Source organism: Micromonospora sp. NPDC047187 (assembly GCF_040643355.1).
GTDB classification, from domain to species: domain Bacteria; phylum Actinomycetota; class Actinomycetes; order Mycobacteriales; family Micromonosporaceae; genus Micromonospora; species Micromonospora salmantinae.
On sequence record NZ_JBEYUF010000002.1, the window covers coordinates 32872 to 144712 of the forward strand.

Consider the following 111841-nt stretch of genomic DNA (forward strand, 5'->3'; position numbering starts at 1 on the left):
CTCCCCACGGGCGTCCCCCCCACTGCCCGCCCTCCCGCGCGGGCACGCGGAGCCCACCCGGCCGCAGGCGGGGGGGGTCACCCGCGACCGTGCGGGTCGGTCAGAACGCGTGGTACGCGATCAGCGGTTCGTACTCGTACCGCAGGTTCTCGAAGCGGACCCGGAAGTTGACGCCGTCCCGGACGTTGGTCGCCACCGTGATCCAGCCCGAGTTGGCCGGCAGGTAGGTCCAGTAGTTGCAGGCGCTCGTCTTGTCGACGAAGATCACGCACGCGTCGGTGGCGTACACGCTCGCGTTGCGCACGTTGATGTCGCGACAGCGCGTCGTGGTGCGGTACTGGCCGGCCGAGCCGCCGTAGCGGCCGGTCTCGAAGTACGACCGGACCGCCCCGCCGTAACAGGTGGCGAGCGGGCCGAACGCGTTCGCCCCGGAGTTGACCGGCGTGGTCGGTGTGGTCGGCTCCGCCTGCGCGGGCGTGCCGACGGAGAGCAGTGCGGTGGCCGTGGCGACGGCAAGTAGACGAGCGGTCGGGGATGGCATCCGTTCGTTCCTCCAAGCAGTTGGTTGACCGTCCGTATCGGACTGATCATCTGGCCGTGACGATGATACGTATCGATCGATTGCCGTGCGGCCCCGATGATGTCCGGCCCGTGTGGTAGCTCTGTAGGCATGTCCGAGGCCATGCTCAGCAAGGTGCGCAAGCTGCTGGCCCAGGCCGAGGACCCGGCCTGCACGCCGGCCGAGGCCGCCGCGTTCACCGCCAAGGCGACCGAGCTGATCGCCCGCTACGGCGTCGACCGGGCGCTGCTCGCCGCCCGGGACCCGACCACCGACCCGGTCGGCGATCGGGTGCTGGACGTCGTCGCCCCGTACGCCCGCGACAAGGTCGGCCTGCTCGCCGCGGTGGCCGAGCCGCTGCGCTGCCGCTGCGTACGCCGTCGGCAGGGCAACGGCTTCGCCCTGCACCTCTTCGGCTTCGCCAGTGACCTGGAACGGGTCGACCTGCTCTTCACCTCACTGCTCGTGCAGGCGGCGCACGGCCTGGCCGCCACCGAGGTGCCCGCGGACGACCACCCCGCCGCCTTCCGCCGCTCCTGGCTGGCCGGCTTCGCCGAGGTGGTCGGAGGTCGACTCTGGGCGGCCGAGTCGGCGGCGGCCACCGAGTCGGGCGCACCGTCGATGGCGCTGGTGCTGGCCGACCGGTCCGACCGGGTGCAGCGCCGGCTCACCGAGGAGTACCCACGGCTGCGTACCGCACCGCCACGTCGGTTGGGCGGCACCGGCTTCGGTTCGGGGGCGGAGGCCGGCCAACGCGCGAACCTTGGTGGTCGGGACGTCGGCGGCGTCGCTGCCGGTCGGCGGCTCGGCCGGTGACCCGGCAGGTCGTCAGGCCGTCGAGCTGGGACGGTGGCGCGATACCGTGGCGACGTAGCGGGTGAGCAGCTCGTGCCAGCCGGCCGTGAGCGCCTTGCGGTAACCCTCGGCAGCCTCGCCGTGCCGGTCGAAGTGCCGATGCTCCAGCTCGACCCGGGTGTGTTCCGGCCCCTCGGCATGGAACAGCACCTCGACCTCGCTCGCGCGGGCCGGGTCCGGCACCGGCGCCCGGTCGGGACCGATCTGCCACACGAAGACCAGTCGGCGAGGCGGATCCCAGGTGAGCACCCGACCCCAGTCGGCGCGGAAACCGTACGGGCCGATCTCGTAGAGCATGCCGCCGGCCCGAGGCTCCATGCCCAGCTCGGCCAGCGCGTCCGGGCCGGACCAGGTGTATTCGGTGACCCACCAGTCGGTCAGCTCGTCGGTGAAGACCGCGAACGCGTGGTCGGCGGAGCCCGGGACGAGAAGGCTGCACCGGAGAGAGAACTGGCCGACGTCCTGCCGGATGTCGGCCGGATCAGTCAATTCCTGTCCCATAGGCCCGGACCATACCGGCTGATGCCTCGGTGTGCAGCTTCGCGCTGTGCCCGGTTCCAGACAGCGGGTCGTCGAGTCGTCACGGACGGGATGGCCCGCCGGAAAGCGGGTAACCGCGCCCAACGGCTCGGACGACCGGGCCGGTGTGCAGGTGGGGCGGGAGAGCATGAGCGAGAGCGGGCAGCAGCGGGAGCCGGACCGGAACGTCGACAGCGGGAACCCGGACGTCCTGCTCGACATTCCGAAGGTCTCCGTCGACTCCATCCGACTGGAGGTCGACGGTCTGGAGGCCGACCTGTCGCTGCGGGCCCGGGTGGCCAACCTGCTCCAGGTCGACGCCGGCGTACGGGTGCACCTCAACGGCGGCGAGTTGAACATCGACGGGGTGAACGCCGAGGCGCAGCTGCGGGTGCGGTTGGAGCAGCTGACCAGAATCCTGGGCCGCGCGCTCGACACGCTCGACCACAACCCACACATCATCGAGGCGCTCGCGGGCACGGCCGGCACCGCCGTCGACGACGTGAACCGCAGCGCCCAGCAGTTGGCCGCGGGCGCAGCGGAGATCAAGGCATCGAGTCGACGCCTGGGTTCTGATCGGCCGGATGCGGGTCGGTCTGGGGCTGGCCCGGTCGGTTCGGGACCGGGTGCCGGCGGACCCGGGCCGCGAGCCGGCGGCCCAGGGCTTGCCGACCAGGCGCAGCCGCAGGGCCAGCAGCCGCAGGGTCGGCGTCCTCAGGGCCAGCATCCGGGATCGGCGGGGCCGACCGCCGGGCAGACCGGCAACAAGCCCGGCCAGTCGGCGGCGTCCGGTCCGAGCCCGTCCGGGGACGGCGACGGTGGTCTTCCAGGCGCGGCGCAGGCTGCGGCGCAGAACGCAGCCCAGTTCGCCGAGCAGGCGGGGGAGACGCTACGAGAGGCCGGGCGCAGCGTGTGGGAGGCGATCCAGGGCAGCGTGGCCCAGCATCGCCCGCAGGGTCGCCGCGACCACTGAACACCGCGCGCGGTGTCGCGCCTGCTGGGACCGCGCGACTTCAGAAAGTCGTGTTGATCATCCAGGAGAGTGGTGGGTATGGCGTCACTGAAAGCGACCCACCAAAGCAAGATCCCCACCTGCGTTTCCGCTGGCGGGGACCTCTGTAGCCCGGCGAAAGGCTATGTGGCCAGGGGCGGGGTCGAACCGCCGACCTTCCGATTTTCAGTCGGACGCTCGTACCAACTGAGCTACCTGGCCGTGTCGCTCGGCTCATGTTACCCGGCAACCGGACGAACCGGCGGCAAGGCGACCTGCTCCGATACGCAGAACGCCGCGCGGGGCGCGGCGTCAGCGCTGCGGTCCTGACGGGACTTGAACCCGCGACCTCCGCCTTGACAGGGCGGCGAGCACTCCAACTGCTCCACAGGACCTAGCTTGTGTTGCTCCGACTTGCGCCGGTCTTGCCTTGCTCCGGCTTACGCCGGTCGTGCCCCCAACGGGATTCGAACCCGTGCTACCGCCTTGAAAGGGCGGCGTCCTGGGCCGCTAGACGATGAGGGCGGCCCCGCCATCATTGCACATTCGCAACTTCAAGCGGACTTGCTCCCATCCGGCCCCGCCGGAGGCTTGGAAAGCATACGTGATGCTCCGTCGGTCGACAAAATCGGTGTCGGCAAGGGCTTGATGTGGGCCATAACCGCAGGTCAGAGCGTTTCTAGCGGAGCCGGGTGATGCCGAAACGCTGCTTCAGGTCGGCGATCAACTTCGGGCATGCGGCGAGTGTCGCGGCCCGATTACCGCCCCCGTCGTGCAGAAGGACGATCCCACCGGGCCGGGTGGCGGCGTGCACACGCTTGCCGATCGTGGCCGCGGTCGGCTTGTCCCAGTCCTGCGGGTCGACCGACCAGTGCAGGGGACGCATGCCGAGGTCCTTGGCCACCCCGAGCACCTCCGACGTCCACCGGCCGCCCGGCTGCCGGTAGAACGACACCTTCGCGCCGGGAACGGCCTTCCGGATGGCCTTGTTGGTGCGGTCCAGGTCGGCCCGGATCTCGCCGACAGGTCGACGGGCAAGATCGAGGTCGTGACGCCAGCTGTGGTTGCAGAGCTGGTGTCCCTCCCGGACGATCCGCCGGACCAACTCCGGGTGACGTTGCACCTCGCGACCGACGACGCAGAAGGTCGCCGTCACCTTGGCGGCCTTCAGTTGGTCGAGCACCTTGGGTGTCCAGGCCGGGCTGGGCCCGTCGTCGAACGTCAGGGCCACCGGGCGTACGCCGGTGTTGCGCCCCAGACCGGCGGGGAGCTTGGCCGGCAGCGGCCGCAGGGGCGGCTTGGCCGGCTTGGTGACGCTGGGGTGCGGTGTCGGGGTGGGCGGCGTGGTCGATTCCACCGGCCGTGGAGCGCCGGCGGGTGCGATGGTGCGCTCCGGCTGCGCACAGCCGGAAAGGGCCAGCGCCACGGCGAGGACGGACGCCAGGATGGCGCGGGCTTGCATCTGCTCGCTCCCGGAGGGTCGGGGTAGGCGGACCCGCCCGACGGTAGTTCACGCCGCGATTCGGCGACAGTGCGATCAATCACGCCTCGACTGGTCCAGGGAGTCGCGGACGGCGGCGGAGAGCGAGACCGCCTCGGCCAGGTCGACCGGTCGCACCACCCCGGCGGGCAGCGTGTCGGCTCGCCAGCCGGGGCCGGCGGCGAGCACCAGCAACGGGCGCCGGGGGGCGGCGAGCAGCGCGCTGAGTTGGGTCGGGTCGGCGGTGGCCCGGGTGTGCGACCAGAGCACCACGGCGGCCGGTCCGGTCCGGTTGACCGCCTCGACGAGGGCAGCCACCGGCACCCGGGCGCCGAGCATCCGGTAGCTGACACCGGCCTCCGCGAGAGCCGCCGCCAACGCCTCCAGCGGCAGGGTGTGCTGTTCCTCGTCGGCGCAGGAGAGCAGGATCCGGGCCGGCCCGGTGGGGACGTTGGCCCGACTGGCCGCCGCGAGCGCCTCCGAGACGCAGCGGGACATCAGGTGTTCCACCTCGATCAGGCCGGCGGTGGCTGCGTGTCGTTCGCCGATACCGGCGAGCACCGGGCGCAGCAGGCCCTCCCAGGTGGCGACGACCCCGCCGGCGGCCAGGGCGTGCGCGATCGTCTCGCTGATCACCGCCGCGTCCAGTCGCATGGCGGCCCGGGCCAGGCCGCGGGCCGCCGGACCGGCACGGCCGACCGGGATGGAGCCGCCGCCGTCACGGCCGGTGGGGTGGATCCGGGCGGGGGCGACGGTGCCGGTGCCGTTGGGCATCGGGTCCGGTGCCTGGCGGGCCCAACGGGCCGCCTCAGCGGGGCTCACCCCCTCGGCGGTGAGCCGTCGCATGATCTCGAGACGGGCCAGGTCGGTGGGTGTGTACCGGCGGTGGTGACCGGGGACGTGTTCGCTGGGCCCGAGCCCGTAGCGCTGGTGCCAGGTGCGGAGGGTCGTCACCGCGACCCCCAACCGACGTGCGACAGCGCCCGCGCTCAGCGCCTCATCGACCACCCGACCGCTCCGCCGTGTCATCCGCCGACGATCCGGGCGGCGTCATGGCCGGGCCGGTTGCGCCCGACCGGGGCTCCGCGGGGCGTAGCAAGCGGTTCACCACCCCGCCCAGCCAGGGCGCGTACGACCGGGGATCGATCTTCAACTCGGCCTCCAGCGCGGCGGGGTCGGCCCACCGCAGCTCAGCCACCTCGTCCGGGTCGGGCAGTAGCGGAGCGTGGGGCAGGAACTCGCCTCGCAGTACGTGGTCGTACTCGAACTCGACCCGACCGGTCGCCGGGTCCTCGGCGTAGTAGACGTAGATGCCGACCTCGGTCAGCTCGACCGGGCCCGCGCCCAGCTCCTCGCTCAGCCGTCGGTTGGCCGCCTCGGCGAGCGACTCGCCAGGCTGGGGGTGGCCGCAGCAGGAGTTGGCCCAGCGCAGCGGGAACCGGGTCTTCACGGCGGCTCGGCGCTGGAGCAGCACCTGGCCGTCCGGGTCCACCAGCAACACCGAGAAGGCCCGGTGCAGCTGCCCCGGTGGTTGGTGCGCGGCCGCGACGGTCGTCTCGCCGTGGGCAGTGCCGGCCTCGTCGACGAGCTCGACGAGGTGCTTCTCACGACTGCTCATCGGCCTTCCCCGGTGATCCGGCCGGCGGCGAGCTTGCCGGAGATGAGCACCATCGGTACGCCGACGCCGGGTTGGGTCCCGGAGCCGACGAAGACCACGTTCGGCAGGTCGCGGTGCAGGTTGGACGGGCGGAACGGGCCGGTCTGGAAGAGGGTGTGCGCGGCGGCGAACGGGGTGCCGGCGGCCATCCCCTGCTCCTCCCACTCGGCGGGGGTGATCGCCCGGAGCACCTCGACCCCGGCGCCGAAGCCGACGTAGCCGCGCTCCTCCAGGGTGCCGATCAGCTGGTCGGTGTAGCGCTGGGTCAGGTCACCGCGCCACTCGAACGGCGCCCGGTGCAGGTTGGGCACCGGGGCGAGCACGTAGTAGGTGTGTCGGTCCGGCGGGGCCACCGCGGGGTCGGTCCGGCTCGGGTTGGTCACCAGCAGCGACGGATCGGTCATCAGCTCACCCCGTCGGATGACCTCATCGAAGGTGCCCTTCCACGCGCGTCCGAAATGGATGTTGTGATGGGCGATCTTCGCATAGGCCTGTCGGGAGCCGACGTGCAGAACGACGCAGGACGGCGAGTAGGTGAGCCGGCGCTGCGGCGCGGCGGGGAGCAGGTCCCGGTAGGCGACCGGCAGGTCGGGGTTGAGCACCACCACGTCCGCCGGCACCAGGTCGCCGTCGGCGGTGAGCACGCCGGTGGCGCGGCCGTTCACGGTCTCCACCCGGGTCACGGTGGTGTCGTACCGGATCTGCACGCCGTGCTTCTCGGCCGCGCCGGCCATCGCCCTGGAGACCGCGTGGATGCCGCCGCGTGGGAAGTAGACCCCGGCCACCGAGTCGAGGTACGCGATGACCGCGTAGATGGCCAGCGCGTCGTGCGGCGCGAGGCCGGCGTACATCGCCTGGAAGGAGAAGATCCGCTGGGTACGCGGGTCCCGGAAGAACTGGTTGATCTTCGTTTGGAGGCGTCGGAAGGCCCCGCCGCTGAGCAGCTTGAGCAGGTTGCCGGTGATCAGGTCGGTGGGCGCGTCCAAGTTGCGCTCGATGAAGTCGGTGCGCTCCAGCCGCCACAGCTCCCGCGCGTACTCGACGAACCGAAGGTAGCCGTCGGCCTCCCGAGGCCCGCAGACCCGGGAGATCTCGGCCGCCATCCGGGTGGTGTCGGTGAGCACGTCGAGGGTCGAGCCGTCCGGGTAGTACGCCCGGTAGGCGGGGTCGAGCGGGGTCAGGTCCAGCCAGTCGTGCAGCTCCTCGCCGACCGCGCCGAGCGCCTCGGCGATCAGGTCGGGCATGGTGAGCACTGTCGGGCCGGTGTCGAACTCGTAGCCGTCCACGCCGAGGCGTCCGGCCCGCCCGCCGGGCACCGGCTCGCGCTCCAGCACCGTCACCTGTCGACCGCTACCGGCCAGGTGCAACGCGCAGGCGAGCCCGCCCAGCCCGGCCCCGACGACCACCACCCGGTCCGTCCGTCCTGTCACCGTCCGCACGTGACCACCTCCTCGCTCAAGTCGCTCTTCAGGCCCGCCGGTTGGCAGCGGCGGTGGCCAGCCCGGTCAACGCGGTCCGCGCCGTCTGGTCCACGGGCGCGGCGTCGAGCGCGGCCAGCGCGTCGCTGACCCGCTCGGCGATCATCTGCTCCACCCGGGTCACCGCGCCGGTCTCGGCGACCAGTTCGGCGAGCGTGTCGACCGATCCGTCGGCGGCCCGCTCCAACGCCGTGAGCTGTGCCGGCGTGGCCAGCTCACGGGCCAGCATGAGCAGCGTGGTCGGCTTGCCGGTGCGGAGGTCGTCCCCGGCCGGCTTGCCGGTCGCCGCCGGGTCGCCGTAGACGCCGAGCAGGTCGTCGCGGAGCTGGAACGCTTCGCCGACAGCCAGGCCGTAGCGGGTGTACGCGGAGACCAGCGGGTCGTCGGCGGGCACCCCGGCCAGGCAGGCGCCGAAGAGCAGTGGTCGCTGGACGGTGTAGCTGGCGGTCTTGTAGCGGGCCACCCGTAGTGCCCGGTCGACCGACCAGCTCTCCGGGTCGTTCTCGCCGAGCACGTCCAGATACTGCCCGGCGACCGTCTCGACCCGCATCTGGTCGTAGCAGCGGCGCACCTCGAAGAGTCGCGTCGACGGCACCGAGGCGTGGGAAAGCAACTGGTCGGCCCAGACCATGCAGAGGTCGCCGATGAGCACGGCGACGGCCTCCCCGAACCGGCCGGGATCACCTCGGTGGCCGGCGGCGACGTGCTGTTCGGCGAGCGCGACGTGCGCGGTGGGCCGGCCGCGGCGGGTGGTGGACGCGTCCATCACGTCGTCGTGCACCAGCGCGAAGGTGTGCAGCAACTCCAGCGCGGCCAGCGCGGGCAGCACGGGTGGTAGCGGCGCGGTGCCACCGACGGCCCCGCGCCACCCCCAGTAGGCGAACGTGGAGCGGATCCGCTTGCCGCCGGTCAGGACGGCCTCCCGCGCGGTGGCGGCGAAGCTGCCCATCGACGAGTCGATGTCGTTGAGGGTGTCGACCTCGGCGGTGAGGAAGGCGTCCAGGGTCTCGTCGACAGCCGTGACCAGATCGTGGGTATAAGCAGCCAGAACGGCGCGGACCGGATCGTCCCCGTCCCCCGGCCCTGTCGGCGCCACGCGGGTCACGTTGCCCGCAACTGCGTCGTTGGCCATGCGGCTGAGCGTACCCTAGGGTACGAGTTGCGTCGATTGGTGCGTCGAAAAATGGAGGAGGGCCGGTGGAAACTGATCTCACCGCTGCCTATGACCGGTGCCGTGAGCTGCACAAACGCCACGGCCGCACCTACTATCTCGCCACCCGCCTGCTCCCCGCTTGGAAACGACGACATGTGCACGCCCTCTACGGGTTCACGCGGTACGCGGACGAGATCGTCGACCGCACCGAGGACCTGCCGCCGGCCGAGCGGGCCGCCCTGCTGGACTACTGGGCCAGCCAGTTCGTGGCGGGTCTGCACGGTGCGCCGGTCGACGACCCACTGTTGCCGGCAGTGCTGCACACGATCGCCGTCTTCGATCTCGACCGGGACGACTTTGCGTCGTTTCTGAAGAGCATGGCGATGGACCTGACCGTCACCGCGTACCCGACCTACGACCACCTGCTCGACTACATGGAGGGCTCGGCGGCGGTCATCGGCACCATGATGCTGCCGATCCTGGGCACCTCCGACCCGGTGGCGGCCCGGGAGCCGGCCCGACAACTCGGCTTCGCCTTCCAGCTCACCAACTTCATCCGGGACGTCGCCGAGGACCTCGACCGGGACCGCACCTACCTGCCGGACGAGGACATGGCGAAGTTCGGGGTCACCCGCGAGGAGTTGGTCGAGGCCCGCGCCCGGGGCCGCGTCACAGCCCGGATCCGCGAGCTGATCGAGTACGAGGTGACCCGCGCCCAGGCGCACTACGCCGCCGCAGCACCAGGCATCACCATGCTGGCGCCCGCCTCGCAGGCCTGCATGCGCACCGCGTACGCCCTCTACGGCGGCATCCTCGACGAGGTGGCCGCGCAGGACTACGACGTCTTCGTCCGGCGGGCCCTGGTGTCGCAGCGGCGACGGATGGCGGTGGCCGCGCGGGCCCTGCTCAGCCCGACCGGTACCCCGGTCGTCATCCCCGGGCCGACCATCCAGCCGGAGAGCCGGTGACCGCGAGCACGGCGATCGTGCTCCTCACCCGCGACCTGCGGGTGCACGACCACCCGGCGCTGGCCACCACCTGTGCGGCCTTCGACCAGGTGGTGCCGCTGTACGTGCTCGACCCGGCGCTGGCCGACCTCTCCGCCAACCGCACCCGCTTCCTGCACCAGGCCCTCGCCGACCTGCGCGACCAACTCCGTGAGCGTGGTGGCGACCTGGTGGTCCGGCACGGCGACCCGGCGGCCGAGACGATCCGGCTGGCCGGCGAGGTCGGGGCCACCGCCGTCGCGCTGTCGGCCGACGTCAGCCACTACGCCGTCCGTCGGGAGCGGCGACTACGCGCCGAGTGCGAGCGGCACCGGCTGCACCTGCGACTGTTTCCCGGGTTGACAGTGGTCGAGCCGGGCGCGTTGCGGCCCGGTGGCGGCGGCGACCACTACCGGGTGTTCAGCCCGTACCACAGGGCCTGGGCGGCGAACCGGTGGCGCGAGGAGTTGGCCGCGCCGCGCCGGATCGCGCTGCCCGATCGGGTACGCGTGGGTCGGCTGTCGGCGCTGCCGGCCGGCGACTCACCCGACGCGGCCAGCGGTGGTGAGCGGATCGCCCGGCAGCGGCTCACCGACTGGCTGCCCGACCTGACCCGGTACGGCGATCAGCACGACGACATGGCCGGCGACGACACGTCCCGGCTCAGCCCGTACCTGCGCTTCGGCTGCGTTTCGCCGCTGGCGGTGGCGAACCGCGCCGGCGACCGGTCCGGCCCGTTCGTCAGGCAGCTCTGCTGGCGGGACTTCTACTACCAGGTCACCGCAGCCTTCCCGGAGATCTCGACAACGGCGTACCGGCGGGGCGCCACCGAGCAGTGGCGCTACGACGACGACGCCTTGGCGGCCTGGACCGAGGGACGCACCGGAATGCCGATCGTCGACGCCGGGATGCGGCAGATGCTGGCACAGGGCTGGATGCACAACCGGGCCCGGCTGATCACCGCCGGCTACCTGACCAAACACCTCGGGCAGGACTGGCGGTCCGGAGTGGCGGTGTTCTTCCGCTGGCTGCTCGACGGGGACGTGGCGAACAACTCCGGCAACTGGCAGTGGGTCGCCGGCACCGGCAACGACACGAAGCCCTACCGGGGGTTCAACCCGGTCCGGCAGGCCGAACGGTACGACCCGGACGGCGACTACGTGCGCCGGTGGGTGCCGGAGCTGGCGGGGGTGCAGGGCAAGGCCATCCACCAACCGTGGCGGCTGCCCGAGGCCCTGCGCCAGACGCTCGACTACCCACCGCCCCTCTCGGTACCGGACACCGACCCCGTCTGGCTGCGCTGATCAGAGCACCGAGTGCAACGCCTCGACCAGTTCGTCCACCCGGTCGTGCTCGGCGAGGTGCGCAGTGGCGTACGCGAAGATGTAGCCGCGCTCGGGGTCGGCCCACGCGCTGCTGCCGCCGATGCCACCCATGCCCCAGCTGCCGTCCGGCTCCCACTGCATGCCCAGGGTCCAGTGGGCGTCGCGGTCCAGCACCAGGTCCGGCCCGTCGTACTGGACCCGGGTCGCCTCCGCCACCAGCTCCGGGCTGAACAGCCGAACCCCGTCCAGGACACCACCGGCCAGGAGGCCGGCGTAGAGCCGGGCCAGGCTGGACGCTGTGGCGTGCAGGTTGACCGCTGGCACCTCCGCGCCCCGCCACATCGGGCTGTTCAGCACGGCCAGGTCCAGCCCGCCGGCCGGGTTGCCCATCGCCCGCGCCCGTGGCGAGCCGGGCTCGCCGAGCATTCGGGTCGGCCACTGCGGGTCGCCGTACCGCAGGTCCGCGCACCGCAACTGGTCCGCCTCGGTCAACCCGAAGCCGAGGTCGAGTTGCCACCGGTCGGCGATCTCCTCGGCCAGGAACCGGCCCACCGACCGTCCGTCGACGCGGCGGACCAGCTCGCCCACCAGGTGCCCGTACGTCCAGGCGTGTTCCCCGGCGACCGAGCCCGGCGACCACTCGGGGTCGGCGGCGGCCAGGTCGCCGATGAGCAGCGCCCAGTCGGCGATCGCGGCGGCCGGTCGCGGCACCGGAAAGGCCGGCAGTCCGGCGGTGTGCGACAACACCTGACGCACTGTGGCGGGAGTGCGGAACTCCGGCCAGTACCGGTCCACGGGTGCGTCGAGATCGACGGTTCCCCGGTCGACGAGCAGCAACAGGCAGAGCGCTGCCACCGGCTTGCCGACCGAGTAGACGTTCACCAGCGTGTCCGGCAGCCACGGCTCGCCGCCCGGCCCGTGGCCGCGGCGGGAGCCGCCGGTCAGGTCCACGACCGGCTGCCCGTCGTACCAGATGGTCAGGGCTGCGCCGGTTTCCCGACCGGAGGCGAGCAGGTCGTGGAAGCAGTCCTGGACCGGAGCGAAGCGTGCGTGCATCCGGCCACGGTAGGCGTCCGGGTCGGTGCGCGCGCCGACTTTTCCGCCGACCCCGGTGGTTGGGGTGGTGTCGCTGGGGGATGCTGTTCGGTGTGGCGGATCCGGAGCTGGTGGATGTGGTCGTGGTCGGGCTCGGGGTCGGCGGCGAGGAGGTGGCCGAGCGACTTGCCGAGGCCGGCCTGAACGTCGTCGGCGTCGAACGGGATCTCGTCGGCGGGGAGTGCCCGTACTGGGGCTGCATCCCGAGCAAGATGATGATCAGAGCCGCCAACGCGCTCGCCGAGGCTCGCCGGGTCGACGGGCTCGCCGGAACGGCGCAGGTCCAGCCGGACTGGGCGCCGGTGGCGAAGCGGATCCGCGAGGAAGCCACCGACACCTGGGACGACACGGTCGCGGCGGAGCGGTTCGTCGGCAAGGGCGGCCGGCTCGTGCGGGGCAGCGGCAGGCTCGACGGTCCGCGTCGGGTCCGCGTCGGTGACCAGGTGTTCGAGGCCCGGCACGGGGTGGTGCTGGGCACCGGCACCCGTCCGTCGGTGCCGCCGATCGACGGCCTGGCCGACACGCCGTACTGGACCAACCACCAGGCGATCGAGGTCGAGGAGCTGCCGGAGTCGCTGCTCGTGCTGGGTGGCGGCGCGATCGGCCTGGAGTTGGCGCAGGTCTTCGCCCGCTTCGGGGTCCGGGTCACAGTGGTCGAGGCGCTCGACCGGGTGCTGGCCGTCGAGGAACCCGAGGCGTCCGAGGTCGCCGCGGCGGCGCTGCGCGCCGACGGCGTGGAGATCCACACCGGGGTACGCGCCGAACGGGTCGAACACGACGGGACCAGGTTCACCCTGCGCGGTGGCGGCGGCGCGGAGTTCACCGCCGACCGGCTGCTGGTGGTGACCGGGCGCAAGGCACACCTGAGCGAGCTGGGCCTGGACACGATCGGCCTGGACGCCAGCCAGCGTTACCTCCCGGTCGACGACCGTCTGCACGTCACCGACCACCTCTGGGCGGTCGGCGACATCACCGGCGAGGGCGCCTTCACGCACATCGCCATGTACCAGGCGGGGATCGTGATCGCCGACATCCTGGCCCGTGCCCGGCAGGCGAAGGCGGGGGCGGACGCCAGCGGCACCTCCAGCGTGGTCGGCGGCGCGATGGGCGCATCCAGCTCGCTGGCCGCCAGCGGGTCGAGCGGGTCGGCCGGCACCGTTCCGCGAGCCGACTACCGCGCGCTGCCCCGGGTGACGTTCACCGATCCCGAGATCGGCGCGGTCGGGCTCACCGAACAGCAGGCCCGCGAACGCGGCATCAACGTGCAGGTGGGTTTCACCAAGCTCAGCAGCTCCACCCGCGGCTGGATCCACCGGGTCGGCGACGACGGTTTCATCAAGCTCGTGGCGGACGCCGACCAGGGCGTGCTGATCGGTGCCACCTCGGCCGGTCCGGCCGGTGGCGAGGTGCTGTCCGCGCTGGTGGTGGCGGTGCACGCGGCGGTGCCGCTGAGTCAGCTCCGGCACATGATCTACGCGTACCCGACCTTTCACCGGGCCATCGAAACCGCCCTGCGCGACCTGTCCTGACCCCGGCTCCGCGTGACGATCAAGCAGTGCGCCGACAAACGCCGGCAATTTGCTGTTCATTTCTTTCATCCAGGTGACGTACGATTGCGACCGTGACCAAGCGGTTGACTGAAGTTGCCAAGAAGGCGGGCGTCAGCGAGGCCACCGTCAGCCGGGTGCTCAACGGCCGCGACGGGGTCTCCGAGGCGACCCGCACCGCCGTGCTGACGGCACTGGACGTGCTCGGTTACGAGCGGCCGACCAAGCTGCGCGGCGAACGCGCCCGGCTGGTCGGGCTGGTGCTGCCCGAGTTGCAGAACCCGATCTTCCCGGCGCTGGCCGAGGTCGTCACCGGCACCCTCGCTCAGCGCGGCTACACCCCTGCGCTCTGTGCCCGGACCATCGGTGGGGTCTCCGAAATGGACTACGTGGAGATGCTCCTCGACCACCAGGTCTCCGGGGTGATCTTCGCCGGTGGCTCGTACGCGCTCGCCGACGCCCGACACGACCACTACCGTCGGCTGACCGACCGTGGGCTTCCGGTCGTGCTGGTCAACGCCGGTGTGGACGAGCTGGGTTTTCCCCGCGTCTCCACCGACGACGCGGTGGCGGTGGAGCAGGCGTACGGGCACCTGCGCTCGCTCGGGCACGAACGGATCGGCATGGTGCTCGGCCCGGAGGGGCATGTGCCGTCGCGGCGCAAGCTCGACGCGATGGTCCAGGCTGCCGGCTGGGACGAGGGCGACGCCGAGTGCGTCGAGCGTTCCAGCTTCTCGATGGAGGGTGCGCGGGTCGCCGCGACGAAGTTGGTCGAGCGGGGCGTGACCGGCATCATCTGCGCCAGCGACGTGCTCGCGCTGGGCACGATTCGGGCGGCCCGCCGGCTGGGCCGTTCGGTTCCGGCCGACGTGTCGGTGGTGGGTTTCGACGACTCCGCCTTCATGACGTGCACCGATCCGCCGTTGACCACAGTGCGGCAACCGATCGAGACGATGGGGCAGGCCGCCGTGGATCTGCTGGTCACCCAGATCGAGGGTGCCGGTGTCCTTCAGGACGAGCTGCTGTTCGAGCCGGAGTTGGTGGTGCGGGGCTCCACCGCGCCCGCCCCTGGCCGCTAGGCGCCACACCGAACGACGCTTCGGCCGTCGACCGCCTCTCGCGGTCGGCGGCCGTTTTCGTCGTTGCTCACCATCGTCAGCATCGACCGGTCCGAATGGCCGGTCATAAGCGATCAATAGCCGTCAAATCGGGCTGCTTTCAGCGGCTTGCCAACATCTGTCGTCATCACGTCGTGTCCTTTCGGAACAGGGTCGATACCTTGCCGAAATGAGTCGGCCTCGCTACAGTGGCTCCACTCACACCTGGCTCCGACGCAGCTACTGGGCGTCAGGTCGTATCACCGCAGATCAGCGAAGGTCATTGGAGACACCCGTTCCCGAAGGGATGGACAGATGTCCGTACCGCAACACCGAAAGGCTGCGGCGGTTGCGCTCGTGGCCGGCCTGGGGCTCAGCCTCACGGCGTGCTCCACGAAGAGCGACGACAAGGGCTCGAACGCCAACGGCAAGGTCACCATCACGGTCGACTGCCAGCCGGTCGGCGCGCAGAAAGAGCTGTTGAAGAACTGGAACGACGACGTCGCCGAGTTCCAGAAGCAGAACCCGGACATCACCATCAAGAGCGTCAGCGTCGGCGAGCAGTGCAACAACCCGCCGGACTTCACCGCCCGCCTCGCCGGCGGCACCGTGACCGACGTCTTCTACGGATACATGACCGATCTCCAGCAGGTGCTCGACTCCGGTCAGGCGATGGACATCGGCCCGCACGTCAACAAGGACGCGATCTCAACCTGGGACAGCGTCGACCCGGCGCTCAAGGAGGTCTTCACCGACGGCGGCAAGCTCTACGCCGTTCCGGTGAAGAACTACTCGATGGGCCTGGTCTACAACAAGGCCCTGTTCCAGCAGGCCGGGCTGGACGTGAACAACCCGCCCAAGACCTGGGCCGACGTCCGTGCCGCCGCCAAGAAGATCTCCGCGCTCGGCAACGGCATCGCCGGCTACTCGGAGTACAGCGCCGGCAACACCGGCGGCTGGCACTTCACCTCCCTGCTCTACTCGCAGGGTGGCCAGGTGCTGACCGAGGACGGCAAGAAGGCCGACTTCAACAACGCCATGGGCAAGCAGGTCCTGCAGAACCTCAAGGACATGCGGTACGGCGACAACAGCATGGGCGCCCGTCAGCTGCTCCAGTGGGGCGACCTGCTGACGAACGCCGGCGCGGGCAAGGTCGGCATGTTCATCGGCGCGCCGGACGCCACCCAGGCGATCGTCAGCCAGTTCCAGGGAAAGTTCCAGGACTGGGCGATGGCCCCGCTGCCCGGCCAGGACGGCGCGGCGAAGGGGACGCTCGGTGGTGGCGAGGGCTACTTCTTCAAGAAGGACCTCACTCCCGAGCAGGTCAAGGCCGGTCTGAAGTGGATCGCGTACCAGAAGCTCACCCCGGGCAAGGGCCAGTTCGACTACGTGCGGGCCAAGCCGCAGAACTACCCGGTGGGTCTGCCCCAGCCGCTGCTCTTCGCCAACGGCAGTGACGCCCAGAAGCAGGAGCTGGAGCTGCGTAAGGCGAACGCGAACGTCGACACGGCGAACTTCGCGCTCTTCGAGGCGACCCCGGTTCCGATCAAGGGTGAGCCGCGCAACGCCCAGGCCGTCTACGCGGTGCTCGACGCCGCGATGTCGGGTGTGCTGACCAACCCGAACTCGAACATCGACGCACTGCTCAAGACCGCCGAGGAGAAGGTCAACCAGCTCCTCGCCGCCGAGAGCTGACCGATCGTGTGGGGGTCGGGACGCCGACCCGACCCCCACGCCACTCGCGCCACATCTCGACGTCACCGACTCACCCAGGAGTTGCCTTGGCGATCACCACCGTCCCGGAGACCCCCAGGAAACCGGGCCGCCCGCCGTCGCCGTACTCGGCGAGGCCGCAGCGCACCAGCCTCGGCCGCAAGGTACGGGACAACCTCACCGGTCACGCGTTCCTGATCGGAGCGGTGCTCTGCTTCGTCGTCTTCTCCTGGTACCCGATGGTCCGCGGCATCATCATGAGCTTCCAGCGGACCCGGCGCGGCGAGACCACCTGGGTGGGCTGGGACAACTACTCCCGCATCATCGCCGACCCCAGCTTCTGGACGGCCTGGCAGAACACCTTCTACTTCACCGTCCTGGCACTGGCCCTCGGGTACGTGGTGCCGTTCTTCGTGGCGATCCTGCTCAACGAGTTCCGCCACGCCAAGGGGTACCTGCGGATCCTGGTCTACCTGCCGGTGATGCTGCCGCCGGCCTCCGCGCTGTTCCTCTTCAAGTTCTACGCGTACGACCCGAGCGAGGCCGGGCTCTTCAACGCGATCCTCAAGGCGCTGCACCTGCCCACCTCGCAGTGGATGCAGTCACCCGAGATGACGATGCCGGCGATGGTGCTCGCATCGACCTGGATGAACATGGGCGGCGCGGTGCTGATCTACCTGGCGTCGTTGCAGAACATCCCCGGTGAGCTGTACGAGGCCGCCGAGCTCGACGGCGCCGGGATCTGGCGCCGGATCGTCCACGTGACGATCCCGCAGACCCGGTTGATCCTCGCGCTCCTGGCGATGTTGCAGATCGTCGCCACCATGCAGCTCTTCATCGAGCCACTGATCCTCGCCAACGGTGCGGGCGCGGAGGACTCGGCGACCTCGGTGGCGTACCTCATCTACCAGCACGGGTTCTTCCAGAACGACCTCAACGGCGCCGCCGCCCTGGGCGTGATCATGCTCGTGGTGCTGGCCGGCTTCTCCGCCGTGTACGTGCGGCTGACTGCGAAACAGGACTAGGACGGCGAGGAATGGCACAGGATTCCGGAACCCGGACCCTCATCTCCCAATCCCAGCTCAGCCGGGGGCGCGGCCGGGTCATCTACTGGACGCTGCTGGTGGTGGTGGTGGCGGGGTTCACGCTCGTCTTCCTCGGGCCGCTCTACTGGATGGTCACCGGCGCGCTCAAGTCCGGCCAGGAGATCGCGCAGACCCCACCGTCGCTGTTCCCGAAGGATCCGCAGCCGCAGAACTACATCGACGCGTGGAACAACCTGGCCCTCGCCAAGCTGCTCTTCAACACCTTCTACTACGCCATCGGCGCAGTGCTGTTCCAACTGGTCTTCGACACCGCCGCCGCGTACTCGCTGTCAAAGCTTCGACCGATCTTCGGCAACGTGATCCTCGCCCTGATGCTGGGAACGCTGATGATCCCGGCGATGGTCCTCATCGTTCCGCAGTACGTGACGGTGATCGACCTGCCGATCGTGCACATCAACCTGCTGGACTCACCGTTCGCGATCTGGTTGCCCCTGGTCGCCAACGCGTTCAACATCTTCCTGTTGAAGCGGTTCTTCGACTCGATCCCCGAGGAGCTGATGGCGGCGGCCCTGATGGACGGGGCGACGTCGCTGCGCACGCTCTGGTCGATCATCCTGCCGCTGTCGCGTCCCATCCTCGGCGTCGTCTCCATCTTCGCCGTGACGGCGGTCTGGAAGGACTTCCTCTGGCCGAAGCTGGTCATGCCGTCGCCCGAGACCCGGACGGTCAGCGTCGGCATCTACGCCTTCGCGGGTGGCACGCCGATGAACGTGGTGATCGCCGCGTCGGTCATCGCCGCGATCCCGACCGTCATCATCTTCCTGATCTTCCAGCGGAACATCATGTCCGGTCTGACCACGGGCAGCATCAAGGGATAGCGACCACCGGTCCTCCCGCGCGGCGAACAACGACCGTTCGCCCGACACATAACCAGGTCCGGCGAACCCGCCGACGTACTGACGCAGAAAGCAGGTGCTCGTGTCCACAGCTGACAGAAGTCCGTGGTGGCGTGGAGCCGTGATCTACCAGGTGTATCCCCGGAGCTTCGCCGACGGTAACGGCGACGGCATCGGCGACATCGCCGGCATCCGGTCCCGGCTGAACCACCTGTCCGCGCTCGGCGTCGACGCGATCTGGTTCAGCCCCTGGTACCCGTCCCCGATGGCCGACGCCGGCTACGACGTCTCCGACTACCGCGACATCGACCCGGTCTTCGGCACCCTGGCCGAGGTCGAGGCGCTGATCGCGGAGGCGCACGCGCTGGGCATCCGGACCATCGTCGACGTGGTGCCCAACCACTGCTCCGACGCCCACCCCTGGTTTCAGGCCGCGCTCGCCGGGGGCCCCGGCGCGCCAGAACGGGACCTTTTCTGGTTCCGACCCGGCCGTGGCCCCAACGGCGACGAACGACCCACCGACTGGGTCGGCGAGTTCGGCGGCGAGACCTGGACCCGCACCACCAACCCGGACGGCACCCCCGGCGACTGGTACCTGCACCTGTTCGCCCCCCAGCAGCCGGACTTCAACTGGGACCACCCCCGGGTGCGGGAGGAGTTCGAGAACATCCTGCGGTTCTGGTTCGACAGGGGCGTGGACGGCATCCGGATCGACTCGGCCGGGCTCCTGGTCAAGGACGGGACGCTGCCCGAGGTCCGCGAGGACCAGCCGCACCCGTTCCACGACCTCGACGGGGTGCACGACATCTACCGGGGCTGGCGTCGGGTCGCCGACGAGTACGCCGACCGGGCGCTGATCGGTGAGGTGTGGCTGCCGGACCGGCAGCGGTTCGCCAACTACCTGCGCCCGGACGAGCTGCACGCCGCGTTCAACTTCGACTTCCTCGGCTGCGCCTGGGACGCCGCGGCGCTGCGGGAGAGCATCGACGGGACGCTGAGCGCGCACGCGCCGGTCAACGCGCCGGCCACCTGGGTGCTCTCGAACCACGACGTCACCCGGCACGTCACCCGCTACGGTCGCGCGGACACCCGGTTCAGCTTCGCCGCCAAACGCGAGGGCACCCCCACCGACCTGGAGCTGGGCACCCGCCGGGCCCGCGCCGCCGCGCTGCTCTCGTTGTCGCTGCCCGGTGCGGCCTACATCTACCAGGGCGAGGAGCTGGGCCTCTACGAGGTCGAGGACATCCCGTACGCGATGCGGCAGGACCCCATGTGGGAGCGGTCCGGCCGAATCGACCCCGGTCGGGACGGCTGCCGCGTACCGCTGCCGTGGGCCGGGGACGAGCCGCCGTTCGAGTTCAGCCCCGAGGGTGCCGTGGCGCCCTGGCTGCCGCAGCCGGCCGACTGGAAGGACCGGACAGCCAGCGCGCAGACCGGCGACTCGGCCTCGATGCTGGAGCTGTACCGGGCGGCGATCCAGGCCCGAAAGGCCGACCCGGCGCTCGGTGACGGCGAGCTGACCTGGTTGCCCGCCCCGGGCGGGGTGCTGGCGTTCAGCCGCGGCGGTGGCTTCACCTGCCTGGTCAACCTGTCCGCCGCGCCGGTGCCGATGCCAGCTCAGGGGGAGTTGCTGCTGGCCAGCGGGCCGCTCGACGACGGGTTGCTGCCGTCCGACATCGCGGTCTGGCTGCGTACCGCCGAATCCACCGACGGGCCGCTCGGGGCGGACGGCCCGGCCTGACCTGACTCCGCACGCCGTGGTGCCGGCGGCCCGTCCCGGCCGCCGGCACCACGCCACCCAAGAAAGGAGAACCGAGGGGACGCGCGACACCGCACCGACACGGGGGGATCTGGCCTGCCTGACGAAAGGGAGAGCGCAGCTCATGGCCAACCACACCACCGGCACCCCGCACCACCTTCGACACCCGGCCCGGGCACTGTCGGCCGCCATCGCCGCCACCCTGCTCGCCGCCACCTCGGTCACCGTCCTCGCGGTCACCGGCACCGCGACCCCGGCCTCGGCGGCGGGGTTGTCCCCCTTCGACATCCCCAACCGGGGCGCCACCGTTCCGTTCGTCGAGCAGGAGGCGGAGGAGACCGCCCACAACGGCACGAAGATCGGCCCGGACCGGCGCTACGGCACGCTGCCGTCCGAGGCGTCCGGCCGGGAGGCGGTCACCCTCGACGCCGTCGGCGAGTACGTCGAGTTCACCCTCACCGCCCCGGCCAACGCTGTCACCTTCCGCTACAGCCTGCCGGACAGCCCGGCCGGCACCGGCCGGGACGCCGCCATCGACCTGCGGGCCAACGGGGCGCTGCTGAGGTCGGTCCCGGTGACGTCGAGGTACGGCTGGTACTACGGCGGATACCCGTTCAACAACAACCCGGGCGACACCAACCCGCACCACTTCTACGACGAGACCCGGGCGCTGTTCGGCAGCACCCAGCCGGCCGGGACGAAAATCCGGTTCCAGGTCTCCTCGACCGCGCAGTCGCCCACGTTCACCATCGACCTGGCCGACTTCGAGCTGGTCGCCCCGGCGATCACGAAGCCCTCCGGTGTGCTCGACGTGGTCACCGACTTCGGTGCCGACCCGAGCGGCGCGACCGACTCGACGGCGAAGTTCCAGGCGGCGGTCGACGCCGGCAAGGCCCAGGGCCGGGCGGTCTGGATCCCGACCGGCACCTTCACCCTCTGGGATCACGTGGTGGTCGACGGGGTGACACTGCGCGGCGCGGGGCCCTGGTATTCGGTGCTCGGCGGCCGGCACCCCACCGAGCGACACCGGTCCGTCGGCATCTACGGCAAGTACGTCCCCGGTGGCGGCTACACCGGCCCGGTCCGCGCCCACGAGGCGAACGGGCCCAGCCGCAACGTCACACTGCGGGACTTCGCCATCATCGGCGACATCCGGGAACGGGTCGACGACGACCAGGTCAACGCCCTGGGCGGGGCGATGACCGACTCGGTGGTGGACAACCTATGGCTGGAGAACACCAAGGTCGGGGCGTGGATGGACGGCCCGATGGACAACTTCACCATCCGCAACAGCCGGATCCTGGACCAGACCGCGGACGGGGTGAACTTCCACACCGGCGTCACCAACTCGACGGTGACCAACACGTTCGTCCGCAACACCGGCGACGACGCGTTGGCGATGTGGGCGCAGAGCGTGCCGAACGTCAACAACTCCTTCACCCGCAACACCATCGGGGTGACCCTGCTGGCGAACCACCTGGTCAGCTACGGCGGTCGGGACATCAAGATCACCGACAACGTGACTGCCGACTCGCTGACCAACGGCGGCGGCATCCACGTCGCGAACCGCTATCCCGGCGTGCAGGGCGCCACCGGAGTCCAGGGCACCTGGACGATCGCCCGGAACACGTTGATCCGTAACGGCAACTCGGACTACAACTGGAACTTCGGTGTCGGGGCGATCTGGTTCTCCGCGCTCAACGAGGCGTTCCAGAACCCCACCATCAACATCACCGACACCGACATCCTGGACAGCTCGTACGCGGCGCTGCACTGGATCGAGGGCCAGACCAACGGGATCAACCTCAACAACGTACGGATCGACGGCGCCGGCACGTACGCGCTCCAGGTGCAGGCGAACAGCCAGGTGTCGTTCACCAACGTGCGGGCCACAAACATCGCGCAGAGCAACCCCATGCACAACTGCGTGGGCGCCGGCTTCCAGATCACCCAGGGCTCCGGCAACTCCGGCTGGTACACCCCGACCCCGTACTGCGGCCCGTGGCCGAACCCCCAGTGGGGCGGCGGACCCACCTCGCCGCCACCGACGACCCCACCGCCCACCACCCCGCCGCCCACCACCCCACCGCCCACCACCCCGCCCCCGACCAGCGGGAACCTGGCGCTGGGCCGGTCGACGACAGCGACCAGCACCAACCAGAGCTACACGGCCGCCAACGTGGTGGACGGCAACGCGTCGACGTACTGGGAGAGCGCCAACAACGCCTTCCCCCAGTCGGTCACCATCGACCTGGGCGCTTCCCGGTCGGTCGACCGGGTGGCGCTCAAGCTGCCCACCGGTTGGGAGCAACGCACCCAGACCCTGTCGGTGCTCGGCTCCACCGACGGCTCGTCGTACACCACACTGGCGTCGTCCGCCGGTCGGGTCTTCGCGCCCGGTACGGGCAACACCGTGTCGATCGGGCTGCCCTCCGGTGACCGCCGCTACATCCGGGTCACAGTCACCGGCAACACCGGCTGGCCGGCCGCCCAACTCTCCGAGGTCGAGGTGTACGGCGGCACCCAGACCACCCCGCCGCCGACCACCCCGCCGCCGACCACCCCGCCGCCGACCAGCGGCAACCTGGCGGCCGGACGGTCGATCACCGAGACCAGCCACTCCGACGTGTACGCCGCTCCCAACGCGGTGGACGGCAACGCGAACACCTACTGGGAGAGCGCCAACAACGCGTTCCCGCAGTCGTTGACAGTGGACCTGGGCGCCGACCGGTCGGTGTCCCGGGTCGTGCTGAAGCTCCCACCCTCGTCGGCCTGGCAGACGCGTACGCAGACGCTGGCGGTGCTCGGCTCCACGAACGGCTCGACGTTCAGCACGCTGAAGGCGTCCGCCGGCTACAGCTTCAACCCGGCCAGCGGCAACACGGTCACCGTGACCTTCACGGCGACCACCCAGCGGTACCTGCGGCTGACCGTCACCGGCAACAGCGGCTGGCCAGCCGGCCAGCTCAGCGAGTTCGAGATCTACTCCAGCTAGCCCCCAACTGTCGCGGAACGACGGGCGTACCCCTGCACCCGTCGCCGGGCAACGCACCCACACCCACCCCCGAAAGAGGTGTAGCGACCCCATGTCCAGGACCGGCACCAGACGAGGCACGCCGCCAACCGGCGCGCCCACCACCGTCCCCCGCACCGCCCGAACCGGCCGCCGTCGGATGCTCGCCGGCGCGCTCGCCGGGATGCTCCTCGCCACCGCCCCGGTCGTCACCCCGATGGCGAGCGCGGCACCGGCGGCCGACCCGTCAGCGGCCGCCGCCCGCGTGGCAATGCTCGCCGGGCTCTCCGCCACCATGACCGCCAGCAGCCACAACCAGAACTACGTGGCGGGCAACGCCAACGACGGCAACGCGTCGACCTACTGGGAGAGCGCCAACAACGCGTTCCCGCAGTGGATCCAGGCGGACCTGGGCGCCACCGTCAGCGTGGACCGGGTGGTGCTCAAGCTGCCACCCGCGTCGGACTGGCAGACCCGTACCCAGACGCTGTCGGTGTCGGGTTCGACAAACGGCTCGTCCTTCACCACCCTGAAGGCGTCCGCCGGCTACACCTTCAACCCGAGCAGCGGCAACACCGCGACCGTCAGCTTCACCGCCGCCAGCACCCGCTACGTACGCGTGCAGGTCACCGGCAACACCGGTTGGCCGGCCGCCCAACTGTCCGAGGTCGAGGTGTACGGCGCCACCGGCAGCACCGACACCCAGGCACCCAGCGTGCCGGGCAACCTGGCCTACACCCAGCCGGTCAGCGGGCAGATCCGGCTCGCCTGGTCGGCGTCGACCGACAACGTCGGGGTGACCGGGTACGACGTCTACGCCAACGGCGCGCTGCGTGGCAGCGTCAACGGTTCGACGCTCACGTACACCGACAGCCAGCCGACCACTGCCACGGTGTCGTACTACGTGCGGGCCAAGGACGCGGCCGGCAACCAGTCGGCCAACAGCAACACAGTGACCCGCACCGGCACCGGCAACCCGCCGACCGGTTCCAACCTGGCGATCGGCAAGCCGATCAGCGCCTCCGGGTTCGTGCACACGTTCGTGGCCACCAACGCCAACGACAACAACGTGGCCACCTACTGGGAGGGCAACGGCAACCCGAGCACGCTGACAGTGCAGCTCGGCGCGAACGCCAGCCTCAGCCAGGTCGTCGTGAAGCTCAACCCGGACTCGGCGTGGGGCGCGCGTACCCAGAACATCGCGGTGCTCGGCCGGGACCAGGGCTCGTCGAGCTTCACCACCCTGGTCGGCGCGGCGAACTACGCCTTCAACCCGGGCAGCGGCAACACGGTGACCATCCCGGTCTCCGGCGCGGCGGCCGACGTACGGCTCTCGATCGCCTCGAACACCGGCGCTCCGGCCGGTCAGGTGGCCGAGTTCCAGGTCTTCGGCACCCCGGCGCCGAACCCGGACCTGACCGTGACCGGCATGTCGTTCAGCCCGTCCGCACCCGTGGAGACGAGCACCATCACGCTCTCCGCGACGGTGCGTAACGCGGGCTCGGCGGCCTCCGGCGCGACCAACGTCAACTTCTACCTGGGCTCCACCCGGGTGGGGACGGCCTCGGTCGGCGGTCTCGCGGCCGGTGCCTCGACCACTGTCAGCGCCAGCATCGGCACCCGGGACTCGGGCAGCTACCCGCTCAGCGCCAAGGTCGACGAGTCGAACACCGTCGTCGAGCAGGACGACACCAACAACAGCTACACCAACCCCAGCCCGTTGGTCGTCGCCGCGGTCGCCAGCTCCGACCTGGTCGCCTCGGCGGTCGCCTGGTCGCCGGGCAACCCGTCAGCGGGCAACACGGTGACCTTCTCCGTTTCCATCCGCAACGCCGGCAACCAGGCTTCCGCCTCCGGTGCGCACGGCATCACCCTGACCGTGCTCAACGAGTCCGGCACCGTGGTCCGTACCCTGACCGGCTCGCACTCCGGCGTGATCAACGCCGGCGCCACTGTCGGCCCGATCAGCCTGGGCACCTGGACCGCCGCGAACGGCAAGTACACCGTCCGGGTGGTGCTCGCGGTGGACGGCAACGAGCTGCCGGTGAAGCAGGCCAACAACACCAGTGACCGGCCGCTCTTCGTCGGTCGCGGCGCCAACATGCCGTACGACATGTACGAGGCCGAGGACGGCGTGATCGGCGGCGGCGGCACAGTCGTCGGACCGAACCGGGAGATCGGCGACCTGGCCGGCGAGGCGTCCGGTCGGCGCGCGGTGACCCTGAACTCGACGGGCAGCTACGTCGAGTTCACCACCCGGGCCAGCACCAACACGCTGGTCACTCGCTTCTCCATCCCGGACGCACCGGGCGGCGGTGGGATCAACTCGACGCTGAACGTCTACGTCAACGGCACGTTCCACAAGGCCATCGACCTGACGTCCCGGTACGCCTGGCTCTACGGCAACGAGGCCAGCCCGGGCAACTCGCCGAGCGCGGGCGGGCCGCGGCACATCTACGACGAAGCCAACGTCATGCTCAACTCCACGGTTCCGGCCGGCAGCAAGATCCGCCTCCAGAAGGACCCGGCCAACACCACCACGTACGCGATCGACTTCATCAACACCGAGCAGGTGGCGCCGATCGCCAACCCGGACCCGGCCCGCTACACCACGCCGACCGGCTTCACCCATCAGGACGTGCAGAACGCCCTGGACCGGGTGCGGATGGACACCACCGGCAACCTGGTCGGGGTGTACCTGCCGGCCGGTAACTACTCCACCTCGTCGAAGTTCCAGGTGTACGGCAAGGCGGTCCAGGTGACCGGCGCCGGCCCCTGGTACACCCGGTTCAACGCTCCGTCGGGCCAGGACAACACCGACATCGGCTTCCGGGCGGAGAACTCGGCGGCGAACTCTTCCTTCAAGAACTTCGCCTACTTCGGCAACTACACCTCGCGGATCGACGGTCCGGGCAAGGTGTTCGACTTCGCCAACGTGTCGAACATCGTGATCGACAACATCTGGAACGAGCACATGGTGTGCCTCTACTGGGGCGCGAACACCGACTACATGACGATCAAGAACTCCCGGATCCGGAACATGTTCGCCGACGGCATCAACATGACCAACGGCAGCACCAACAACCTGGTCAGCAACAACGACGCCCGGGCCACCGGCGACGACAGCTTCGCGCTGTTCTCGGCGATCGACGCGGGCGGCGCCGACATGAAGGACAACATCTACGAGAACCTGACCTCGACCCTGACCTGGCGGGCCGCGGGTGTCGCCGTGTACGGCGGCTACGGCAACACGTTCCGCAACATCTACATCGCGGACACCCTGGTCTACTCGGGCATCACCATCAGCTCGCTCGACTTCGGCTACCCGATGAACGGCTTCGGTGCCAACCCGCCGACCCGGTTCGAGAACATCTCGATCGTGCGGGCCGGTGGGCACTTCTGGGGTGGGCAGACCTTCCCGGCGATCTGGGTCTTCTCCGCCTCGAAGGTGTTCCAGGGCATCCGGGTCAGCGATGTCGACATCATCGATCCGACCTACAGCGGCATCATGTTCCAGACCAACTACGTCGGCGGGCAGCCGCAGAACCCGATCACCGACACGGTATTCACGAACGTCTCGATCAGCGGTGCCCGCAAGAGCGGAGACGCCTACGACGCGAAGTCCGGCTTCGCCATCTGGGCGAACCCGATGCCGGAAGCAGGGCAGGGGCCGGCCGTCGGGTCGGTCACCTTCAACAACCTCCGGTTGAGCAACAACGCGGTGGACATCCAGAACCCCACGACAACCTTCACCATCAACCGCAACTGAGCTAGCCGGTAGCCGACGCCGCCGGGGGGTGCACCCCTCCCGGCGGCGTCGCGCCGTGTCGGCCCTCGCCCGCGGCGAACCGGGCCGCGCCGGCCGCCGCGTCCGTGGCCAGTGAGTCCATCCCGTACGCCAACTCGGTCGCCAGCGCCTCCGGCTCTGGCCGCCCCGCGCCGGCCAGCAGCGCCGCCCGGTCGTTGCGCAGGCAGGTCTGCGGATGCCGGGCGATCGCCGCCGCCAACTCCTCGGCCGCGGCCCGCGCCTGGCCGGCTGGCACCAACCGATTGACCAACCCCATCGTGTACGCCTCGTCGGCCGGCACCGGGCGACCGGTGAGGATCAGGTCCATGGCCCGACTCTCGCCGATCAGCCGGGGCAGCCGGACGGTGCCACCGTCGATCAGCGGCACTCCCCAGCGGCGGCAGAACACCCCGAAGGTCGCGTCGGACTCGGCGACCCGCAGGTCACACCAGAGCGCCAGCTCAAGTCCGCCGGCCACCGCGTACCCGGAGATCGCCGCGATCACCGGTTTGCTGAGGGTCATCCGGGTCGGACCCATCGGGCCGTCCCCCTCCGGCTCGACCCGGTTGCCGCTCGGTGTGCCGATCGCCTTGAGGTCGGCGCCGGCGCAGAACGTCCCACCGGCGCCGCAGAGCACTGCCACCGCCGCGTCCGGATCAGCCTCGAAGGCCCGGAACGCGTCGGCCAGCGCCCGAGCGGTAGGACCGTCCACGGCGTTCCGAGCGTCCGCCCGATCCAGCACAACAGTGGTGACCGCCCCGACCCGCTCCACCCGCACACCCATCCCGCCAGCATGCCGGCCCGGCCCCACCCCCACAATCCCCGTCGATCTTGCATTTCCGGTTGCCGGTTCGCGGCTTGTGCCCCGGATCATTCCAGCAGAAACTGCAAGATCGACGGCCTGGGTGGCGCGGCAGGTTTGTCACCGCCGACCGGTTTGCGACGGCGATCGCCGGGAAGTCGGTACTCGTGCGAGCACTTTTGACGAAAGTTGAGCAGGACTCCCGGCTGGACCGCACGGGTGACCGGTTGCAGAAGATCGTCCTGGGGACGCTGCGTCCACGCCGGCTGCGCGACCTGCTGCACGGGGTGACCCTCGGGCATCCGCTGCACCCGGCGATGGTGCAGGTGCCGGTCGGCGCGTGGATCAGCGCCGCGGTGCTGGACCTCATGCCCGGGCAGCGTCGGCCCGCCACAGTGCTGGTCGGTCTGGGCACCGTCAGCGCGCTGCCAGCGGCGGTCGCAGGTCTGAACGACTGGGCGGCACTCGCCCGCGACCAGCGCCGGGTCGGCCTGGTGCACGCCGCCGCCAACACCGTCGGCCTGACGCTCTACGCCGGCTCGTTGGCCGCTCGGCTGTCCGGCCGCCACGGAATGGGCCGCGCCCTCGGCTTCCTCGGGCTCTCCACCGTGAGCCTCGGCGCGTACATCGGGGGTCACCTGGCGTACAAGCAGGGGGCGCAGGTCAACCAGAGCGTCTCCGAGCTGCACCGGATGACCGATGGCTGGCACTCGCTGGCCGACATGGCGACGCTGCCGCAACGCACCCTGATCACCCGAGAGGTGGACGACGACATCTCGGTGATCCTCTACCGGCACGGTGACGAGGTGACCGTGATGTTGGAGCGCTGCCCGCACCAGAGCGGGCCGCTCGGCGAGGGTGAGGTGCAGGAGATCGACGGCCACGCCTGCGTGGTCTGCCCGTGGCACGGCAGCGCCTTCCGGCTCAACGGCGGTGAGGTCGTGCAGGGGCCGTCCGGCAACGACCAGCAGGTCCTGCCCACCCGGATCCAGAACGGCGTACTCCAGACCCGCGTGCCCTGACCGCCTGCCCTGACCGCCTGCGCTGGGTGTGTCACCCCGCACCGATGCTCCTCGCCGCGCGGCAGTAACGCCTTCGACGCATATGCCTGTGAGTCATCTTTATGACTCACAGGCATATCGCTCACCGAGACACTGCCCCGGCCACTCCCGCTAGGCGGCGTGCCTCGACCGTCGCCGGCCGCAGGACGGCGGAGACACCGGGTCGTGCGGGCCCGCTCAGGTGCGTCGGTGTCGGCCGACCGGCGGACCGTCGGGCACGGAGTCCAGGCCGTGCCCGCCGTCGAACAGCCCGCCCTCGCCACCAGCACCGGCCCAGCCCTCGTCACCACTCCAGCCCCCAGGGCCGGCGGCCGTCATTCCGCCGCCGTGGGGCGCCGTGCCGCCGGAGAGAGCCATTCCGCTGCCCGGAAACGCCGTGCTGCCGGGGAAAGCCATTCCGCTTCCGGCGGGCGTGACTTCGCTACTGGTAGGTGCCACCCCACTGCCGGTAGGTGCCACCCTGCTGCCCGTCGGTGCTGCCCCGCTGCCGGTGGATGTCACTCCGCCGCCGCGAGGTGCGAAGCCGTTCCCGCTCGGTGCCACCCCGCCGTGCGGTGTCGCCGGTGCTTCGATGGCCGCAGCCGCCCGGCTCGCAGCCCAGGCGGCACCGCTGCCGGCCGCCCCACCACTGCCCCGCCGGCCCGCGCCGCTGCTGCTTCGGCCCGCGTCACCGCTTCGGCCCGCGCCACCGTTTTGGCCCGCGCCTGCGCTGCTTCGGCCCGCGCCGCGCCGGGATGTGCGGGAGGACGCGGCCAGTCGGGGAGCCGCCCCGGCGGTGGCTGGACGGCGGCGCAGCCCCAGGACTGCGCCGATCTGGGCGCCGACGATGCTCGCCACGGCCAGCACTGCGGAGACCGCCAGTGGGCGGTTCACCCGATCGGCGGCACCAGCCCCGGCTGCACCGACCGTCACCGCTGGTGGTTGGCCCGTTGACTCCGTACCGCTGGGTGGTGCCGGGGCCACCCGCGGCGGTGCGGCCTGCTCGGGCGCCGGCCGGGGCGCGGGCGGCTTCGGTGCTGCGGGCCTGTCGACGAGTCGACCGGTGGCGTGCTGGCGGGCCCCCTGGTCCGCGGCCTCGGTGGGCAGTCGGAGCAGTTGGCCGGGGCGGATCCGGTCCGGGTCGTCGAGCTTGTTCAGCTTGGCGAGCTGTCGGTAGTCCCCGAACTCGTCCAGGTACCGCTCGGCCACCTCCCCGAGGTAGTCGCCCCGCGCCACCCGGTACACCGGCGCGGCCGTGTCCGGTGTCGTCGCGGCGCGGGTCGGCGCGGCCAGGGTGGTGACGGACGTTGCGCTCGGACTCGCGTACACCGGAGTTCCGTAGACCGCCGCGGCGCTGGCGGCGGCGGGGCTGGCGACCAGGATCAGCGCGACCGAGCCGACCAGCGCGGCGGCGGCCTTCTGCTGGCGGCCCATCCCGGGCAGCTTCGGCGCCGGCCGGTGCAGGGTCTGTGCGCCGAGCTCGACGAGGACGGAGAAGGCGAACGTGGCCCAGCCGAACCAACCGGCCATGGCCAACGCCCGCAGGAAGAGCTGACCGTCGTCCCGGCTGGTCAGCGCGGTGCCCACCTCGCTGATCGTGGGGAGGTGGTCAGGCAGCGGGTTACCGGCGAAGGCGAGCAGCGCGATCGGCGCGCCGACCAGTAGCACCAGTAGCACGGCCAGCGCGCCGATGCCGGTGAGGATCCGTCCGGTCCGCCGTACGACGGACCCACCCGATGCGGGCATGGCTGCCTTCCTTCCTACGGTGTTGCGGTGATGGCACGCGCGGTCGCCTCGCCGGTGACGGTGACCGTCTTCTCCTGGATGAACGGTCCGATCATCGAGCGGTGGTAGGTGATGGAGACGGTCACCCGGATCAGGGTTTCCCCGTCGACCTGGGGGAAGTCCACGGTGTGGCCGGCGGTGTCGACGGCGGCCAGGTAGCTGGCGACCGCATCACGCGCCTCCGGCTCGTCGATCCGCTTCGGCCCGCCCTCGATGGCGGTGGCCCGGTCGATGGCCTGACCACCGGCCCGGGCCGCCTCGGCGGCCAGGTTCTGGGCGTGTTGCAGGGTGCGGAGCTGCCCGGCGCCGTCGAAGGAGAGGCCGATGATGGCCAGTACGCCGACCATCGTCACCGCGAGGAAGATGCTCACCCGGCCGTGCTCATCTCCCGGCGAGGGCAGGGCAGCCGACGTGGTGACCGTCATTGCCGACCCCGGTAACGGTCGAGTGGGGAGGTGAACTGCGCGGAGACCAGCCGTTCACTCTCCATCCCGGGCAGGATGTCGAGGGTGATGTCCTTGAAGGACACGCGGCAGCTGATCGTCACCGTCACCGTGGCGTTCGTACCGACTGCGCTGCTGAAGGCCTCGTCAAAGTTGGACCCGTTGCCGGGCGACCTGCCGGTGAATGTCGGCTTCAGGTCGTTGGCGCAGGCCAGGCCATGCCAGTCCAGCTGGGCCTGGGCAGCCTCCACCGCCTTCTGCCGGGCGGTGTCGGAGTCCCGGGAAATCGAGGCTGCTCGGGCGGCGTCGTGCGCGGCCGCCTGGAGCGCCTCCGCTGCCACGGCGCTGCGCCCGACCACGCCGGCCAGCACCATCAACGCGATGAACGCGGGCGCGAGGACCGCCACCTCGATGGAGACCGAGCCCCGCTCGGCGGTACGGCTCATGGCGGGGTCACCCTCTCCACCGTTCCGTGGGCAGTCTGCTGTATTGCGAAGTCCACGCCCGGCACCACGGACAGGGACCGGCCGCTCACCGTGCAGGTCACGTCGGTCGTGGTGGTCACGCAGGTCGGGCCGGCCTTGTCCCAGCCCACCAGCCAACCGCCGGCTGCCCTCAGGAAGCGGGAGGCGCTGTCCACCCCGGCGCCGTTGCGCGCCTCGTACGTCCGTTGCGCGTTGACGCCACTCTGCGCGGCGTTCAACGCGGTCGAGCGGGCGAGGAAGACGGCCGCGACCTGGATCGAGGCGAAGAGCAGCACCAGGATCAGCGGCATCATCACGGCCAGTTCCACCGGGTTGGCGCCCCGCTCCCGGTCGCCGGCCGCGAGGCGGCGCCGGGTGGCGGTGACCGCCCGGCTCCACCTCGGGTACGCGGCTCGACGCATCCCGGCTACTTCGGGACCGTGTAGTCCGGGATGCCGTCCATCCAACCCTTGGCCTTGGTCAGGGCCAGTGCGGTGATGGCCATGGCGACGGCGACCAGGCCGGCGATGATCACCGCGGTGGGCACCGGGCTGTCGCCTCGTTCACCGTCCCGGCGCAGCTCGGCCAGGCGCGTCGTCACCACGACGTGCAGATAGCTGAGGATGGACATGGCGTTCTCCTTCGAGGGGGAGGGGTCAGACTCGGGCGATGAACGGATAGAGGACGAACCCGAGCAGCACGAAGACGAGCAGCGCGCCCGGGATGTCGAGCTTGCTGGTCACCCCTTCGGCGCGCGTCAGGTTGTCGGTGCGGATCTGGTCGCGCAGCGAGTCGGCCCGGCTGCGCAGCGTCTCGTGCACCTGCGCGCCCTCGCTGCCGGAGGAGCGCATGATGGCGCCGACGTCGCCCAGTTCCGGAATACCGATCTTGTCGGCCAGGTCGCGCAGCTCGTCCCAGGGCGCGTGCATCTGCATCTGGGCGATCCGCAGCGACTCCTGGAGCCGGTCGAACACCCAACCGTCGCAGACCGCCGCCGCCCGCTCCAGCGACTGCACCGGCCCGTGCGCCGCCGAGAGCTGCAACGCCACCAGGTCGAGGTAGGTGCAGACCGCCTGGCGGAATTCGTCGCGGGCGGCGTTGGCCTTGGTCAGCACGGCGCGGTGCGCCAGCAGGCCGGCCAGCAGCGCCAGACCGAGACTGCCCAGCACCGGCACGACCAGCGGGAACGGGATGCCAAGCACCCACAGCACCACCCCGAGCAGTGTTGGTGTGGCCAACCCGATCAGCGCGGAGAGCAGCACCGACAACGCGTACTGCTCGGAGGTCTGACCGATCAGGGCGAGCTGCATCTGCGGCGGCCGCAACCAGCGGGACATCCCGGTCAACCAGTCGAGCCGCCGGGACGCGGGCGTGGCCACCCGGCCGGTGCCCGGCGGCTGATGCAGTCGGCGCAGCGCGGGCCCGAGCGCCGGTGTCGCCGGCACCAGCTCCCGGACCACCAGGAACACGCCCAGACCGACCCCGGCGCCACCGCAGACCGCGAGGGCGAACTGCCAGTTCACGATCACGGGAGCCGCCTTTCGTTCGGGACTGCGGGGCTCCGCTGCGCTGCACTCCTCGCGCTCACGCGATCACCTCGGCCGGGTTGGGCGCCGGCAGGAACCGGGCCGGCCGCTGCGGCTGGCTCATCGACCGCACCCAGGCCAGCAGGCCGATGAAGGCGGCGCCGAGGGCGGCCATCACCAGCTGACCCACCGGTGTGCCGTACGGCCTGATGTACTCGGTGTTGATCAGCCCGTAAGCCAGGGTTGCCAGCGTCATCCCGGTGAGGAAGCGGACCGCGAACCGGGGCTGGGTGCGCTTGGCCTCGATCTCCCGACGGGTCGCCACCTCCGCGGACGCCGCGCCGGCGATCGAACCGAGCACGTCACCAAGCCGCTCACCCCGGTCCGACAGGTGCAGGATCAGCGCCGCGACCACCTGGTCGCAGACCGGGTCGGCGATCTCGTCGGCGAACGCCAGCAGCGCGGAGCGGGCCATCCAGCCGGCCTGGAGACGGGCGGCGAGCAGCCGTACCTCGTCCTCGACGCCGGGCGGCACGCTGCCGATCGTGCCGATGATCGACTGCTGGAGGCCCTGCCCGGTGCCGGAGACGTCCTTGAGTCGGCGGGTCCACTCGCCGACCGCCTCGATCCGGGCGATCGCCCGCTGCTCGGCCTTGCCCACTCCGAACAGCCACGGGGTGCCGGGCACCGCCACCGCCACCAGCAGGCCCACCACCGGCAACCCGGTCAGCAGGAACGCCAGCGCACCGCCGACCAGCGCGACGACCAGCAGGGCCTGGTAGCTCCGCTGCTCGGCCGGAGTACTGCCCGGCCCGCGCCACAGTCGGCTCAGCCCCGGCCCGCTGCCCGGCCGCGGCCCGGGGGGCCGACGGGTGCCGACCAGCGCGACCACGGCCAGCAGCAGCCCGGCCACACAGGCGGCGCCGGAGACCACGGCGATCAACTCCAGGCTGTCGAGCATCAGGTCACCGCCGGGCCAGTCGAGTCTGCCGAGGCCGCCGCCAGGCACCGGCACCGGCCTCGACCCACCGGGTCAGCAACCGTGCGTCGTAACCCACCCGCAGCAACTGGTCGCGGACCCGCTCCGGCAGGTGCCGGGGGACCGCACGACCGTCCGGGCCGGGCCCGAAGACAGTGGTGGTGGTGATCCGACCGGCTTCGCCGGCCCCGATCACCTCCTCCACCTGCGAGACGAACCGGTGCTTCCGCCCGCCGATCGCGGTCTCGTCCTCGATGGTGACGTAGACGATCAGGTCGAGCGCGTTGCCTGCCATCCGGCGGGCCTGGTCGACGGTCATCTCGCGGCCGTGCGCCAGGGCAAGCTCGACGATCCGTTCACCCACACCGGCGGCGGTACGGGCGTGGATGGTGCACATCGACCCGCGGCTGGTGGTCATCGCCTGGAGCATCGGCACGATCTCCCGGGACCGCACCTCGCCCACGATGATCCGCAGGACGCCCATCCGCAGCGACAGCGGGATAAGGTCGGCGATGGTCACCTCACCGGCTGGACGCCCGTCGAACCCGCGCTCGCCGTGGCCCTCCCGGGCCTCGAAGCTCATCACCGCCCGGTGCCGCTCCCGGCGGCGGGCCGGGAGCAGCTCCCGACTCTCCTCCAGCAGCACGTACGGCTCATCCTGCGGGATCTCGTTCATCAGTGCCCGGATGACAGTGGTCTTTCCAGCACCGGCCAACCCGGCGACCATGATGTTCAGACCGGCGCGCATCGCCGCGCGGAGGAAGTCGCGCAGCAGCGGGTCGATCATCTCGTCCAGGTCACCTCGGGCACCCGCGAGGTCGTCGAGGCTCACGTCCAGGGTGTTGTGCTTGCGGATCACCGCGTACGGGCGGTGGCTGACCAGGAACACAGCGGCCAGTCGGCTGCCGTCGGGCAGTTGCAGGTCGAGGGTGGGCTTCACTGTGGAAAGGGACCGCTCGGTCGCGCCCGCCCGGCGGGCCGCCGCCTGGAGGATCTCCACCAGCTCGGCGTCGCTGTCGGCGATCGGCTCGGCCCAGTCCACCCCACCGCCGTGCCGGGTGATGCGTACCTGGTCGCAGCCGAGGATGTGCACCTCCTCGATGGTGTCGTCGACCAGCAGCGTCTGTAGCCGGCCGAGCCCGACCAGCTCGGCGGTCACCTGGTCGAGCAGCAGGCGTTCATCGCCGGCGGCCATCGGCGTGCCGGCCCGGCGCACCGAGTCCGCGTACGCGGAGACCACAGTGACGGCGAGTCGGGCCCGCTCGGTGTCCTCCTCGTCGACTGTGAACTCCCGGCCGCGCTGCCAGAGGGTGAGCCGTTCGGTGAGTTCCCGGCGCAGCTCCCGGACCACCTGGAAGTCCATCCGGGCCCGGGGCGGCGCCTCCGGTGGCGGGCTGGCCGCGGGCGTCGACTGCGGCTGCGGCCCGGCCTGGTGGTGCCGGCCGTTCGGCACGGCCAGGGGCGGCGCGGTGGAGGTCACGCCCGGTGGCTGTTGGCGCGGGTCGGTGGAGACCGGCTCAAACCGCATCCGGCACCCCCTGCTGCACGGGCCACGCCAACCGGGCCCGCCGCCGCTCCAGCAGCGCCCCGACCGGCACCTCCAACGCGGCCGCCGCGCGCATCAGCGGCCGACCGGCCCGCACTGTCCCGCCCAGGGCGAGCACCCCGGCGGTACGCGGATCGTGCGGCAGCCGCGCGATGACCGGCAGTTTCAGGGCCCGGCTGATCTCGGACCGCCCGTGCCCGTCGCCGACCAGCAGCAGCCGCAGGGTGCCCGGGGGCACCCGGTGCTCGGCGAAGTCCCGTTCGATCGTGGTGACCACCGCGCGGGTGCCGGAGAGGTCCGGCAGGTTCGCCCGGGTCACCAACAGCACCACCGAGGCGGCCCGCAGCACCGGCCACGGAGGCCCGGTCACGTGCAGCCGACCACAGTCGACCAGGACGTCGTAGCCGGGGGTGCCGCGGTCGAGGGCGTCGAAGTAGTCGGCGAAGCGCTGCCAGAGCGGGGTGACACTGCCGCTCTGGGCCGGGTCGACGAGGCCGGGCAGCAGCAGCCGTTCCCGGCGGGGTGCGTCCAGGTCGACCAACTGGGACCAGAACGCGGTCTCCAGGTTGCCGTCGCGCAACTCGCCGACGGCCAGCTCTCCGATGCCGCGCGGGCCGTCCAGTTGGCCGCCGAGGTATCCGGCGAGGATCGAGCCGCCGGCCGGGTCACATTCGGCGACCACCAGCCGCCGGTGCCAGGCAAGAGCGCAGGCCAGCGCCGAGGTGGTGACGCCGGGCGAACCCTTCGCGGAGACCAGCGCGATGATCGCCATGCTCAGGCCGCTTCGGTCAGCACGACGGCGAGTCGTTCCTGTGCGGCGAGCGCCACCACAGCGGGCACGTCACGGATGAGCAGCGCCAGGTACAGGACCTTGTCGTCGGTGGCCGGGCTGACCATGTCGATGACTGTGGCCGCGAACCGGGTGCCGGCGGCGGCCGTGTCTCCGTCGGCGTTGTTGTCCGGGGTGCTGACCAGCAGCACCTTGTCGCCCGGGTGCAGTTCGCGGGCCGGCACCTGGGCGGTCTTCAGACCGAGCGCGATCTGCTGCTGGCCGGGGCCGAGCAGCGGGTCGTCGGTGACCTGTCCCAGGGTGAGCAGCGTGCCCGGAAGCAGCGCGACCGCGGCCCGTTTGCCGACCACCTCGTCGAGCCGTGCGGCGGGCACCGGGCGCAACCCCTGGCCGCCGGCGACCTGCACGGTGACCAGGTCGGCTGCGCTGATCTCCCGGCCTACCTCCACCGGTCGTGCCACCGCCAGATAGCTGCCGGTGGCCCGTACCGAGGTGACAGCGAAGGCCGCGCCCAGCCCGCCCAGCGCGATCAGGAGGACGGCGAGACCGAGCAGTCCGGGACGGACCCGGCGCTGGCGGACCACCGTGGGCGGGTTGACGGGTGCGTCCACCGGCGGGGTCCCGTTGCGCGTCGCGAGGCTCATCTGGTGACCACCTGGAGTTCGTTGATCTGAATCTGCACGATGCCGCTTCTCCGGGTCTGCGGGATCACCCGCCTTGTGGCGTCGCTGTTGGTCCACCAGCTCACCGTCCAGTGGGTGGTGGCGGTGACGTCGTAGGTGTCTGCCTTCGGGTAGCCCTTGTCGTAGCCGCAGTCCGGGGAGGTGGAACCCGCCCGGGTGCCCGTGGCCGTGTACTCGGTGCCGGCGCTGTAACAGGGGACCTTCTCGCCGTTGCCCATGTCCCAGACGATCTTGTTGACCTTCGCTTCGATGTAGACGGTCAACCCCCGGTCGGACTCGTCGGCATATAGCGGGCCGAAGTAGTTCTTTCCCGGCGTTGCCCACATCCACACGGGCAGGCCGACCAGGCCGGGACCGATGTTCTTGCGGGGGGCGACCTTCAGTCGCGCCGGCAGCAGGCTGATCGACGCCAGGGCGCGACGGGCCAACTCCTCCGGGTCCGGGGGCGCGCCGAAGCCGGCCGGCGGGTCGGCCAGCGACACCACGTCCTGGGCGCCCAGGTCGCCGCCGTTGCAGGTCTGCAGGTACCACTGGTGACCCTCGGGGGGCTCGACAGTCCCCTCGGTCAGCTTGTAGTAGCACCCGTCGCCGTTGTTGAACCAGCCCAGGTCCTCGTCGTAGCAGGGGATGGTCCTCCCGTTCCACTGGCAGACGCCGCCACCGCCACCGCCGCCGTCGTCCCCGCCCCCACCGTTGTCCCCGCCGCCCCCCGGATCACCGGGATTGCCGGGCTCGTCGTCCCAGACGCTGCAGTCGGGTTGGTCGGGTGGGCAGCCCGCTCCCGGGTCGGCCCGTAGGGCGGCGGCGGCCGGCGGGGCCGCACCGACCACCAGCAGGAGCGTGAGGCCGAGCCCGGCGAGCGCCCGTCGGGTTGTCGCGGCCCCGCTCAGCACGGCTGGTCCCGGTGCGTCGCGCCGTAGTTGATCAGCCAGCGACCGTCGGGATATCGGGTCGCGGTGGCGGTGGAGAGGTGCCGGCCGCCGCCGCTGCCCGGGACCGAGCGCTTGTCCTTGGCGTAGACCAGCCGGTAGCCGGTCGTGTCCAAGCAGTCCTGGATCTCCACGGTGGCCGGCTTCGCGTCCAGGCTGACGGCGGTCACGGTCGGGTCGGACTTCAACGTCCCGGTACGCATAGCGCCGTGCTCCTTGGCCTCGCGAATGGACACCCGGACCCGGGTCAAAAGTGGATCACCGAGGAACCGGGACAGTTCCGGCGAACGCGGATCACTGCGCAGGCCCGCCGTGCGCGAGGCCGCGAGATACCCGGAGTACGCGTCAAGTGCCGCCTTTTCGGCAGCGCGTCGTTCGACGTCGGAATCGGTCTGAGGTCCGTTGTCGCGGACCGCCGTCGGCCGTTCGACCGTTTCCCGTCCGCTGGCGCAGGCGGTGACCGGCATCACCGCCACGACCGCCAGCAGGCAGATTGCCGCTCGTCTGAGCTGCCGTCCGCGCACCGTCGAGCCTCCTCGTGGTCGCCCGGGGCGGTGACGGTTCACCGCCGTCGGGCATGCGGAAGCGCGCCCGGATCAGCACATCCGGAGCCGTTCATTGCGCTTCCGCATTCACCGTTACGGATCTTTTACAATTCGGGGTCCTGTGTCGTCCGATGGTGAAGGTGAGGCTTGCGTCACACCCAAGGGGCGAGCATAGGCTGACGCTCGCCGATGCAACAGAGGCAATTCAAGCGAACACTCAGCGTGATGACAGGTGGTGGTGGCGGGTGTCCACACTGCTCCCCGGGCAATGGGCGAACAAAAGGTCGTTATTGCTGGGGCGTCGCCGGGCCGGATGGGTTAACCGGAGTCGCGCCACCGGTCGCGGGAGTGGGACATCGCGGTCTCATCCCGGCATTCGACCGACGTCGGAACCCTGTCGGCGGGCCGCCTCGTCCAACGGCACGCCGGACTCGGAGGCGGTCGAAGGCACACTTGCAGGCTCGGGTCGGCACGTCGCTTTCTGCGCCATCCGCTACACCTCAGCGAATGTCCAATCACGATCCGTGTTCACCATCCCGGGGGAGCAACTGGCCGCAATGGAGGCGACATGGCGCTGACCGGGCCCCCGGGGGCCATCCCCGGTCGGGAAGACCCACCCGATCGGAGCCCGGTACCCCCGCCGTCCGGTGCTACGGCGGAACCCGCGAGCCAGGCAACGCCCGCTCCGTCGCGCGAACGACCGGCGGGCCTCGCCTCGGCGGTGGCACGCACCCGGGTCTCGACGGTGTTCGCGATCCTTGCGATCAGTCCGCTGATGCGGATGGCCGCGCTGCGCTACGCCGTACCCCCGGGTCTGCCCAGCCGGACCGGCTGCGACGCCTGCGGCGCGCCGGTCGGCCTGACCCACCCCTGGCCGGCGCTGGGCCCGGCGGCCCGGTGCGGTCAGTGCCGCGCCCGGGTCGGCCCACCGCCGGCCACCGTCGAGTTGGCCGTGCTCGCGGCGGCGGTGCTGCTGGCACTCGCCGGTCCACCGGGCGGGGCGCTGCCGGCGCTGATCTGGTGGCTCGGCTGGACCATCCCGGCGATCCTCGTCGACCTGGCCGTGCACCGGTTGCCGGACCGGCTCACACTGCCGGCGGCGGCCGGGACCTGGCTGCTGCTCGGCGTGGCCGCGCTCGACGCCGACCCGGGGCACTGGCTGCGGGCCGTCATCGGCGGCGCCGGGCTGGCGCTCTTCTTCGCCAGCACCGCCGTGCTGCTCGGCCGCCGCGGCTTCGGGCTGGGCGACGCCAAGCTGGCGCTCAGCGTCGGCGCGCTGCTCGGCTGGTACGGCTGGCCGGTGCTGCTGTTCGGGCTGGTGCTCACCTTCGGGCTCTCCGCCGTGGTGAGTCTGGGCCTGCTGGCCGCCCGCCGCGCCAACTGGAGCACCCACCTGCCCTTCGGCCCGTTCCTGCTGCTCGGCACCACGGCGGCGCTCGTACTGGCGACCTGACCCCGCCCCCGCCCCCGCCCCCGCGATCTTGCACTTCCTGTCCCGGCATAAGGGGCGTCCCGCTCATATCGACAACCGAAAGTGCAAGATCGGCGTGGCGAGGGGGCGCGCTCTCACTCCAGGTCGCGCTGCCGCTAGGGGCGGGAGCGGCTGGCCAGTTTGGGGACCGGGCTGTCGGGACGGTTGGCGCGGCGACGGAGCACCTCGCTGGTCGGGCGGGCCAGCAACGGGGTGAGCACCACGGCGACCAGGGCGCCGAACAGCACACCCGCGATCACGTCGTGCGGGTAGTGCACACCCACGAAGACCCGGGAGAACGCGCCGAGCGCGGCCAGGGGCAGCGCGACCAGGCCGAGTCGGCGGGAGAGCAGCAACGTGGTGACCGCCAGCGCACCGGCGATGGTGGCGTGGTTGCTGGGGAACGACCAGTCGCCCGGGGGCGGGCAGGCACCCGCGATGATCTCCCGACCGATGGTCCGGCAGGGCCGATCCTGGTCCACCACGGTCTTGAGGAACTCGCTGCCCACGTACGCCAGGAGGGCCGGCACCGGCGCGATCAGGGCGAGTGCCCGGTCGTGCGGGCCGCCGGACCGGCGGCTCAGCGCGGCCATCACCAGCAGCGCGCCGAGTAGCAGGATCACCCCCTCGGTGGCGTGTCCGACGAACCACTGCACCGGCTCTGGGCTGCCGGCGGCGGCGTCGACGACGTCGCTGTACCACTCGGCGCTGATCTCCGGAACGTCCATGCTGCCGTTGTCGAGCATGCATCACCTCACTTCACGTTCATACCCTGTTCACCTTGGGGACACCCTAGGAACGCACCAGAGGGCATCGCTGCTGTCGAAGGTCGGACGGCCCACCCGACCTTCGTCCAGGAATCGCACAGCCGGCTCTGGTTGGCTGTCGCAGGACGTCGACATCGACAGGAGGCCTCGTGCAGACCGGTTCGGCCACCGACCAACAGCAGTCCACCGCCGCTACGGCGGACGACGAGACCTGGCGGATCCGGCGTACGGAGGCCGACCTGGACCGGCTCGGCGAGACCGAGTCGATCTTCGCGTTGGGCAACGGGTGGATCGGCTGGCGTGGGGTGCTCGACGAGGGTGCCCCGTGCGGGATGCCAGGCAGTTACGTCAGTGGCTTCCACGAGCGGCGCGAGCTGAGCTATCCCGAGGAGGGGTACGCGTTTCCGCCGGCCAGCGACACCGTCATCAGCGCACCGAACGCCGCGCTGATCCGGCTCTGGGTCGACGACGAGCCGTTGGATCTCCGGACCGGGACGCTGCGCAGCCACCAACGGGTGCTCGACCTGCGTACCGGCGTGCTGCGCCGGGAAACCGAGTGGATCTCACCGGCCGGGCGGGGCGTGCGCATCCACAGCACCCGGTTGGTGTCCCTGCCGCGTCGCCCGGTGGCCGCCGTCCGGTACGAGGTCGAGCCGTTGGACACCGCCGTCGAGCTGCGGGTCTGCTCGGATCTGCTGGCCAACGAGACGGTGCCGGAGCGTTCGGACGACCCTCGGGCCGCCTCGGTGCCCACCGACCCACTGACCGCCGAGACGTACCGTGCGACAGGCCTCGACGGCGTGCTGGTCCACCGCACCGAGCGCAGCGCCCAGCGTGTCGCGGTCGCTGTCAGTCACCTGCTGGAGGGGCCGGGCACCGTGACCACCACCGGTGACTGCACCCCGGACCGGGTACGGCTGACAGTGACGGGTCGCCTGCACCCGGGGGAGCGGTTGCGGCTGACGAAGTTCGCCGCCTACGAGTGGGCGGCGGTCGACGCGACGCCCGCCGACGAGTTGGCCGCCCTGGTCGCCGCCGAGGCGGACGCGGCGCGCGCGGACGGCTTCGATGCCCTGCTCACGGACCAGCGTGCCGCCCTGGACGCGGCGTGGCAGGTCGCCGACGTGCAGCTCGACGGCGATCCGGAGCTTCAGCAGGCCGTTCGGTTCGCGATGTTCCACCTGATCCAGGCCGGTCGCCCAGACTCCGACCGGACCATCTCGGCCAAGGGGTTGACCGGCAACGGCTACGACGGGCACGTCCTCTGGGACACCGAGAGTTACGTCCTGCCGGTGCTCACCTACCTGGCCCCGGCGGTGGCCCGCTCGGCGCTGAGTTGGCGGCACGCCCACCTCCCCGAGGCGCGGGAGCGGGCCGCCGAGCTGCGGTTGACCGGCGCGACCTTCCCGTGGCGCACCATCGGCGGCCGGGAAAGCTCCGGCTACTGGCCGGCGGGCACCGCCGCGCTGCACGTCAACGCCGACATCGCCGACGCGGTGTTGCGCTACCTGGCGGCCACCGACGACCAGGGGTTCCTGGCCGAGGCGGGGCTGGAACTGCTGGTGGAGACCGCCCGGCTCTGGCACGGCTTCGGCCACTGGTCGGACGAGGGCGACTTCCACCTGCACGGGGTGACCGGCCCGGACGAGTACGCCGCGCTGGTCGACGACAACGTGTTCACCAACCTGATGGCGAAGCGCAATCTGCGCGGCGCGGCGGACGCCGCCGAGGCGCATCCCGAGCTGGCCGGCCGGCTCGGCGTGGACCGCGACGAGGTGGCCGGCTGGCGGGCCGCCGCCGACGCGATGGCCGTCCCGTACGACCGCGAGCGCGGGGTGCACCAGCAGGCCGCCGGCTTCACCGAACAGCCCGAGTGGGACTTCGCGAACACCGGTGACGACGACTACCCGCTGCTGCTGCACTTCCCGTACCTGGAGCTGTACCGCAAGCAGGTGGTCAAGCAGGCCGATCTGGTGCTGGCCATGCAGCTCTGCCCCGGTGAGTTCACCGCCGACGAGAAGGCCCGCAACCTGGCCTACTACCAGGCCTGCACGGTCCGCGACTCGTCGCTGTCGGCGGCACCGCAGGCGGTGCTGGCCGCCGAGGTCGGGCACCTGGATCTGGCGTACGACCTGTTCGCCGAGTCGGTCCTTCAGGACCTGGCCGACCTGGGCGACAAGACCGCCGACGGGCTGCACCTGGCCTCGCTGGCCGGCGCGTGGCTGGCGCTGGTGCAGGGCTTCGGTGGGCTGCGCGACGACCGGAGGATGCTCTCCTTCGACCCCCGGCTGCCGCGCCGGATCGACCGGCTGGCATTCAGCCTGCGCTGGCGCGGCCACCGGCTGCGGGTCACGTTGACTCCGGCCGAGGCCCGCTACGAGCTGCCCGACGCCGCCACGGATGCCGAGGTCGAGCTGTGGCACCACGGCGAGTCGCTGCGGGTCACCGGCGCCGAGCCGGTCACCCGGCCGATGCCGCCGGTGCCCGACCCCGGCCCGGAGCCGCCCTCCCCGCCCGGCCGCCGCCCCACCCGCCGCTCAGCCGACTGAGCCGCACCGACCGGCTCAGGCTGGCGCGGGCTCCAGCTCAGGTCGGGGCGGGACCACCGGCCATCCGCTCGCGGACGGCCTCCAGCGCCTCGAAGGCGTACGCCCAGTTGTGGCACTTGAAGCTGCGCAGACCGTCGATCGCTGTGTGACAGTCGGAGCAGCGCACCCCGGCGATGGCATCCGGGATCTCGGTGTTGACGTACTTGCGCTCGCCCAGGATGACCGTGGCGATCATGGCCTTGTCGTGCAGGCCGGAGAGCGCCGACGAGACGATGTCGTACCAGGTGACCCGCCGGCGGCACTTCGGGCAGTCGGGTTCGTCGCCGCTGACCCAGAGCGGGGCGCCGATGCTGCGCGCCGGCATGCCGAGCAGTTTCTCCAGCCGCCGGACGTCCGACTCGGGGGTGGTCCAGCGGTGTCGGCCGGGCAGTGATGCGGGCGAGTCGTACACGGCGCGGAACAGGTCGTGGTCGACCTGCACGGTCTCGCGCTGAGCGGTCATCGGCGTCCCTCCTCGTTGAGTCGGTGCCCCCACCGTGGTCAGCGGTGACCATGGGCGCAGCCGGATCAACGACACGAGGGGTCGGTGGGTCGTCGCCCCCGAGGCGTCGCGCCGCCGCTGACCCCGCTTTCGCCTCCGGTGGCCGGTGTCGGGTGGTACGACGGACGCAGGGCGTACGCCAGCGGGAGGAGCGCCGATGGCGAGCAGACCCGAACGGCTGCTGCGGGGCGGTGACTCGCCGCTGAGCGCCTCGTTCCTGGAGCTGTTCTTCGATCTGGCGTTCGTGCTCGCCCTCAGTCAGCTGGCCACCCACCTGTTGCACGACCTCAGCGTCGCCGGCGCGCTGCACACCGCAGTGCTGTTGACCGGGGTCTGGTGGATCTGGGTGACCACCACCTGGTTCGCCGACTGGTACGACCCGGAGAGCCCGGCGGTTCGGTGGCTGCTGGTCGGTGCCGCGCTGGGCAGCCTGCTGGCCGGGGTGGCGGTCCCGCAGGCGTTGGACGGGCGGGGCCTGCTCTTCGCCGGCGCGTACGTCTCGGTGCACATCGCCCGGGGTGTGTTCACAGTCCTCGCGCTACGTGGTCACCCGCGGCAGCGCCGGGCGCTGCGCATCCTCTGCTGGTTCTGCGTCTCGGCCGTACCGTGGTTGGCCGGTGGGTTTCTGCCGGAGTGGCGGGTGCCGCTCTGGTTGCTCGCCCTCGCCCTCGATCTCACCGGCCCACGACTCGGCTGGCCCACGCCACTGATGGGCCGGACCGGGCCGCAGGAGTTGCACCTGGCCGGTGAGCACTTCGCCGAGCGGTACCAACAAATCATGATCATTGCGCTCGGCGAACTCGTCCTGGTGGCCGGCCTCTCGTACGCCGACACCGACCTCGTCTTCGCACAGACCGCCGCGTTCCTGCTGGTCTTCGCCACCGCGGTGCTGATCGGTCTGCTCTACGTCACGCCCGCCGGCCAGCGCCTCGGCCCGGCCCTCGAGCACGCCGACCCGTCCCGACTCGGGGTCACCACCGGATACCTGCACCTGGTGATGATCGCCGGGCTGGTGGTCACCGCCGTCGGCGCCGAGCTGAGCATCGCCCACCCCCTGCGCACCGGTGACACGACTGCGGTCCTGGTCATCCTGACTGGCCCGATGCTGTTCCTCGTCGGGCGGATCCTCTTCTCGGCGGCGATCCACCGGCGACTCTCCTGGCCGCGGGTTGTCGCCCTGCTCGTCCTGGCCGGTGCGGCGGCCGTTCTGCGGCTGCCGCTGTTGGCGGTCAGCGCGGTCGCCACCGGGGTGGTGCTCGTGGTGGTCGTCCTGGACCACGCCGGCATCGGGTCCTACCGGCACCGAGCTGGCGCGTAGTCGAGAAGCCTGACTAAAGTCAGGTGTATGGACCCGGCTCTCATCGCCGCCGTGCGGCGGTTCAACCGGACGGTCACCCAACGGGTGGGTGCGCTCGACGACGAGTACATGGCCCAGGGGCGCCCGCTGGGGCAGGCCCGGCTGCTCTGGGAGATCGGCCCCGCCGGTGCCGAGGTCGCCGCGCTACGGGCCCGGCTCGGCCTGGACTCCGGATACCTCAGCCGACTCCTGCGCACCCTGGAGAACGACGGCCTCATCGCCGTCGGACCGGCCGACCGGGCCGGCGGCGACGGCCGGGTCCGCGTCGCCACGCTCACCGACGCCGGCCGGACCCAGTGGGCCGACCTCGACCAGCGGTCGGACGATCTCGCCGCCTCGATCCTCGAACCACTCACCGAACACCGCCGCGAACGACTCGTCACCGCGATGGCCGAGGTCGAACGGCTGCTCATCGGGTCGATGGTCGTCGTCGAGCCATGCCCGCCGAGCGACCCGCGGGCCCGCGCGTGTCTGCGGGCCTATGCCCGCGACATCGCGCGACGGTTCGACGACGGGTTCGACCCCGCGCTGAGCAACCCGGTGCACGACGAAGCGCTCGTCCCGCCCAACGGGGTGCTCCTGCTCGCCACCCTCAACAGCGAACCGATCGGCTGCGGCGCTGTCAAACTCCACACCGACGCGCCCGCCGAGATCAAACGCGTGTGGGTGGCCGACACCGTACGCGGGCTCGGCGTCGGGCGGCGGCTGCTGGGCGAGTTGGAACGCTACGCCGCCGAGCGCGGCGCGACAGCGGTCCGGCTGGACACCAACCGCAACCTCACCGAGGCGATCGCCCTGTACCGGTCGACCGGTTACCGGGAGATCGAGGCGTACAACACCGAGCGCTACGCCCACCACTGGTTCGAGAAGCGGTTGGGGCACTGACGGCCGTAAACCGTCCGGTGATCGGGCGCCCCGCTCGCGGGCGGCTACAGCCGCTCGAAGCTCTCCATACCGGCGAGTTTGAGCACCTCGGTCCGGGTCGCCGGGCATTCCTTGCTGGTCTGGTCGTCGATGTCACGGCCGTTGGGTACGGGGCCCTGCTTCTCGTACCAGGAATAGAGGTTCACTGTGAGGTTGGCCATCGCGCCCGTCTCGGACCCGATCCCCTTGAGCGTCGGCACCTGGCCGTCCAGGTAGGCGCACACGTCCTTCGCCGACACGGGGGAGCCGTCGGCCGGAGCGGATCCGGCCGCGCTGGTCGATCCTGTCGTGTCTGGCGCCGCAGCGGGCTCGGGCGCGTCGGCCTCGGTGCACGCCGTCAGGGCGAGCACGAGGCAGAGGGTTGGTGCGAGCGGTCGGAACGTACTCATTGGATGTTGTCCTCACGGGTTTCGTGGTGGGTAGGGGTTCCGGCGGCGTTCGCGGTGACGAGCCAGAGGCCGGTGGGCAGCCGGTAGCCGACGCCAGGCTCACGGAACCGGCCGAGCAGCCGGGCGACCCCCGTCCGGGCCGAAGCCTGACCAGCCGGCGGCGCCGCCCGGTACGCGGTACCGGCCGGGCCGACCTCGATGAGCCATTCGGCCACCGCGTCGGCGTCGTCCGGAGTCTCCAGAGTTACGTCGCACTGTGTGATCGTGACGGCGGTGAAGCCGGCGGTGGTGAGGATCCGGACGAGCCGCGCCGGGTCGGCTAACGCGAACGGACCGGGCTCGTCACCGACCGGGAGCGGTGGTAACGGTCCGAGGTGTGGTGCGGCACCGAGCATCGCCGCGGACAGCCACGGGTTGACGCCGCTGTCGCGGAAGACGGTAGCGGCGAGGCGTCCTCCCGGGCGCAGTGATCGCCGGATCGTGCGGCAGCCGGCAACCGGGTCCGCCAACAGCATCAGGGTCATTCGTGAGTACGCCGCGTCGAACGGGGCACCAGGCACGACATCGAGAGTCTCGATGTCGGCCACCTGGAACTGGATGCCCGGGTACCCGTCGATGGGGAACCGGCGTCGAGCGGCGGTCACCATCGCCACGTCGATGTCGACACCGATCGCCGCGCCGGTCTCGCCGACCGCGGCGGCGATCTCGGCCGTGGTGCCGCCGCAGCCGCAGCCCACATCGAGGATCCGCTCGGCGGGTCGTGCGGCCAGCCGATCCATGGCCGCCGCTCCCAGCGGCCGACCGGTCTCGTCCTGCCGATCGGCGTGGCGAATCCAGCCAGCTGCCGCGCCCGCCCAAAAGGCGGCGCCGCGGGCCCGCAGGCCTGCGGTGTCGGCCATCAGAACGGCATCTCGGTGCCGTCGACGCTCATCGAGCGGAAGTGAGCCGCCTTCGTCGGGTCGAAGCCGTCCTCCTGTGCCGCCAAGCCAGCAGCCCGGACCAGCCGTTCGGACTGGAACCGGCGGAATGCCGCTTCGTCCTGCCAGACGTTGATGATCCGCCAGCCGTCCTCCGTCGGCCCGGCGACATGGGCGAGGAGGCCCGGTGGCCGGTCCGGTCCGAGGTGGCGTTCCACCTGCCGGTATTCCGCCTCGCTGACGCCGGGCATCTCCTGCAACACACCGAACGGCATGGCCGTCACCTCTCGATAGAGTGAGCCTCTATCCAATAGAGCACTACACTTGAGAGGTGGTTGTCAAGAGACGTTATGACTCTTCCCGCCGACAGGAGCAGGCCCGACAGACCCGGCGAGCGATCCTCGAAGCGGCTGGCCGGCTGTTCGTCGACCCGGGCTACGCGGCCACACCGCTGACCGCTGTCGCCGTGGAAGCCGGCGTCGCGGTCCAGACCCTGTACGCGGTGTTCGGCAGCAAGCGGCAACTGCTCTCCCAGTTGGTCGACGTCACCCTGGCCGGCGACGACGAACCGGTGGCCCTGCCGGATCGGCCCTTCGTCGCCGAGATCCGCGCCCTCACCGACCCCCGGGCCAAGCTCGCCCGCTACGCCCGTCACCTGGCCGAGGTCAACGCCCGGCAGGCCCAGGTGATGCTCGCGCTGGCCGGCGCGGCCACTGCCGATCCGGACGCCGCCGAGATCTGGCGCAAGAACGTCGACGACCGCCGCCGCGGCATGGCCATGTTCGCCGCCGAACTCGTCGGCACGGGAGGCGTACGGCCCGACCTGGGCGTCGATCAGGTGGCCGACATCCTCTGGTTGGCCCAGGACGTCCGCAACTTCGACTGGCTCGTCCGGCAACGCGGATGGGCGATCGAGCAGTACCAGCGGTGGTATGTGGACACGGTCAGCGGCGCGATCATCGCCGGCGCCGAATAGCGGAGAGCGCCGGTAATGGGCAGGCTGATGGACGTCGTCGCCGAACAGCATTCGGCAGACTGAACGAGGAGATCGTCGTGCGCAAGCTCGTGTATTACATCGCCGCCACAGTGGACGGCTTCATCGCCGGCCCCGACGGCGCCGACCCGACCGGCCCCGGCGGGTTCTGGCCCATCCCGGACGACTACCTTCACCACCTCGTCAGCGAATATCCGGAGACGCTCCCCGGTCCGGCCCGGCAGGCGTTCGGCATCACCGACCAGGGCAGCCGGTTCGACACCGTGCTGGAAGGGCGCCACTCGTACGAGGTGGGCCTGAAGGCCGGCGTGACCGACGCCTACCCGCACCTGCGCCACCTGGTGTTCTCCCGGACGCTGGGCAGCAGCCCGGACCCGGCCGTCGAGGTCGTCGGCCAAGACCCGATTGCCACCGTACGAGAGCTGAAGCGGCACGACGGCAAGGACGTCTGGGTGATCGGCGGCGGCGCGCTGGCCGGTGCCCTCTACCCCGAGATCGACCAGCTGATCATCAAGCTTGCCCCGTTGACCATTGGTGCCGGCATTCCGCTCTTCGGCCGTGACGCCGTCTTCGCACCACGTACCTGGCGCCTGACCGACCACACCGTTCTCGACAGTGGCGCTCTCTTCCTCACCTACACGCGCGCACAGACCGTGAGTGGTGGCGCGTAGACACGTTGGGCCAGAACGGCGAGCCCGTCGGGCTCGTCGTTCCGGCACGCACGCCTACCACCCGGTGATCGAGCGGGTCATCAACATGGCCTGGTAGCGAGCGATCGGCTGCCCCCAATCAGCCCTTCACCGCGCCCGCGGTGAGGCCTTCGGTCAGGAAGCGCTGCCCGAGGGCGTACATGATCACCACGGGGATGCTGACCAGCAGCGACGCCGCAGCGAGCTGTCCTTGCGGTACGACGTCCCCGGCGATCATCGATTGCATTCCCACCGGGAGCGTCTTGTACTCGTCCTTCGTGATGAACACGAAGGCGAAGAGGAACTCGTTCCAGGCGTTGGTCAGGGTGAAGAGCGCGACCGCCAGCAGCCCTGGCTTGGCCAGCGGCAGCACCACCCGGCCGAACGCCTGGATGCGGCTGCAACCGTCGACCAGTGCGGCCTCCTCCAACTCGATGGGGATCGACGAGAAGTAGCCCACGAGCAGCCAGGTGGCGAACGGCAGCGTGAAGGTCGGGTACGTCACCACCAGGGACCACAACGAGTCGGTGAGGCGGACGCCGATGAGCATCTGGTACAGCGGGATGAACAGCAGCGCGCCAGGCATCACATAGGTGAGCAGCACCGTGACGGTGAAGCCCTGCGCCCCGCGGAACCGCAGCCGGGCCAGCGCGTAGCCAGCCAGGGCGGCGCAGACCAGTGCCACCGCGGTCGACGCCGCGGACACCAGCAGGGTGTTGAGATACCAGCGGCCGAACGGCTGGTTGTCGAACAGGGCGCCGAACTGCTCAAGCGTCCACGGCGTCGGCCACAGGTCGTCGGTGCGCATGACGACCTGGCCCTCGGACTTGAAGGCCGTGACGGCGATCCAGTACAGCGGGCCCAGCACGAAGAAGAGCAAGCCGGCCAGCGCGGCCCAGGAACCCAGGCCCGACACCGCTGACGACGAACGGCGACCACCTCGGGACTGGAGGGTCGAGACCACTCGGCCGACCCCCGCCGCGATCAGCAGAATCACACCGAGGACCACCGCCGCCTTCCAGAAGATCTTCGGTGACGCCCAGGCCAGCAGACCGGTGACCAGCGCGGCGACGACCCACGGCAGCGCCTTCCGCGCCTTTCCGGCCCACCGCTGTGTCCCGACCCACAGTGCTGTCCGGCGTCGCCGGGGCAGTTTTATGTTGGTGTCCTGGCGCAACAACCGGACCAGGACGAACACCAGCCCACCGATGATCGGCAGCATGACGAGCGTGACCGCCGCGCCCGCGCCGTACTGGAGCTGCAGGATGGCCTTCGAGTAGGCGATGAGCACGTACGGCGCGGTCACGTCGCCCGGGCCGCCCTGCGTCAGCAACCAGACCAGGTCGAAGTTGTTGAACGTCCAGATCGACGACAGGGTCACCGTCACGGTGATCACGTGACGCAGTCCGGGCAGCGTCACGCTTCTGAATCGCTGCCACGCCGAGGCGCCGTCGATGGTCGCCGCCTCGTAGAGGTCCGCCGGAATGGCCTTCAACCCCGCGAGGAAACACACGGTGAAGAACGGCACTCCCTTCCAGACGTTGACGAGGATCACCGACGGCATGGCCAGCGACGGGTCGGACAGCCAGCCCGCGGGCCAACTGTCGACCAGGTGCGCGCTGGCCAGCAGCGGCCCGATCCCGGTGGCGGTGAGCAGCGTGTTGACGCTGCCGAAGATCGGGTCGAGCAGCGCGCGCCAGCTGAACGCCGTCACCACCGTCGGCACCACCCACGGCACCAGGAGCAGCCCGGCCAGCACGGCCCGCCCACGGCGGCGATGGTGCAGCAGCAGGGCCGCGGCCAACCCCAGCACGACCTTGAAAACCTCGGCGTACGCGGTGAAGACGAACGAGTTCACCACGCCGGTGTGGAACTGATCGTCGCCGACGAGCGCGAGATAGTTGTCCAGGCCGACGAAGACGGTGTCCTGCCCGTGTCGTTCGGTGGTGCTGGTGATGATCGACCGGGCGATCGGCACGAGAACGAGCCCGCCGACCAGCACGGCCATCGGCGCCAGGAACAGGGCCGCGAGTCGCCAGTCGCGACCCAGCCGCCGCTGGACCGCGGTGAGGGAGCCGGGCCCCGACGGCGGGGATTTCCTCGCCGCCGGGACCCGCGCAGGACGGACCGATTTCACTGCGGCAGCCCCTGCTGGTTGAAGATCTGCACCATCTTCGCGTGGGCAGCCGTCACGGCCTGCGCCGGCGCTGTGCCCTGAACGACCTGCTGCATCATGTCGGTGAGGACGTAGGCCGACCCCACCGCCTGCTGGCCCGCGCTGGCCTTCTGCGGGAAGGCCAGGCCGTTCTTCGTGTTCAGCGGCAGCTTCAATTCCGTGATCTTGCGCAGCATGGGGAACGCCGGGTCGCCGCTGGTGAAGAACGGGTCGGCGTCCCAGACCTTCTCCCAGGCGGGCATCACCAGGCCGGGTGCTTCCTTCGCCACCCCGAGCAGCGCGGGCGCGCTGACCAGGTACTGCGCCAGGAGCTTGGCGAGCGCCGGGTTCTTGGCACCCTTGAAGACGACGAAGCCCTGCGACTGGCCGAGCAGCAGCGGATTGTCGGTCGCCGGCCCGATGCAGTCGGAGAACACGTGGGTGTTCGCGTGCACCGGGTTCTTCTTGGTCCTGGAGTCCGCGTAGACGCTGAACTGGTTGCGGGTGTAACCGAGGATCCCGGCGAGCCAGTTCTCGTTGTTGCTGGTGTCGGTCCAGCTCGCGATCCCCGGTGGCAGCATCGGCTTGTACTTGGGGTTGGTGTAGATGTCGCCGAGGAACGTCACCGCCTGCACGGTCTCCGGCGTGTTGAAGGTGACCTTCCGGCCGTCGTTGGCGGCGATCGACCCGCCGTAGGCGTTGATCAGCGCCTCGATCATTCCGTTGCCGTCACCGGACCGGTTCACCGTCATGCCCCAGCCGAACCGGCGCTTGGTCGGATCGGAGATCTCCAGACACAGGTCCCGCAGTTCCTCCCAGCTGTAGATGTCCTTGGGGGAGATGCCCTTGTCCTGCATCCAGTCCTTGCGCAGGAACGACCCGATCCCGATGAAGTGGTACGGGATGGCGAACCACTTGCCGTCGAAGACGCAGAAGTTCTTGGCCTCGGCGCAGGGCTCGCCGTACTTGGCGGTCAGCGCCGTGACGACGTCCGTCACGTCCTCCAGGTCGCCCAGCGCCTGGAACTGCGCGACGAACCGCGAGTCGGTCATGAACGCCAGGTCGCGGGCCACCCCACCCTTGACCTCGGCGTCGATCTTGGCCACCACGTCACCGGCGTCGGCCTGGACCAGACTGTTCTCGATCTTCGTTCCGGTGCTGTCGGCGAACTTCTTGATCGAGCTGTCGAGGGCTTCGTTCGCCGCCGTCGAGTACAGCTTCTGCGACAGCATGCCCATCGAGGAGCCCTTCATCGCCGCCGCGGCGTCGATCAGCTCCTGCGGAACCTCCGGCTGCACCCTGGTGGGCGATTCGGAGCCGTCCCCGCAGGCGGCCAGACCGGCCGCGCCGAGCACCCCCACTCCCATCCCCAGAAAGCCGCGCCGTGACCACCCCGACTTGTCCTCCATGGACACCCGCCTCCTTCTTCTCCCCGCGCACGGCTGCACGCCGAAGGTCTTACTGGCGAACACCGCGATGCTTGTGTTGCAGTTGGTTTCTGCCGGCGACCACCGAGGGACGCCCGTCGAGATCAGTGCGTTCGTGGGTTCCTACGGTGGTGAGCGGGCCCGCCCGTCACCGTGGGAAGTCCGCTCACGCGCGCTTCGTCGGAGCCACCCGAGACATGTCGGGTGGCGCTCTCCGGGTAGCGCGACGAGGTTGAGGCGATCGGCGACCGGGCCGAGGCAATAGCGCTGACGTTCCAGTTCGGTCGGGTCACAGGACCACCGCCGTTCGAGATTTCGAACTAGGTTCGATATACCGTATCGAGTGGTCGCGACGCTAGGGCAGCGCGGTGAGCGATGTCAATGTTTCGATGTTGTTTCGAGCCGAAAGCGGGAGGTTGCCTACCGAGATTGCGCCCGGTAGCCCATGCGGGCCGACAACACAGCCGCGCCCTCGCGAACCAGCCCGGTCCACTCCACCTGCACCTGAGGTGTCCAACGAATGCTCGGCGCGGACAGACTCATCCCAGCGATGATGGCACCGGTATGGTCCCGGATCCCCGCAGCGACACAGCGCATCGCGGTGTCCGACTCGCCGATGTCGACCGCGACACCCTCCGCCCGGACACGGTTCAGATGCTCACGAAGAAGATCCGGGTCGGTGATGCTGTCCGGCGTCATGCCCGGCAGGGGGTCCTTCAGCAGGACGGCGTCCAGGTCCGCCTGATCGAGAGCCGACAGCAGTACCTTGCCAACGGCCGTGCAGTGCGCGGGCAGCCGCAGCCCGACCCCGGAAACCATCCGGACGGGGTGCGTGCTGTCGAACTTCACCAGGTAGATGACATCGGCGCGGTCGAGCACCGCCACATGAACCGCCTCGTCGCACGCGGCAGCCACGTCCCGCGCCACGCCCTGCGCCTCGCGGACCAGATCAAGCCGGCCGGCGAACGCCGCACCGAGCTGGAACAGCGGCATGCCGAGCCGATAGTGCACCGGCTGACCCGGTACGGAGATCAGGTACGCGCGAGCCTCAAGCGTCACGAGCAACTCGTGGACGGTCGTGCGGGGCAGATCGAGCCGCTCCATCACCTGGCGGGCCGACAACTGAGGGCAGTCCAGGAACAGTTCGAGGACGTCGAGCGCGCGGTTGACCGCCGGTACCACACGGGGCATGTCGATAGTCCCTTCGCAGCGCCGGACCCATGTCAACGATCTCCACACGGGCCAGCACCTGAAGAGGATATCTACGTCAGCCTCCGGCGCCAGGTGTCATCATCACCACCCCCACCGGCGGAGCCGCTGCCGTCTGTCCGGATCGCCGCCCGCCCGAAACATCTCGGGCGGGCGGCGAGGGGCTCAGCTCTGGCTGACCAGGCCGGCGTCGACCACGTACTCTGCGCCATGCACGGCCTGGAATTCGGCGCTGGCGACGAGCAGGGTCGGCTCGAACTGGTACGACCTCACGATGTCCGAGTCCGTGGCGTCGTCACCCACGTCTGCGACAGTCCGGCCGTACGTGGCGGCTGCCTCCAGCCGGACCTCGTACAGCAGCTCGGTGCGGGCGGTGATCGACCAGGTTCCGTCCGGGTTGACGGTGGCCGAGCCACCGCCAATTGCCTGTCGCTGCGGACTCGACAGACTCACCTCCAACACGCCGTCCGGGCCACCAGCGATGGCCGGCTCATCCGCCTCGCGCTGCCCATCCCGGTCAAGGTCGTGCCACACACTGCCGCGGATGACGCACGTGCCCGAGATCGCCACCGTGACGGATTCGGTGTTGTTGTCGGTGTTCGCCTCGCGGCGTTGCGGGGTGATGCTCGTGGTGATGGGCACCCTGCTGCCCGGTGTCGCGCCGGCCACGACGAACGGCGCGAACAGCCGGCTCGCCCGACCACCGGCCGCCAGTTGCGGATACGAGCACGTGTAGCTCGTCGTGCTCACTGCCGTGCAGGTCCAGGCAGGGTCACCGACCGACGGCGTCGTGGTCCTGAGCCCGGCGGGCACCGCGACCGTGACGCTGATCGGGTCCGACGCTCCGGTGCCGTAGTTCCGGATGTCGATCTCGGCGGAGAAGGTCTCGCCCTCCGCCGGATTCAGCACGTCGGTCATCATCAGATCGACGACCAGATCGGGCTGGAGTCGCCCGGCCGCCACCGCGTCGGCCGGAGCGAGGGCCGCCGTGCCCCCGACGAGGGCGAGGGTGGCCAGCGAGGTTGCGAAGGTACGTCGGATCGAGCGGGAAAGGGAACGAGGGCGCATAGGTTCCTCACGTCGCAGGTGACGGCCCTCCCAGGAGGGTGAAGGCCGCATTGGAGATCAAGATCTCCACTCATCCGGCGTCGTCGATCAGCCCGGCGTTACACGGAGCCGGTGTCAGTGGTGCCTGTCCCCTATGCTGCGCCAGGCAGTTGGTGTGAGCAGTCCATTTAGGGGGCGCGGAGCCGCATGGCCGACGAGATCAAGTACGAGTACAAGACCGTACGGCCAGTTCGCGGCACCGACGGCTGGGTTATCTCGAAGATGCAGAAGGAAGGCTGGGAGCTCGTACAACAGGCCCCAGGCGCGCTTCGCTCCACCGTCGACTTCCGTCGGCCGAAGAAGCCGCAGCCGTGGCTCCTGATCGGCGCGGCAGCCGCCGTCCTCGTGATCCTCGCTGTCGTCATCGGCGCCGCCTCTGCCCTCAGCGGCGGAGACGAAAAGAAGGACGAGTCAGACAAGTCGACGGCTGCTGTGAGTGAGAAACCGTCTGCTACGCCGGCTCCGACCGCTGCCGAGTCGGCTGCCACTGAGGTGATCACGCCGCAGAACAATCCGGAGTTCGCCGCGCTGCTGAAGGCAGACAGTTGCGACGACGCGAACCTGGCCTTCGCGACCAGGCACGAGGGCAAGACGATCGCGTTCAACGGCTCGATCGTGAACATGGTGCCCCACGGTGACTACGACACCCGCTACGACTTCCTCCTGGGCCCAGGCGACAAGGGCCCGAACACGGCAGTCGGCCCGGCCTTCAAGTACGAGGACGTCAACATCCTCGACCTGAAGCTGACCGGCAAGAAGATCCCCCCGGCCACCGTCGGCGAAGGCGACACGTTCCGCTTCGTCGCCGAGGTAGGCGAGTTCAAACCCGCCCAGTGCCTCTTCTTCCTCGACCCGGTCTCGACGGAAGTCCGGTAGTCAAGATGGGCAGCCGCGTCATCACTGACCAGCTTGCCCGGTGATCACCTAGGCGGACACGTCACGGCCGCGCCGTGACCCGCCGGGCTGCAGCGGAGAAGAAGAGCTGTAGCCGCTTACCGGTCCAGCGTGCGCGCTTCTCGGCCTGGTTCGGCTGGCACGGTCGCTGTACTTCGCTGCGGTATTGCTGGCGTCAGACGAGGCGCTGGATGCGCACCTTCGGGCGCTCGTTCCTCAGGTGGCCGTGCTTGTGTTGGCGGACCTGCTCGTCCCAGACCTCCTGGTCGTAGTCGGGGTCCGGCGGGATCCACTTGTGGGAGCCGTCGCTGTAGTGGAACTTCTCGTCGCCGGGTCGCAGGATGCTCATCGGGTCCAGCCGAGGAATCGATAGTGCAGGTGGCCGGCGGGGACGTGGGCCAAGTCCTGGGCGGCCTCGACGAGCTGGGCTGCCAGGTACAGGGCGAGTGACACCGGGGCTCGGTCGTACTCCGCTCGCAGCTCTCGCCGGCGGGTGTGACAGGGCCAGTCGGCACCACAGCCGCTGCACGTCCAAACCGGCGTGACCGGGAGGTGGGTTGTCATTGCGGGCCGTCCTGACTCGGCCAGTGACCGCGGTTGATTGGGATGAGGTGGAGGCTTCTGCATGGCAGGTCGGCTCCGCAGTGGCAGACGCGTCGCCAGTGCCGCCAGGACCACATCGGCCGATGGCGTCGGGCCAGGGTGAGTGCCACTGCGATGACGTACTCGTCGTAGGCCACCCGCCGCCGAGTGCTCTCCAACCTTCGCTGCCAATGTCCGGAATCCCGGGTCGCACGGCCGGCACCGGTGTCTGAGGCAGTTGCATCGTTTGGTCTGGTCACCGTGCCTCCGGCCGACGCTTGGGGGGTTCCGTGGGCACCCGGTCAGCCGTGTCCGGAGACAGGGCACCCACGGCGGGGCAACCCGGCCGCCAAGCTGGGTAACCCCACAAGCAACGTAGGACGCAATGTGCGCATAGTCAACGACTGACAACACATAGCGTTGTAAGTCGAGCTTGAGTTGTGGTCTGCTTGCACCAGCCGCCAAGCTGGGAGCACCACCTATGTCTGAAGCTGCGTACCTACAGGTCGCCCGAGATATCCGCGAGCAGATCAGCTCCGGCCAGTTGAACCCGGGCGACAAGCTGCCGTCCTTCGCTGCCTTGTGCGAGCACTACGAAGTCAGCAACACGGTGATCCGCGCTTCCATGCTCGTGCTCAAAGCTGAGGGCTTGATCGACGGGCGCCAGGGCAAGGGCGTCTACGTCGCCAACCCACTTCCCCGATAGTCCCCGGTGCCTTCGCCGAGCTAGGACGTCTCGCTTACAGGCTCTGTGCACGTCGTCCGGGAACGGCCGCACGCTCGGAGCTTCGTCTATGCCCGGACTCGTCAGCGTGCCGCCGTCCGGCGCGGCTGCTGTCAGCGCTGCTGTCGAAAGCCATTCTGCCGACGAATCGTGCCGACCCCCGTCGGGTGGATGCGGTCTCAAGGTGTTGGTCGCTGCCATCCGGTTGGAGAGATTCTCGGCCCGCCACGTCAAGACGGCCTTGACGCACGGTCGGATGCTGGCGGGTCGGGCGGTGGCCTGCTCGGCTTACCCGGGTCGATGGCAGGCGGGATGGCCTACCGCAACCACCCACGGCCCGGCACCCGCCGACGGACCCCCGAACATCCTGGAGCCCGAGCGCCCCGCCGGAGGCGAAGTAACCGCAACCCCGCTACCCGCCGCCAGTTCGCCGACGCAGCCGGCGTGCGCTGCACTATGCCGCGCGGGCTCGTGACCGCGCGGCCCGGCCGGCTGCCGGCCCCATGGGCTGACCGCTTCCGCGCCAGCCGCCGGGCGTGTTGCGTGGCCGGAGTCGGAGCGACGGACGCGCGCCCAGGCGGCGGCGCGTGCGGCACGTCCAGGCCCGCCTTGATAGATGTGAGGAAAGTCCTCCCACGTCGCCCGGGGGCCGGCCTACCTGCGCGATATCAGGAGTGGCGTCTACTGGCAGAGGCGATTGGGATCAGCCTGGCTGCTACGTCCTCGAAGTCGCCGAAGCCACTGACGGTTTGCCACAGGCCATGGGCCCGGTAATAGGCGCGCAACGGCTCGACCTGCTCTCGGTAGGTCTCCTGTGAATGCGAGTACATCAGCAAGAGTTCCTGGCGTCGCTCGGCTTGCTGAGAGTCCAGGTCTATCTGACGTTCCACCCGGCCCTGCGCGGCGAGGCGGAGTTGGTCCTCCGTAAGGACAACTTCGATCACTGTGTCGGGGACATGGCCGCTCTGCGTCTGCAACTCAGCTTGGCGGATGTTGCGAGGGAAGTTGTACAGCACCCAGCCACCGTCGGCGTTGGTTAGGGCGTCAGCGATGGCTTTGACCATTAGCTCATCCGGGACAAGATGTCCGGCCTGCATATACCGGCTCGCCTCTTTGCCCAGCGAAGTCTGCTGCTGCACGTGACCGCGGAAGACGTTACCTGCGCTGACAACCTGTAGGCCGATGGCGTCTGCCATAGCCCACGCAGCGGAAGCCAGGTCGACTACCGGCCCGGCGATGAGGACCACGTTGGGCATGTGTACTCCATGTGGATGGCGCCGAAGCGCCAAGCTAGCCACCCGCAACGCGCTCAAGCGGCTCGGCAGAGCACTGGACCGGTGGAGCGCTACTGCTGTACTTCGCTGCTATACGAGTCGTGCTGACAAAGACAGCGGCCCTACAAAGGGCCGCTGAGCTGGAACGGAGTGGGCCGCCAGGGACTCGAACCCTGAACCTATGGATTAAAAGTCCACAGCTCTGCCATTGAGCTAGCGGCCCGCGCGCTCAGGTTACCCGACGGTCTGCGCCCCGGCTGATGTCCGCCCCCGGGCCAGAGGAGCGATGCTGATCTACGCCCACGACGGTGTGGGCGTTGGGACTGCCGCCGTTGCTGGTGCAAGGCCGAGCGGCCCGCCGGGATGACCAACTGGCGAGGTGGCTCGCGTCCGCAGCCGGCCTCGACGCCTCCGGCAAACTTCTGCATTGCTTCGTCACCGGTATAGCTTCATCACCGATATATTAGCGTCATGGCCACACCCACGCCACTGCGGGAACCCACCTTCTTGATCCTGACTGCCCTTGCGCGGGAATCCATGCACGGCTACGGCATCATCAGCGACGTCGCGGCCCTCTCCGATGGGCGGCTGGCGCTGCGGCCCGGCACCCTCTACGGCGCACTCGACCGCCTCACCGACGAAGGGCTGGTCGAGCGTGCCCACGAGGAGGTCGTCGAGGGACGGTTACGCCGCTACTACCGGCTCACCGAAGCGGGCCGGTCCGTGCTCACCGCCGAGACCGAACGACTGCGCCGCAACGTCGAGGCCGCCACGCAGCGGTTACGTGCCCGACCTGCGGGCACCCGCACCGTCGACGGCATCTCACGCGGCCCTCTCACCATCCCCGGAACGGCCGCCCACCCCGTCCTTCGACCGACCGGAGGCCCGGCATGAACCAGCCCAATCCCGCGCAGGAACAGGCCGGGTCGCCGCTGGAGTCCCGCTACCGGCGGCTGCTGTGGGCCTACCCGGGTGACTACCAGGCTGAGCGGGGCGACGAGATCGTCGGGACGTACCTCGACACCGTCGATCCGGGCCGGCGCTGGCCATCCCCACACGACGCCGTCGATCTGCTCGGCGCCGGGCTCCGGGAGCGACTGCGCGGGTACGGCGCTCTCGGGCTGGTTGCGGCTCTCCCACTGGCCGCGACCGCCGCGCTGAACACCCTGGTCGCGGTCTCCGCCTTCCTGCTCCTGCAGGTCGAGTTCGAAGATCCGCGTTTCGCTCGGCTGGACCCGGTTGGTCCGTTCCAGACCCTCGGCGCAGTGATCTGGCTTGGCTGGCTGCTCGTCGGCCTCGCCGCCACGGCGCTGCCCGGGGCCTGGGCTCGAACCGTCGCGGCCGGTGGTCTCCTACTGACTGTCGCCGTGCCGCCAGTGGCCGCCGTCACCGGCCAACCTGGGCCGCCGCTGTTCGTGCTGGTCCCCGCCGTCGCGCTCGGCCTGGCCACGCTTGCGCTGCCCTCCCATCCCGGTTGGGTCGTGCGTAGCCTGCCGCCGTTCACGGCCGGTTGTGTGACGGCCGTATCGGTGGCATTCAGCGCCGCCGAGAACGGCGGCAACATGTTCACCTCGTACGGCTCGACCCCCGAACTGCTGGCGATGGCCGGGGGGTCGATGTTCGTACTGGTCCTGCTCGTCGGCCTCGTTCGCGCCCTGGGAGCCGATGACGCAGGCCTCTGGGCGACCCTGCTGCTCGCCACCCCGGCCGGCCTGTTCAGCGCCGACCAACTCAGCCAGGCGACCTGGGGTGCCAGCGGCGGCGGGCCCGCCCCGACGGCCTATGCCGTCACAGCCGGGTCGATCCTTCTTGTCGGCGCGGCGCTGCTGGCAGCGGCCCTCGCCGGCCAGGCCGCCCGACACCAGACCGTACGTCGACGAGTGCTCGATGACGTCTGTCCGACCTGCGGGCACCGCTCGACTGCGATGACAGGGGCCTGACTTCGGCAGGATCAGCGATGTGGCGGGGTCGGTGAGCTGGGGTGAATCGAGCGACCTCGTTCGGCGGCGCATGGGTGGGGGCCGATGGGGAACCAGGACCGGCATGGGATCGAGCCGATTGCCTGCCGTGGCGGCCTCCGGGGAGGAGGAGGTCGGGCGCGATGGCGTACGCCAGCCGGGTGGGGAGGTGCACGCCTGGTTGCCCGGCCAGAACCAGACGGTCTGTGGCCTGGCGCTGAGCCGTACCCGACTGCGTCGCTTCCCGCACGTGCCCTTCGACTACTCGGGTACCGACGTGCTCACCGAGGCGGACGCGGTGGGCTGGATCTGCCCACGCTGCCTGGCCGCCACCGCCGGTAGGCGGGGCAAGGAGAAGCACGGCTGGGTACGGGAGTCTCCTCGACCTTGATCGACTCGGGATCCCGGAAGTCGGGCTGTCCTGTGCGCTTGGGTACCCCGACGTCCAGGAAGTCGAGTGGATCAAGCGGCGGGGGCGGGGCGGGCCACCGCGCTGATGGTGGTTGAGCTGCTGCTGGGCGGGTACGGGGTCGGTCATGCGGATCGTGGTGGTGGGGGCGAGCGGCAACGTCGGTACGGCGCTGCTGCGCCGGCTGCGCCGGGAGCGGGGCGTGGAGCTGGCCGGGGTCGTTCGACGGTTGCCCGGCCCGGACGCCGGCGAGCCGTACGACCAGGTGGAGTGGCACTCCTGCGACATCGGCGCGCCGGGCGCGGTCGGGCAGCTCGCCGAGGTGTTCGCGGGTGCTGACGCGGTGGTGCACCTGGCCTGGCAGATCCAGCCCAGCCACGACCAGCGGGTGCTGCGCCGGACCAACGTCGAGGGCAGCCGGGCGGTGATCAACGCGGTGGTCCAGGCCGGAGTTCCGGCCCTGGTGTACGCCTCGTCGGTCGGCACCTACGCGCCCGGCCCGAAGGATCACCCGATCAGTGAGCGGTGGCCGGCCACCGGTGTGCCCGGTTCGTCGTACAGCGAGCACAAGGCGGAGGTCGAGGCTCTGCTGAACGAGGTCGAACGGGATCAGCCGACGCTGCGGGTGGTGCGGATGCGACCCGGGTTGATCTTCCAGCGGGCCGCCGGTGCGGAGATCACGCGTTACTTCCTCGGCCCGTTGGCGCCGGTGCGGCTGCTGCGCTTCGGCCGGATTCCGCTGGTGCCGACGAACCGCCGGTTGCGGATGCAGGCGGTGCACGCCGATGACGTGGCCGACGCGTACGCCCGGGCGGTGTTGGGTGATGCGCGCGGCGCCTTCAATGTCGCCGCGGACCCGGTGCTCACTCCGGAGCTGGTGGCCCGGCACTTCCATGGTTGGACGGTGCCGGTCGCCGCGCCGGTGCTGCGGGCGGCGGCGGCGCTGACCTGGCGGGCGCGGCTGCAACCGGTCGACGCGGGCTGGGTGGAGCTGGGTCTGAACGCGCCGCTGATGTCCAGCGAGCGCGCGGAGACCGAGCTGGGTTGGCAGCCCAAGATCAGTGCGCTGACGGCGCTCAAGGAACTCTTCGCCGGAATGGCCGACGGCGACCACACGCCGAGCCCACCGATGTCCGGCGCACGGGACCTGCCCGGCCGCCCCGCCGCCCTCCTCCACGCCCGCCCCCCAGGCCAAGGAAACCCCTACTGACCCCCACCCCAGCTCGGTGATCAAGAGCTTTCGGTCAGAAAAAGCCGCCCCGATGACCGAAACCTCTTGATCACCGGCGCGGGCGCGGGGACCCTCGGCGGGTGTGGGGAGCCTGGCGGGGCTGGGCGGGCCCCGGCGGGGCTGGGCTGCCGTGGGTTAGGAGAGCTTGGCGTTGGTGAGCGTGGGGTTGCGGGCGCCCAGGAAGAAGATGCCGGGGAAGCCGCGGGTCTCGAACTTGGCGCTGGGGTTGCGGCGCAGGGTCGAGTTTTCGATCCTCATGGTGCCGGTGCGGTTGTTGCTCACGAAGAAGATCGCGCCGCCACCCTCGTTGGCAGTGTTGTTCTCGATGATCGTGCCGGCGATCCGGACGGTGAACTCGTTACCGTCGCAGTAGATCGCGCCGCCGCTGCCGCCGCCGGGCGTACCGGACTTGGCCGGGTTGGCGCCGCTGCCGATCGCCTCGTTGTTCCTGAGCAGGCTGTTCAGCACCACCCACGACACGCCGATGCTGCTCAGCGCCCCTCCGTTGGAGCAGGAGCCGCCGTCGAATGTGCTGCCCACCACGTACACCGGCTTGTTCTCGTACTGGCTCAGCACCCGGACGGCCGCGCCACCCAGGTCGGGGCCGGTGCGGTCGCAGCGGTTGCGGACGAAGCGCGAGTTGACCACCTTCAGCCGCCCGCCGCGTACGAAGATCGCCCCACCGCCGCCGCCCTCGGCCTTCTCGCCGGTGGCGTTGCCGTCGGCGAAGGTCAGGTTCTGCACGGTGAGCTGCGGGTGATCCTGGTTCTGGCAGTGCGAGGTGGTGAAGCCCTGGGCCTCGTCGCAGGTGTTCATGTAGAGGATGCGGCGCTGCCCCTGGCCGCTCAGCGTGACAGTGCCGCCGCCGTCCAGCACGATCTTCGGGCCGTTGGCGTTGCGGACCTTCGCGGTGGCGGCCATCTTGATCGTCACCGGGGCCGGTCCACAGTTGAACGTGATGACACCGCCGGCCGCGACGGCCTTGACGACCGCCGCGGAGGTGCAGCTCGCCGGGGTGCCGGTGCCGATGGTCCGGGTCGGCTTGGAGGTGTCCACCGCCCGCGCCTCGGCCGGCACCGTGGCCCTGCCGTTCGGGTTGCCGGCGGCGAGCACCTTGTTGGCGGGCTTCGGGCTGGCGCTGGCCCCCGGGCCGCCGAGGCCGTCCCGCGCACCCGGCGCTTCGCTCTGACCGCCGGTGGGCAGCGCCGTCGGGGAGGCGGTCGAGCCGGCCTCGAAGGCGGGGGCCGGGTCGTTGGGCGCGCAGGCGGGCAGGGTCGCGGTGGCGACACCGAGGACGAGGAGAGCGGCAAGCGACGTCATGCGCACCCCGTGATGCTAGGAGCCGCGACGGCCTCGCGACGAATCCGCCGAGCCGGTTTAATGCCCCGCTAAGCCACGCCCGCCGCCCGCCGCCCGCCGGCTGCGGCGCGGTGGGTCCCCGGCGGCAAACCGGGCTCAGAAGTCGGCGAAGAGGTACGGCACCCGGCGGGGGAAGAGGCCGCGCAGCTCCGTGGCGGCGTCCATCGGCACCTCGCCCAGACCGCGTAGCGGCAGCTCGGCCGGGTCCAGCACCCCGTACGCGAGGGCGGAGAGCCCGGCGGCGGTGAGCGTGGCCATCGGGGCGCGGCCGGTGGTGTCGTCGACCAGTTCCAGCGCCCCGGTGGTGCCGTCGAGCAGGTGGGTGCCGGCCAGCCAGCGGTCCCCGGTCAGCTCGATCCGCACCCGGCCCGGTCCGGCGGGCAGCCCGCTCAACGCGTCCAGCGACAGCAGCCGGGCCATCGGCGCGGACGAACCCGGCACTGCCGTACGGGCCTCGACGTGCACGTCCAGGTCGGTCAGCCACAGCTCGGGCAGCTCGTCCGGCGGAACCTGAACGGTGACCCGCTCGATCTGGTCGACGTGCCGGGCGAAGAACTGCAGCAGCAGCGTCCGTGCGAGCGGGTCGGTGACCAGCAGTTCGTTGCCGTGCAGCGTGCCGCCGTGTTCGTCGATCCGGTACGTCACCGCGCCGGTGACCTCCCCGCCGACCCGGGCGGTGAGCAGCCAGTACTCGTCACGGTCACGCACTCCGACCGCCCGGTAGTCCGGGAAGATCGCGAAGCCGTGTCGTTCCTGGAGGTTGCGTTCGGTGAACGCCCGCCACGCCGGATAGCCGGCGGCGACGCGTTCCCAGCCGACCTCGCCGGGCAGGTCCACCCGGAGCAGCGAACCCAGGTTGGCCGGAGTGAAGGTGACACGGCGCGGCTTGGGCAGCCCGACGTAGCCGAACCGGGCGTAGAAGCTGGGCCGGAACGGATAGAGCGCGCTGAGCAGATGGCCCTCGTCGCGCATCTCGTCGAGGAGTCGGTGCAGCAACGTCCGGACATGCCCCTGCCGGCGGGCCAGCGGATGGGTCGCCACCCCGGCGACACCGGCCATCGGCAGCACCACCCCGCGCAGGTTCTGTCGCATCGGGATGGCCGAGACGGCGGCCAACGTGGTGCCGTCCTCCTCGGCGATCAGCGTCCGGTTGCCCTGGTTGTAGGGCAGGTAGTCGCGGAACTCGGCGGCGCGGGCAGCACTGAGCGGCGAGGACTCGAAGGCGTACGCGGCCAGCGGAAAGCTGGTGGTGAGACGGTCGTCGTCGGTCACCCGGCGGATGGTCATTCGCCCATCTCAACCCGCCGCGCGGGTCGTAGCAACCGGATTGGCCCGATCCGTGGCCGGCGCGGCGGTCAGCCGACCGGCAGGTGCCGCAGGTGGCGACGGCGGCGCAGGCGGACGCTGGCCACCGCGGCCACGCCCAGGGCCAGCAGTGCGGTGACGACGAGCCCGTGCAGCAGGCCACGGGAGAGGTAGCCCTGGTCGGTGTTGTCGACAGCCCAGGTGGCGATCTCACGGCTCGACCAGAACGGTGTCAACCTCGCCCCGGACCCGGCCGGGTCGATCAGCATCTGCACGGTCACCACTGTGAGCAGCAGCAGCGTGCCCTCCAACTCGCGGGGCAGCAGCGCACCGATCAGCATCCCGAACGGCGCCGCCACCGCGACGGAACAGAGCAACGCCGCCGCCAGGCCGCCGTACCGCAGGTCCGCGCCGTCGATCATCGGGAGCAGGAAGAAGGGTACGGAGATGACCAGCCCCACGGTCCACAGGCCGAGCATCCGACCGAGGTAGAGGTGGTGTGGGCGGTAGCCGGCCAGTCGCAGCCTCGGCTCCAACTCGCGGGCCGCGGTCGTGGCGAACAGCGCGGCGGTGCTCACCGCCCAGCCCACGCCGAGCAGCAGCGAGCGAACCGACTGCCCGAGGTAGGCGTCCCGCCGGATCAGGTAGAAGGTCAACGGCATCAACAACAACAGCAGGAGTACGCCTCGACGCCGCAGCAGCTCCCGCAGGGTCATCTCGGCGACGGTCACGAGCCGGTTCACGGGCGGCCTCCCTGGATGCCGGGCGCGTGCCACAGGGTCTCGTGTGCCGGGGTCAGGTCGAGCACGATGTCCACCCGGTCGAGTTGGTTGAGCAGGTGGGTCACCACGACGATGGCGGTGCCGGCGTCGCGCAACCTGCTGAGCTGGTCCCAGAAGTTGACGTATGTGCCCTGGTCGAAGCCCTGGTACGGCTCGTCGAGCAGCAGCACGTCGGGGGCGCTGAGCGTGGACATGGTCAGGTTGAGCTTCTGTCGGGTGCCGCCGGAGAGGTGGCGGGCCTGCACGTCGCCGCCGGCTTCCCAGCCGAGCTGCCGGGCCGCCGCCCGACCGGCGCGGCGGGCCGGGCCCCGGGCCACGCCCTGACCGGCGCCGATCAGCACGAAGTGCTCGTCGGCGAGCAGGAAGTCGGCGGTGCCGCCGGACTGCGGGCAGTAGCCGAGCCGCCCGGAGACGGTCACCTCACCGGCGTCCGGTGACATGAGTCCGGCGCAGATCCGGAGGAAGGTGCTCTTGCCGCAGCCGTTCGCGCCGACGACGGCGGCGATCTGTCCGGCCCGGACGGTCAGCGTGGCGTCGCGCAGCACGGTTCGCCGTCCGTACCGCTTGGTGATGCCTGCCGCGTGCAGCCGGACCGGGCCGGGGCGGGGTCCGGGCGCGGTGCCGATGCTCTCCACGACAGCACCCGCGTACTGCTGGGGTGGGCCGAAGACGACCCAGGGGTCGCCGCCGCCCTCGCGTAGGTGCGTGGCGGCCTCGGCGACCACGTGCCGTGCGGCGTCCGCCGCGACCCGGCGCTGGTGCAGCTCGGCCGTGAGCGTACGCAGCCAATCGTCGGCGTTCACCGGGTGACCCCCTTCGTGACGATGTCGTTCACCGGCTGGACGAAGGTGAGCCAGGCGCTGCCGCCGGTGCGGAGCGCCGCGTGCCCGTCGTCGGTGAGCCGGTAGTACTTGCGGGCCGGCCCGGCGCTGCCCTCCCGCCACTGCGCGGCCACCAGGCCGGTCTTCTGTAGGCGCAGGAGCACGGGGTAGAGCGTGCCGCCCTGGATCGGCCCGACGCCCGCCGCGTCGAGCGCCTGGGCGAGCTGGTAGCCGTAGGACTCGCCTTTGGACAGCAGGGCCAGGACGCAGATGTCGAGCACCCCCCGCAGCCACTGCCCGCGCCGGTCGGAATCCACGCGTCGGACAGTAGCGGCGCTAGCTAGATGGCACAACCACCTACTGGGGCAGCGGAACCCGAACCAGTCGGTTCGGGTGAGCCGCCGAGTGAGCGGTACGGGTCAGCGGGCGACGACGTCGGAGACCACGACTGTGACGTTGTCCGGGGCGCCGGCGTGGTGGGCCAGCTTCACCAACTGCTCACCGCACTGCTGGCGGTCGGCGTACATGCCCAGGGCCGCGGCGATGGCCTCGTCCTCGACGTAGTCGGAGAGCCCGTCGCTGCACAGCAGCAGCCGGTCACCGGGGACCACTGTGAGCACCCCGACCGCGGGTGGGGTGTCGGCGCCCTGCACGGCCCGGGTCACCAGGGACCGCTGCGGGTGGTGGCGGGCCTGCTCGGGAGAGAGGGTGCCCTGATCGACAAGCGCCTGCACGAACGTGTCGTCCCGGGTGAGCTGGGTCAGCTCCCCCTCGCGCAGCAGGTAGCAACGGGAGTCGCCCACCTGGGCCAGCACCAGTGTCTCCCCGGCCAGCAGCGCCGCGGTGAGCGTCGTACCCATGCCGTCCCGGCTCGGGTCGACGGTGATGGCGGCGTGGATGCGCTGGTTGGCGGTGCTGACCACGGCACGCAGCGCGTCGGCGGCGCCGTCGGGATCGGTGGGCGGAGCCAGCTCGTCCAGAATCCGGATCACGATCTCGCTCGCCACCTCGCCCGCAGGCAGCCCACCCATGCCGTCGGCGACGGCGATCAGGCGGTCACCGGCGAGGGCGGAGTCCTCGTTGTTGGTGCGCACCAAGCCGATGTCGTTGAGGATGACCGAGCGGAGGATCAGCGTCATGGGGTCAAGCTTGCCAAGAACAACCCGCATTCGTCTCTACGCCTCCTACCTAGGTCGAGAAATGATTGCGATTTTCGTCGACGGAGCCGACGGTCCGTGACCGATCGGCGGGGTCTCAGCGGCGCGGATAGCGCAGCAGCAGGCTCGCGGCGACCTCCTCGTCACCCACCGCCGCGTAGCTGTGTGGCACGTCCGACACCCAGCGGAGGTGGCCACCGGCCGGGGCGGTCAGCGGTGCGTCGGCCGGCCCGGCGCGCAACACCCCGGCGAAGACGGTGACGTGCTCGGTGACTCCCGCCGGGTGGGCGGGGGAGAGCTGGCCGGGGCCGGGCGCGACCCGCATCCGGTACAGCTCGTAGGTCGCGTCGGTGTCGGTGAAGACCTCCAGCAGGGTCGCGGTGACCGCGGTGCCGTGCACTGTGGGCCCGGCGGCCGGCTCCGCCAGCACCGCCGTCAGCGGTACGCCGAGCTGCGCGGTGACCGCCCAGAGCGTCTCCAGGGTCGGGTTGCGGGTGCCGTGCTCCAGGCCGGAGAGGGTGGCCTTTCCGACACCGGCGAGCCGGGCGAGTGTGGACAGCGAGATCCCCTGCTCCTCGCGCAGGGCACGGACCCGGCGCCCGACGACGGCGGGATCCACGTCGAGGCCGGGGCGCGGGACTGGTGGTGGGTGCGGCACCCGGCTATCGTGCTACACGCTTCCGTTCCGTAAACGGAACAGTCGGGAGGGTGGGGTGGCCGGACGCGTGCAACCGGTGCTGGCGGGGGTGGTGACAGCGCTGGTGGGCTTCGCCAGCTCGTTCACAGTCGTGCTGGCCGGGCTCCGAGCGGCGGGCGCGTCGGACGCACAGGCCGCCTCCGGCCTGCTCGCGCTCTGCGTGGCGAGTGGGTTCGTCGCCGTCTGGCTGGGCTGGCGGTACCGGATACCGATGAGCGTGGCCTGGTCCACGCCGGGCGCGGCGCTGCTGGTGGCGACCGGGCCACCGCCGGGCGGATGGCCGGTGGCGGTGGGCGCCTTCCTCGTCTCCGGTGTGCTGATCGTCGCGGCCGGGTTGTTCCCGCCGCTCGGCCGTGCGGTGGCCGCCATCCCCAAGCCGGTGGCCGGCGCGATGCTCGCCGGGGTGCTGCTGCCGCTGTGTACCGCCCCGGTCCGCGCGCTTGTCGAGCTGCCGGTGGTGGCCGGATCGGTGGTGGTCGGTTGGCTGCTGCTGCACCGGTTCGCCCGACGCTGGGCGGTGCCCGGCGCGCTGGTGGTGGCGGTGGCGGCGATCGCACTGACCGCACCGCCGACCGGCCTGACCGGTGCCGCGCTGATCCCGTCGGTCACGCTGACCGCGCCGGCGTGGAACGCGTCAGCGCTGGTCGGGTTGGCCCTGCCGCTGTTCCTGGTCACCATGGCCGCGCAGAACGTACCCGGCATGGCGGTGCTGGTCGGCTACGGCTACCGGCCGCCGTTCGGCGCGGCGCTGCGGACCACCGGTCTGGCCAGTCTGCTCGCCGCCCCGGCCGGCGGGCACGCGGTGAACCTCGCGGCGATCACCGCCGCGCTGGCCGCCGGCCCCGACGCGCACCCCGACCCGGAGCGCCGGTGGATCGCCTCGGTCACCGCGGGCGCCGGGCTGGCAGTGCTCGGTCTGGGCGCCGGCGTAGCCACCACGCTGGTGGCGGTCGCCCCACCGATCCTCATCGAGGCGGTCGCCGGGCTGGCGCTCCTGGGCGCCCTCGCCACCGCGCTCGCCTCGGCGGTGACCGACCCGGCGACCCGGGAGGCCGCCGTGGTCACCTTCGTGGTGACCGCGTCCGGGGTGACGCTGATCGGCGTGGGCGGCGCGTTCTGGGGCCTGGTCGCGGGCTGCCTGATGCTGCTGATCTTCCACCGCCGCCAACCCGCCGCGCCGGATCAGCCCGCCACCGCCGCGCCCGACCAACCCGCCCCTTCGGCGCCGAGAAGATCCACTCGGGTTTCATGATGTCGGGCTGTCCCGAGGCTCCGGACACCCCGAATGCCGTGGACCCGAGTCGGTCAGGGAGGTTGGGTCACTCCTCGGGCGGCAGGTCGGCCACCCCGACGGCCAGGAGGACCCGGCCGTCGGCCACCGCACCGATCCGGTCGGCCGGTACGTAGACCGCGCCGGTGCGGGTCAGGTCGGTCGAGACCTTCAGATAGCCGCTGTGCAGCAGCCGCGCCGCCAGATCGGCCGGGACGTCCGGCTCCTCGACCGCGGTCGCCTCGATCAGTTCGTCCAGGCTGCTGCCCGGGTCGGCGGTCGGTGTCTGGACGGTCACCGCGTTCGGGTCACCCCGCTGGACGAGGTCCACGGTGCCGACCTCGGTGCCAGCTGAGTCGATCACCGGCATCCCGGTGGTGATCCGCGAGATGGTCGCCTGCTGCTCGTCCTGCTGGTCCATCCCGCTGCGGTTCCCAGGGTGGCGCGCCGCTAAACGCCGCCGCCCGCCCACTCGCCCGACGCTCAGCAACTGCGGCAGCGACCTGGAGGCGGCGGGCTTTGAGGCGGCGGGCCTGGAGGCGATGGCCCGGAGAGCGTTATGACTCTGAGTCATATTGATGCCTCAGAGTCATCACCGTCGAAAGCAATACCGCCTCCACGGCCAGGCCACTCAGCTGTTCGGGAGGGTCCAGCCGCCGGGCGGTCGGGGGGACAGCTCCCGCCAGGTGTCCGGGCCGTCGAGCAGCGCCCGGACGGTGTCCTCGGCCTCGTCCGCACTGCCGTACTCGTAGAAACGGGAGATGCCCTCGGCGCCGCCGGCCCGCTGCTCGACGTGCCACCGGTCGGCGTCCACTCGCAGGAAGACGTCCCGCCGGGCCAGCCGCCCCCACTTCCCGTTCCACCAGTGCTTTCGCTGCTCCATGGCGGGACTCTATCGAACACACGTACGAGAAGGTGCGGCCCCTGCGGGAATCCCACAGGGGCCGATGTGCATCCGTTCGGGTCAGCGCTGCGTCGGCGGCTCCGGGCGGCGGCCCAGCACGTCGTCCAGCGCCCCACGCTGCTGGCCGGGGGTGGTGTGGCCGGCGGAGACCAGGGCGTCCCGGATCTCGGTGAGCAGCTTGACCTCCTCGCTCGGCGCCGAGGGCGGCGGCTCCTCGCCCCGCTTGCGCCGCTCGGCCAGCCGGTTCATCGGGTAGACGACCAGGAAGTAGAGCGCCATCGCGGTCAGCAGGAAGGTGATCACCGCGTTGACGAAGGCGATCCAGTCGAACGAGATGCCGCGGAAGCTGGGTGCCGTGCCGGCCAGGCCCTTGTCGCTACCGGTGATGAGCAGCACGAAGACCCGGATCAGCGGGTCGAGGAACGACTTGGTGAGCTGGGTGACCACGCCCGTGAACGCGGCGCCGATGACGACACCGACCGCCAGGTCGACGACGTTGCCGCGCATGATGAAGTCTTTGAAGCCCTTGAGCATTCGTACTCCCGAGGTGTCCGCTTTTCTGTCGGGCACAACCTATGCCCGTTCGGCGGGTTCCAGAAAAGCGCCGGCTTCGAGCGCCGCCCGGCCGGGATCGCCGGCCCGGATCGCCTCGACCAGCCGGGTGTGGTCGACGTAGCGCTCAGGGGTGAGCTCCCCGCCCATGGCCTGGGCGACAGTGCTGCGCAGGGCGGTGCCCACCGAGGCGTACAGCTCGGCGAGCATGGCGTTGTGCGCGGCGGCGACCACCGCCGTGTGCAGTGCCGCGTCGGCCTCGACGAACGCGTCGACCCGGCCGCCGTGCCAGGCGGCCTCGCGCTGGGCGAGCGCGCCGTCGAGCGCCGCCAGGTCCTCCGGGGTACGCCGCAACGCGGCGAGCCGGGCGGCCTCCACCTCGAAGGCGCGGCGTACCTCGATGACCTCGGTCATCCGGTCGTCGCCGAGTCGGCGGGCGACCACAGGTGCCAGTTCGTCGGTGGACACCACGTAGGTGCCGGAGCCCTGCCGGCACTCCAGCACCCCGGCGTGGACCAGGGCGCGGACCGCCTCGCGGACCGTGTTGCGCCCGACGCCCAGCGCGGCGACCAGTTGTGGCTCGGTGGGGATGCGCCCGCCGACGGGCCATTCGCCGCCGAGGATCCGGGCGCGGAGTTGCTCGGTGGTCTGCCGGACCCGGTGGCCGCGGGGCGGCACGGCGGGCTGGCTGTGGGGCGGCACGGCTGGCTGGCCGCCGGGCGGCACCGGCGGCGCGGAGGGGAATTCAACCGACGGTGGCACTGGTTACATCACCGGTCCCAAATTCATCCCATGATTGTAGGTTAGCGGTCATGACCCCGCCACCAACCGCCGCTCCGGCGCTGCCCGCCCCCGTCGCCGTCGACCCTCGCCCGACGCGGGACCCCGGCACCGGCCGGCGGACGCACCCGGCGACCGGTGGCGCGCTGGTGCTGGTCGGGATGCTGCTGGTCGCGCTCAACCTGCGCGCCGTGGTGACGAGCCTCGGCGCGCTGCTCGACGAGGTCCGCGACGGGCTGGGCCTCTCCGGCGTCACCGCCGGTCTGGTCACCACCCTGCCGACCATCGCGTTCGCCGGCCTCGGCGCGCTCACCCCGTGGCTGGTCCGCCGGGTGGCGCCGGCCCGGGTGCTGGTGGTCGCCATGCTCGCCCTCGCCGTGGGCCAGGTGCTCCGGGTCGTCACCGACTCGGCCTTGATCTTCGTGCTCACCAGCGCGCTGGCGCTGTCCGGCATCGCGGTCGCCAACATCCTGCTGCCGATGCTCGTCAAGCAGCACTTCCCGCACCGCACCGGCCTGGTCACCGGGGCGTACACGATGGCGTTGACAGTGGGCACGACGGTGGCCGCCGCCTCCGCGGTGCCGATCGCGCACGCCTTCGGGTCGTGGCGGGCCGGGCTCGGCGTCTGGGCCGCGATGGCCGCGGTGGCCGTACTCCCGTGGGTGCCGCTGGCGCTGCGGACCCGCGCCGCGGCGCGGCGGGCGACCCCGACGGCGGTCGCCGCCACGCCGGTGCGGGTCCGGCCGGCGCGGACCCGGCTCGGCTGGGCGATGGCTGTCTACTTCGGGGCGCAGTCGCTCAGCGGGTACGCGATCATGGGCTGGCTGGCCCAACTGTTCCGCGACGCCGGTTACCAGCCGGAGTCGGCCGGGCTGCTGCTCGCCGGGGTGACCGCGCTCGGCGTGCCGATCGCGCTGTTGATGCCCACCCTGGCCGGTCGGCTCGGCAGCCTGCGCCCGCTGGTGCTCGGGCTGACCACCGCGTCGGCACTGGCCTACCTGGGGTTGGCGTTCGCGCCGCACGGTGCCGCGCTGCTCTGGGTCGCCCTGCTGGCGATCGGTCAGGGCGCGTTCCCGATGATCCTGACCGCCATCGGCCTACGCGCCCGCACGGCCGAGGGCACTGTCGCGCTCTCCGCGTTCGCGCAGAGCACCGGGTACGTGATCGCCGCCCTCGGTCCGCTGATGGTCGGCATCCTCTACGAGGCCACCGGTGGCTGGACCGCACCGATCGGGTTCCTGCTGGGCGCCCTGGCCGTGCAGACGACGGCGGGCATGGCTATCGCTCGTCCCCGTTACGTCGAGGACGAGTGACGCACGCGGACGGTCAGGAGGAAGCCGGCGTCGATTCGCCGGCGACTGCCTCATCCACCGTCGGGTAGGTGTGCAGCACCTCGACCAGCCCGCTCACCTCGAGGATGCGCAGCACGCCGCGCTGCGGAGCGGCCAGCCGGACCACGCCGCCCGCCTCGTCGCAGCTGTTCTTGGCGCGGACGAAGACCGACAGGCCGGTCGAGTCGCAGAAAGAGACGTCCGCCAGGTCGAACACCAGCCGGTTGCGGCCCTTGTCGAGCAGGTCGGTGATCTGGTCCTGCAGCTGCGGTGCGGTGGCCATGTCAAGCTCGCCCGCGACCGCCACGACGACCACGTCGCCGCGTTGTTCCGTGTGCACCGTCAACGACATTCGCCAGACCTCCTGTTATCGGGGGAACGGTATCCCACGACCATGGTCGGAGGTAGCACGGGAGCGGTGATCCGGTGGCCATCGTCATTCCGTTGCTACGGGGCAAGTAGTTGATCAGACCCCGGTGATAGAGTCCGCCCGGTCCAGGTCAAGGGGGTTCGAAATGGCGTTGAGCACCGAAGAAAGTGGTCGGCTCGCCGCGCTGCTGAGCGGGCAGGACGAACGGGTCACGACTCGGTGGACCGAGATCGTCACCAGTTCGTTGCGAGGCCGGCTGAGCCAGGCGGAGCTGCGCCGACAGGTCCAGGACCTGCACCGTGCCATCATCACCACCGGCGAGCAGGGCACCATCGACCTGTCCGCCGAGAGCGCCGGCGAACTGCGTGCCGCGCTCTCCGAGCTGTCTCGTGGCCGGGCCCGGCAGGGCTTCTCCGCCACCGAGACCACGGTCAGCATCTTCGCGCTAAAGGACGTGCTGGCCGAGCTGGTGCAGGAGACCGGCGGCCCGAACGCACTGCAGGACTTCGTCGCCTTCTCGAAGCTGGTCGACGAGATGGGCCTGTTCACGTTCGAGAGCTTCGTCCGCACCCGGGAGAGTCTGATCGCCGATCAGGCCGAGCAGCTGCTCGAACTCTCCACGCCGGTGGTCAAGCTCTGGGAGGGCGTCGTCGCCGTGCCGCTGGTCGGCACCCTGGACTCGGCCCGGGCCCAGGTCGTCATGGAGCGGCTGCTGCAGACCCTCGTCGACACCAGCTCGCCGTACGCGATCATCGACATCACCGGCGTACCGGCGGTGGACACCCAGGTCGCCCAGCACATCCTGAAGACCGTGGTGGCCGCCCGACTGATGGGCGCTGACTGCATCATCTCCGGCATCCGCCCGCAGATCGCGCAGACCATCGTGGCGCTCGGCATCGAGTTCGGCGACATCGCCACCAAGGCGAGCCTCGCCGACGCGCTGCGCCACGTGCTGCGGCTCAACGGGGTGGAGACCGCTCGCCGCCAGCCGCGTCGGGACGCCTGATGGAGAGGGTTCCGATCCTCAAGATCGGGGACATTCTTCTCGTCTCCATCCAGCTCGACATGTCCGACCAGACGGCTGTCGCGCTCCAGGAGGATCTGGCCGAGCGGATCGTCGCCACCGGCTGCCACGGCGTCATCATCGACATCACCGCACTGGACATCGTCGACTCCTTCGTCGGGCGGATGCTCTCCACCATCGCGTCGATCTCCAAGGTGCTCGACGCGGAGACGGTGGTGGTCGGGATGCGTCCGGCCGTCGCCATCACCCTCGTCGAACTCGGGCTGTCGCTGAACGGCATCCGTACCGCGCTGAACGTGGAGCGGGGCATGGAGCTGATCGCGGCGGCCCACGCCGACGAGCTCGACTACCAGCTCGACGACGATCCGGACGCCGAGACGGCCAGGCCGTGACCGCGGGCATCGACCTGGGCCAGCCACAGGCACAGTCGGTCCGCAGCGATGAGGACGTGGTGCGCGTCCGGCAGCTGGTCCGCGCCGTGGCGGTGGCCGTCAAGCTGTCCCTCGTCGACCAGACCAAGGTGGTCACCGCGGCGAGCGAGTTGGCCCGCAACACCCTGGTGTACGGCGGCGGCGGTTCGGTCGAGGTGACGGTCGTGGACAACGGCCGACGCAAGGGCGTGCAGATCGTGTTCGCCGATTCCGGGCCGGGCATCGCCGACCTCGATCTGGCCATGACCGACGGCTACACCAGCGGCGGGGGCCTCGGCCTCGGGCTCAGTGGGTCGCGACGCCTGGTCGACGAGTTCCAGATCGAGACGTCGACGGAGACCGGCACCCGGATCACGGTCACCAAGTGGTCCAGGTGAACGCCGACGCTGTCACCGACAGTGGCATCTGGTTCCGGGTGGAGGCCAGCAGCGCCGCGAGTGCCGTCCGGCGTGCCGCCGAACGTCTCGGCGCGCAGGTGGAGATGGGTGCGGCGCGCATCGCCGACCTGGCCATCGTCGCCGCCGAGCTGACCAGCAACCTGGTCAAGCACGCCGACGACGGTGTCCTGCTGCTCCGGCCGGTACGCCGCGCCGGGCAGGCCGGGGTGGAGATGGTGGCCATCGACTCCGGGCCCGGCATGGCCGACCTGACCGTCTCGTCCCAGGACGGGCACTCCACCACCGGCACACTCGGCATCGGTCTGGGTGCCATCGTCCGGCAGGCCAGCTGGTTCGACGGATACTCGCTGCCCGGCCGGGGCACCGTCCTCGCCGTGCAGGTCTGGCCGGCCGAGGCGGCCCGGCCGTCCTGGGCCGGGGCTCTCACCCGACCACTGACCGGCGAGACGATCAGCGGCGACGGCTACGCCGTGCGGGTCGTCGACGGGCGGCACCAGGTGCTGGTGAGTGACGGGTTGGGGCACGGCCCGCTGGCCGGGGCCGCCACCGACGCCGCGCTGGCCGCGTTCCGCGACGCCCCGGCCGGCCCACCGGCGATGGTGGTCGGTCACCTGCACCGGAGCATGTCGCACACCCGGGGCGCCGCGCTCGCCGTCGGCGAACTGATGCCGGACGCCGGCGTGCTGCACTACGCCGGCCTGGGCAACATCGCCGGCGTGGTCGTCGAGGGTGACGGCCGCCGTCGAGGGCTGGTGTCGCTGCCCGGCATCGCCGGCCACCAACGACCGACGATCCGGGAGTACGACTACCCGTTCGGACCCGGCGCCCGGCTGGTGATGCACAGCGACGGGGTGGTCGACCGGTGGCGGATGACCGACTACCCGGGCCTGGCGGAGCGATCCCCGCTGGTCATGGCGGCGACCCTGCTCCGTGACGCCGGTCTGCGACGTGACGACGCCTGCGTACTGGTCGCGAGGTCGTGGGCGTGAGCGGGGAGCCGGCCGGGCTGCCACTGCTCCAGATGGCGCTGCGGGTCGAGCAGGACATCTTCGTGATCCGTCAGCGGGGACGCGAGGTGGCCGCCGTGGTCGGCCTCGAACACCAGGACCAGGTACGGATCGCCACAGCGCTCAGCGAGGTCGCTCGGGATCTGCTGCGGACGGCCAGCGGAGCGGACGTCTCCTTCCACGTCGACGCGGGCGCCGACGGCCGGTTCCACCTGCGCGCCGACCTGGCCCCGGTGTCCCCGCTGCCGGACGATCGCTACCAACCGCAGTCCGGCGCGGTGTCCCGACTGGTCGACACACTGAGCGTGTCGACCGTCGACGGGGTTACGGTCGTACGGATGTCCCGACGAGTCCCGGCCAACGCGCCGACGCCGACCCCGGAGCGGCTCGCCGAGTTCCGTACCGAACTCGGCCGCACCGCGCCGGCCAGTGCGCTGGACGAGTTGACAGTGCAGAACGGGCAGCTCATCGCCGCACTGGACGAGGTGCGCAGTCAGCGCGACGAGCTGGCCGTGCTGAACGAGGAGCTGGCCGAGACCAACCGCGGAGTGCTGGCGCTCTACAACCAGCTCACCGAGGAGTTGGAGGAGACCAACAGGGGCGTCGTCGCCCTCTACGCCGAGCTGGACGAGAAGTCGGCCCAGCTCCGTGCGGCGAGTGAGTCGAAGAGCCGATTCCTGGCCAACGTGAGCCACGAGCTGCGCGCCCCGGTCACCGCGATCATCGGCCTGGGGCGGCTGCTCACCGACTCCGCCTCCGACCCGCTCACCGACGAGCAGGGCCGCCAGGTCGATCTGATCCGCTCCTCGGCGGCGGATCTGCTCAACCTGGTCAACGAACTCCTCGACCTGGCCAAAGCCGAGTCCGGTCGGATCGAGCCGGACCTGACCGAGGTCGACCTGCGGCCGGTCTTCGGTCAACTACGCGGCACCCTGCGCGCGCTCGCCACCCGCCCCGGGGTGGAGCTGGTCGTGGAGGAGCCCACCGGGCCGGCCCTGCTGCGCACCGACGAGGTGCTGCTCGGCCAGGTGCTGCGCAACCTGCTGCACAACGGGTTGAAGTTCACCGAGCGTGGCGAGGTGCGCCTGCGGGCCAGCCAACACGGCGACCGCTGGCAGTTCGAGGTCCGCGACACCGGGCCGGGCATCGCTCCCGAGCTGCACGACCGGATCTTCGAGGAGTTCTACCAGATCCCCGGAGCCACCCGGGTCGGCGGCACCGGCCTCGGTCTGCCGTACGCCCGGCGGTTGGTGACGCTGCTCGGCGGGTCGCTGGAGCTGGCCAGCGCGCCGGGCGAAGGCAGCACGTTCACCGTCTCCCTGCCCATCGGCGGGGCGTGACGGCGTGGACGGCATGCCGACAACCATCCTGGTGGTCGACGACAGTCGTACCAAGCGTTACCTGCTGGTCAGCTGGCTGACCCGGGCCGGGTTCACAGTGCTGGAGGCCGAGAACGGCGCCGAGGCGTTGGCTCGGGTCGAGGTGGACCGGATCGACCTGGTGGTCCTCGACGTCCGGCTGCCCGACCTGAGCGGCTACGAGGTCTGCGAACAGATCAAGGCGCGGCACCCGGCGATGCCGGTGATCCACGTTTCGGCGCACGCCGTGGACGTGGCCGACCGCGCCCAGGGGCTGACCCGGGGCGCTGACGCGTACCTGACCGAGCCGATCGAGCCCGAGGAGCTGATCGCCACCACCCGCGCGGTGCTGCGCTACTACCAGGCCCGGCAGCGCGCCGAACTGCTCGCCGAGCGGCTGCTCGGGTTGGCCGACACGACAGTCGCGGTGCACGCGGCGCCGACCTTCGCGCGCCTGCTGGAGGCCGCCGCCGAGGGTGCCGCCCAGATCTTCAAGAGCCCGGCCGCGGTGATCGCCGAAACCTTCGACGGCGACTGCCTCGCGGGTGTCTGCGCCGGTCCCGGCGCGGTGGCCGCCGTGGTGCCGTGGGTCGTCGACGACACCGGGGTGCCCACCGGCGCCACAGTGCGGGTGGAGGCCCCGTCGAACTGGGCGCTCGTCGACTGGCCGGCGGACGACACGGTGACCGTCGCCGCCGCCCGACTGCGCGAGGACCGGGCCCCGCTGTACGTGGTGGTCCCGACCGCCACCCAGACCGCGCGGACCCCGGTGCTCAAGCAGCTGGCTCAGGCGGTGGCGGCGGCCGTGGAGGGGCAGCGCTCGTTCGACGAGGAGCACCGGATCGCTGTCACCCTCCAACGCAGCCTGCTCCCGCGTGGGCTGCCCACCGTGGCCGGCCTCGACCTCGCGGTGCGCTACGAGCCGGCCAGCGCGCAGACCGAGGTGGGCGGCGACTTCTACGAGCTGGTGATGCTCGACGGTCACCTGCTGCTCGCGATCGGGGACGTCGCCGGCCACTCGCTGCACGCGGCGACCGTGATGGCCGAGCTGCGGCACGCGGTGCGGGCGTACGCGGTCGAGGGCCATCAGCCCGGCGAGATCCTGCACCGGGTCAACGAGCTGATGCGGACACTGCTGCCGAACGAGGTGGCGACGCTCTGTGTGCTGCTGATGCACCCGCCGACCGGACGGGTCCGGCTGGCCAGTGCCGGGCACCTTCCACCGTTGATGATCATGAACGGCAAGGTCGAGTTCGTGCAGCATTCCGCGCCGCTGCTCGGCGTCCGCGCCCCGCGCCCCGCCGACCTGGAGTTCGTGGTGCCGGCCGGGGCCACGCTGGTCTTCTACACCGACGGGCTGATCGAGCGACGGGACGCCGCCATCGACGAGGGGCTGGCCGCACTGGCTGCGGTCGCCGCGACTGTCGACGGTGACCTGGACCAGTTCTGCGCCCGACTGCTTGTGGAACTGGCCCCACCGGAGATCCAGGACGACGTCGCCGTGGTCGTCCTGCGGCGTCGCTGATCTGTCAGCTCTGTCAAGCTCTGTCAGCTCCTCGGCTTCCTCAGCTCACCGAGCGGGCGTACGCGGCGGGGGACACCCCGGCCACGGCGGTGAAGTCACGGACCAGGTGGGCCTGGTCGCTGTAGCCGAGGTCGGCGGCGAGATCGGCCCAGCTCAGCGGGCCACCGGCGGCCTGTTCGACCGCCTCCTGGAGCCGGTAGCGGCGGATCACCCACTTCGGCCCGACCCCCACGTACTCCATGAAGAGCCGCTGCAACCGGCGGACCGGAACGTCGTGCCGCGCGGCGAAGTCGTCGACGCGCAGCACCGTCCGGTCGGTACGGATCGCCTCGGCCAGCCGGACGGCCTCCTCGGCCACCGGGTCCGGCTCCGGCTGCCAGGCGGTGAGGATGGCGTCCAGCGCCCGGCAGCGCTCGTCGTCGCCGGCCGACGAGGTGGGTGCTCCCGGAGACGCGCCCACCGGGACGTCCGGGTGGGTCAGCCGGCCGAAGGGCAGCAGCACCCTACGGCCGGTCAGGTCACTGACCGCGCGCCGCCAGAACGGGTGGAAGCCGCCGGGGCGGAACTGCACCCCGGACACCCGCCCGGCGCCGTTGAGCGTGATCCGGAACAGGTCGCGCCCCACCCCGGCCACCTCGCCGGACTCGGGCCCGTCGTCGTCCCGTCGGAACACCACGTTCACCGCCGGGTGCGGCACGACCCGCTGCTCGAACGGCGCGCTCAACGCCCAGTCGATCAACCAGTAGTGCTCGACCCACTGGCGCAGTGACTCCGCCGGCAGGTGTCGGCGGAAGCGCATCTCGCGCAGCAGGCGCCCGGGGTCGAGAATTCCCCGGCTGTCGCCACGCGGTCGCTGTCGCATTTGTTCAAGACCACCCTCATACGCTGGCCCTATGTCCACTCAGACTAGCGAGCTGCTGGCGGCCGCCGCGCCGCGAACCGTCGATGTCGTACGGGGTATCTCCGACGACCAGCTGGACCTGCCCACCCCGTGCAGCGACTACCTGGTCCGTGATCTGCTCAACCACCTCTTCCAGGTGGTGATCAACTTTCAGGACCTGGCCGAGAAGCGACAGGTGGAGTGGGCCGAGAAGCCTGACCACCTGGGCGACGGCTGGCGGGACCGTTTCGAGGTGGAGACCGGCCGGTTGGTGACCGCCTGGTCGGACCCGTCCGCGGTGGAGGGCATGTCACCGCGTATGCCCATGCCGCAGACCGCCATCGGCGGGATGGCCCTGCTGGACCTGACTGTGCACGGCTGGGATCTCGCGGTCGCCACCGGCCAGCCGTACCACCCGGCCCCGGAGGTGGTGGCCCAGCTGCACGAGCTGGTGGAGCAGTTGGGCCCCACCGCCCGCAAGATGGGCGTCTTCGCCGACCCACTACCCACCCCCACCCCCACCCCCGACCCGACAACCGACCTGGCCCACCTCCTGACCCAAACCGGCCGCACCCCCACCTGGCCCCAAACCCCCTGACCCACCTCCCGGCCTGCCCACCCGCCCCCACCCGCCCCGCCCTCGGTGATCAAGAGGTTTGAGTCAAGTTTCGGCGTGCTGGTGACGCAAACCTCTTGATCAACGGTGTGGGTTCGGGTGGGTCGGGGGCGTTGGCGGGGTGGGGTGGGGTGGGGTGGGTTGTTGACTTGGGTATTCGCTGGGTGAATAGTGGGCGGGGTGTCCACGCCGCATGTTCTGCTCGGGTTGCTCGCTGGGGGCAGCCGGCACGGATATGAGCTGAAGCGTGCGCACGACGAGCGGCTGCCGCGTGCTCGGCCACTGGCCTTCGGGCAGGTCTACGCCACTCTCGGCCGCCTCGAACGCGACGGGCTGGTGGCTGCCGCCGGCCAGGACCGGGCGGGCGGGCCGGATCGCACCGCGTACGCGCTGACCGACCAGGGGCGGAACACGCTGGACCAATGGCTGTCCACTGTGGAAGCACCCATGCCGTACGTGGCCAGCACGCTCTTCACCAAGGTCGTGGTGGCACTCCTGGTCGCCGATGTCGATCGGGCCCGGTCGTACCTGATCGCCCAGCGGGCCGCGCACACCGCACGGCTGCGGGAGCTGACCGCGGTCAAGGCCGATCCGGCCGCCACCCTCAGCGACGTGGTCGCTGCCGATTTCGCGATCGCCCACCTCGACGCGGATCTGCGGTGGCTGCACGCCACCCTGGGCCGGGTCGCCGACTGGCACCGGGAGGTGCATCCGTGACGCAACTCCAGGCTCGCGGCGTGGTTCGGGCGTACGGCCCGACGCCCGCGCTGCGCGGCGTGACGCTCGACGTGGCCGAGGGCGAGATCGTCGCCGTCACCGGGCCGAGTGGCTGCGGCAAGTCGACCCTGCTGCACTGCCTGGCCGGGATCCTCCGGCCGGACGTCGGCGAGGTCACCTGGCGTGGGCACCGCATCGACACCTCGTCGGAGGCGGCCCGGTCCCGACTGCGGCGCACGGAGTTCGGGGTGCTGTTCCAGTTCGGTCAGCTGGTGGCCGAGTTGACCGCCGCCGAGAACGTCGCCCTGCCCCTGCTCCTCGCCGGCACGGGGCGGCGAGAAGCACGGACGGCGGCGCTCACCTGGCTGGAACGGTTCGGGGTGGCCGAGGTGGCCGACGTTCGGCCGGGTGAGATGTCCGGGGGTCAGCAGCAGCGCTGCGCCACGGCGCGGGCGCTGGTGACCGAGCCTCGGGTGCTCTTCGCCGACGAGCCGACCGGCGCACTGGACACGCTCACCGGCGAGCAGGTCCTCACCCAGCTGGTCCGGCTCGCCCGCGAGCAGCGCACCGCCGTCGTGCTTGTCACCCACGAGCCGCGGATCGCCGCGTACGCAGATCGGGAGATCGTGCTGCGTGACGGCTTGGTGGACCACACCGGCCTGGGGCTCGACGTGCCGCTGACCGGCGGCGCTCGGTGAGACCGGCGACGCTGCTCCGCCTCGCGCTCGCCGGCACCCGTACCGACACCGCCCGGGTGGTGCTCACCGCGCTCAGTGCCCTGCTGGCGACACTGGCCGGGCTCGCGGCGTTCACCGTGTTGGCCATCCCGACCCCCGTGGCGACGGACGAGAACCAGGACAGGTGGTCGGAGCAGTATCACAACGCTCTGCTGGTGGAGCCCGGGTTGCGCGGCGGTACGGCGTTCGCGCTGCTGATGCTGATGATCCCGGTGCTGGCGCTGGCCGGTCAGTGCGCCCGGCTCGGCGCGCCGGCACGGGACCGCCGGTTGGCCGCGCTCCGGTTGGCCGGCGCCACGCCCGGACAGGTCACCCGGCTGGTGGTGCTGGAGACCGGCGTGGCCGCTCTGCTCGGCACGCTCGTCGGGCTGGGTGTCTATCTGGTCGGCCGCGATCTGCTGCACCGCCCGGACGCGCAGGGTCAACTGGCCCTGCCCACCGACGTGCTGCCGTCGACCGGCGCGCTGGCCGGCTTGGTGCTCGGTCTGCCGGTCGTGGCGGCGCTGGCCACCGCCCTGATGCTGCGAACGGTCACCACCAGCCCGCTCGGGGTGAGCCGCAAGGCGGCTCGCGAGCGTGGTCCGGGTCCGTGGGCGGGGCTCCTGATCGGGTTCGGCGTGGCCTCGTTCGCGGTGATCCGCCCGGTGGTCCACCGGTTCGCCGACGACGCCGAGTTGGTGGCCTGGCTGGTGCCGGCGTTGTTCGCGGTGGGCGCGCTCGCGGCGATGATCGGTGTGGTGATCGGCACCGGCTGGCTGTCTTACCACTGCGGGCGGTTGTTGCGTCGGCACGCCCGCGGCCCGGCTGCCCTCCTCGCGGCGGGCCGGCTGATGGCCGACCCGTGGGCGGGTAGCCGCACGTTCGCGGCGCTTCTCGCCGCCCTGATCTTCGGCGGGGGCGCGGCCGCCCAGCGGGCCTACTTCGGGACCAAGGACCAGCTTGAGCGGGAGCAGAGCCGGTTGGTGGGGTTGGATGGCGGCACCAACCCGTTCTACCTGTCCACTATGGATTACGTCGATGGCGCGATCGCCGTGGCCATCCTGATCGCGACGGGTGGGCTTGTCGTCGCGCTGGTCGAGGGGATCGTCGCCCGTCGACGTGCCTACGCAGCGTTGGTCGCCACCGGGGTGCCCCGCGCCACGCTGAGCCGTTCGGTGGCCTGGCAGGCGCTGGCCCCGGCCGTGCCGGCGATCCTGCTCGCGCTCACTGTCGGCACGCTGCTCGGCCGTGGGCTCGTCGGGAAGGTCTCGACGGGCGTCTCGTCGACGGAGATCTGCGAGGCCACGGCGGCGCTCTGTGACGACCCGGCCACCCGCGAGCAGTACACCCGGATCGTGTACGCCCCCACGATCGAGCGAGCCGTCCCCGTACCCCTGGAGCACCTGGCGTGGCTCGGCGCCGGCGCGTTGGCAGCGGTGCTGGTGACGATCGGTGTCGGCCTGCTCTTCCTGCGCGCCAGCACCGCCCTGGACGAGCTGCGCACGACCTGAGTCGATGTAACGCCGCTGGTGGCGGCGCCGCTGTGTGCAACGGAGACCCGGCCCATCGGGTCTCCGACGCCGGTTGCCGGCGTGGTGACGGTGGGAGTTTGCAGATGCACAGTCAACCGGGCTCTGTCCCGCCGGTGTTCGTCGACGGCACCGGGCGTCGCCGCCGGCTGACAGTCATCGCGGGCACAGCGATGGGCCTTGGCCTGCTCACCAGTCTCGTCCTGATCGCCGCGGGGCTCTTCCTGGACACTTCGGTGCCACTGCCCGGCTGGTCGGAGGACTCCCGGGGGACGCGCCCGGTGGAGGCCGGCGTGGACGGGGTCAACCCGCCTCGGTTGGCCAAGTCGCCGTCGCCGGTGGGCCGTACGTCAGCGCCGCTGCCGCGCGCCACCCCGACCAGCGACCGATCCCCGACCACGGCCGGTACGACCGCCACGGCCACCGGCACGCCATCCGCCACCGACCAACCGGGCCGTGGCGACGAGCACCGCAAGACCGCCAAGCCGAGCAGGTCGCCCGGTAAGCCGCAGTGACGATGGCGAGACACGTGGCCCGGCGAGACCCTCGGGCGCACTGGCTGCTGCTCCTGCTCGGGCTGCTCCTGCTGCTCGCGGCGCTCACCGTCAACGGCCTACTGACCGGTCTCGCGGGCGGCTCGGGAAACGCCACCGCACAGCCCGCGCCGGACGTGCCGGCCGCCGTCGGCTCGGGTGGCCCGGTGCTACGGCTGGACCGTGCCGAACCGGTCAGTCGGGCGTTGCCGGACCACACCATCGCGCTGACCTTCGACGACGGGCCGGACCCGCGCTGGACGCCGCAGGTCCTCGACGTGCTGCGTCGGCACGGCGCCCACGCCACCTTCTTCGTGGTGGGCGCCCGGGTCAACGAGCACCCCGAACTGGTCCGGAGGATCCTTGCCGAGGGGCACGAGATCGGGTCGCACACGTTCACCCACGCCGACCTCGCCGAGGTGCCGCCGTGGCGGCGTGACCTCGAACTGTCGCTGACCCGCAAGGCGGTCGCGTCGGCCACCGGCCGGGAAGTGACCCTGCTCCGGCCGCCGTTCTCCTCGGTGCCGACGGCGCTGACCGGGTCCGAGTACGCCGCGTTGCGCGCCGCCGCCACTGCCGGGCACGTCGCGGTGCTCACCGACCTGGACACCAAGGACTGGCAGCGCCCCGGCACCGACCAGATCGTGCGCGCCGCCACTCCGAAGCGGGGACAGGGAGCGGTGGTGCTGATGCACGACGGCGGCGGTGACCGGGCGCAGACCCTCGCCGCGCTGGACCGCCTGCTGCCTGCGCTGGGCGATCAGGGCTACCGGTTCACCACCGTCTCCGCCGGCATCGACGCCTCACCGTCGATGGTTCCGGCGGGCACTGGTAGCCGGCTGAGCGGCACCGGACTGCGCTGGACCCAGGCCGGTGCCCGCTGGTCCGCCGAGGTGATGAACTTCCTGCTCGCCACCGCACTCGTGCTCGGGGTGGCGCGTCTGGCCGTGCAGGTGCTCTGCGCCCAGCGGCACGTGCGCCGGGTCCGCCGGCCCCGCCGGGACCGTCCCGAGGTGCGGGTACCGGTGTCGGTGATCGTGCCCGCTTACAACGAGGCGGCGAACATCGCCGCCACGGTCCGGTCCCTGCTGGCCAGCGCGTACCCGGCGTTGGAGGTGATCGTGGTGGACGACGGGTCGGACGACGGCACTGCCGACATCGTCGAGCGGATGCGACTGCGCGGGGTGCGCGTGATCCGGCAGGCCAACGCCGGCAAGCCAGCGGCGCTGAACACGGGCATCCGGGCGGCGCGGGCGAACCTGCTGGTCCTGGTCGACGGCGACACCGTCTTCCAGCCGGACACCGTGCATCGCCTGGTGCAGGGCTTCGCCGACCCGTCGGTGGGCGCGATCAGCGGCAACACCAAGGTCGCCAACCGGCGTCGCCTGCTCGGTCGGTGGCAGCACCTGGAGTACGTGATCGGCTTCAACCTCGACCGACGGATGTACGACGTGCTGGAGTGCATGCCGACCATCCCCGGCGCGATCGGCGCGTTCCGCCGCGAGGTGCTGCTGCGGGTGGGAGGGGTGCCGTCGGACACGCTGGCCGAGGACACGGACCTCACCATGAAGGTGCTCCGGGCCGGCTGGCGGGTCGTCTACGAGGAGTCGGCCATCGCCTGGACCGAAGCCCCGTCGTCGTTGCGCCAGCTCTGGCGGCAGCGCTACCGCTGGTGCTACGGCACCATGCAGGCGATGTGGAAGCACCGGCACGCGCTGCGCGAGTCGGGTGCCGGAGGCAAACTGGGCCGACGCGGCCTGCCGTACCTCACGGTGTTCCAGATCGTGTTGCCGCTCACCGCGCCGGCGGTCGACGTGTTCGCCGTGTACGGCCTGCTCTTCCTGCCCTGGTCGACCCTCGCCCTGGCGTGGGCGGGCCTGCTGCTGCTCCAGGCGGCCACCGCCGCGTACGCGCTGCGACTGGACCGGGAGCGGTACGGCCCACTGTGGGCGCTGCCGTTCCAGCAACTGGTCTACCGGCAGCTCATGTATCTGGTGGTGGTGCAGTCGGTGGTCACCGCGTTGATCGGCAACCGGCTGCGCTGGCAGCGGATGGTGCGGACCGGCGAGGCGGCGGCGTTGGTCGGGGCCGGCCGCGGCTGACGCCACCTCGATGCGGCGTCAGCCGTCGGCCGGTCAGGTCGGGGTGTGGAAGAGGCCGGCCGACCAGGAGATCAACAGGCCGACGGCGGCGGAGCAGCAGCAGACGAGCAGAGCGGCGGCGACCACTGCGAGGATCATCCGGGCGGACGCCCGTCGGGGCGTCGGCCCCGGCTCGGTCCCGTCGGTCATCGTCGCCGCCGCCCGTCGTCAGGCCCGGCCGATGCGGTCCAGGATCCAGGCGTTGATGAACGCCTCCTCGCGCCAGGAGTCGTAGCGACCGCTCGGGCCGCCGTGCCCGGCACCCATCTCGGTTTTCAGCAGGTAGTCGCCGCTCGGGGCGACCGCCCGCAGCCGGGCGATCCACTTCGCCGGCTCCGAGTAGAGCACCCGGGTGTCGTTGAGGCTGGTCACCGCGAGGATCGCGGGATAGTCGACGGCGGCCACGTTCTCGTACGGCGTGTAGGACTTCATGTACGCGTACACCTCGGGGTCCTCGAGGGGGTTGCCCCACTCCTCCCACTCGGTGACGGTCAGCGGCAGCGACGGGTCGAGGATCGACGTGAGCGCGTCCACGAACGGCACCTGCGCCACGATCCCGGTGAACGCGTCCGGCGCGAGGTTGGCCACCGCGCCCATCAGCAGGCCACCGGCCGAGGCGCCCCGGGCGACCAGCCGGTCGCTGGCCGTCCAGCCGGCCTTGACGAGGTGCCGGGCGCACGCCACGAAGTCGGTGAAGGTGTTCTTCTTGGCCAGCAGCTTGCCCTGGTCGTACCACCGTCGGCCCAGCTCACCGCCGCCCCGGATGTGCGCCACGGCGAACACCACGCCCCGGTCCAACAGGGACAGCCGGGCTACCGAGAACCACGGGTCCATGCTGGCCTCGTACGAGCCGTAGCCGTACAGCTCGCAGGGGGCCGAGCCGTCCCGGGGGGTGCCGACGCGGCAGACCAGTGAGATCGGCACCCGGGTGCCGTCGTCGGCGAGCGCCCAGTCCCGGTGCTGCTCGTACTCGGCCGGGTCGTACGGTCGCCCGTCCGGCCCGGGCAGCACCGGCTTCTGCTTGAGCAGCACCATCTGCCGGGTGACCAGGTCGTAGTCGTACACCGAGTCGGGGGTGATCAGCGAGGAGTAGCGCAGCCGGACCTGGCCGGTGCGGTACTCCGGGTTGGCGTCCAACCCGACGCTGTAGAGCGGCTCGGGGAAGTCGATGTCGTACCCGTCGTCACTGCCCACCGGCAGCACCCGCAGCCCGGTGAGCCCGTCGGTGCGCAGCGACACCACCAGGTGGTTGGCGAAGGCGTCGACGGCCTCCAGCCGGGTGCCGGGCGTGTGCTCGATCAACGGCACCCAGTCGCCCGGTACGTCCGCCGAGGTGAACGCCAGCGCGAAGTCCTCCGCGCCGTCGTTGTGCAGGATCAGGAAACGGTGGCCGTGGTGCTCCACGGTGTATTCGACGCCCTGTCGGCGGGGGGCGATCACGGCCGGTGCGCCGGTCGGGTTGCCGGCGGGGATCACCAGCACCTCGCTGGTCACCTTGCTGTGTACGTCGATGAGGATGAACCTCTCCGACCGGGTCAGCTCCACCCCCACCCAGAACCGCTCGTCGTCCTCCTGGTGGACCACCACGTCGTCGGCGGCGGCGGAGCCGACGGTGTGTCGCCAGACGCGGTTCGGCCGCCAGGCGTCGTCCACCGTCACGTAGAACAGCACCGAGGCGTCGGCCGACCAGGCGGTGCCGTAGAACGTGTCCGGCACCTCGTCCGGTAGCAGCTCGCCGGTGGTCAGGTCCTTCACCCGCAGGGTGAAGCGCTCGTCACCGGAGAAGTCGGTGGAGTAGGCCAGCCAGCGACCGTCCGGGCTGACGTCGAACGCGCCGAGCGAGAAGAAGTCGTGCCCCTCGGCCAGCAGGTTGCCGTCGAGCAGCACCTCCTCGCCGTCGAGCGGGGCGCCGTCCGCGCTGACCGGCGGGTCGGTCTCACCGTCGCGGACCGCCCGGCGGCACTGCACCCCGTACTGCTGTCCCTCGACCGTCCGGGTGTAGTACCAGTGCCCGCCCTTGCGGGTCGGCACGGACAGGTCGGTTTCCTGGGTGCGTCGGCGAGTCTCCTCGAACAGCTCGGCGCGCAGGTCGGCCAGGTGTGCCGTACGCGCGTCGGTGTACTCGTTCTCGGCGGTCAGGTAGGCGATCGTCTCCGGGTCGTCCTTGGCGGCGAGCCAGGCGTACTCGTCGACGACTGTGTCGCCGTGGTGGGTGCGCTCGCTGGGCACCCGCTTCGCCGCGGGCGGGGCAGTCTCGGTGGTCACGGCGGCCACGTTACCGGCCGGCAGCGGCAGCGCGCCGGACCAGCGGCATCCCGATACTCGCCACCACGGCATTCGAACACATGTACGATGGCCGGCATGGCGGCAGCAGCGAGTTCCCTCGGCCGGTCCGGAGCCCTCGAGATCACCCGGCGGTTGGCGGCGATCTGCGGTCCACCGTTCTCCCGGCTGGCCGGGCCGGCCGACGAGGTGGCGGGGCGACCGGCGCGCTGGGTGGCCGTCCCGGGCGGCCCGCACGCCGCCGCCGAGGTGCTGCGGCTGGCCGCCGTGCACGATCTGGCGGTGGTGCCCCGAGGTGCGGGCACGAAGATCGACTGGGGGGCCGCCCCCGTTCAGGTCGACATCCTGCTCGACACCGGCCGGCTGGCCGGCATCGGTCACGAGCCGGTCGACTCGCTGGTGACCGACGTCGGGGCCGGCACTCCACTGCGGGCGGTGCAGGCCACCCTGGAGCGCACCGGGCAGCGGCTCGCGATGGACGCCCCCTCACCCGGCGCGACAGTGGGCGGTGTGCTCGCCGCCGGCGAGACCGGCCCGCTGCGCCACCGCCACGGCAGCCCCTGCGACCAACTGCTCGGTGTGCGCTACCTTGCCGCCGACGGCGAGTTGATCAGCGTCGGCGGTGGCGCGCCCGGGCTCGACCTGGCCCGCCTGCTCTGCGGCTCCCAGGGCGCGCTCGGCGTGCTGGTGTCGGCGAGCCTGCGGGTGCAGCCGGTGCCGGCGAGCCGGCTCTGGGTGTCCCGCCCGGTGTGGACGCCGCTGGAGGTGCACGACCTGGTCCGGACGATCCTCGCCGCGCGGCTGGAGCCGTCGGCCATCGAGCTGGACCTGCCCGGAAGCACCCCCCGCCCACGTACGCCCTACCCGCCAGGTCACCCGGCGGCCACCGCCCGCGAGCGTCATCCGTCCATGTCCGGTCGGGCCGGCGCCCCGTCCCGGGCCGGCAGCCTGGTGGTGCTGCTGGAAGGCGGCCCCGCCGACGTCACCGAACGTGCCGAGCGGCTCGTCGGCCTGCTGCACGGGGAAGCGACGATCGCCCACTCCGCGCCGACGTGGTGGCGCCGCTACCCGTTCGCGCCCGGCGACACGGCGCTGCGCCTGGAAGTGCCCATCGGCGACCTGCACGCCGCCGTCTACGCGCTACGCGACGCGGCCGGAGCGCCGGTGCCGGTGCGCGGCTCCGCCGGGCTGGGCGTGGTGCACGCGGCACTGCCCGGGGCGCTGGCAGCCGACCGGGTGGCGTCCATCCTGGCCGCCGTCCGAGGGGTGCTGTTGGCCCGGCAGGGCCGCTGTGTGGTGGTGTCCGCTCCGGCGGCGGTCCGCCAGGCGGTCGACCTCTGGGGCGAGTTGGCCGGCCTGGCCCAGTTGCGGGCCGCGAAGCGGCACCTGGATCCGGAGCACCGACTCGCGCCCGGGCGGCTCCCCGGCGGCCTGTGAGGCTGAGCCGCCGGCCGGTGCGGCGCGCCCGGGTGAGCCGGTCGGCCGGTGCGGCCCGGCCGAGGTCAGTCCATCCACCACCGGTGCATGTCCAGCAGCGGCGGGGTGAGACGGGCCATCAGCACCAGCAGGCTGCCGACCCCGCCGGCCAGCAGCAGTGACCGGGTTGCCCGGGGCAGGGCCTCGCGCTCCCGGGCGACCATCACCCCCGCGACGATCGCCAACGGCAGCCCGAGCACCGCACCCGTCAGGTAGAGCACCGCCACCACTGGGTGGAGCACACCGAAGAAGGCCACGTCCTTCGGGTCGTACGCGCCGGTCAGCATCTCGGCCGGGCCGACGTCGGCGCTCGTCATCCGACCGATGTAGAGCAGCAGCACGGTGAGGAACCCGCCGATGGTCGCGAACTGCGCGAGGATCAGGGCCCGGACCGCCGGCCGGGAGTACGACGTGACCTGCGCGACGCTCGTCATGGCCGTCAATCTACCGAGCGGACCCGAGACCAGGGGCCTGTGCGGCGGTCAGGTCGCGTCGTTGCGGAGCACCAGGATGGCGATGTCGTCCCGGGGCGGCTCGACCGAGAAGTTGATCGCCGCGGCCCGCAGCCGGGCGGCCACCACGTCGGCCGAATATCCGGCCAGGGGCGCTGCCGCGTCCCGCAGTCGGTCGGTGCCGAACAACTCCCGGCCGCGCCGCCGCTCGGTGACGCCATCGGTGTAGAAGATCAGCGAATCGCCCGGTCCGAGCGTGATCTCCGCCGTCGGCGAGGTGATCGTGTCGAGCAGGCCGAGCGCGGTGCCGCCGGTGCCGACGAACCCGGCGCCGCCCGCCGCGGCCAGCAACACCGGCCGGTCGTGCCCGGCGAGATGCAGCGAGACGTCCAACTGGTCACCCTCGCCCGGCCCGACCGCTGCCAGCGCCAGCGTGCAGTAGCGACCGCCACCGCGCTCGACAAGTGTCTCGTTGAGCCGTGCCAGGGCCTCCGGTAACGGTTTTCCGTCGCCGACCAGCACCCGGATCACGTCCCGGACCAGCCCGGTCACCGCGGCGGCCTGGACACCCTTGCCCGAGACGTCACCGATCACCACCAGCCAGCGCCCGTCGGGCAGCGGCACCACGTCGTAGAAGTCGCCGCCCACCTCGGCGTCGTCGCCGGTCGGCACGTACTCGGCGGCGAAACCGATCCCGTCCACCAGTGGCAGCACCGGCGGCAGCAGAGACTGCTGGAGCGTCTGCGCCACCCGACGGCGTTCGGCGTGGATCCGGGCGTTCTCGATGGCCAGCGCGGCCCGCCGGGCCACGTCCTCCAACACGGCCACCTCGTCCGGGTCGTGCCGGTGCCGCTGGTGCCGCCCCACCGCCAGGGTCCCGAGCCGCTGCCCGCGGGCGATCAGCGGGACGGCGAAACCCTCCATCGGCCCGCCCAGGGGGATCTGCGCCGCGCTGCGGGACGCCTCGCGGAGGCGGGCCTGGATCGAGTCCGGCCCGGTCTCCGCCAGCACCTTGTGCAACTGCGGAAGCATCGACTCGTCGGCGTGGCTGGCCGCCGCCAGCCGGAGCCGACCCCACTCGTCGGCGGTGTGCACCGCGCACCACTGGCCGAGTCGCGGCACCACCAACTGCGGCACCAGCGCCATGGTCAGGTCGACGTCGAGCGACTGGGCCAGCAGCTCGCTCGCCTCGGCCAGGAACGTCAGCCACACCTGCCGGCGGACGTCGGCCCGGCGCAGCCGGTCGTTCTCCAGGTGCAGCGACAGCCGCTCGGCGGTGAGCACCGCCAACGGTTGGGCGTACGCCGACGGCGCGGCGTCCAACTCCAACTCCCCGGCGTACGGGCGGTGCACTGTCAGTGGCACCCGGAGCAGCTCGCTGCCGGGGCGGGACGGCCGACCGAAGCGGGCCAGCACCTGACGGCCCTGCCCGTCGCCCCGGTCCAGCCGGATCGTGCCGCCGGCTGCCCCCACCATCTCGGCGACCCGGCTGAGCAGGCTGGTGGCGAAATCGGGCAACGGATCGTCCCCGTGCAGGTCGGGGGCGGTCTGCATGAGTTCGCTCATCGCGCTGGCGCTCGGCGCGGACCCGTCGGTGCTGGTCCGAGGGCCGGCGTTGGCCGGTGTCGATTCGCCGATGGTGCCCGAGGCGGGCGGGTCGGCGCCGGGGCGGTCCAGCCGGAACCAGACGCCCTTGCCGGTGGGCAGGTACGTGGTGCCCCAGCGGCTGGCGAAGTGGTCGACCAGCAGTAGGCCCCGGCCCCGCACGGAGACCTCGTTGATCTCGGTGGAGTCGTTGCGGTCGCCGACGGTCAGCTCGTCGCCGGAACCGGGGGCGAAGTCGGAGACGGTGACGGTCAGCCCGATCTCGTCCGCGACGACCTCGATGTCCAGTTCGGTACGGGCGTGCTCGACGGCGTTGGTGGTCAGCTCGGTGGTGAGCAGCAGCGCCTCGTTGGCCAGCTCGTCCAGGTGTGACTCGGTCAACACCGAGCGGACCACGGCGCGGGCGGCGGCCGGGGTACGGCGGTCGGCGGGCAGCCGCACACGCCGGACGGCCCCGTCCCGGGCCCCGGCCGTCGCGGGCCCCGCCTCGGCTGACACCCCCGTATCCTCCACCGTCCCCCTGCCGGGTGCCAAGCCGATCACCGATCGTGGGCTGTCGCGTCGGTCAGCGGCACCGGCGGCAGGAAGCGGGTTGACGTGTCGAAACGACCGGTCCGGGAGCCGGGCGAGGTTTGCGGCGCGCCGTGCCGGCTCGACGCCGATCGGGCGGGTCGACGGGGCGATCGATGCCACCTGGCGGGTCGCGCACCCTGGCATCACGGCGCGCGCGGGCACAATATGGGGTGCCGGTGTGTCCGCACGGACCGGCGCCCCCCGAGTTGAGCGAGGAATGATGACCACGTCGAAGCAGTCGGTGGCGGATCCGTCCGCGCCCGACCACGAGGCGCTCCTCGGTGAGTTGGCCGAGGCACTGCGACGGATCGGGCGCGGCGACCTGAAGGTCCGGCTTCCCCGCCGGGCCGGCGCGGCCGGTGAGGTGGCGGACGCCTTCAACGAGGTGGTCTCGCTCCAGGAGCGGCAGTACCTGGACCTGCGGCGGATCAGCCGGATCGTCGGTCGCGACGGCCGGCTCACCGAGCGGCTCGACGACGAAGGGCTGGACGGCTCCTGGGCGGAGGGGCAGCGGGCGATCAACTCGCTGATCGACGACCTGGGTCGACCGACCACCGAGATCGCCCGGGTGATCGTGGCGGTCGCCGACGGTGACCTGTCCCAGCACATGGCGTTGGAGATCGACGGTCGGCCGCTGCGCGGTGAGTACCTGCGCATCGGGCGCACCGTGAACACGATGGTGGACCAGCTGTCGTCGTTCTCCAACGAGGTGACCCGGGTGGCCCGTGAGGTGGGCACCGAGGGCAAGTTGGGTGGCCAGGCCGACGTGCGGGGCGTCGCCGGCACCTGGAAGGACCTCACCGACTCGGTGAACACCATGGCGTCGAACCTGACCGGCCAGGTGCGGTCGATCTCGCAGGTGGCGACGGCGGTGGCCAAGGGCGACCTGTCGCAGAAGATCACGGTCGGCGCGCGTGGTGAGGTGGCCGAGCTGGCCGCCACGATGAACTACCTCACCGACACGCTGCGGCTCTTCGCCGAGCAGGTGACCCGGGTGGCCCGCGAGGTGGGCACCGAGGGCAAGTTGGGCGGCCAGGCCGAGGTGCCGAACGTGGCGGGCACCTGGAAGGACCTGACCGACAGCGTCAACTCGATGGCGTCGAACCTGACCGCCCAGGTCCGTAACATCGCGCAGGTCTCCACGGCGGTGGCGCGCGGCGACCTGTCGCAGAAGATCACGGTGGCGGCGCAGGGCGAGATCCTGGAGCTGAAGGACACCGTCAACACGATGGTGGACCAGTTGTCGTCGTTCGCCGACGAGGTGACCCGGGTCGCGCGTGAGGTGGGCATCGAGGGCAAGCTGGGCGGTCAGGCCCAGGTGCGCGGCGTCTCCGGCACCTGGCGGGACCTCACCGAGAACGTCAACCAGTTGGCCGGCAACCTGACCAGCCAGGTCCGCAACATCTCCCAGGTCTCCACCGCCGTGGCGAAGGGTGACCTGTCGCAGAAGATCACTGTGGACGCCCAGGGCGAGATCCTGGAGCTGAAGAACACAGTCAACACGATGGTGGACCAGTTGTCGTCGTTCGCCGACGAGGTGACCCGGGTGGCCCGTGAGGTGGGCACCGAGGGCAACCTGGGCGGCCAGGCGCAGGTGAAGGGTGTCTCCGGCACCTGGCGGGACCTGACCGACAACGTGAACTCGATGGCGTCGAACCTGACCAGCCAGGTCCGCAACATCGCCTCGGTGACCACGGCGGTGGCGAAGGGTGACCTGTCGCAGAAGATCACTGTGGATGCGCGGGGCGAGATCCTGGAGCTGAAGTCGACTGTCAACACGATGGTGGACCAGTTGTCGTCGTTCGCCGACGAGGTGACCCGGGTCGCGCGTGAGGTGGGCACCGAGGGCAAGTTGGGCGGCCAGGCGCAGGTGCGCGGGGTCGCCGGCACCTGGCGGGACCTGACCGACAACGTGAACTCGATGGCGTCGAACCTGACCGCCCAGGTCCGCAACATCGCCCAGGTCTCCACGGCGGTGGCGAAGGGTGACCTGTCGCAGAAGATCACCGTGGATGCGCGGGGCGAGATCCTGGAGCTGAAGTCGACTGTCAACACGATGGTGGACCAGTTGTCGTCGTTCGCCGACGAGGTGACCCGAGTGGCCCGCGAGGTGGGCACCGAGGGCAAGCTCGGTGGTCAGGCGCAGGTGAAGGGCGTCTCCGGCACCTGGCGGGACCTGACCGACAACGTCAACTCGATGGCGTCGAACCTGACCAGCCAGGTCCGCAACATCGCCTCGGTGACCACTGCGGTGGCGAAGGGTGACCTGTCGCAGAAGATCACCGTGGACGCCCAGGGCGAGATCCTGGAGCTGAAGTCGACAGTCAACACGATGGTGGACCAGTTGTCGTCGTTCGCCGACGAGGTGACCCGGGTGGCCCGCGAGGTCGGTATCGAGGGCAAGCTCGGTGGCCAGGCGCAGGTGAAGGGCGTCTCCGGCACCTGGCGCGACCTCACCGAGAACGTCAACCAGCTCGCCTCGACGCTGACCACGCAGTTGCGGGCCATCGCCCAGGTGTCCACCTCGGTGACCCGGGGCGACCTCACCCAGCGGATCGCGGTCAAGGCGCAGGGCGAGGTCGCCGAGCTGAAGGACAACATCAACCAGATGATCGTCACCCTCCGGGAGACGACAAAGAAGAACGCCGAGCAGGGCTGGCTGGACTCCAACCTCGCCCGGATCGGCGGCCTGTTGCAGGGCCAGCGCGACCTCGGTGAGGTCTGCCGCATGATCATGACGGAGGTGACTCCGCTGGTCGACGCCCAGCTCGGCGCCTTCTTCCTGGCCGACGACACCGACGGCAGCATGCGGCTGCGGCTGACCTCCTCGTACGGGTACGTGGCACGGGGGCACGACGTCACCTTCGGGCCGGGTGAGGGGCTGGTCGGGCAGACAGCGCTCTCCCGTCGCACGATCCGGGTCAGCGCCTCCCCGAACAGCCGGCTCACCCTGCGCTCCGGCCTGGCCGAGACACCCCCGTCCGACCTGGTGGTGCTCCCCGTCCTGTTCGAGGGCGAGCTGCTCGGGGTGATCGAGTTCGCCAGCGTGTCGGCCTTCTCCGAGCTGCACCTGTCGTTCCTGGAGCGGCTGGTGCTCACCATCGGCATCGCTGTCAACACCATCCAGGCCAACCGGCGTACGGAGGAGCTGCTGGCCCAGTCGCAGCGGCTGGCGCACGAGATGCAGGAGCAGTCGGCGGAGTTGCAGCGCACCAACGCCGAGCTGGAGGAGAAGGCCACTCTGCTGTCCGAGCAGAAGGGCAACATCGAGACGAAGAACCGGGAGATCGAGCTGGCGCGGCTGGGCCTGGAGGAGAAGGCGCAGCAGCTGACCCGGGCGTCGGCGTACAAGTCGGAGTTCCTGGCCAACATGAGCCACGAGCTGCGGACCCCGTTGAACTCGCTGTTGCTGCTGGCCCGTCTGCTGGCCGAGAACTCGGAGCAGAACCTCAGCCCGAAGCAGATCGAGTTCGCCCGGACCATCCACGGGTCCGGCTCCGACCTGCTGCGACTGATCGACGACATCCTCGACCTGTCCAAGATCGAGGCGGGCCGGATGGACGTCGAGCCGACCGAGATCCGCTTCACCGAGCTGCGCGGCTACGTCGAGCAGGCGTTCGCGCCGCAGGCCGAGGAGAAGAACCTGGACTTCCAGGTACGGGTGAGCAAGGATCTGCCGCCGGCGTTGGTGACCGACGCGCAGCGGTTGCAGCAGATCCTGCGCAACCTGCTGTCCAACGCTGTGAAGTTCACCGACAACGGTGCCGTGACGCTGCGGATCGCCCCGGCCGCGGAGAACGCGGTCTTCGACGTGCCGGCGCTGACGAACGCCCAGCAGGTGATCGCGTTCACCGTGATCGACACCGGGATCGGCATCTCCGACGACAAGCTGTCGATCATCTTCGAGGCGTTCCAGCAGGCCGACGGCACTACCAGTCGCCGGTACGGCGGCACCGGCCTGGGCCTGTCGATCAGCCGCGATCTGGCCCGACTGATCGGCGGCACCATCACCGTGTCGTCCGCGCCGGGTCAGGGCTCGACCTTCACCCTGTTCGTGCCGCAGGTGCTGGCCCCGGACGCGGTGGTAGCGCCGCAGATGCCGTCGCCGCAGCGCGCCGGCCTGCCGTCGTCGCTGCTGATGCCACCGCTGGAACTGCTGCCGGAACGGCCGGAGGCGCCGGCCACCCGTCAACTGGACGGCGCCACGGTGCTGATCGTGGACGACGACGTCCGTAACGTCTTCGCCTTGACCAGCGCGTTGGAGCTGCACGGGATGACCGTGCTGTACTCGGACAACGGGGCGGACGGTGTCCGTCTGCTGGCCGAGCATCCGGAGGTGGACATCGTGCTGATGGACGCCATGATGCCCGACCAGGACGGTTACGAGACCACCCGCCAGATTCGCCGCAACCACCGGTTCGCCGACCTTCCGGTGGTCTTCCTGACCGCGAAGGCGATGCCGGGTGACCGTGAGTCGGCGCTCGCTGCCGGGGGCAGCGACTACATCACCAAGCCGGTGGACCTGGACGACCTGATCGAACTGATGTCGTCCTGGATCAACGGCAGCCGGACCGAGGAGACTTCGTGACCCAGATGGCCAAAGCGCTGCTCGTGGACGACCGGCGGCAGAACCTGACGGCCCTGGAGGCGATCCTTCAGGGCCTGCCGGTCCAGTCCGTGGCGGTGGAGAGCGGCGAGGCGGCGCTCAAGCAGCTGCTGGTGGACGACTTCGCGGTGATCCTGTTGGATGCGCAGATGCCGGACATGGACGGCTTCGAGACGGCGAGCCACATCAAGCGCCGCGAGCGGACCCGGCACGTGCCGATCATCTTCCTCACCGCCGCCGACCGGGACGCCCAGCTCGCCCTTCGGGGCTACCAGGTGGGCGCTGTGGACTACCTCACCAAGCCGTTCGACCCGTGGGTGCTCCGGGCCAAGGTGTCGGTCTTCGTCGAGCTGTGGGTGAAGACCCGGCAACTCGCCACCCAGTCGGATCTGGTCCGGGAGCGCGACACGCAGTGGCGGCGGCTCACCGACGCTGTCGACGAGGCGACCGCGCAGCTCCGCTCGGACGACCCGGAGGTCCGTGACCGGGCGGTACGGCTGCTCGAACAGGCCCGTTGGGGCAACACCGCCTGACGCGGTGGGGCGGCTCAGCCGGTGGGCTGGTCGTTGCGGATCATCAGGGCGCTGCGCAGGCCGGTGATGTCCAGCACGCGGATCAGGAAGTCGCCAACGTGCGTCAGCATCAGCAGGCTCTGCGCGTGGCTGGCCTTGCGGCTGAGCACGACCAGGGTGCCCAGGCCCTGCGAGTCGCAGAAGGTGACGCCGCCGAGGTCGAGCACGATCTTCGGCGGCGGGTCGGCCAGCACCTCGTTGACGACGGTGGAGAGCTGGGCCGCCGTGAGCATGTCGATCTCACCGGCCAGGCGCAAGACTGCTTCGTCGCCCGTCCGGTGTAGCGTGATGGACAGTTCGGCACGATCCACCCGGTCAGCCTAGCGCGATCCGATCGACCTGGCCTGTCGAGGCCGCGAGCCGTCGCCGTCCAGGCCACGAGGCCCCCCGGGTCGGCGCTGCTGACCGGCGCGGGTCACAGGTGAGCCGGGTAACCCCACCACGGGGTGGCTGCTGGTTGACCGTCCGGCGCTGTCACAATGGCGGCATCGTGACCGACATCTTTCCCGCCGGGTCCGGCCGCTACCCAGCCGACGCGCCGGCCTCCGAGGCCCTGTTCGACCGCGCCCGCGCCATTGTGCCGGGCGGGGTGAACTCTCCTGTGCGCGCCTTCCAGGCGGTCGGCGGCACCCCGCGTTTCATGGTCCGTGGTGAGGGCCCGTGGCTGTACGACGCCGACGGTCGCCGCTACGTCGACCTGGTCTGCTCCTGGGGTCCGCTGATCCTCGGGCACGCCCACCCGGAGGTGGTGGAGGCCGTCCAGGCCGCTGCCGCCTTGGGCACCAGCTTCGGCACGCCCACGCCCGGTGAGGTGGAGTTGGCAGCCGAGATCGTCGCCCGGACCCCGGTCGAGCAGGTCCGCCTGGTCAACTCCGGCACCGAGGCGACCATGTCGGCGATCCGGCTGGCCCGCGGCTTCACCGGCCGCTCGAAGATCGTCAAGTTCGCCGGTTGCTACCACGGCCACGTCGACGCGCTGCTCGCCGCCGCCGGCTCCGGCGTGGCCACCCTGGGCCTGCCCGACTCGTCCGGCGTGACCGGCGCGGCGGCCAGCGAGACGATAGTTCTTCCGTACAACGACATCCGGGCCGTCGAGGAGGCGTTCGCCGCCGAGGGCCCGCACATCGCCGCGGTGATCACCGAGGCCGCCGCCGGCAACATGGGCGTGGTGGCCCCCCGCGACGGCTTCAACCAGCAGCTCGCCCGGATCGCGCACGCACACGGCGCCCTGCTCGTGGTGGACGAGGTGATGACCGGGTTCCGGGTCTCCCGCGCCGGGTGGCACGGCCTCGACGCCTCCGACGCCGACCTGTGGACGTACGGCAAGGTCATGGGTGGTGGCCTGCCCGCCGCGGCGTTCGGCGGGCGCGCGGACATCATGGCGCGGCTCGCGCCGGCCGGCCCGGTCTACCAGGCCGGCACCCTCTCCGGTAACCCGCTCGCCTGCGCCGCCGGCCTGGCGACCCTGCGGCTCGCCGACGACGCGCTGTACCAGCGCCTCGACGAAACCGCCGCCGTCGTGGGCAAGTTGGCGTCCGACGCGTTGGCCGCCGCCGGGGTCCCGCACCGACTGTCGTACGCGGGCAGCATGTTCTCGGTCTTCTTCACCGACGCCGACGTGGTCGACTACGACAGCGCGCGCACCCAGCAGGTGCCGGCGTTCAAGGCGTTCTTCCACGCGATGCTCGCCGCCGGCGTCTACCTGCCGCCGAGCGCGTTCGAGTCGTGGTTCGTGTCGGCGGCGCTCGACGACGCCGCTCTGGAACACATCGCCGACGCGCTGCCGACGGCGGCGAACGCGGCGGCAGCGGCCGGTCACGGGGGGTAGAAGACCTTGAGCAAGACGGTGGTCCACGTGCTTCGGCACGGCGAGGTGTACAACCCCGACCAGATCCTCTACGGCCGGCTGCCCGGTTTCCGACTCTCCGAGCTGGGCGTGCAGATGGCCAAGGCCGCCGCGCAGGGCCTGGCCGAGCGGGAGATCGTGCACGTGGTGGCCAGTCCGCTGGAGCGCGCCCAGCAGACCGCCGAGCCGATCGCCGCCCAGTTCGGGCTGCCGGTCGGGGTGGACGAGCGGCTGATCGAGAGCGCCAACTGGTTCGAGGGCAAGAAGGTCTCCCCGGGTGACGGATCGTTCCGCGACCCGCGCAACTGGTGGGTGCTGCGCGATCCGGTGACCCCCTCCTGGGGTGAGGCGTACCGGGTGATCGCCGAGCGGATGTTCGCCGCCGTGCACGCCGCCCGGGTCGCCGCCGAGGGACGCGAGGCGGTGCTGGTGTCGCACCAGCTCCCGATCTGGACGTTGCGCCGTTACGTCGAGCGCAAGCGGCTCTGGCACGACCCGCGCAAGCGGCAGTGCGGGCTGGCGAGCCTCACCTCGTTCCACTTCGACGGCGCGAAGGTGGCGGGCATCGGCTACAGCGAGCCGGCCGCGCACCTGATCGCTCTCTCCGCGACCGCCCGGACGGCCAAGGGGGCCTGATGAACGCCCGGAGGTGGACCGCCGGTCTGCTCGCCACCGTCGCCGCGGTGGCGCTGGTCGGCTGCACGTCGTCGAAGGCGCAGGAGAAGACCTGCACGACCACCACCGACGGGATCTTCGAGTGCGCACCGGACCAGCGCTCAACACCCCCGAAGGTCGCCGGTGAGCTGCTGCTCGGCGGCAGCTACGACGTCAGCGAGGCGCGCGGTCAGGTCGTGGTGGTCAACTTCTGGGGTTCCTGGTGCGCGCCGTGCCGCGCCGAGGCGGACGACCTGGAAGCCGTCTACCAGGCCACCAAGGGTTCCGGGGTGACCTTCCTCGGCATCAACGTCCAGGATTCGCGGGACAAGGCCAAGGCGTTCGAGAAGGGCCGGGTCACCTATCCGAGCCTGTTCGACCCGGCCAGCAAGACGGCACTTTCGCTGGACATCCCGCCGAACAGCGTGCCGGCGACGGTGGTGCTCGACCGGGACGGCCGGATCGCGGCGGTGATCCGGGCCGCCGTCAAGCAGGAGGGCCTGCAACCGATCGTCGAACGGATCGCCGCCGAGAAGTCGGCGTCGAACTGATGGGTGAGACCTTCGAGCAACTGGCCCTCAGCGGGCCGCTGCTGCTCGCCATCGGCGCGGCGGCGCTCGCCGGCCTGGTCAGCTTCCTCTCCCCGTGCGTGCTTCCGCTCGTCCCCGGCTACCTGTCGTACGTGACCGGTCTGGCCGGCGCCGACCTGGAGGGCCGGCGGCCGGAGGCCGATCCCGCGCCCGCCGGCGGGGGTGTCGCGGTCAAGGAGCGGGTCGCGCGAGCCGGCGCGGTCAAGGGCCGGGTGCTCGCCGGGACGCTGCTCTTCATCGGCGGCTTCACAGTCGTCTTCGTGGCCACCGCGATCCTCTTCGCCAGCATCGGCCGGGTGTTCTTCGACTACAAGCGCGAGTTGCAGGTCGGCGTCGGCGTGCTGATCATCGTGGCGGGGTTGAGCTACCTCGGGATGATCCCGGCCCTGCAACGGGAGTTCCGGATCTCCCGGCTGCCGTCGGCCGGGCTGCTCGGCGCACCGGTCTTCGGGGCGGTCTTCGCGCTCAGTTGGGTGCCCTGCACCGGCCCCACCCTCGGCGCGGTGATGGGCATGGCCACCGCCAGCGGCCAGAGCGACCGAGCCGTGGTGCTCGCCGTGGCGTACTGCCTCGGGTTGGGGATACCGTTCATCGTCTTCGGGCTGGGCTTCGAACGCCTGCTCGGGGTCTTTCGCGCCGTCCGGCGCAACAGCCGCTGGGTCACCCGGGTCGGCGGCGCCCTGCTCATCCTGATCGGTCTGGCCCTGGTCACCGGCGGATGGCAGAGCTTCGTGATCTGGCTGCAGACCACCGTCGGGGTGGGCGAGGTGAGCATCTGATGACGGTCGTCGACGACCGACCGGAGACCGCGGCGCCCGCGCCACGTCGCCGACCGAACCGGCTGCTGGCCCTGCTGCGCAACTCGTGGCGGCAGCTCACCAGCATGCGTACGGCGCTGATCCTGCTCTTCCTGCTCGCGATCGCCGCCATTCCCGGCTCGGTGCTGCCGCAGCGCGGGATCAGCCCGGAGAAGGTCAACGAGTACTTCGTCGACCACCCGGACTGGGCCCCCCGACTGGACCGGATCGGCGCGTTCGAGGTCTTCGGGTCGGTCTGGTTCTCCGCGATCTACCTGCTGCTGTTCACCTCCCTGATCGGCTGCATCACGCCCCGGCTGCGCGACCACATCCGCACGCTGCGGTCCCGTCCGCCGGCCGCGCCGAAGCGGATGGCCCGGCTGCCGCAGCACACAGTGCTGCCAGCTCCGCCCGGTGGGGCGGCGGCGATCGCCGAGGCGCTGCGCAAGCGCCGCTGGCGCGTCGAGGTGCGCGGCGACGAGGTCTCCGCCGAGAAGGGCTACCTCAAGGAGACCGGCAACCTGCTTTTCCACACCTCGCTGATCGCGGTGCTGATCGGGGTGGCGCTCGGCTCCTGGTACGGCTGGAGCGGCAACCGGCTGCTGGTGGCCGGCGCGGACAACGCGTTCTGCAACACCCGCCAGCAGTACGCCGAGGCGAAGCTCGGCCCCCAGGTGGACAGCGCCGACCTGCCCGGCTTCTGCCTGCGGCTGGACGACTTCGAGGCCCGGTTCCTGGCGTCCGGCCAGCCGGAGTTCTTCAATGCCACTGTCACCGTCGACGGTCCGGACGAGCCGACCCGCAGGGCCGACTTCTCGGTGAACTCGCCGCTGCGCCTGAACGACGCGAGCGTCTACCTGCTCGGCCACGGGTACGCCCCGGTGATCCGCTACACCGACCGGTTCGGCAACAGCCAGATCAGCGACGAGCCGTTCCTGACCAGCGGCGACATGGGCCTGACCAGCGAAGGGCTGGCGGCCTTCCCGGACGCGAACGTCGACCCGGCGACCGGCCAGCGCGCACCGGATCTGCAGATGGCGTTCACCGGCATCTACCTGCCCACCGCGCCCGAGCAGGCGCCGTTCGTCCGCTCGCAGTACCCGACCGAGCGCAACCCGGCGCTGAACCTGGTCGCCTACCGGGGCAACCTCGGCCTGGACGCCGGCATCCCCGGCTCGGTCTACCAACTCGACCAGCGGCAGGTGCGGGCCGGCAAGGTCAAGGAGGTCGGCACCAAACTGCTCCGCAAGGGCGAGACCTGGAAGCTGGACGATGGCACGACAGTCGAGTTTCTGGGCACCGAGCGGTACGTCACCCTCTCCATCCGGCACGATCCCGGCTCGACGATGCTGCTGGTCAGCTGCGGCGTCCTGCTGGTCGGGCTGATGGGTTCGCTGTTCGGGAAGCGCCGTCGGGTGTTCTTCCGGGTGGTGCCGGCCGACCCCGGGGGAGGATCTCCGACGAGCGGTAGTAGCTTGATGGAGGTCGGTGGGTTGCCGCGTACCGACTATCCAGGGTTCGCCGACGAGTTCACCCAGCTGGTCGCCGCCGTCAGCGGCGCGGAACGGGCTGGTGCTGGCGCTGACTCCGCTGACCGGGCCGGCGTGCGAGAAGGAGCCGAGTGATGTCCGCACTCTCCGACAATCTGGTGACGTTCGCGATCCTGGCGTACCTGGTCGCGATGATCGGCCACGCCGTCGAGTACGCGCTGGGCAACGTGCGTACCCGGGTCGCCACGGCGGCTCCGGTGCGCGAGTTGGTCGGTGCCGGCGGCGGCGGTGTCGTCTCGAAGTCGCCCGCGCCGGTCCCCTCGTCACCCACTGCCGACCGCTCCGCCGGGCGGGCTCGGCTCGCGGGCCTGATCGGGGTGGGCGCCACAGCGGTCGCCGCCGCGCTGCACCTGGCGGCGCTGGTGACCCGTGGGCTCGCGGCGGACCGGATGCCCTGGGGCAACATGTACGAGTTCGTGCTCACCGTGACGTTCATCGGGGTGGCCGCCTGGTTGGTGGTGCTCTGGAAGCGACAGTCGCTGCGCAAGCTCGGGCTCTTCCTCACCCTGGTGATGGTGTTGCTGGTCGCCACCGCCGAGTTGGTGCTGTACGTGCCGATCGTGCCGCTGGTCCCGGCGCTGAACTCGTACTGGTTCATCATCCACGTCTCGACGATCGTCTTCGCGTCCGGCATCTTCCTGCTCGGCGTGGTGCCGGCGGTCGGTTTCCTGATGCGCAACGGGTACGAGCAGGGCAAGCGGAGCTTCCCGTACACCCTGGCCAGGCGGATGCCCGGCGCGGCCGGGCTGGAGCGGCTGACCTTCGCGCTGCACGCCTTCGCGTTCCCGATCTTCACCTTCGCGGTGATCGCCGGTGCCATCTGGGCCGAGGCGGCCTGGGGTCGGCCGTGGGGCTGGGACCCGAAGGAGACCTGGGCGTTCATCTCCTGGGTGGTGTACGCCGGCTACCTGCACGCGCGCGCGACGCCGAGCGTGAAGCGCAACGTGGCCACCTGGATCGCGGTGCTCGGCTTCCTCACCATGCTGATGAACCTGTTCGGCGTGAACATCTTCTTCACCGGCCTGCACTCGTACGGCGGGCTGGACTGACCTGTTCGATGACGCGCGGGCCGGCCACGGAATCGTCCGCGACCGGCCGGCAGCCGACGATCAGCCGCCGAACCAGCCGGGCACGTCGAGTCGGAACCAGTTGGCCGAGGCCATCGTGCCGAGGTCGTCTTCCATCGCGGTGACCCGTTCCGGGCCGAGCGTCTCGGCCCACTGTGCACGCAGCCGGTCGAAGATCTCGGCCGAGCGGCGTAGCCCGTCGGCGCCGCGCGGTGTCACCCGCACCAATCGGCGTCGGGCGTCGGAGGGGTCGTCGACCCGCTCCAGGTAGCCGACGGCCACCAACCGGTCGACGGTCTTGCCGGCGGCCTGCTTGGAGATGCCCAGCCGCTGGCCCAGCTCGGTGGCGGTGGTGCCGTCCGCGCCGACGGCCTGGAGCACGAACCCGTGCAGCGGTCGCAGCTCCGGGTGCCCCTCCCGGGCCAGCTCGGCGTGCAGGTCGTCGATCAGCGTCCGGAAGCCGGCCAGCAGCAGCAGCGGCAGCGCGAAGCCGGGACGCGCGGGATCAGCGGTTGCCATGTTCGACAACCACGTTTACTATTTCGTCAACCACGTTGACTATCGTAACGTCCGCCGAACCAGGCTCCGGAAAGCAGGTCACCATGTCCGTCTTCACCGCCCACACCGCTGAGACCGCACCCACCGCCGCCCGTCGGTCCATCGAGGGAGTACGCGGCAGGTTCGGCTGGCTGCCCACCCCGGTGGCGCTGATGGCCGACTCGCCGCAGTTGCTCACCGGCTTCCTCACCGCCAGCACGGGCTTCGAGCAGACCGACCTCGCCCCGCTGGACCGGGAGGTGGTCATCCTGACGGTCTCCACGAGTCACGAATGCCATTTCTGCGTCGCCCTGCACACCGGCAAGCTCACCGGACTCGGCGCGACCCCCGAGTTGATCACCGCGCTGCGTGCCGGCTCGGTGCTGCCCGACCCGCGCCTGGAGGCGCTGCGCCGCTTCACGCTGGCCGTGCTCGACCACCGGGGCGCGGTGCCCGACGACGAGATGGACGACTTCCTGGCCGCCGGCTACCAGCCCCGGCACGCGCTGGACGTGGTCCTCGGCGTTGGCGCGTACACCATGTCCACCTTCGCCAACCGGCTCACCCGGGCACCGCTCGACCCGCCACTGGCCGCCCACGCCTGGACGCCCGCCGCCTGACCGAAGACGCTGGCGGGCCGCGGTTCAGGCCGCCTGAAGGAAGTCGCGCAGCAGGGCGAGCATCTCGTCCGGGCGCTCCTCGTACAGCCAGTGCCCGCAGTCCTCGATCACCTCGCCGCGGACCGTGTCGGCGTACCGGCGGACCTGCTCGGCGACCTGCCCGCCGAGGCTGGCCGCCGCCCCGACGGCCAGCACCGGCATGGTCAGCTTCGTGCCCCGGTACGCCGCGTTGTCGGCGATGTCCTGCTCGAACGCCCGGAAGTAGGCGAAGCTGGCCCGCAGGTGCGCCGGGTCGCGCAGGTGGCTGGCGAACTCCTCGATGTCGGGCGCGGCGATGCTGCCCTTGCGCACCATCAGCGCGTCGGTGAACTTGTCCACCCAGAGCGACTCCCGCGCGTCGACCAACGCCTCCGGAAGCCCGTTGCCGAGGGAGAAGTAGCCGAAGTTCCACACCCCGGGCCCGGCCGAGGTGAGCGCGGGGAACGTGTAGATGCTCTCGTCGGGGATCGGCGCCTCGCTGAGCACCAGCCGACTCACCCGCTGCGGATGGGCGGCGGCGTACGCGTACGCCACCATGGTCCCCAGGTCGTGCCCGACCAGCCGAAGGTCGCCGGCCAGGCCGAGCTGGTCGAGCAGTCCGTGCAGGTCGGCGGCGACAGTCTTCTTGTCGTACCCGCCGTCCGGGGCGTCGCTGCCCCCGAAGCCGCGCAGGTCGGGCGCGACCACGTCGAAGGAGCGCCCCAACTCGGGCAGCAGGTGCCGCCACATGTACCAACACTGCGGGTACCCGTGCAGCAGCACCAGTGGCGGGCCGGCGCCGCCACGGACGTAGTTCATGGTGATCTGGCCGACCCGAGCCCGTTGCTCGGTGAACCCCGCCGGAACCCGTTCCCCGCCCATCGCCGCCCCCGTCCGCCGCCCCGCCCCGCTGCCGCCTGCCCGGCTACCCGCTCAAGCGCCCGCCATGCCCCGAGGCGCTGACGGCGGGTGATCGCGAGCGTCACAGCACCCGGCTTGGGTCGTGCGGGAGCCGGTGGGAGACTGGGCGGCATGGCGGCTCGTGGCTTCCCGTACACCGATCTCAAGGACTTCATCGCGGCGCTGGAGCGCGCGGGGGAGTTACGCCGGATCGACGTCCCGGTCGATCCGACCCTGGAGATCAGCGAGGTGGTCACCCGCACGGTGCGGGCCGGCGGCCCGGCGCTGCTCTTCGAGCGTCCGACCCGGGGCGAGATGCCGGTGGCGATCAACCTGTTCGGCACCGAGAAGCGGATGGCGATGGCCCTCGGCGTCGACTCGCTGGACGAGGTCGGTGCCCGGATCGGCGCGATGATCAAGCCGGAGCTGCCGGTCGGCTGGTCGGGCATCCGGGAGGGCCTCGGCAAGGTCATGCAGCTCAAGTCGGTGCCGCCGCGCAAGGTGAAGACCGCTCCCTGCCAGGAGGTCGTCTACCGGGGTGAGGACGTCGACCTCAACCGGCTGCCGGGGTTGCAGGTCTGGCCCGACGACGGCGGGATCTTCCACAACTACGGGCTGACCCACACCAAGCACCCGGAGACCGGCAAGCGCAACCTCGGCCTGTACCGACTCCAGCAGCACGGCCGCAACACCCTGGGCATGCACTGGCAGATCCACAAGGACTCGACGGCGCACCACGCGGTCGCCGAGCGGCTCGGGCAGCGCCTGCCGGTCGCGATCGCGATCGGCTGCGACCCGGTCGTCTCGTACGCGGCCAGCGCGCCGCTGCCCAGCGACATCGACGAGTACCTGTTCGCCGGGTTCCTGCGCGGCGAGCGGGTGGAGATGGTCGACTGCCTCACCGTGCCGTTGCAGGTGCCGGCGCACGCGCAGATCGTGCTGGAGGGCTACCTGGAGCCGGGTGAGCGGCTGCCCGAGGGGCCGTTCGGCGACCACACCGGCTTCTACACGCCGGTCGAGCCGTTCCCCGTGCTGCACATCGAGGCGATGACCATGCAGCGCAAGCCGGTCTACCACTCGATCGTCACCTCGAAGCCGCCGCAGGAGGACCACGGCCTCGGCAAGGCCACCGAGCGGATCTTCCAGCCGCTGCTCAAGCTGATGATCCCGGACATCGTCGACTACGACCTGCCGGCCGCCGGGGTCTTCCACAACTGCGCGATCGTCTCGATCCGCAAGCGCTACCCGAAGCACGCGCAGAAGGTGATGAACGCGATCTGGGGCGCGCACCTAATGTCGCTGACCAAGCTGATCGTGATCGTCGACGAGGACTGCGACGTGCACGACTACAACGAGGTCGCCTTCCGGGCCTTCGGCAACGTCGACTACGCCCGCGACCTGCTGCTCACCCAGGGTCCGGTGGACCACCTCGACCACTCGTCGTACCAGCAGTTCTGGGGCGGTAAGGCCGGCGTCGACGCGACCCGCAAGCTGCCCACCGAGGGCTACACCCGCGGTTGGCCGGAGGAAATGAGCATGAGCCCGGAAGTCACGGCCCTCGTCGACAAGCGGTGGAAGGAGTACGGAATCTGATGGCCGTCATCGACGCACCGACGGCGAGGCCGGGCCGGACCAGGTCCTTCCTGAAGCTCGTCGCCGTCGAGCACTCCGTCTTCGCGCTGCCGTTCGCGTTCCTCTCCGCGCTGGCCGCGATGCAGGGTGCCGGCGGGCGGGTACGGTGGCTCGACCTGCTGCTGATCACCGTGGCGATGGTCGGGGCGCGGACGTTCGCGATGGCCGCCAACCGGATCCTCGACCGCAAGATCGACGCGCGGAATCCGCGTACCGCCGGTCGGGAACTGGTCACCGGAGCGGTGAGCGTGCGGACGGCCTGGACCGGCGCGGCCGTCGCACTTGTGGTCTTCCTCGTCGCCGCCGCCCTGCTCAACCCGCTCTGCCTGGTGCTCGCGCCGCTCGCCGTGGTGCCGCTGGTCGTCTACCCCTACGCCAAGCGGTTCACCAACTGGCCGCACGCCATCCTCGGCATCGCCCAGGCGGTCGGCCCGGTCGGCGCCTGGCTGGCGGTCACCGGCACCCTGGACGGCTCCGGGCCGGCCTGGCTGCTCGGCGCGGCAGTGGGGCTGTGGATCGGCGGCTTCGACCTGATCTACGCCTGCCAGGACTCCGAGGTCGACCGGGAGATCGGCGTGCACAGCGTGCCCGCCCGGTACGGTCGGCGCTTCGCGCTGCACGCCTCCTCTGTCGCGCACGTGGTGACCTTCGCGCTGTTCGTCTGGTTCGGTGCGCTGATCGGTCTCGGCTGGCTCTGGTGGATCGGGCTGGCGCTGACCGCTGTGGCGTTCGCCTACCAGCACCTGGTGGTCACCCCGACCGACCTCAGCAAGGTCAACCGGGCGTTCTTCACCGCCAACGGGTTCGTCGGCATCGCACTGTTCCTCTTCGCCCTGCTCGACCTGGTGGTCCGGCTCGGGCTACGGCTCTGAGGCCGGGTGGTCCGGCTCGGCCTACGGCCCTGGGGCCGGCGGGCTGGTGCTGACCGGGTAGCGGGCGCTCTCGAAGGTCCAGTCGATGGTCCCGCGCACGGCGTTCGCGATCCCGTCGAGATGGTCGGCGACCGCCTCGTCCAAGGCTGGGCCGAACGACGGCACCGCGGCTCGCAACGCGACGAAGCGCCGCATCGCCTCCCGCCAGTGCTCGGCAGCCCGTTCGGCCGCCTCCGTCTCCGGCACGCCCAGTTCGGCCCCGATGGCGAGGACCAGGTTGTGCCCGCCGGCGGTCACCCGGTCGCGTTCCAGCGAGGCCAGGTCGTTGTACCAGGAGAGCAGATCGTTGCCGGTGCGGGCGATCTGACGCACCAGCGGGTGGTGGTAGACCGGGTCGGGCAGTGGCCGGCCGCTGACGAACTCCACGAGCGGGTACGACACCTCCGCCGCCGAGGTCGACCGACGTAGCTCGACGTACTCGGCCACGCTCGGACGGCGGCCGGCCTCCTTGGTGACGGCCTCCTGCCAGGTGCCGTCGAGGTGTCGGGCCACCGCGTCGGCGAAACGCTGCCGCCACCGTGCCGGCATCCGGCGGCGCGGCTCCCGCCAGGCCAGCACCAGCAGTCGCCGCAGCGGGCCGGTCAGCCCGGCCTGCCGCAGCCGGGTGCCGTCGTGCAGCAGCGCCAGGGTGCCGTTGCGCAGCGCCCGGATCTGCTCCGGCGTCAACCGACTTGGCCCGTCGCAGGCGTCGTCGACCAGGAAGAACCAGGTGAACAGCGCGGCCAGCACCCGCAGGTCGGCCTCGGTCGCCGCCGGGTAGAGCCGCGCGGCGTACCTGGCGAAGGCGCCCCGGGACAGCCGGCGCAGCGCGGCGTCGTCCAGTGGAAGGCCAAGCTCGGGCAGCAGACCGAGCAGCCAGTCCTGCACACGATCGGTGTGTGGTGGTGGAAGCCGGGGCGGAATCGGACATTCGGCACGCAGCGCCCGGAGGATCTCGCCGGTCGTCACCGATGCCTCCTCTTCGAGATGGTTCCGGTGCGAATCGCCAGCGGCAGCATGTCAGGTCGATGGGATGCGCAGGTACCCCGTCCGACATGTCGGACCAGACCAACCCCGGGGGTGCCCACCAGCGGACCAGCCGGACCAGGCAGGCTGGGGGCATGCGGGAACCATGGGTGGTCGGGGTCTCCGGTGCCTCCGGCACGCCGTACGCGGCGGCCGTCATCGGCGGGCTGCTCGACGCGGGCGAGCCGGTGGACCTGATCGTGTCCCGGGCGGCACGACTCACAGTGCTCGACGAGACCGGCCGACCCTTCCGTGACGGGCACTGGGCCGAGGACCTCGCCGCCTGGCTGGATCGGGACCTGACCACGGCGGATGTGCGGCACTGGCCGGCCGGCGACCTGGCCGCCGGGCCGAGCAGCGGCTCCTACCGGGTACGCGGGATGGCGGTGGTCCCGGCCAGCACGGCCGCCTGCGCGGGCATCGCGATCGGGCTCTCCAAGGACCTGTTGCAGCGCGCCGCAGAGGTCAACCTCAAGGAACGCCGTCCCGTGGTGCTGGTCCCCCGGGAGACACCGGTGACCCGCAGCCATCTGGAGCACCTCATCGCCCTGCACGACGCTGGCGCGGTGGTGCTGCCGGCCAGCCCCGGCTTCTACGGTGCCGGGGCTGCGGCCAGCGCGCAGCAGCTGGTCGACTTCGTGGCCGGCAAGGTGCTGGACGCGCTCGGCGTCCCGCACACCCTGTTCCGGCGGTGGTCCGGCCAGCTCGGCGCAGCCCGAAGCTGAGCCGGCGTAGCCGGAAGCGAAGCCGTCCCGCTCGCGCTGGCATCGTTGCCGCTGCTCAGCACGAGCGGTGCCGCCGCCCGGCGGTTGGTCGAAGCGGGACGCGGACCGGACTGGTGTCCGGTCCGCGTGGCGTTGTCCGCACCAGTTCAGTACATGCCGGCGTTGGCCGGACCCGGCCCCGTGGATGCCGCCGGCCCCACATTGCGTGGCTTGCCGACCTCATCCACCTCGTCCAGCATGCCCTCCCCCTCAAGCAGGGCTCGCACCTCGGATTCCCGAAACCGGCGATGCCCGCCTGGAGTCCGGATGCTTCCTATCCGGCCGGCCGCCGCCCATCTCGTCACAGTTTTCGGGTCTACCCGAAACAGCGCGGCGACCTCACCCGGTGTCAGCAGGCGATCTCCAGTGTCCACAGCCCCCTCCTCGCGTCGACGAAGCCCCCGGCTGAACACACTGCCCCCGGCTGGTGCGTAGCCCAGAGCCGTCATGAGGGACGTATGGCAATTACAGCACCAGGGACATGGCCTGTCCGCCCAAACGCGAAAAATGCACTGAGTGGGGAGTTAGTAATGTTACTGGTGCTACCTCTGCCCTGACCGGCGGTTTATGAACAGTGACTCACCGCTCAGTCCAACGGGTGCCGAAGGCCGCACGTTACGTGTCAGCGGTTAAGGTCACTCTCTGTGGATGCCATCGACCTGAGCCTTGTCGACCTGCTGCGCGGCAACGCCCGACTCTCGTACGCCGAGCTGGCCCGACAGGTGGGCCTCTCGGCCCCGGCCGTGCACGAGCGGGTCGGCAAGCTGGAGAGCAGCGGCGTGGTCCGGGGCTACCGCGCGGACGTGGCCCCGGAGTCGATCGGGCTGGGTGTCACCGCGTTGATCGGCATCGTGGAGGACTCCGGCGCCGACAGCGACGACATGCTCGAGTCGCTGCGGGTGCTGCCCGAGATCGAGTCCTGCTACTTCATGGCCGGCGTGGAGTCGTTCCTGCTCAAGGCGCGGGTCGGCACGATCGCCGAGCTGGAGCAGTTGATCGTGCGGTTGAACCGGACGCCGGGGGTGGCCTCCACCCGTACCGCCATCGCGCTCTCCACGAAGTGGGAGAACCGCCCCCAGCCGGTCGGCCCGCCCGCGGCCTGA

The 111841-nt window shown here is 71.0% G+C and carries 107 protein-coding genes, 4 tRNA genes and 1 pseudogene; 53 read left to right on the forward strand and 59 right to left on the reverse strand.

Features of this window, described 5'->3' with window-relative positions:
* Nucleotides 1-100: 100 nt before the first annotated feature.
* Nucleotides 101-541 carry a hypothetical protein gene (locus ABZ794_RS04615; RefSeq protein WP_210784163.1) on the reverse strand — a complete coding sequence of 147 codons (441 nt, stop codon included), beginning with the start codon at nt 539-541 and terminating at the stop codon, nt 101-103.
* A 129-nt stretch (nt 542-670) separates the two neighbouring features.
* Here ABZ794_RS04615 and ABZ794_RS04620 point away from each other — a divergent pair, with 129 nt between their 5' ends.
* A complete protein-coding gene (locus tag ABZ794_RS04620; RefSeq protein ID WP_238689251.1) occupies nt 671-1375 on the forward strand; it encodes a DUF2786 domain-containing protein in 705 nt (234 codons plus the stop codon).
* Between the two features lie 12 nt (nt 1376-1387).
* On the opposite strand, the gene ABZ794_RS04625 is transcribed toward ABZ794_RS04620, so the two are convergent.
* Nucleotides 1388-1915, reverse strand: coding sequence for an SRPBCC family protein (locus tag ABZ794_RS04625; protein ID WP_210784165.1), 528 nt, complete (start codon nt 1913-1915; stop codon nt 1388-1390).
* A gap of 46 nt (nt 1916-1961) precedes the next feature.
* On the opposite strand from ABZ794_RS04625, the gene ABZ794_RS04630 reads away from it, so the two are divergent.
* Nucleotides 1962-2906 carry a hypothetical protein gene (locus ABZ794_RS04630; protein ID WP_357514255.1) on the forward strand — a complete coding sequence of 315 codons (945 nt, stop codon included), beginning with the start codon at nt 1962-1964 and terminating at the stop codon, nt 2904-2906.
* A 166-nt stretch (nt 2907-3072) separates the two neighbouring features.
* Here ABZ794_RS04630 and ABZ794_RS04635 read toward each other — a convergent pair.
* The 8 genes from ABZ794_RS04635 to ABZ794_RS04670 form a co-directional block, all read right to left on the reverse strand.
* Nucleotides 3073-3146, reverse strand: a tRNA-Phe gene (locus tag ABZ794_RS04635).
* A 99-nt stretch (nt 3147-3245) separates the two neighbouring features.
* A tRNA-Asp gene (locus tag ABZ794_RS04640) sits at nt 3246-3319 on the reverse strand.
* 57 nt (nt 3320-3376) lie between these two features.
* Nucleotides 3377-3449, reverse strand: a tRNA-Glu gene (locus ABZ794_RS04645).
* Nucleotides 3450-3603: 154 nt separating this feature from the next.
* Nucleotides 3604-4386, reverse strand: a complete 783-nt coding sequence (locus ABZ794_RS04650; protein ID WP_238689249.1) for a polysaccharide deacetylase family protein — start codon at nt 4384-4386, stop codon at nt 3604-3606.
* A gap of 75 nt (nt 4387-4461) precedes the next feature.
* Complete coding sequence (locus ABZ794_RS04655) at nt 4462-5412, reverse strand: MerR family transcriptional regulator (RefSeq protein ID WP_357514637.1); 951 nt, start codon at nt 5410-5412, stop codon at nt 4462-4464.
* Complete coding sequence (gene idi / locus ABZ794_RS04660; protein WP_357514257.1) at nt 5402-6022, reverse strand: isopentenyl-diphosphate Delta-isomerase; 621 nt, start codon at nt 6020-6022, stop codon at nt 5402-5404. Before idi ends, ABZ794_RS04655 begins: the two co-directional genes overlap by 11 nt.
* Nucleotides 6019-7500: a phytoene desaturase family protein gene (gene crtI, locus ABZ794_RS04665; protein WP_091395988.1), complete on the reverse strand. Its 1482-nt coding sequence runs from the start codon at nt 7498-7500 to the stop codon at nt 6019-6021. Before crtI ends, idi begins: the two co-directional genes overlap by 4 nt.
* 28 nt (nt 7501-7528) lie before the next feature.
* Nucleotides 7529-8671: a polyprenyl synthetase family protein gene (locus tag ABZ794_RS04670; RefSeq protein WP_210784169.1), complete on the reverse strand. Its 1143-nt coding sequence runs from the start codon at nt 8669-8671 to the stop codon at nt 7529-7531.
* Nucleotides 8672-8736: 65 nt separating this feature from the next.
* Between ABZ794_RS04670 and ABZ794_RS04675 the strand changes: the two genes are divergently transcribed.
* Both ABZ794_RS04675 and ABZ794_RS04680 read left to right on the forward strand, forming a co-directional pair.
* Complete coding sequence (locus ABZ794_RS04675; protein ID WP_357514259.1) at nt 8737-9660, forward strand: phytoene/squalene synthase family protein; 924 nt, start codon at nt 8737-8739, stop codon at nt 9658-9660.
* Nucleotides 9657-10982: a deoxyribodipyrimidine photo-lyase gene (locus ABZ794_RS04680; protein ID WP_357514262.1), complete on the forward strand. Its 1326-nt coding sequence runs from the start codon at nt 9657-9659 to the stop codon at nt 10980-10982. Before ABZ794_RS04675 ends, ABZ794_RS04680 begins: the two co-directional genes overlap by 4 nt.
* On the opposite strand, the gene ABZ794_RS04685 is transcribed toward ABZ794_RS04680, so the two are convergent.
* Nucleotides 10983-12059: a serine hydrolase domain-containing protein gene (locus ABZ794_RS04685; RefSeq protein ID WP_238689245.1), complete on the reverse strand. Its 1077-nt coding sequence runs from the start codon at nt 12057-12059 to the stop codon at nt 10983-10985. It lies immediately after the preceding gene.
* A gap of 80 nt (nt 12060-12139) precedes the next feature.
* On the opposite strand from ABZ794_RS04685, the gene ABZ794_RS04690 reads away from it, so the two are divergent.
* From ABZ794_RS04690 to ABZ794_RS04725, 8 genes are all read left to right on the forward strand, one after another.
* Nucleotides 12140-13627, forward strand: a complete 1488-nt coding sequence (locus ABZ794_RS04690; RefSeq protein ID WP_357514264.1) for an NAD(P)/FAD-dependent oxidoreductase — start codon at nt 12140-12142, stop codon at nt 13625-13627.
* A gap of 92 nt (nt 13628-13719) precedes the next feature.
* A complete protein-coding gene (locus ABZ794_RS04695) occupies nt 13720-14724 on the forward strand; it encodes a LacI family DNA-binding transcriptional regulator (RefSeq protein WP_112677526.1) in 1005 nt (334 codons plus the stop codon).
* A 333-nt stretch (nt 14725-15057) separates the two neighbouring features.
* On the forward strand, nt 15058-16437 hold the full coding sequence (locus tag ABZ794_RS04700; protein ID WP_210784174.1) for an extracellular solute-binding protein: 1380 nt from the start codon (nt 15058-15060) through the stop codon (nt 16435-16437).
* An 86-nt stretch (nt 16438-16523) separates the two neighbouring features.
* Complete coding sequence (locus tag ABZ794_RS04705) at nt 16524-17480, forward strand: sugar ABC transporter permease (RefSeq protein ID WP_112586243.1); 957 nt, start codon at nt 16524-16526, stop codon at nt 17478-17480.
* An 11-nt stretch (nt 17481-17491) separates the two neighbouring features.
* Nucleotides 17492-18379, forward strand: coding sequence for a carbohydrate ABC transporter permease (locus ABZ794_RS04710; protein WP_112586245.1), 888 nt, complete (start codon nt 17492-17494; stop codon nt 18377-18379).
* A gap of 139 nt (nt 18380-18518) precedes the next feature.
* Entirely contained in the window at nt 18519-20138 is a 1620-nt protein-coding gene (locus tag ABZ794_RS04715) for a glycoside hydrolase family 13 protein (protein ID WP_357514267.1), read from the forward strand.
* 142 nt (nt 20139-20280) lie between these two features.
* The gene (locus ABZ794_RS04720) at nt 20281-23151 is read left to right on the forward strand and encodes a discoidin domain-containing protein (RefSeq protein WP_357514269.1); all 2871 of its coding nucleotides are present in this window, start codon (nt 20281-20283) and stop codon (nt 23149-23151) included.
* 91 nt (nt 23152-23242) lie between these two features.
* A complete protein-coding gene (locus ABZ794_RS04725; protein WP_357514271.1) occupies nt 23243-26938 on the forward strand; it encodes a discoidin domain-containing protein in 3696 nt (1231 codons plus the stop codon).
* Nucleotide 26939: 1 nt separating this feature from the next.
* Here ABZ794_RS04725 and ABZ794_RS04730 read toward each other — a convergent pair whose 3' ends face one another.
* Nucleotides 26940-27740 carry a crotonase/enoyl-CoA hydratase family protein gene (locus ABZ794_RS04730; RefSeq protein WP_357514273.1) on the reverse strand — a complete coding sequence of 267 codons (801 nt, stop codon included), beginning with the start codon at nt 27738-27740 and terminating at the stop codon, nt 26940-26942.
* A gap of 185 nt (nt 27741-27925) precedes the next feature.
* Between ABZ794_RS04730 and ABZ794_RS04735 the strand changes: the two genes are divergently transcribed.
* Nucleotides 27926-28780 carry a Rieske 2Fe-2S domain-containing protein gene (locus ABZ794_RS04735; RefSeq protein WP_357514276.1) on the forward strand — a complete coding sequence of 285 codons (855 nt, stop codon included), beginning with the start codon at nt 27926-27928 and terminating at the stop codon, nt 28778-28780.
* A gap of 810 nt (nt 28781-29590) precedes the next feature.
* Here the strand turns inward: ABZ794_RS04735 and ABZ794_RS04740 are convergent.
* The 12 genes and pseudogenes from ABZ794_RS04740 to ABZ794_RS04795 form a co-directional block, all read right to left on the reverse strand.
* A pseudogene (locus ABZ794_RS04740) lies at nt 29591-30544 on the reverse strand (LysM domain-containing protein); the annotation flags it as partial.
* A gap of 14 nt (nt 30545-30558) precedes the next feature.
* The gene (locus tag ABZ794_RS04745; RefSeq protein WP_238689239.1) at nt 30559-31008 is read right to left on the reverse strand and encodes a pilus assembly protein TadG-related protein; all 450 of its coding nucleotides are present in this window, start codon (nt 31006-31008) and stop codon (nt 30559-30561) included.
* A complete protein-coding gene (locus ABZ794_RS04750) occupies nt 31005-31472 on the reverse strand; it encodes a TadE/TadG family type IV pilus assembly protein (protein WP_210784181.1) in 468 nt (155 codons plus the stop codon). The genes ABZ794_RS04745 and ABZ794_RS04750 overlap by 4 nt, the downstream gene beginning before the upstream one ends.
* A complete protein-coding gene (locus tag ABZ794_RS04755; protein WP_210784182.1) occupies nt 31469-31912 on the reverse strand; it encodes a TadE family protein in 444 nt (147 codons plus the stop codon). The genes ABZ794_RS04750 and ABZ794_RS04755 overlap by 4 nt, the downstream gene beginning before the upstream one ends.
* 5 nt (nt 31913-31917) lie before the next feature.
* The gene (locus ABZ794_RS04760) at nt 31918-32121 is read right to left on the reverse strand and encodes a hypothetical protein (RefSeq protein ID WP_210784183.1); all 204 of its coding nucleotides are present in this window, start codon (nt 32119-32121) and stop codon (nt 31918-31920) included.
* 25 nt (nt 32122-32146) lie between these two features.
* Entirely contained in the window at nt 32147-33019 is an 873-nt protein-coding gene (locus ABZ794_RS04765) for a type II secretion system F family protein (protein WP_210784184.1), read from the reverse strand.
* 55 nt (nt 33020-33074) lie between these two features.
* Nucleotides 33075-33977 (reverse strand): type II secretion system F family protein, encoded by a 903-nt coding sequence (locus tag ABZ794_RS04770; protein WP_210784185.1) that lies wholly within the window; start codon nt 33975-33977, stop codon nt 33075-33077.
* Between the two features lie 4 nt (nt 33978-33981).
* Nucleotides 33982-35523: an ATPase, T2SS/T4P/T4SS family gene (locus ABZ794_RS04775; RefSeq protein ID WP_357514281.1), complete on the reverse strand. Its 1542-nt coding sequence runs from the start codon at nt 35521-35523 to the stop codon at nt 33982-33984.
* Entirely contained in the window at nt 35513-36313 is an 801-nt protein-coding gene (locus ABZ794_RS04780) for a ParA family protein (RefSeq protein WP_210784187.1), read from the reverse strand. The genes ABZ794_RS04775 and ABZ794_RS04780 overlap by 11 nt, the downstream gene beginning before the upstream one ends.
* Nucleotides 36314-36315: 2 nt before the next feature.
* Nucleotides 36316-36975 carry an SAF domain-containing protein gene (locus ABZ794_RS04785; protein ID WP_210784188.1) on the reverse strand — a complete coding sequence of 220 codons (660 nt, stop codon included), beginning with the start codon at nt 36973-36975 and terminating at the stop codon, nt 36316-36318.
* Complete coding sequence (locus tag ABZ794_RS04790; RefSeq protein ID WP_357514283.1) at nt 36972-37907, reverse strand: hypothetical protein; 936 nt, start codon at nt 37905-37907, stop codon at nt 36972-36974. Before ABZ794_RS04790 ends, ABZ794_RS04785 begins: the two co-directional genes overlap by 4 nt.
* Entirely contained in the window at nt 37901-38467 is a 567-nt protein-coding gene (locus ABZ794_RS04795) for a hypothetical protein (RefSeq protein WP_357514285.1), read from the reverse strand. Before ABZ794_RS04795 ends, ABZ794_RS04790 begins: the two co-directional genes overlap by 7 nt.
* 796 nt (nt 38468-39263) lie before the next feature.
* Here ABZ794_RS04795 and ABZ794_RS04800 point away from each other — a divergent pair.
* Complete coding sequence (locus tag ABZ794_RS04800; protein WP_357514639.1) at nt 39264-39941, forward strand: A24 family peptidase; 678 nt, start codon at nt 39264-39266, stop codon at nt 39939-39941.
* Nucleotides 39942-40075: 134 nt separating this feature from the next.
* Here ABZ794_RS04800 and ABZ794_RS04805 read toward each other — a convergent pair whose 3' ends face one another.
* Nucleotides 40076-40705 (reverse strand): phosphatase PAP2 family protein, encoded by a 630-nt coding sequence (locus ABZ794_RS04805; protein WP_210784192.1) that lies wholly within the window; start codon nt 40703-40705, stop codon nt 40076-40078.
* 170 nt (nt 40706-40875) lie between these two features.
* On the opposite strand from ABZ794_RS04805, the gene ABZ794_RS04810 reads away from it, so the two are divergent.
* Nucleotides 40876-43275: a glycosyl hydrolase family 65 protein gene (locus tag ABZ794_RS04810; protein WP_357514288.1), complete on the forward strand. Its 2400-nt coding sequence runs from the start codon at nt 40876-40878 to the stop codon at nt 43273-43275.
* Between the two features lie 37 nt (nt 43276-43312).
* On the opposite strand, the gene ABZ794_RS04815 is transcribed toward ABZ794_RS04810, so the two are convergent.
* Entirely contained in the window at nt 43313-43777 is a 465-nt protein-coding gene (locus ABZ794_RS04815) for a hypothetical protein (RefSeq protein WP_112586282.1), read from the reverse strand.
* Nucleotides 43778-43973: 196 nt separating this feature from the next.
* Here ABZ794_RS04815 and ABZ794_RS04820 point away from each other — a divergent pair, with 196 nt between their 5' ends.
* A complete protein-coding gene (locus ABZ794_RS04820) occupies nt 43974-45134 on the forward strand; it encodes a low temperature requirement protein A (RefSeq protein ID WP_210784194.1) in 1161 nt (386 codons plus the stop codon).
* 27 nt (nt 45135-45161) lie between these two features.
* Complete coding sequence (locus ABZ794_RS04825) at nt 45162-46058, forward strand: helix-turn-helix domain-containing GNAT family N-acetyltransferase (RefSeq protein WP_357514290.1); 897 nt, start codon at nt 45162-45164, stop codon at nt 46056-46058.
* A gap of 44 nt (nt 46059-46102) precedes the next feature.
* Here the strand turns inward: ABZ794_RS04825 and ABZ794_RS04830 are convergent, their stop codons facing one another.
* From ABZ794_RS04830 to ABZ794_RS04840, 3 genes are read right to left on the reverse strand one after another with little or no spacing between them, the layout of a single operon-like run.
* On the reverse strand, nt 46103-46486 hold the full coding sequence (locus tag ABZ794_RS04830) for a hypothetical protein (RefSeq protein WP_210784196.1): 384 nt from the start codon (nt 46484-46486) through the stop codon (nt 46103-46105).
* Nucleotides 46483-47385 (reverse strand): class I SAM-dependent methyltransferase, encoded by a 903-nt coding sequence (locus ABZ794_RS04835; RefSeq protein ID WP_238689232.1) that lies wholly within the window; start codon nt 47383-47385, stop codon nt 46483-46485. The genes ABZ794_RS04830 and ABZ794_RS04835 overlap by 4 nt, the downstream gene beginning before the upstream one ends.
* Entirely contained in the window at nt 47385-47678 is a 294-nt protein-coding gene (locus tag ABZ794_RS04840) for a hypothetical protein (protein WP_210784198.1), read from the reverse strand. The genes ABZ794_RS04835 and ABZ794_RS04840 overlap by 1 nt, the downstream gene beginning before the upstream one ends.
* 56 nt (nt 47679-47734) lie before the next feature.
* On the opposite strand from ABZ794_RS04840, the gene ABZ794_RS04845 reads away from it, so the two are divergent.
* Nucleotides 47735-48379, forward strand: coding sequence for a TetR/AcrR family transcriptional regulator (locus ABZ794_RS04845; protein WP_238689231.1), 645 nt, complete (start codon nt 47735-47737; stop codon nt 48377-48379).
* Between the two features lie 77 nt (nt 48380-48456).
* Complete coding sequence (locus ABZ794_RS04850; protein ID WP_357514293.1) at nt 48457-49068, forward strand: dihydrofolate reductase family protein; 612 nt, start codon at nt 48457-48459, stop codon at nt 49066-49068.
* 118 nt (nt 49069-49186) lie between these two features.
* Here the strand turns inward: ABZ794_RS04850 and ABZ794_RS04855 are convergent, their stop codons facing one another.
* The 4 genes from ABZ794_RS04855 to ABZ794_RS04870 form a co-directional block, all read right to left on the reverse strand.
* A complete protein-coding gene (locus ABZ794_RS04855; protein WP_357514295.1) occupies nt 49187-51094 on the reverse strand; it encodes an ABC transporter permease subunit in 1908 nt (635 codons plus the stop codon).
* Between the two features lie 125 nt (nt 51095-51219).
* Nucleotides 51220-52650 (reverse strand): extracellular solute-binding protein, encoded by a 1431-nt coding sequence (locus ABZ794_RS04860; protein WP_357514297.1) that lies wholly within the window; start codon nt 52648-52650, stop codon nt 51220-51222.
* Between the two features lie 438 nt (nt 52651-53088).
* Nucleotides 53089-53859: an IclR family transcriptional regulator gene (locus ABZ794_RS04865; protein WP_357514299.1), complete on the reverse strand. Its 771-nt coding sequence runs from the start codon at nt 53857-53859 to the stop codon at nt 53089-53091.
* Between the two features lie 183 nt (nt 53860-54042).
* Nucleotides 54043-54945, reverse strand: coding sequence for an SdrD B-like domain-containing protein (locus ABZ794_RS04870; RefSeq protein ID WP_357514301.1), 903 nt, complete (start codon nt 54943-54945; stop codon nt 54043-54045).
* Between the two features lie 186 nt (nt 54946-55131).
* Between ABZ794_RS04870 and ABZ794_RS04875 the strand changes: the two genes are divergently transcribed.
* Entirely contained in the window at nt 55132-55860 is a 729-nt protein-coding gene (locus tag ABZ794_RS04875; protein WP_357514302.1) for a DUF4839 domain-containing protein, read from the forward strand.
* A gap of 193 nt (nt 55861-56053) precedes the next feature.
* Here the strand turns inward: ABZ794_RS04875 and ABZ794_RS04880 are convergent, their stop codons facing one another.
* Nucleotides 56054-56227, reverse strand: a complete 174-nt coding sequence (locus ABZ794_RS04880; protein ID WP_167362340.1) for a hypothetical protein — start codon at nt 56225-56227, stop codon at nt 56054-56056.
* Complete coding sequence (locus tag ABZ794_RS04885) at nt 56224-56442, reverse strand: flavin reductase (protein ID WP_210784204.1); 219 nt, start codon at nt 56440-56442, stop codon at nt 56224-56226. The genes ABZ794_RS04880 and ABZ794_RS04885 overlap by 4 nt, the downstream gene beginning before the upstream one ends.
* Nucleotides 56443-56941: 499 nt before the next feature.
* On the opposite strand from ABZ794_RS04885, the gene ABZ794_RS04890 reads away from it, so the two are divergent.
* Nucleotides 56942-57166, forward strand: coding sequence for a winged helix-turn-helix domain-containing protein (locus ABZ794_RS04890; RefSeq protein WP_238689225.1), 225 nt, complete (start codon nt 56942-56944; stop codon nt 57164-57166).
* Between the two features lie 686 nt (nt 57167-57852).
* On the opposite strand, the gene ABZ794_RS04895 is transcribed toward ABZ794_RS04890, so the two are convergent.
* Together ABZ794_RS04895 and ABZ794_RS04900 are read right to left on the reverse strand one after the other, a co-directional pair.
* Nucleotides 57853-58440 carry a nucleoside monophosphate kinase gene (locus ABZ794_RS04895; protein WP_210784205.1) on the reverse strand — a complete coding sequence of 196 codons (588 nt, stop codon included), beginning with the start codon at nt 58438-58440 and terminating at the stop codon, nt 57853-57855.
* A 169-nt stretch (nt 58441-58609) separates the two neighbouring features.
* Nucleotides 58610-58681 (reverse strand) — tRNA-Lys (locus tag ABZ794_RS04900).
* Nucleotides 58682-58929: 248 nt separating this feature from the next.
* On the opposite strand from ABZ794_RS04900, the gene ABZ794_RS04905 reads away from it, so the two are divergent.
* The 4 genes from ABZ794_RS04905 (at nt 58930) to ABZ794_RS04920 (ending at nt 62035) form a co-directional block, all read left to right on the forward strand.
* Complete coding sequence (locus ABZ794_RS04905; RefSeq protein WP_210784206.1) at nt 58930-59352, forward strand: helix-turn-helix transcriptional regulator; 423 nt, start codon at nt 58930-58932, stop codon at nt 59350-59352.
* Nucleotides 59349-60398, forward strand: coding sequence for a GlsB/YeaQ/YmgE family stress response membrane protein (locus tag ABZ794_RS04910; protein ID WP_357514305.1), 1050 nt, complete (start codon nt 59349-59351; stop codon nt 60396-60398). The genes ABZ794_RS04905 and ABZ794_RS04910 overlap by 4 nt, the downstream gene beginning before the upstream one ends.
* A 103-nt stretch (nt 60399-60501) precedes the next feature.
* On the forward strand, nt 60502-60807 hold the full coding sequence (locus ABZ794_RS04915) for a hypothetical protein (RefSeq protein ID WP_210784208.1): 306 nt from the start codon (nt 60502-60504) through the stop codon (nt 60805-60807).
* A gap of 145 nt (nt 60808-60952) precedes the next feature.
* Complete coding sequence (locus tag ABZ794_RS04920; RefSeq protein ID WP_357514308.1) at nt 60953-62035, forward strand: NAD-dependent epimerase/dehydratase family protein; 1083 nt, start codon at nt 60953-60955, stop codon at nt 62033-62035.
* A 156-nt stretch (nt 62036-62191) separates the two neighbouring features.
* Here the strand turns inward: ABZ794_RS04920 and ABZ794_RS04925 are convergent, their stop codons facing one another.
* The 7 genes from ABZ794_RS04925 to ABZ794_RS04955 all read right to left on the reverse strand — a co-directional run bounded on the left by ABZ794_RS04925 (nt 62192) and on the right by ABZ794_RS04955 (nt 68138).
* Nucleotides 62192-63376 carry a hypothetical protein gene (locus ABZ794_RS04925; RefSeq protein ID WP_357514640.1) on the reverse strand — a complete coding sequence of 395 codons (1185 nt, stop codon included), beginning with the start codon at nt 63374-63376 and terminating at the stop codon, nt 62192-62194.
* 135 nt (nt 63377-63511) lie between these two features.
* Nucleotides 63512-64702 (reverse strand): GNAT family N-acetyltransferase, encoded by a 1191-nt coding sequence (locus ABZ794_RS04930; protein WP_357514310.1) that lies wholly within the window; start codon nt 64700-64702, stop codon nt 63512-63514.
* A gap of 68 nt (nt 64703-64770) precedes the next feature.
* Entirely contained in the window at nt 64771-65463 is a 693-nt protein-coding gene (locus ABZ794_RS04935; RefSeq protein ID WP_210786884.1) for a hypothetical protein, read from the reverse strand.
* A complete protein-coding gene (locus tag ABZ794_RS04940) occupies nt 65460-66305 on the reverse strand; it encodes an ATP-binding cassette domain-containing protein (RefSeq protein ID WP_357514312.1) in 846 nt (281 codons plus the stop codon). The genes ABZ794_RS04935 and ABZ794_RS04940 overlap by 4 nt, the downstream gene beginning before the upstream one ends.
* The gene (locus tag ABZ794_RS04945; protein WP_210786880.1) at nt 66302-66640 is read right to left on the reverse strand and encodes a PadR family transcriptional regulator; all 339 of its coding nucleotides are present in this window, start codon (nt 66638-66640) and stop codon (nt 66302-66304) included. The genes ABZ794_RS04940 and ABZ794_RS04945 overlap by 4 nt, the downstream gene beginning before the upstream one ends.
* 102 nt (nt 66641-66742) lie before the next feature.
* Nucleotides 66743-67462, reverse strand: a complete 720-nt coding sequence (locus tag ABZ794_RS04950; RefSeq protein WP_112586332.1) for a protein phosphatase 2C domain-containing protein — start codon at nt 67460-67462, stop codon at nt 66743-66745.
* A gap of 115 nt (nt 67463-67577) precedes the next feature.
* On the reverse strand, nt 67578-68138 hold the full coding sequence (locus tag ABZ794_RS04955; RefSeq protein WP_238689218.1) for an XRE family transcriptional regulator: 561 nt from the start codon (nt 68136-68138) through the stop codon (nt 67578-67580).
* A gap of 55 nt (nt 68139-68193) precedes the next feature.
* Here ABZ794_RS04955 and ABZ794_RS04960 point away from each other — a divergent pair, with 55 nt between their 5' ends.
* Nucleotides 68194-69429, forward strand: coding sequence for a benzoate/H(+) symporter BenE family transporter (locus tag ABZ794_RS04960; protein ID WP_357514316.1), 1236 nt, complete (start codon nt 68194-68196; stop codon nt 69427-69429).
* A gap of 67 nt (nt 69430-69496) precedes the next feature.
* Here ABZ794_RS04960 and ABZ794_RS04965 read toward each other — a convergent pair whose 3' ends face one another.
* The 4 genes from ABZ794_RS04965 to ABZ794_RS04980 all read right to left on the reverse strand — a co-directional run bounded on the left by ABZ794_RS04965 (nt 69497) and on the right by ABZ794_RS04980 (nt 71605).
* Nucleotides 69497-69868, reverse strand: a complete 372-nt coding sequence (locus ABZ794_RS04965; RefSeq protein WP_210786876.1) for a hypothetical protein — start codon at nt 69866-69868, stop codon at nt 69497-69499.
* A gap of 210 nt (nt 69869-70078) precedes the next feature.
* Entirely contained in the window at nt 70079-70330 is a 252-nt protein-coding gene (locus tag ABZ794_RS04970) for a hypothetical protein (RefSeq protein WP_030486188.1), read from the reverse strand.
* Between the two features lie 81 nt (nt 70331-70411).
* Nucleotides 70412-70885 carry a large conductance mechanosensitive channel protein MscL gene (gene mscL, locus ABZ794_RS04975; RefSeq protein WP_210786874.1) on the reverse strand — a complete coding sequence of 158 codons (474 nt, stop codon included), beginning with the start codon at nt 70883-70885 and terminating at the stop codon, nt 70412-70414.
* A gap of 39 nt (nt 70886-70924) precedes the next feature.
* Nucleotides 70925-71605, reverse strand: a complete 681-nt coding sequence (locus tag ABZ794_RS04980; protein WP_210786897.1) for a FadR/GntR family transcriptional regulator — start codon at nt 71603-71605, stop codon at nt 70925-70927.
* A gap of 239 nt (nt 71606-71844) precedes the next feature.
* On the opposite strand from ABZ794_RS04980, the gene ABZ794_RS04985 reads away from it, so the two are divergent.
* Nucleotides 71845-72996 (forward strand): MFS transporter, encoded by a 1152-nt coding sequence (locus tag ABZ794_RS04985; protein WP_238689271.1) that lies wholly within the window; start codon nt 71845-71847, stop codon nt 72994-72996.
* Nucleotides 72997-73009: 13 nt separating this feature from the next.
* Here ABZ794_RS04985 and ABZ794_RS04990 read toward each other — a convergent pair whose 3' ends face one another.
* The gene (locus ABZ794_RS04990) at nt 73010-73366 is read right to left on the reverse strand and encodes an STAS domain-containing protein (protein WP_091395791.1); all 357 of its coding nucleotides are present in this window, start codon (nt 73364-73366) and stop codon (nt 73010-73012) included.
* Nucleotides 73367-73529: 163 nt separating this feature from the next.
* Between ABZ794_RS04990 and ABZ794_RS04995 the strand changes: the two genes are divergently transcribed.
* The 6 genes from ABZ794_RS04995 to ABZ794_RS05020 are packed head-to-tail and all read left to right on the forward strand — an operon-like array spanning nt 73530 to nt 79127.
* Complete coding sequence (locus ABZ794_RS04995; RefSeq protein ID WP_210786870.1) at nt 73530-74390, forward strand: STAS domain-containing protein; 861 nt, start codon at nt 73530-73532, stop codon at nt 74388-74390.
* On the forward strand, nt 74390-74800 hold the full coding sequence (locus tag ABZ794_RS05000) for an STAS domain-containing protein (protein WP_210786869.1): 411 nt from the start codon (nt 74390-74392) through the stop codon (nt 74798-74800). Before ABZ794_RS04995 ends, ABZ794_RS05000 begins: the two co-directional genes overlap by 1 nt.
* Nucleotides 74797-75216 carry an anti-sigma regulatory factor gene (locus ABZ794_RS05005; RefSeq protein WP_145796443.1) on the forward strand — a complete coding sequence of 140 codons (420 nt, stop codon included), beginning with the start codon at nt 74797-74799 and terminating at the stop codon, nt 75214-75216. Before ABZ794_RS05000 ends, ABZ794_RS05005 begins: the two co-directional genes overlap by 4 nt.
* Entirely contained in the window at nt 75213-76226 is a 1014-nt protein-coding gene (locus ABZ794_RS05010; protein WP_210786895.1) for a SpoIIE family protein phosphatase, read from the forward strand. Before ABZ794_RS05005 ends, ABZ794_RS05010 begins: the two co-directional genes overlap by 4 nt.
* 32 nt (nt 76227-76258) lie before the next feature.
* On the forward strand, nt 76259-77584 hold the full coding sequence (locus tag ABZ794_RS05015; RefSeq protein ID WP_357514643.1) for a sensor histidine kinase: 1326 nt from the start codon (nt 76259-76261) through the stop codon (nt 77582-77584).
* Nucleotides 77585-77597: 13 nt separating this feature from the next.
* Nucleotides 77598-79127 (forward strand): SpoIIE family protein phosphatase, encoded by a 1530-nt coding sequence (locus ABZ794_RS05020; protein ID WP_357514320.1) that lies wholly within the window; start codon nt 77598-77600, stop codon nt 79125-79127.
* A gap of 40 nt (nt 79128-79167) precedes the next feature.
* On the opposite strand, the gene ABZ794_RS05025 is transcribed toward ABZ794_RS05020, so the two are convergent.
* Nucleotides 79168-79989: an AraC family transcriptional regulator gene (locus tag ABZ794_RS05025; protein ID WP_357514322.1), complete on the reverse strand. Its 822-nt coding sequence runs from the start codon at nt 79987-79989 to the stop codon at nt 79168-79170.
* Nucleotides 79990-80020: 31 nt separating this feature from the next.
* Here ABZ794_RS05025 and ABZ794_RS05030 point away from each other — a divergent pair, with 31 nt between their 5' ends.
* The 6 genes from ABZ794_RS05030 to ABZ794_RS05055 all read left to right on the forward strand — a co-directional run bounded on the left by ABZ794_RS05030 (nt 80021) and on the right by ABZ794_RS05055 (nt 86220).
* A complete protein-coding gene (locus ABZ794_RS05030) occupies nt 80021-80605 on the forward strand; it encodes a TIGR03086 family metal-binding protein (RefSeq protein ID WP_357514324.1) in 585 nt (194 codons plus the stop codon).
* Between the two features lie 198 nt (nt 80606-80803).
* A complete protein-coding gene (locus tag ABZ794_RS05035; RefSeq protein WP_357514326.1) occupies nt 80804-81340 on the forward strand; it encodes a PadR family transcriptional regulator in 537 nt (178 codons plus the stop codon).
* On the forward strand, nt 81337-82038 hold the full coding sequence (locus tag ABZ794_RS05040; RefSeq protein WP_357514328.1) for an ABC transporter ATP-binding protein: 702 nt from the start codon (nt 81337-81339) through the stop codon (nt 82036-82038). The genes ABZ794_RS05035 and ABZ794_RS05040 overlap by 4 nt, the downstream gene beginning before the upstream one ends.
* Entirely contained in the window at nt 82035-83567 is a 1533-nt protein-coding gene (locus ABZ794_RS05045; RefSeq protein WP_357514330.1) for an FtsX-like permease family protein, read from the forward strand. The genes ABZ794_RS05040 and ABZ794_RS05045 overlap by 4 nt, the downstream gene beginning before the upstream one ends.
* A gap of 104 nt (nt 83568-83671) precedes the next feature.
* Nucleotides 83672-84100: a hypothetical protein gene (locus ABZ794_RS05050; RefSeq protein WP_357514332.1), complete on the forward strand. Its 429-nt coding sequence runs from the start codon at nt 83672-83674 to the stop codon at nt 84098-84100.
* Between the two features lie 2 nt (nt 84101-84102).
* Nucleotides 84103-86220 carry a bifunctional polysaccharide deacetylase/glycosyltransferase family 2 protein gene (locus tag ABZ794_RS05055; protein WP_357514334.1) on the forward strand — a complete coding sequence of 706 codons (2118 nt, stop codon included), beginning with the start codon at nt 84103-84105 and terminating at the stop codon, nt 86218-86220.
* 33 nt (nt 86221-86253) lie between these two features.
* On the opposite strand, the gene ABZ794_RS05060 is transcribed toward ABZ794_RS05055, so the two are convergent.
* Both ABZ794_RS05060 and ABZ794_RS05065 read right to left on the reverse strand, forming a co-directional pair.
* A complete protein-coding gene (locus ABZ794_RS05060; RefSeq protein ID WP_210785245.1) occupies nt 86254-86409 on the reverse strand; it encodes a hypothetical protein in 156 nt (51 codons plus the stop codon).
* A gap of 18 nt (nt 86410-86427) precedes the next feature.
* On the reverse strand, nt 86428-88524 hold the full coding sequence (locus ABZ794_RS05065; RefSeq protein WP_357514336.1) for a S9 family peptidase: 2097 nt from the start codon (nt 88522-88524) through the stop codon (nt 86428-86430).
* 96 nt (nt 88525-88620) lie between these two features.
* On the opposite strand from ABZ794_RS05065, the gene ABZ794_RS05070 reads away from it, so the two are divergent.
* Nucleotides 88621-89979, forward strand: coding sequence for an FAD-binding oxidoreductase (locus ABZ794_RS05070; RefSeq protein WP_210785247.1), 1359 nt, complete (start codon nt 88621-88623; stop codon nt 89977-89979).
* A 65-nt stretch (nt 89980-90044) separates the two neighbouring features.
* On the opposite strand, the gene ABZ794_RS05075 is transcribed toward ABZ794_RS05070, so the two are convergent.
* Both ABZ794_RS05075 and ABZ794_RS05080 read right to left on the reverse strand, forming a co-directional pair.
* Nucleotides 90045-90452, reverse strand: a complete 408-nt coding sequence (locus tag ABZ794_RS05075) for a hypothetical protein (RefSeq protein ID WP_357514339.1) — start codon at nt 90450-90452, stop codon at nt 90045-90047.
* A gap of 48 nt (nt 90453-90500) precedes the next feature.
* On the reverse strand, nt 90501-92573 hold the full coding sequence (locus ABZ794_RS05080; protein WP_357514341.1) for a SpoIIE family protein phosphatase: 2073 nt from the start codon (nt 92571-92573) through the stop codon (nt 90501-90503).
* 295 nt (nt 92574-92868) lie between these two features.
* Here ABZ794_RS05080 and ABZ794_RS05085 point away from each other — a divergent pair, with 295 nt between their 5' ends.
* Together ABZ794_RS05085 and ABZ794_RS05090 are read left to right on the forward strand one after the other, a co-directional pair.
* On the forward strand, nt 92869-97236 hold the full coding sequence (locus ABZ794_RS05085; protein ID WP_238689205.1) for a HAMP domain-containing protein: 4368 nt from the start codon (nt 92869-92871) through the stop codon (nt 97234-97236).
* Complete coding sequence (locus ABZ794_RS05090) at nt 97233-97787, forward strand: response regulator (protein WP_091395745.1); 555 nt, start codon at nt 97233-97235, stop codon at nt 97785-97787. Before ABZ794_RS05085 ends, ABZ794_RS05090 begins: the two co-directional genes overlap by 4 nt.
* 14 nt (nt 97788-97801) lie before the next feature.
* On the opposite strand, the gene ABZ794_RS05095 is transcribed toward ABZ794_RS05090, so the two are convergent.
* Nucleotides 97802-98137 (reverse strand): STAS domain-containing protein, encoded by a 336-nt coding sequence (locus ABZ794_RS05095; protein ID WP_088951070.1) that lies wholly within the window; start codon nt 98135-98137, stop codon nt 97802-97804.
* Between the two features lie 179 nt (nt 98138-98316).
* Between ABZ794_RS05095 and hemL the strand changes: the two genes are divergently transcribed.
* Genes hemL through ccsB form a run of 6 tightly spaced genes read left to right on the forward strand, consistent with a single transcriptional unit; the run spans nt 98317 to nt 104312 of the window.
* Nucleotides 98317-99654: a glutamate-1-semialdehyde 2,1-aminomutase gene (gene hemL / locus ABZ794_RS05100; protein ID WP_357514344.1), complete on the forward strand. Its 1338-nt coding sequence runs from the start codon at nt 98317-98319 to the stop codon at nt 99652-99654.
* Between the two features lie 6 nt (nt 99655-99660).
* Nucleotides 99661-100308 (forward strand): histidine phosphatase family protein, encoded by a 648-nt coding sequence (locus tag ABZ794_RS05105; protein WP_091395739.1) that lies wholly within the window; start codon nt 99661-99663, stop codon nt 100306-100308.
* Nucleotides 100308-100877, forward strand: coding sequence for a TlpA disulfide reductase family protein (locus tag ABZ794_RS05110; protein WP_238689204.1), 570 nt, complete (start codon nt 100308-100310; stop codon nt 100875-100877). The genes ABZ794_RS05105 and ABZ794_RS05110 overlap by 1 nt, the downstream gene beginning before the upstream one ends.
* Nucleotides 100877-101695: a cytochrome c biogenesis protein CcdA gene (locus ABZ794_RS05115; RefSeq protein WP_357514346.1), complete on the forward strand. Its 819-nt coding sequence runs from the start codon at nt 100877-100879 to the stop codon at nt 101693-101695. Before ABZ794_RS05110 ends, ABZ794_RS05115 begins: the two co-directional genes overlap by 1 nt.
* A complete protein-coding gene (locus tag ABZ794_RS05120; RefSeq protein WP_357514347.1) occupies nt 101695-103338 on the forward strand; it encodes a cytochrome c biogenesis protein ResB in 1644 nt (547 codons plus the stop codon). Before ABZ794_RS05115 ends, ABZ794_RS05120 begins: the two co-directional genes overlap by 1 nt.
* Nucleotides 103338-104312, forward strand: coding sequence for a c-type cytochrome biogenesis protein CcsB (gene ccsB, locus ABZ794_RS05125; protein ID WP_210785255.1), 975 nt, complete (start codon nt 103338-103340; stop codon nt 104310-104312). Before ABZ794_RS05120 ends, ccsB begins: the two co-directional genes overlap by 1 nt.
* 60 nt (nt 104313-104372) lie before the next feature.
* Here ccsB and ABZ794_RS05130 read toward each other — a convergent pair whose 3' ends face one another.
* On the reverse strand, nt 104373-104849 hold the full coding sequence (locus ABZ794_RS05130) for a MarR family winged helix-turn-helix transcriptional regulator (protein WP_238689201.1): 477 nt from the start codon (nt 104847-104849) through the stop codon (nt 104373-104375).
* Between the two features lie 83 nt (nt 104850-104932).
* Between ABZ794_RS05130 and ABZ794_RS05135 the strand changes: the two genes are divergently transcribed.
* On the forward strand, nt 104933-105487 hold the full coding sequence (locus tag ABZ794_RS05135) for a carboxymuconolactone decarboxylase family protein (protein WP_210785257.1): 555 nt from the start codon (nt 104933-104935) through the stop codon (nt 105485-105487).
* 24 nt (nt 105488-105511) lie between these two features.
* On the opposite strand, the gene ABZ794_RS05140 is transcribed toward ABZ794_RS05135, so the two are convergent.
* Nucleotides 105512-106387: an alpha/beta hydrolase gene (locus tag ABZ794_RS05140; RefSeq protein WP_238689199.1), complete on the reverse strand. Its 876-nt coding sequence runs from the start codon at nt 106385-106387 to the stop codon at nt 105512-105514.
* Between the two features lie 150 nt (nt 106388-106537).
* Here ABZ794_RS05140 and ABZ794_RS05145 point away from each other — a divergent pair, with 150 nt between their 5' ends.
* Together ABZ794_RS05145 and mqnP are read left to right on the forward strand one after the other, a co-directional pair.
* Nucleotides 106538-107998, forward strand: a complete 1461-nt coding sequence (locus ABZ794_RS05145) for a menaquinone biosynthesis decarboxylase (RefSeq protein ID WP_210785259.1) — start codon at nt 106538-106540, stop codon at nt 107996-107998.
* A complete protein-coding gene (gene mqnP / locus ABZ794_RS05150) occupies nt 107998-108909 on the forward strand; it encodes a menaquinone biosynthesis prenyltransferase MqnP (RefSeq protein WP_210785260.1) in 912 nt (303 codons plus the stop codon). Before ABZ794_RS05145 ends, mqnP begins: the two co-directional genes overlap by 1 nt.
* A gap of 21 nt (nt 108910-108930) precedes the next feature.
* On the opposite strand, the gene ABZ794_RS05155 is transcribed toward mqnP, so the two are convergent.
* The gene (locus ABZ794_RS05155; RefSeq protein WP_210785261.1) at nt 108931-109917 is read right to left on the reverse strand and encodes a terpene synthase; all 987 of its coding nucleotides are present in this window, start codon (nt 109915-109917) and stop codon (nt 108931-108933) included.
* Between the two features lie 152 nt (nt 109918-110069).
* Between ABZ794_RS05155 and ABZ794_RS05160 the strand changes: the two genes are divergently transcribed.
* Nucleotides 110070-110699, forward strand: a complete 630-nt coding sequence (locus tag ABZ794_RS05160) for a UbiX family flavin prenyltransferase (RefSeq protein ID WP_091395700.1) — start codon at nt 110070-110072, stop codon at nt 110697-110699.
* Nucleotides 110700-110845: 146 nt separating this feature from the next.
* Here ABZ794_RS05160 and ABZ794_RS05165 read toward each other — a convergent pair whose 3' ends face one another.
* Nucleotides 110846-111112 (reverse strand): BldC family transcriptional regulator, encoded by a 267-nt coding sequence (locus ABZ794_RS05165; protein WP_007454516.1) that lies wholly within the window; start codon nt 111110-111112, stop codon nt 110846-110848.
* 270 nt (nt 111113-111382) lie between these two features.
* On the opposite strand from ABZ794_RS05165, the gene ABZ794_RS05170 reads away from it, so the two are divergent.
* Nucleotides 111383-111841, forward strand: a complete 459-nt coding sequence (locus ABZ794_RS05170; RefSeq protein WP_091395696.1) for an Lrp/AsnC family transcriptional regulator — start codon at nt 111383-111385, stop codon at nt 111839-111841.

Excerpts from the sequence above, each read along its gene's own strand:
- ABZ794_RS04670 (WP_210784169.1), bottom strand. The coding sequence starts at position 8,671 with ATGGCCAACGACGCAGTTGCGGGCAACGTGACCCGCGTGGCGCCGACA.
- ABZ794_RS04920 (WP_357514308.1), top strand. The coding sequence starts at position 60,953 with ATGCGGATCGTGGTGGTGGGGGCGAGCGGCAACGTCGGTACGGCGCTG.
- ABZ794_RS04840 (WP_210784198.1), bottom strand. The coding sequence starts at position 47,678 with ATGCCGTTCGGTGTGTTGCAGGAGATGCCCGGCGTCAGCGAGGCGGAA.
- ABZ794_RS04650 (WP_238689249.1), bottom strand. The coding sequence starts at position 4,386 with ATGCAAGCCCGCGCCATCCTGGCGTCCGTCCTCGCCGTGGCGCTGGCC.
- ABZ794_RS04775 (WP_357514281.1), bottom strand. The coding sequence starts at position 35,523 with ATGCGGTTTGAGCCGGTCTCCACCGACCCGCGCCAACAGCCACCGGGC.
- ABZ794_RS05025 (WP_357514322.1), bottom strand. The coding sequence starts at position 79,989 with ATGCGACAGCGACCGCGTGGCGACAGCCGGGGAATTCTCGACCCCGGG.
- ABZ794_RS04930 (WP_357514310.1), bottom strand. The coding sequence starts at position 64,702 with ATGACCATCCGCCGGGTGACCGACGACGACCGTCTCACCACCAGCTTT.
- ABZ794_RS05070 (WP_210785247.1), top strand. The coding sequence starts at position 88,621 with ATGGCGGCAGCAGCGAGTTCCCTCGGCCGGTCCGGAGCCCTCGAGATC.
- ABZ794_RS05030 (WP_357514324.1), top strand. The coding sequence starts at position 80,021 with ATGTCCACTCAGACTAGCGAGCTGCTGGCGGCCGCCGCGCCGCGAACC.
- mscL (WP_210786874.1), bottom strand. The coding sequence starts at position 70,885 with ATGCTCAAGGGCTTCAAAGACTTCATCATGCGCGGCAACGTCGTCGAC.
- ABZ794_RS04905 (WP_210784206.1), top strand. The coding sequence starts at position 58,930 with ATGGCCACACCCACGCCACTGCGGGAACCCACCTTCTTGATCCTGACT.
- ABZ794_RS04825 (WP_357514290.1), top strand. The coding sequence starts at position 45,162 with ATGGACCCGGCTCTCATCGCCGCCGTGCGGCGGTTCAACCGGACGGTC.
- ABZ794_RS04755 (WP_210784182.1), bottom strand. The coding sequence starts at position 31,912 with ATGCGTCGAGCCGCGTACCCGAGGTGGAGCCGGGCGGTCACCGCCACC.
- ABZ794_RS04805 (WP_210784192.1), bottom strand. The coding sequence starts at position 40,705 with ATGCTCGACAACGGCAGCATGGACGTTCCGGAGATCAGCGCCGAGTGG.
- ABZ794_RS05140 (WP_238689199.1), bottom strand. The coding sequence starts at position 106,387 with ATGGGCGGGGAACGGGTTCCGGCGGGGTTCACCGAGCAACGGGCTCGG.
- ABZ794_RS05015 (WP_357514643.1), top strand. The coding sequence starts at position 76,259 with ATGGCGCTGCGGGTCGAGCAGGACATCTTCGTGATCCGTCAGCGGGGA.
- ABZ794_RS04745 (WP_238689239.1), bottom strand. The coding sequence starts at position 31,008 with ATGACGGTCACCACGTCGGCTGCCCTGCCCTCGCCGGGAGATGAGCAC.
- ABZ794_RS05085 (WP_238689205.1), top strand. The coding sequence starts at position 92,869 with ATGACCACGTCGAAGCAGTCGGTGGCGGATCCGTCCGCGCCCGACCAC.
- ABZ794_RS04895 (WP_210784205.1), bottom strand. The coding sequence starts at position 58,440 with ATGCCCAACGTGGTCCTCATCGCCGGGCCGGTAGTCGACCTGGCTTCC.
- ABZ794_RS04970 (WP_030486188.1), bottom strand. The coding sequence starts at position 70,330 with ATGGAGCAGCGAAAGCACTGGTGGAACGGGAAGTGGGGGCGGCTGGCC.
- ABZ794_RS04885 (WP_210784204.1), bottom strand. The coding sequence starts at position 56,442 with ATGACAACCCACCTCCCGGTCACGCCGGTTTGGACGTGCAGCGGCTGT.
- ABZ794_RS04820 (WP_210784194.1), top strand. The coding sequence starts at position 43,974 with ATGGCGAGCAGACCCGAACGGCTGCTGCGGGGCGGTGACTCGCCGCTG.
- ABZ794_RS04925 (WP_357514640.1), bottom strand. The coding sequence starts at position 63,376 with ATGACGTCGCTTGCCGCTCTCCTCGTCCTCGGTGTCGCCACCGCGACC.
- ABZ794_RS04910 (WP_357514305.1), top strand. The coding sequence starts at position 59,349 with ATGAACCAGCCCAATCCCGCGCAGGAACAGGCCGGGTCGCCGCTGGAG.
- ABZ794_RS04995 (WP_210786870.1), top strand. The coding sequence starts at position 73,530 with ATGGCGTTGAGCACCGAAGAAAGTGGTCGGCTCGCCGCGCTGCTGAGC.
- ABZ794_RS04780 (WP_210784187.1), bottom strand. The coding sequence starts at position 36,313 with ATGGCGATCATCGCGCTGGTCTCCGCGAAGGGTTCGCCCGGCGTCACC.
- ABZ794_RS04620 (WP_238689251.1), top strand. The coding sequence starts at position 671 with ATGTCCGAGGCCATGCTCAGCAAGGTGCGCAAGCTGCTGGCCCAGGCC.
- ABZ794_RS04880 (WP_167362340.1), bottom strand. The coding sequence starts at position 56,227 with ATGAGCATCCTGCGACCCGGCGACGAGAAGTTCCACTACAGCGACGGC.
- ABZ794_RS04710 (WP_112586245.1), top strand. The coding sequence starts at position 17,492 with ATGGCACAGGATTCCGGAACCCGGACCCTCATCTCCCAATCCCAGCTC.
- mqnP (WP_210785260.1), top strand. The coding sequence starts at position 107,998 with ATGGCCGTCATCGACGCACCGACGGCGAGGCCGGGCCGGACCAGGTCC.
- ABZ794_RS04875 (WP_357514302.1), top strand. The coding sequence starts at position 55,132 with ATGGCCGACGAGATCAAGTACGAGTACAAGACCGTACGGCCAGTTCGC.
- ABZ794_RS05000 (WP_210786869.1), top strand. The coding sequence starts at position 74,390 with ATGGAGAGGGTTCCGATCCTCAAGATCGGGGACATTCTTCTCGTCTCC.
- ABZ794_RS05075 (WP_357514339.1), bottom strand. The coding sequence starts at position 90,452 with ATGACGAGCGTCGCGCAGGTCACGTCGTACTCCCGGCCGGCGGTCCGG.
- ABZ794_RS04815 (WP_112586282.1), bottom strand. The coding sequence starts at position 43,777 with ATGACCGCTCAGCGCGAGACCGTGCAGGTCGACCACGACCTGTTCCGC.
- ABZ794_RS04800 (WP_357514639.1), top strand. The coding sequence starts at position 39,264 with ATGCGGATGGCCGCGCTGCGCTACGCCGTACCCCCGGGTCTGCCCAGC.
- ABZ794_RS05055 (WP_357514334.1), top strand. The coding sequence starts at position 84,103 with ATGGCGAGACACGTGGCCCGGCGAGACCCTCGGGCGCACTGGCTGCTG.
- ABZ794_RS05115 (WP_357514346.1), top strand. The coding sequence starts at position 100,877 with ATGGGTGAGACCTTCGAGCAACTGGCCCTCAGCGGGCCGCTGCTGCTC.
- ABZ794_RS04985 (WP_238689271.1), top strand. The coding sequence starts at position 71,845 with ATGCTGCTGGTCGCGCTCAACCTGCGCGCCGTGGTGACGAGCCTCGGC.
- ABZ794_RS04915 (WP_210784208.1), top strand. The coding sequence starts at position 60,502 with ATGGGATCGAGCCGATTGCCTGCCGTGGCGGCCTCCGGGGAGGAGGAG.
- ABZ794_RS04700 (WP_210784174.1), top strand. The coding sequence starts at position 15,058 with ATGTCCGTACCGCAACACCGAAAGGCTGCGGCGGTTGCGCTCGTGGCC.
- ABZ794_RS04950 (WP_112586332.1), bottom strand. The coding sequence starts at position 67,462 with ATGACGCTGATCCTCCGCTCGGTCATCCTCAACGACATCGGCTTGGTG.
- ABZ794_RS04860 (WP_357514297.1), bottom strand. The coding sequence starts at position 52,650 with ATGGAGGACAAGTCGGGGTGGTCACGGCGCGGCTTTCTGGGGATGGGA.
- ABZ794_RS05160 (WP_091395700.1), top strand. The coding sequence starts at position 110,070 with ATGCGGGAACCATGGGTGGTCGGGGTCTCCGGTGCCTCCGGCACGCCG.
- ABZ794_RS04770 (WP_210784185.1), bottom strand. The coding sequence starts at position 33,977 with ATGCTCGACAGCCTGGAGTTGATCGCCGTGGTCTCCGGCGCCGCCTGT.
- ABZ794_RS04855 (WP_357514295.1), bottom strand. The coding sequence starts at position 51,094 with ATGGCCGTGCTGGTCGGCGGGCTCGTTCTCGTGCCGATCGCCCGGTCG.
- ABZ794_RS05120 (WP_357514347.1), top strand. The coding sequence starts at position 101,695 with ATGACGGTCGTCGACGACCGACCGGAGACCGCGGCGCCCGCGCCACGT.
- ABZ794_RS05060 (WP_210785245.1), bottom strand. The coding sequence starts at position 86,409 with ATGACCGACGGGACCGAGCCGGGGCCGACGCCCCGACGGGCGTCCGCC.
- ABZ794_RS05050 (WP_357514332.1), top strand. The coding sequence starts at position 83,672 with ATGCACAGTCAACCGGGCTCTGTCCCGCCGGTGTTCGTCGACGGCACC.
- ABZ794_RS04890 (WP_238689225.1), top strand. The coding sequence starts at position 56,942 with ATGTCTGAAGCTGCGTACCTACAGGTCGCCCGAGATATCCGCGAGCAG.
- ABZ794_RS04760 (WP_210784183.1), bottom strand. The coding sequence starts at position 32,121 with ATGTCCATCCTCAGCTATCTGCACGTCGTGGTGACGACGCGCCTGGCC.
- ccsB (WP_210785255.1), top strand. The coding sequence starts at position 103,338 with ATGTCCGCACTCTCCGACAATCTGGTGACGTTCGCGATCCTGGCGTAC.
- ABZ794_RS05145 (WP_210785259.1), top strand. The coding sequence starts at position 106,538 with ATGGCGGCTCGTGGCTTCCCGTACACCGATCTCAAGGACTTCATCGCG.
- ABZ794_RS04720 (WP_357514269.1), top strand. The coding sequence starts at position 20,281 with ATGGCCAACCACACCACCGGCACCCCGCACCACCTTCGACACCCGGCC.
- ABZ794_RS04865 (WP_357514299.1), bottom strand. The coding sequence starts at position 53,859 with ATGCCCCGTGTGGTACCGGCGGTCAACCGCGCGCTCGACGTCCTCGAA.
- idi (WP_357514257.1), bottom strand. The coding sequence starts at position 6,022 with ATGAGCAGTCGTGAGAAGCACCTCGTCGAGCTCGTCGACGAGGCCGGC.
- ABZ794_RS04870 (WP_357514301.1), bottom strand. The coding sequence starts at position 54,945 with ATGCGCCCTCGTTCCCTTTCCCGCTCGATCCGACGTACCTTCGCAACC.
- ABZ794_RS04830 (WP_210784196.1), bottom strand. The coding sequence starts at position 46,486 with ATGAGTACGTTCCGACCGCTCGCACCAACCCTCTGCCTCGTGCTCGCC.
- ABZ794_RS05130 (WP_238689201.1), bottom strand. The coding sequence starts at position 104,849 with ATGGCAACCGCTGATCCCGCGCGTCCCGGCTTCGCGCTGCCGCTGCTG.
- ABZ794_RS04625 (WP_210784165.1), bottom strand. The coding sequence starts at position 1,915 with ATGGGACAGGAATTGACTGATCCGGCCGACATCCGGCAGGACGTCGGC.
- ABZ794_RS04965 (WP_210786876.1), bottom strand. The coding sequence starts at position 69,868 with ATGGACCAGCAGGACGAGCAGCAGGCGACCATCTCGCGGATCACCACC.
- ABZ794_RS04750 (WP_210784181.1), bottom strand. The coding sequence starts at position 31,472 with ATGAGCCGTACCGCCGAGCGGGGCTCGGTCTCCATCGAGGTGGCGGTC.
- ABZ794_RS04685 (WP_238689245.1), bottom strand. The coding sequence starts at position 12,059 with ATGCACGCACGCTTCGCTCCGGTCCAGGACTGCTTCCACGACCTGCTC.
- ABZ794_RS04725 (WP_357514271.1), top strand. The coding sequence starts at position 23,243 with ATGTCCAGGACCGGCACCAGACGAGGCACGCCGCCAACCGGCGCGCCC.
- ABZ794_RS04690 (WP_357514264.1), top strand. The coding sequence starts at position 12,140 with ATGCTGTTCGGTGTGGCGGATCCGGAGCTGGTGGATGTGGTCGTGGTC.
- ABZ794_RS05020 (WP_357514320.1), top strand. The coding sequence starts at position 77,598 with ATGCCGACAACCATCCTGGTGGTCGACGACAGTCGTACCAAGCGTTAC.
- ABZ794_RS04730 (WP_357514273.1), bottom strand. The coding sequence starts at position 27,740 with ATGGGTGTGCGGGTGGAGCGGGTCGGGGCGGTCACCACTGTTGTGCTG.
- ABZ794_RS04990 (WP_091395791.1), bottom strand. The coding sequence starts at position 73,366 with ATGTCGTTGACGGTGCACACGGAACAACGCGGCGACGTGGTCGTCGTG.
- ABZ794_RS04785 (WP_210784188.1), bottom strand. The coding sequence starts at position 36,975 with ATGAGCCTCGCGACGCGCAACGGGACCCCGCCGGTGGACGCACCCGTC.
- ABZ794_RS05110 (WP_238689204.1), top strand. The coding sequence starts at position 100,308 with ATGAACGCCCGGAGGTGGACCGCCGGTCTGCTCGCCACCGTCGCCGCG.
- ABZ794_RS04615 (WP_210784163.1), bottom strand. The coding sequence starts at position 541 with ATGCCATCCCCGACCGCTCGTCTACTTGCCGTCGCCACGGCCACCGCA.
- ABZ794_RS04835 (WP_238689232.1), bottom strand. The coding sequence starts at position 47,385 with ATGGCCGACACCGCAGGCCTGCGGGCCCGCGGCGCCGCCTTTTGGGCG.
- ABZ794_RS05135 (WP_210785257.1), top strand. The coding sequence starts at position 104,933 with ATGTCCGTCTTCACCGCCCACACCGCTGAGACCGCACCCACCGCCGCC.